The sequence below is a fragment of the Hydrogenophaga sp. genome (assembly GCF_050250835.1).
GTDB lineage: Bacteria > Pseudomonadota > Gammaproteobacteria > Burkholderiales > Burkholderiaceae_C > Hydrogenophaga.
This window is the reverse complement of the sequence record NZ_JBFWNX010000008.1, coordinates 56,081-171,423: the sequence shown is the minus strand read 5'-3', so window position 1 is coordinate 171,423 and position 115,343 is coordinate 56,081. Positions and strand designations below refer to the sequence as shown.

Here is a 115,343-nt window from a genome sequence, read left to right as displayed (position 1 = left end):
CGCAGGGCAGCGCGCCCAGGTGATCATTGCCAATCCGGCGGGCATCCAGGTGCGGGGCGGTGGCTTCATCAACGCCAGACAAGCCACGCTTACCACCGGAAAGCCTGTCTTCGAAAACGAAGCCCTCGAAAGCTTCCGCGTACACGGTGGCACCATCACCATCGACGGAGCCGGGCTCGACACCTCGTCCACGGACTACACCGCCATCCTTGCGCGCGCGGTCGAAGCCAATGCTGGTATCTGGGCGCAGGAACTCAAGGTGGTTACCGGCGTCAACGATGTCAGTGCAGACATGGGCACGGTCAACGCCACCCCGGCCAATGCCACCGGCAGCGCCCCCGCGTATGCGCTGGACGTGGCACAGCTCGGTGGCATGTACGCCGGCAAGATCCATCTTGTTGGCACCGAAGCGGGCGTGGGTGTGAGCCTGCGCGGCGTGGTCGGCGCCACCTCGGGCGATGTGGTCATCGACGCCAGCGGACGGCTGCACCACCAGGGCACGCTGCAGGCCAGCGGGCAGGTGCGCCTGCAGGTGCAGGACGATGTGCGCATGGAAGGCGACGTGTACGCCGGCGCCGGGCTCTCTGTGGCCACCCCACACACCCTGCACAACAGCGCAGAGCTCCGCGCGCAAGGGGATATCGACATCCAGGCTGGCCGCGTGCAGAACGAGCCAGGAGCCCGCATCGTTTCCGCCGCCACGCTGAGCGTGACCAGCCAGGGTGCTGTGGACAACGCGGGCCAACTTTATGCGGCAAACAACCTCGCCCTGAACGCCGAAGGCACCGTCAACAACAGCGGCCTCATCGCAGCTGGTGGACACGCCAACCTCCAGGGTCAGGCCATCACCAACACCGGCTCCGTGGCCGCTGGACTGAACACCGATGGAACGCTCAAGGCCGAAGTGGCCAATCTGATCGTGCAGGCCGATGAGCAACTGACGGTGACCGGCGAACAACTGGCCAGCGGCGACGTGAGCCTGCGCGCGCAGGCCGTGAACCATGCCGCAGGCCAGACCCAGGCACAGCGAGACATCGCCATCGAAGCCGACGTGCTGGACAACACCCAGGGCTCGGTGGTGGCCGGGCGCGACCTGGGCATCACCAGCGGTCAGTCGGTGATCAACCACCAGGGACTGCTCAGCGCCGGTGCGAGCTTGACCCTGGCAGACGCAGCGGTCAGCGCCGACCCGCAGGCCCAGCGCACCCTGAACATCGGCAACACCGATGGCACCATGATCGCCAACGATCATCTGGGCATTGACGCCGCCAGCCTCGGCCTGGACGGGAAACTGCTCTCGCGCAACAACATGAGCCTGAAGCTTGTGGGTGACCACCACATCTCGCAGGAGGGTGAAGTCATTGCCAACAGCGACCTGGACATCACACTCGATGGCGGTGGCGACCTCACCAACGACGGCGCGCTGCAGGCAGGGCGGGTGCTGCAAGCGAATGCACGCCATATCACCAACAACGCCACGGGCGTCATCAGCGCAGAATCCACCCGCCTGCGCGCTCTGCAGAATCTGGTCAACCGGGGCCTGATCGACGGAGCCACCACCGATGTGCGCGCGCAAAACCTCACCAACACAGGCACCGGGCGCATCTACGGTCAGGACGTGCGCCTGCAAGCGCAGGCCAACCTGATCAACGAAGGCAACGCGGTGGTTGCGGCGCACGAATCGCTGCACATCGGCGTGGGCGGTGAACTCACCAACCGCGACGGTGCCACCCTGCTCAGCCTGGGTGAACTCGCCGTGGGCGGCGCTCTGGACGCCGATGGCAAGGCCACGGGTGCGGCGCAGGCCATTCACAACCGCAGCGCCACCATCGAGAGCGTGGGTGATATGCGGCTGAGTGCGGATGAACTCAACAACGTCAACGATCAGCTCGCATACACGGTCGTTCCAGAAGGTACTACCTCGCGCACGGACTACTACACCACGCAGGGATACGTGGGTAGCGAGGAAGTTGCGTGGATGGGGCCCATGACACTGAGGTATCTGGATCAATACTTTTACTTGCCCGTTCGTGAAGCAGTTCTGCTCAAGACCAGCGCTTATGCAGACCCCATATATCGCTCTTTCCTGCTCGGACCATCCCCGTATGTGCCGGCGCACGAGCGAACGATTCGGGAAGGCACCAGCCCTGACACTTACTACACCATATGGGTGGAGTCTGCGTTCAACTATGACCGGCATTCACCCATTTGGGAAATGTTCGGCATGGTGGCGCCCACGTGGAATCCCCCACAAGGAGCGGCTGAATCGTCGCCGAAAGCCGCTCCATGGCTGGAATTGCAGAGGCGGGTAAAGGAATTCAAACAAGATATCGGAAGCCAGTTTCTGAACTTCGACATCTACCGCAACTACACCGAAACCCTCCACACCGCTGAAGTCACCGCCAGCCAACCCGCCAGCATCCTGAGTGGGGCCAACCTGCATCTGCAGGTGCCAGGCACCGCTCTGAACAAGGACAGCTCCATCGTTGCCGGGGGAAACATCCAGGTTCAAGGCAGCAGCGTCACCAACCAAACGACAGAAGTCAGCACCCCCACTCAACGCAGCGGCACCGTCTCCAACTGGGCGGTGATCGGCGAAGACTGCGATTTCTTCTTTGGCTGCGACCCCATCATGGGATGGGCCACTGCGCCTTACGCCGAGACCATCAACCGCACTGTCTCCCTCGCCTCCGTCCGCTACGAACAAAACACCCAGCCGCCCGCCATCAGCCAGCAGCCGGGAGCGCTCCAGACCGGCCACACCACCGCGAAGGCTTCGGGGGTTACTGCCCCCACCGGGCAGGCTGGCGCGCCCAACCTCACCCTTCCCAGCGGCGCCCTCTACCAACTGCACCCCGACACCACCGCGAGCTACCTGGTCGAGACCGATCCGCGTTTCACCGACAAGCGCCAGTGGCTGAGCTCGGACCACATGCTCGCTGCCATGTCGGTCGATCCAGCCACGGCGCAGAAACGCATCGGCGATGGCAATTACGAACAACGCCTCGTGCGTGAGCAGGTGACCACGCTCACCGGCCATCGCTTCCTGGGCGACTTCACCAGCGACGAGCAGCAGTACCTGGCCCTCATGAACGCCGGCGCCACCTTCGCGCAGGCCCACCAACTGCGCCCGGGCATCGAACTCTCCGCCGCGCAAGTGGCCGCACTCACCAGCGACATCGTCTGGCTGGTCGAACGCACTGTGAGCCTGCCCGATGGCAGCACCACGCAGGCCCTGGTGCCCCAGCTCTACGTGCACCCACAGGCGGGCGACCTGCAGCCCAGCGGCGCGCTGCTGGCCGGCAAGAGCGTGAACCTCGACCTCAGCGAGGACCTCACCAACGCCAGCGGCACCATTGCCGGACGCCAGGTCACGCAGATCAACGCCGCAAACGTGCACAACCTCGGCGGCTTGATCACCAGCGGTCAGGTCACCACCGTCACTGCCGCGCAAGACATCCGCAACGTCGGCGGCACCATCGGCGCCCAGGACGCCCTCGCGCTGGATGCTGGACGCGACCTGAGCGTGCAGACCACCAGCACCCAGGGCAGCGGCCACACCGGCGTGGGCGTGTACAGCAGCCAGGGCATCGACCGCGTGGCCGCGCTCTACGTGAGCAACCCCAACGGCGTGCTGCTGGCCAGCGCGGGGCAGGACTTGAACCTCACCGCCGCCCTGGTTCAAAGTGAAGGCGGTGTGCAGCTACAAGCCGGACGCGACATCGCGCTGGACACCGTGCAGACCCGCACCGATATCGCCGTCAAGCGCGACAGCCGCAACTACGCCGGCGTGCGCCTGGGCGAAGAGGTGGGCACGCGCATCACCAGCGAAGGCAGCACCAGCTTGCTTGCTGGGCAAGACATCCAGGCTCGCGCTGCACAAGTGCAGGCCCAGGGGCAGCTGGGCCTGCAGGCCGGGCGAGACGTGCAGATCGAGGCCGGCGAACATAGCCTTTCCACCGACAACGCCAGCTACGCCAAAGGCAGCAGCTTCCTCAGCTCGGGCAGCACCGAAATTCGGGAGCACCGCAGCGAGACCAACGCTGTGGCCAGCAACCTGGGTGGTGAGCAGGTCACGCTCCAGAGCGGGCAGGACACCAACGTCATCGGCTCCAGCGTCATTGGCGACGGCGGCACCACCGTGCAAGCCGGGCGCGACATCAGCCTCAACAGCGCCCAGACTGCCCGCAGCGAAAGCCGCTTCGAAGAGAACAAATCCAGCGGTCTCAACTTCGACGGCGGCATCAACATCGGCAGCCAGCAGCAAAGCACCGACCAGCAAACCCAGGGCACAGGTGCAGCCGGCAGCACCGTGGGCGCCATCCGTGGCGACGTGAACCTCACCGCCGGCCAGACCTACCGCCAGACAGGGTCAGACGTGCTCGCTCCTACAGGCGACATCAACGTGCAGGCCCAGGCCATCGAAATCACCGAGGCCCGGATCACAGAGCAAAGCCACCTCGAAGAAAAAAGCAAACAAAGCGGCCTGAGCATTGGCGCAGGCGGTGGCATCCTCGGTGCCATGCAGGGCATCGCGCAGACGCTGGACGCCATCGAAGAGACCGGCGACACCCGCACCAAAGCCCTGGGCGCTGCAGCCGCTGCGCTGCAGGCCAAGAGCGCCGTCGACAGTGTGCAGAAAGCCCTGGCCGATGGCGCCGGCGCCTTCGACGCCTCAGGCGTCAGCATCAATATCAGCATCGGATCGAGCAGCAGCCAGAGCACCAGCCAGAGCCAGAGCAGCAAAGCCCAGGGCAGCACCCTGCAGGCCGGTGGCGACGTGAACCTGGTGGCCAGGAACTCTTCCGTTCAGCCTGAGCCTGTCGAAGGCCCCGGCCCTGGCGACATCCTCATCCGCGGCAGCGAAATCAGCGCCGGCGGCACAGCGCGTTTGAGTGCCGACGGTGACATTGACCTGGTGTCCGCCCAGAACACCACCGAACAAAGCCACCAGAGCAGCAGCAAGAGCGGCAGCCTGGGCGTGGGCATCGGAGCCAACGGCGTCAGCTTCAACGCCAGCGCCAGCAAGAGCAAAGGCAAAGGCAACGGCCATGAGACCACCCACACCAACACCCGCATCGAAGCCGGCGAGCAGGTCCAGCTCGAATCCGGGCAAGACACCACGCTCCAAGGCGCCGTGGTGGCTGCCGCGCAGGTGCAGGCGCAGGTGGGCGGTGATCTCAAGATCGAAAGCGTGCAGGACCAGGCCACCTACAAAGAAAGCAGCGAGAGCTCGGGCTTCAGCGTAAGCCTGTGCATACCGCCCATCTGCTACGGCGCCTCCAGCGCCAGCGTGAGCTCGGGCAGCACCAGGATCGACAGCAACTACCAGAGCGTGAACGAGCAAAGCGCCATCCGCGCCGGCGACGGGGGCTTCCAGGTCAACGTCGATGGCGCCACCGAACTCATGGGTGGCGCCATCACCAGCACCCAGGCCGCCATCGACAACCAGCGCAATGAGTTCAAGAGCGAAGGCGGCCTGAGCACCAGCGACATCCAGAACCGGGCCGACTACGAAGCCGACGGCTCATCGTTCGGCATCAGCGTGAGCGGCAAGCTGGGTGATCAGAGCACGGCCAGCACGCCGGCAGAGAAGCGCGCAGCCAACGCGCCCGCCGGCCCCGGGGGCAGCGCGGGCATGGGGCAAGACAGCGGCTCGGCCAGCAGCGTGACCCAGGCGGCCATCTCGGGGATTGCGGGCAACACCGAAGCGAGGACGGGAGATGCCGAGACCGGCATTGCGCCGATCTTTGATCAGGAGCGGGTCAAGGCGGAGGTGAACGCGCAGATCACCATCACGGCTGAGTTTGGCAAGCAGGCGAGCAAGGCGGTGGGGGACTATGCAACCCGTCAATTGCAACAGGCCAGCGGATTGCGCGAGCAGGCCAGCGCCGAACCCGATGCCGAGAGAAGGGCTGAGCTGAACGCCCAGGCCGATCAACTGGAATCGAACTGGGGAGACAGCGGCGCGCTGCGCCTGCTGGCCCACACCACCATCGGCGCGCTGACGGGCGGCACGGCAGGTGCAGCCGGCGCAGCCGCCGGCACATTGAGCGCCCCCGTCGTGGCCAACGCCCTGCGCGAGGCAGGCATTGAAGGCCAGCTGGCGGACCTGATCACCACAACCGCGAGCACGGCAGTGGGTGCGGGTGTTGGGGGAACGGCGGGAGCCACAGCGGCCTTCAACGAAGTGCAGAACAACTTCCTCACCCACGCGGAGGCCAGCAGACGCCTGAAACTGCAAGGCGAAGTGCTCGCCTGCAACGACGACGCTTGCCGCCAGGACAAACAAGCCGAGATGGATCGCTTGAACCGCCTTGATGTCTGGCGTGACCAACAGATCGAGCAGGCCTGCAACAGCCCGGCCAGCGCCGCGTGCCAGAGCTGGACGGCGGCCATTCAGGTGGCCGCCAAGAGCCACGAAGGACAGCTTGGCAACTTCGTCGACACGGCCGAGCGCGCCAGCGTTCAGAACCAGGCCTTCAAGTACCAGCAGGCGACAAACAATCCGTTCCTGCATGGGGTGGGCAAGGGTCTGCTCAAGCTCACACCGCCGGGCCTCGCGGTCGGTGCATTGGGTGGCGTCACCATGGCCGTTCAGGCGATTGCGGAAAATGGCCTGTCGCAGACGCTGATCGACAGCGTCAACGCCATCGCCGGGATGCCCGCGGACCTCAAGGCCAGGCTCAACAGCCCGGACCCGACCGTGAGGGGTGAGGCGCTGGTGGATGTGATCACGCTGGGCAGTGGCGCAGCAGCGGTCGTGGCGGGCGGGACCAAGGTCACGATCAATGCGGTTCAGCGAGCGCAGGTGGCCAAGGTTGTGGCCGAGGCCGAGGCGAAGGCGGTTGCTCTGGCCAGGGTGGAGAACAATGCCACAGCGGATATGCCCGGCTACAGCGCTGTGGCGCAGCGCGACTTTAAGCCCGGTACCACCCACCGGGCAGAGAACGTCAATGCCGGGCAGGTGACGGATCGAGATGGGTTGCCACGTATTGATGAGGCCAACACGAGGAACAACGATCAGATCAAAGAAATGTTGGGGGGAAATACCCCTGAGTGGTGGGGAACCCAACGTCCTGCATGGAAGGATGGCACGGTGGTTGTGGACCGCATAGTCACTCAGCCGGAGGTCTATCGCATGGTGGTTAATGAAAAACAAGCGAAGGACATTGCTCAAGCATTGGAACTTGGTAAGCCGGCCGAAGCTGCGCGTAACCTGGGAGGTTGGGCAACAAAAGACGTGATCGGGAATGTAAAAGACGTTCGAGAAAAACTGGCGATAAGCAGCGAATGGAAAGGACAAGGAGGTCAGTCCATCTATGTGGTTGAGATTGAGGTACTGCCAGGCGTTGGAGTTCGTGAGGGGGTGGTCGGGCCAATGTTCGACAACAATATTAAGTCGGAACTCGCGGGCGGCGGGCATCAGGTGCTGTTCTTGGGTAATTCGCCGTTTGTTGCACCTGAGTTGTATGTAATCAACCCTGCAAATATTAGAAAACTGCATGAATAAGATTGGTCAAGTGATGTCCGCTTGGGAAGGAGCTGACGGAACATGTGTTCATGTTTCTGAAGGGGCGGGCTTTTTTGCAGATTTTGAGAAGGTGAGGCAGCTTGTCCACCCGGTTAAAAAGGTCGGAACGTACCTGGTTCTGGAAACAAGAGAATCCGTTCATATGCCATTCGTTGGGTCTCCAGAAGTTCTTCTCGACAAGTCGGGAGTGCTGGTCATCTTTCAGTCGGGAAGCTACACCCGCCCGGACGGCAACGATGTTTTCCCCGCACCCAACAACGCTGCCATCTATAACGCAGATGGGACTCTGCGATGTCAAGTGCACTTTGCGGGGAGACCAGAGTGGACTTCAGACTACATCATTGAGCGACCCTTCACGCGCTCCATCGCATACAAGGAATTGCCGATAGGCAGACCCGGTGAACCAATCGACCCACCCATCGTGCAGTTTGGCGTGTTGGTTGGAACAAAGGACCGTCCACCGGAAAGCTTCTTCGTCTTGAACACGGAGACCGGCGAGCTGACCGACGGCCTTTACACCGTGCCGTATTGACAAAGCCATGGTGCGGGCTGCCAACGGATTCTGCTGTTTTCGCAGATGGTCGCGTGCCCGTCGCCTTCGCTGCGAGATCTGAATTCAAGTACGTCAAGTGTCCGCGATGGATGAGCCTTCAAGCCTGATGTGGAGGGCGCAAAACCAGTAGAACGAACGACCGAAATCCCCTCAAAAAATCTAGCGCAACACCCTGGACACCTGCGCGTGCGAACGCCACGTTGCGGGTTCCCGGGAATAGAAGTACTCCGCTGTCACGCAGAACTTTCCATCATGAATCCTTTCCATCGCAACCTCACCTGTACCCTGGCCTTGTCCGCTCTGCTCGCCAGCTGCGCTGCACCACCTTCTTCTTCTTCTTCTTCCGACGCAGGTGCGATCAAGGTGATCTATTCCCAGATCTATCCGGATGGCAGCATCCTCAAAGAAAAGCCTTCAGAGATTCGCATGGTTACGCGTGACGCGACCAGCAAGAACGTGGCCGCGCAAGTTGGCCTGAATGCCGTGCTCCTGGCCATGGGAGCGTTTTCCTTTCGGGGTTTCAGCAAAGACGATCTGAAGGGCAGTGAGCTGACTGACGTTGCAGACCGCAGCCATCTGCAGAATCCTGTCCCCACGGAGTTCGTGGGACGCTTGCAGGCGCGTGTGGATGCCTTTGTGCAGACTGATGAAAGCCTTCAGAAACGCCGATTCGAACGTCCATTGATCGTGGGTGGCGGAAACGTGCGCCTTGTGTACGAAAGTTTGCTGGGCACAGAAGAGGAAAAGTTTCGATTGAAAACAGATCTTGTGGTCTACAAGAAGAGGGAAAGCAGTGCGATGGCGTCGTTGATGGCTCCGGTGGTCGTGGAGTGTTCGGGCAAGTCACCGGACGCCTGGCCGCAATCGCGTTGGGCACAGGAGAACTACTTGCTCGTGAAAGTCCAGCTGGATGAGCTGTTGCAGGCTTGCGAGACCAAGGTTCAGGGGAACTTGCACCAACTGTTGAACGGGTAGTGGCAGCTGGTCAGGCGCAGTGTGAACCGCCCCTGGATCAAGAAGACCTCTGTCACTCGCCACAACGTCACGTTGTTCCCTGCTGCTTCCTCCACCCCGCTGGCGTCATCTCGTACACCCGCTTGAAAGCTCGGTGAAACGCGGGTTCTGACTCGTAGCCGGCTTCTTCTGCAATTCGGGCAATCGGGTCGGTGGTTTCGGCCAGGCGCCGGGCGGCTTGTTGGAGGCGCCGCCGGGTCAGGTAGCGCATCGGTGGGTCGCCCACCAGCGAGGTGAAGCGTTCCGCGAATGCAGAACGGGAAAGACCCACTTCACGTGCCAGGGTGTCGGCCGTCCAGGCGCGTGTCTGTTCATGTTCGCTGTGCATGAGCGCCAGCGCGCGGCCCACCATGGGGTCGCGCAAGCCGGCGATCCATCCGGTGGCGGGTGCGAGCGGATCTTGCAGGTAGCGTCGCACCGCTTGCAGGAACAGGAGTTCGGCCAGCTTGCCCAGCATGGCGAAGGACATCCCGCCGTCGCCGCTCTCTTCGAAGGTGGGGCGTCGCGATGTGGCAAAGCGCAGCGAGCTTTCGATCCACTCGCTGGCCTGGGTATCGGCCAGGCGCAGGTGCAGCACGCGAGGCAGGGCGCTGATGAGCGGATCGTTGGATTGGTCGTGGCCGAGGAATCCGCAGAAAAAGCGGGTGTCGGCGGACGCCGCGCGGCCGTAGACCAGACGCGCTGGGTCGGTGCCCTCGCCGGGTTCGAAGAGGTCGTTCACGTCCAGCGGTGCGCTTTGCAAGTCGCTGCCGATGCGGTGGCGGTCGTTGCGGGGCAGGATCACGATGTCGCCGGACTGCGCGGTCACAGGTGTCTCGCCATCAACCTGCAGCGCGAGCTGGCCGGCGCAGACATAGTGGTAGGCAATGATGTGCCTCGGCAGAGGCAGGAAGCCGGCGCAGTCGCCGGGTTCGACGTGTGACAGCACGCACCACGGCGACGTGAACGAGGCTTCCAGGAACACGCCTCCGGTCAGGCGCATGGCGCGCAGTAGAGCCAGCAGTGGATCGGGTCGGGGCGCGTCTTCCACCATGGTCACGACAGCGGCGTATGGGCAAGAAATGCAGGCGTTTCGGGGATGGCTGGGCGAGGCGGGGTTCCGTAGAGTACATCTGCCGGCCTAGAGGGTGCAACACCGGTCAGCGCCCGCCCTGGCCAGCGACTCACCGAACATTTCCAGGAGTATTCAGATGATTACCGATGCACAGGGGCACGCGCTCAGCGGCGCCAACCACGAGGCGCTCGCTGCCTATGAACAGGCCGTCACGGCTTTCCAGCTTTATCGAGGCGATCCCATGGCCAGTCTGGCGCAGGCCATTTCGGTTGCGCCTGACCTGGCCATGGCACACATCGTTCAGGCGCATCTGCTCGCCCTGGCCACCGAGCCTGGCTGTGTGGCGATGGCTCAGGAGGTGATGAGGGGCCTGCGCGAGATGCAACTGAACGAGCGCGAGTCGTCGCACGCTGCCGTGATCGAGCGCGTGCTGCAAGGCGAATGGACCGAGGCCGCGCTGGCCATGGACCGCCACAATGTCCAGTTTCCTTTCGACATCGTGGCGCTGCAGGCGGGCCACCTGATTGACTTTTACCGCGGCAATGCGCGCAACCTGCGCGACCGCATCGCTCGCGTCCTTCCACTGTGGTCGCCCGAGATGCCGGGCTACTCGATCGTGCTGGGCATGTACGCCTTTGGCCTGGAAGAGAGTGGCGACTTCGGCCGCGCCGAGGCCATGGGTCGGCAGGCGCTCGATCTGCAACCGCTGGACTGCTGGGCGCACCACGCGGTGGCGCATGTGATGGAGATGCAGGGTAGAGCGCAGGACGGCGTGGGCTGGATGCGCATGCGCGAGCCCTACTGGTCGGGGGACGACAACTTCTTCAAGGTGCACAACGCCTGGCACGGCGCACTCTGTCTTCTGGATCTCGGGCAGAAAGACGAGGTGCTCTCGATCTATGACGGCACGATCCGCAAGACGCCCAGCGCCGTGGCACTGGATCTGGTGGACGCATCGGCCCTGCTCTGGCGCCTGCACCTCTCTGGCGTGGATGTGGGCGATCGGTGGCTGGAGGTGGCCCAGACCTGGGACGCGCACGCCGACGGCAAGCTCTACCCGTTCAACGACTGGCATGCCGTGATGGCCTGGCTGGGCGCCGGCCGGCTGGCGGATGCGCAACGCCTCGGCCACGCCCTGCGCGCGGCCGATGGCAGGACAGAAGTGTCCCGCTGGGCTGCCGGCACAGGTGCCGATCTGGTGGAGGGCTTTGCGGCGCATTGGCGTGGCGAGCACGACGCGGCCGTTCAGCACCTGTATAGGGCGCGCCAGATCGCCAACCAGTTTGGCGGCAGCCATGCCCAGCGCGACATCATCGACTGGACGCTCACCGAGTCCGCGCTTCGTGCTGGTCAGCGAGGCCTGGCCGAGGCGCTGGCTCACGAGCGCCTGGCGCTCAAGCCGCACAGCCCCGTGAACCGGGGATTCCTGCAGCGCGCAAGAGGCGCAAAGTCCAGCGCCGACGCGAAGCAGGATCGCCCGGCGATGGTGTTGGCGGCTTGAAGAGGGTGGTGGAGACGAGGAGGATCGAACTCCCGACCTTCGCATTGCGAACGCGACGCTCTCCCAGCTGAGCTACGTCCCCACTCGCTCAAAATTCTAGGGCCTGTTCACACTATTTTCTACTTGGAAAAATGGTGTGATCAGGCCCTATATCAGGCCATGCCATTGCGGCTGGCCAGTTCGACGAACAGGGCCGAATGATCAAGCTCGGCCAGGCCATGACCGGCGGCCTGCGCAAAGAGCTGTTCAAAAAGTCGCGTGATGGGTGCCTCGAAGCCGATCTCGTCTGCAGTGGCCAGGGCGTTGCGCATGTCCTTGAGCTGCACGGCCACGGCGCCGCGCTTGGTGAAATCGCGCTCGATCATGCGCTGGCCATGCACTTGCAGGATGCGGCTGTCGGCGAACCCGCCGGAGATGGCCTGTCTGACTTTGGCCATGTCTGCGCCGCCACGCTCGCAGAGCAACAGAGCCTCGGCCACCGCGCCAATGGTGATGCCCACAATCATCTGGTTGGCCAGCTTGGCGAGTTGCCCGGCGCCGGTGGGGCCCACATGTGTGGGCCGCCCCAGCAGCTCCAGCAGCGCGCGCACGCGTTCGAAGTCGGCCGCCTTGCCGCCGACCATGATGGCGAGCTGGCCCTGTTCAGCACCCACTGTGCCGCCCGAGACCGGCGCGTCCAGGTGGCTCACACCCATGGCGGAGAGTCGCGCCGCATGGTCGCGCGCCTGTCGTGGCTGGATGGAGGACATGTCCACCACCAGCGTGCCGGGCCGCAGACCTTCGGTGGTGCCTTGCTGAAACAGCACGTCCTCCACCACCTGACCATCTTCCAGCAGCGTGATGACCACGTCGGCTTGTGCCACGGCCTGGGCGGGCGTGTCGGTGACGTGGGCGCCGAAGGGTTGCAGGCGATCGGCCTTGGCGCGCGATCTGTTCCAGGCACTGACTTCGCAACCCGCCTCGCACAGTCGGCGAGCGATGGGCAGACCCATCATGCCGATGCCGAGCACGGCCACTCGTGCGGGGGCGGAGCGATCTGCTTGGGGCGTGTTCACTGGATGTTCCGTTGGTTCGCTGGCCGGGGGGCGGAGGCCGCATCGGCAAAAAAAAGGGCGGTTTCCGGGCAAGCCCGGAAACCGCGCGGAAGTGGGTCAGATGCTAGAGCAAATGACGACCACGGAGTTGTCGGTTGCGGGCAGTCCGGGCCGCCGGGGGGGATTCAGAGCGGCGTAGACGGGCCTTTTCGATCATTTCGGCGCCCAGGGTGGAGCTGGCCTTGCTGCTGTGTTTGCGCATCAGTTCGTCGGCCAGATGCACATCGCCATTGGTCACGGCATGGGCAATGGCCTCGTGTTCGTCCCACACCGGTTCACGCAACATGTCCGACTGCAGTGCCTCGCCCATGGCGCGCCGGATGTGATGCCAGTGCAGCAGGGCACTCTGTTCGATCAAGGGATTCTGGGCGGCCCGGTACAGCGCAGTGTGGAAGGCCAGATCGGCGTCGATCATGGCCTTGATGTCGCCTCGCTTCACCGCTGCTCGTCCCTCCACGATCAGTGCCTGATGGATGGGGACACGCCGCTGCGCCGCCAGTCGCACAGCCAGTGAATCCAGCGCACCGCGAACTTCGTACACCTGAGCGATCCAGTTGGCGTCGATCGGGGTGACCTGCAAACCCCGGGATCGGCCAGCCGGACCATGAGCCACGGGCGCGTCCTGAACGAATCCGTCTTTTTTCAGCAGGCGCAGGGCCTGCATCACGGGTTGGCGAGAAACCGCGAGCTGCTCGGCCAGTTCTTCCTGCGTGATGCGTTGCCCCGGCTTGAGCGAGCCGGCGCTGATGGCGTCCAGCAAGACCCGATAGACCTGATCGGCCAGGTCTGGCGTGGCGTCGAGCTTGATCAGTTGGGCGGGCATGGCTGGAATGAGGGCAGGCGAAAATTGGAACTCTGTATACAGAATACACGATTGCGGCTTCGGGAAACAAGGCGCGGGCGCCAAAGACCCCATGACACAATGCCCGACCATGACCACCCCCACCCGCCTCGATCCCGCCTGGCTTGACCTCGAGTACAACAACCGCGCCCGGGTGCCCGGCCACCTCGCTCATTTCGAGCGGTGGGCGCACGACTCGGCCCAGGCTCGCGTGGGCGGGCGTGCGCTGCTGGATGTGAGTTATGGCCTGGGGGCAGGCGAGACGCTGGACCTGTTTCCCGCGCCACGCAGCCCCGGGATGCCACTGGCGCCGGTGCTGGTCTTCATTCATGGTGGTTGGTGGCGCAGCCTGGACAAGGCCGATCACTCCTTCATCGCACCCCCTTTCGTCGACGGCGGTGTGTGCGTCGTGGTGCCCAACTACGCCCTGTGCCCAGCGGTCACGATTCCGCAAATCACACTGCAGATGGTGCGGGCGCTGGCATGGGTTCATCGACACATTGCCGCACACGGTGGAGACCCGGATCGCATCACGGTGGTTGGTCATTCCGCTGGCGGACATCTGGCGGCCATGATGCTGGCTTGCGAGTGGACCCGGGTGGGTGAGGATCTGCCGGACTCGCTGGTGAAAAACGCCCTGTCGATCTCCGGCCTGCACGACCTCGAACCGGTGATGCACACCCCCTTCGTTCGGGAGTCGCTGCGCCTCACGCCGTCACAGGTGAAAAAGGCCAGCCCGGCGCTGCTGCCCGCGCCGCCGCTGCGCGACGGGCGAGGGCGCCTGTACGCGGTGGCCGGAGCCGATGAAAGCAGCGAGTTCCTGCGGCAGAACCGCCTGATTCAGCAGGCCTGGGGCTCGCAGGTGGTGCCGGTGTGCGAAGCGCTGCCAGGGCTCAACCACTTCAGCATCGTGGAAGCGTTGGCGCAGCCGGGGCACCGGCTGCACGAGCTGACGCAGGAATTGCTGGACATCTGAGGGCGAAGGTCCGGGCTACATCAGCAGGTGTTCACCCGCGTTGTCCCCACCCAGGATCACATAGTTCACCTTGCGGATGTCCATCAGCTTCGTGCCGCCGGCGTAGCTGATGGAACTTTGCACATCCTGCTCCATCTCCACCAGCGTATCGGCCAGTGTGCCCTTGATGGGTTCGAGGATGCGCTTGCCCTCCACGTGGCGGTACTCGCCCTTGTTGAAGTCGCTGGCCGAGCCGTAGTATTCCTTGTAGAGCTGACCGTCCACCTCCACCGTCTGGCCCGGCGACTCCTCGTGGCCCGCGAACAGTGAGCCGATCATGACCATGGATGCGCCGAACCGCACGCTCTTGGCAATGTCGCCATGGCTGCGGATGCCACCGTCGGCAATGATGGGCTTGGTGGCCACACGCGCGCACCACTTGAGCGCCGACAGCTGCCAGCCGCCAGTGCCGAAGCCGGTCTTGAGCTTGGTGATGCAGACCTTGCCAGGCCCCACGCCCACCTTGGTGGCATCGGCGCCCCAGTTCTCCAGGTCGATCACCGCTTCGGGCGTGGCCACGTTCCCGGCAATCACGAAGGCCGAGGGCAGCTTTTTCTTGAGGTAGATGATCATGTCCCTCACGCTGTCGGCGTGACCATGCGCGATGTCGATGGTGATGTACTCGGGCGAGATGCCCTCGGCCGCGAGCTGATCCACCGTGGCATAGTCCGGCGCCTTCACGCCCAGCGAGATCGAGGCGTACACGCCGGCCGCACGCATGTCGCGCACGAACTTCACGTTGTCCAGGTCGAAGCGGTGCATCACGTAGAAGTAGCCGTTGCGAGCCAGCCAGGTGCAGATGGATTCATCCACCACCGTCTTCATGTTGGCCGGCACCACGGGCAGGCGAAACTTGCGCCCGCCCAGTTCCACGCCGGCGTCGCATTCGGAGCGGCTGTTCACGCGGCACTTTCGCGGCAGCAGCAGTACGTTGTCGTAGTCGAAGATTTCCATGGAAAAACCAAGCTCCAGAGGACTGTTGTTGAACAGGTGAGCGCTTGGCTTGTGCCGGCTTTCAGGGGCGAACGGCCACAAAAAACCGGGCGCAAGAATCTTGGGCCCGGTGATTGATTCTACCCGTGCCCATGGGCTGAAGGCCATGCACCGGATCCTATGAGGGTCATACGGGTTTTCGCATGAACTCAGAGCTTGCGAGGCTGATCGCCCCGACAGAGCGAGCGCGCAAACTCGCCGGTCTCGCGCCGGTAGGCGGCGGCCTGGGCCTCGCTGTTGAAGAGGCGTTGCGCGTGCAGTGGCCAGTAGGCGGCTTCACGGCCCATGATGCGCATGTAACGTTCTCGGTTGCTGCTTCCGTTGTCGCCACTCGTGGCGTCCAGGGCCAGTGGGAACAGCGCGGAGGCCATCAGTTCGCGCGGCCACCGTTTCAGGAACGCCTGAAAGGAGGGCAGAGGAGCAGGTGGTGCCAGCTTTTGAAGCAAGGCGTCGTAGTCGGGATAGGTCGGCGTGTCGCTGACATCCACGGCCTCGAACTGCGCGCCTTTGAGCCCGTCGTTGGCTTGCAGGATGTCGAGCAGGCTGCCCTCGAGCGTGTTGGGGTGCGGCCTGCTTTCAACGCCCTGTAGGCGGTCCGCGCTGTTTTCGACGCCGTACAGTGCGCGCAGTGCGCCCTGGGCAAAGCTCAGTTGCGGGTCGGTCCAGGGCGACGCGGCAACGCTGTCGGGGACGAACTTTTCCGGCTCGGCCAGCAGGATGGACAGGGTCTGAACCTGATCCAGTCGCTCGCGCGAGCCCACGGGCAGTCCCGCGAGCACGGCCACGGCCTTGGGCGCGAGTTGGGGGTCGCTCAGATACGGGCCGATCGCCGCCACGATCTCCAGCCGCGAGTGGCGTCGCGCAAAACGCCAGGCGGTCCAGTCCAGGTCGATTTCCCAGAACGGACCGAACCGCTGCGTGGGAGCGCCGAGGCGCTGGCGCTCCCAGCGGTCGTGGCGGGTGAATCCCTCGTAGACCGGATTGGGGAGCGCCAGGAATTCGGTTCGGATGCGGCAGATGGCCGCCATGGGCGTTTCATCTGCCAGCAGCGGCGTTGGCGCAACGAAATCGTGCCGCCAGTCGCGCAGAGACGGCCATGCCAGAAGGCCGACCCCGATCAGCAGCAACAGGCCCAGCAATCGCAGGATCTTCATGAAAGCCTCTTCATGTCCCTTCGGTCAGCGCATTGTGCCTCGCAACGCAGCGCGGGCTTCCTACAATCTAGCGCATGTCGTTTGAAGAATCTTCGCAAGCCAGTTTGCTCCCATCTCCGCTGCTCTCGGGCCTCAACTCCGAACAGGCCGCTGCCGTCACGCTACCTGCCGAGCATGCGCTGATCCTGGCGGGTGCCGGATCGGGCAAGACGCGGGTGCTCACGACGCGCATCGCCTGGTTGATGCAGAGCGGTCATGTGTCTCCCGGCGGCATCCTGGCCGTGACTTTCACGAACAAGGCCGCCAGGGAGATGATGACGCGCCTGTCGGCCATGCTGCCGGTGAACGTGCGCGGCATGTGGATTGGCACCTTTCATGGGCTGTGCAACCGCTTCCTGCGCGCGCACCACAAAATCGCCAACCTGCCGGCCACCTTCCAGATTCTCGACACGCAGGACCAGCTCTCGGCCGTCAAACGCCTGTGCAAGCAGTTCAATGTGGACGATGAGCGTTTCCCGCCCAAGCAGATCCAGTACTTCATCAGCGGCTGCAAGGAAGATGGACAGCGGCCGCGCGACGTGATCGCGAAAGACGAAGAGACGCGCAAGAAGCTTGAACTCTACGCGCTGTACGAAGAACAATGCCAGCGCGAAGGCGTGGTCGACTTTGGCGAGCTCATGCTGCGCAGCTACGAGGTGCTGCGCGACAACGACCCCATCCGGGAGCACTACCAGCGGCGTTTCAAGCACATCCTGATTGACGAATTCCAGGACACCAACCGCCTGCAGTACGCCTGGATCAAGATGTTCAGCGCGCCACCGCTCGAAGGCTTGCCGACATCGGGCAATGCGGTGTTCGCCGTGGGCGACGACGACCAGAGCATCTACGCCTTTCGCGGCGCGCGCGTGGGCAACATGGCCGACTTCGTGCGCGAGTTCCAAGTGCAGCACCAGATCAAGCTGGAGCAGAACTACCGCAGCGCCAGCAACATCCTCGATTCGGCCAACCAGCTCATCAGCCACAACACGCACCGCCTGGGCAAGAACCTGCGCACCGACGCCGGTGCGGGCGAACCGGTGCGCGTGTATGAGGCGACCAGCGACTTTGCTGAAGCGCAATGGATGGTGGACGAGATGAAGCAGCTCGCCCGCGAGGACGTGCCTCGCAGCGAAATGGCCGTGCTCTACCGGAGCAATGCGCAGAGCCGCGTGGTGGAAACCGCGCTGTTCAATGCCGCCATGCCCTACCGCGTGTACGGCGGGCTCCGGTTCTTCGAGCGGGCTGAGATCAAGCATGCACTGGCCTACCTGCGCCTGCTGGAGAACCCGCACGACGACACCAGCTTCCTGCGCGTGGTCAACTTCCCGCCACGTGGCATCGGTGCACGCAGCGTCGAACAGTTGCAGGACGTGGCCCGTGCATCGGGCTGCTCGCTGCACGACGCCGTGAGCGCCGTGACGGGTCGGGCGGGCGTGTCCATCGGCGCCTTCGCCGCCAGACTGGACGTGATGCGCGAACAGACCGAAGGCAGCACGCTGAGGGAGATCATCGAACTGGTGCTCGAACACAGCGGGCTCATCGAACACTACCGCGCCGAACGCGAAGGCCAGGACCGGGTGGAGAACCTGGAGGAACTGGTCAACGCGGCCGAGAGCTTTGTGAGCATCGAAGGTTTTGGCCGCGATGCGGTGGCCTTGCCGGTGGATGAACTGGGCAGGGCGCTGACGCAGAGCCCGGTGAGCCAGGGGCTGGAACCTGGCATGTCCGTTCGGTCTGAGCTTGTCGAAGACCCCGCAAACCCTTCGACAGGCTCAGGGCGAACAGATTTTGTTGAACCCGAAACCGGTGAAACCCTCAGTCCGCTCGCCGCCTTCCTCACCCATGCCGCGCTGGAGTCTGGCGACAATCAGGCCCAGGCCGGGCAGGACGCCGTGCAGCTCATGACGGTGCACGCCGCCAAAGGCCTGGAGTTCGATTGCGTGTTCATCACCGGCATGGAAGAGGGCCTGTTCCCGCACGAGAATTCCATGAGCGACCGGGACGGCCTGGAGGAAGAGCGCCGTCTGATGTATGTGGCGATCACGCGTGCGAGAAAGCGCCTGTACCTCAGCCACTCGCAAACCCGCATGCTGCATGGCCAGACGCGCTACAACCTCAAGAGCCGCTTCTTCGATGAGTTGCCCGAAGCCTGCCTGAAGTGGCTCACGCCACCGCAGCCGGCCTGGGGCGCGGGTGGCGGTACGTGGCAGAACGGCCGGCGCGGCGTTGGCGCAGCGCCGGTCCTCCAGCCGTCGTGGTCACCCGGGTTCAACGACAAGGGCGACCCCAGGGGCCTCGGCCAGACAGCACCCGAGCCAGATCGCGGCACCGACATCCACGCCGGCCTTGCCGTGTTTCACAACAAGTTCGGCGAAGGCAAGGTGCTGGCGGTGGAGGGAGCGGGCGCCGATGCCCGCGCGCAGGTGAACTTCACGCGCCATGGCACGAAGTGGCTGGCCCTGAGCGTGGCCAAGCTCACACCAATCACCTGACCATCAACTCCCGATCACGCCGCCGTCGTTCCTGGTGATGACGATCGTCGCGGAGCGCGGGCGCTGGCCTGCGCCGTAACCCGCGTTGGCGGGCCACTGGCTCTCGAACTTCGTGGCGTCGTTCACGTCGGCCATCTTCGTGTTCTCGCCGGCATGCTGGATGTTCACAAAGATCGCACGGCCATCCGGTGTCTCGGTGATGCCGGTGATCTCTGCGCCTTTGGGTCCCACCAGGAACCGCTTGAGCGTGGCTGGCGTCTGCGGCTTTCCCATGTGCGTGGTCACCTGCCTGTCGCCATAGGTGAGCGCCTTGCTCGTGCCGTCGCCACGCTGGCCGGGCAGGGCGGCCAGCAGCATGCAGTTGGTCTTGTCGGTGTAGGCACTGTCGTCGGTCTGGATCCAGCAAATTCCCGTGGCCTTGCTGAACACCAGGCCGTCGGGGGATGACAGGTCGTTGTCGTCGGTGAGGCCGGAGAGGTTCACGCTGGCCTTGTCGGCGTCGGCCTCCGAGGCAAACAGGTAGATATCCCACTGGAACGCGACATCGGCCGGCATCTTTTCAGCCAGACGCACGATGTGGCCGTGCACATTGCCTTTCTGCGCCTTGCTGGCCTTCTGGTCGGTGTACGCGCGCGGGTTGGCGCTGTCCACGGTGGTTGCGGTGCGTGCGCTGTTGTTGGTGAGGGTGATGTAGACCTCGCCGTTCTTCGGGTTCACGCCACCCCATTCAGGCCGGTCCATGCGCGTCGCACCCACCGCATCGGCGGCCAGACGCGTGAAGACGGCCACATCGGCATCACCCTTGAACTCGAAGTATGAGCTTCCAGCGATCACCGGGTTGTTCATCGAGAGTTCCAGCCACTCACCCGTGCCGTCGCCCTTGAAGCGCGCCACGAAAAGCGTGCCCTTGTCGAGGTACTTGTCGCCGGCGGCCAGGCGGTTGGAGGGCCTGGCGTCGGCCGGGTCCCATCTGGCGGCCGAGACGAACTTGTAGATGTACTCGCCGCGCGCGTCGTCACCCATGTAGGCCACCACGGGCTGGCCGGCACTCACGCGAGCGAAGGTCGCGTTCTCGTGACCCAGTCGGCCGAGCGCGGTGCGTTTGCGCAGTGCAGAGGACTTGTCGTAGGGGTCGATCTCGACGATGTAGCCGAACGTGTTCATCTCGTTGCGGAAGTCGTCCTTGGCGCTGGCGCCCATGGCGCTGTTGTTCCAGCGCATGTAGGCGTCGGCGCTGCCACCGCTTTCCCAGCCATGGCGGCTGGCCGCGCCGGCCTTGCGGCCGTAGCGGTTGAGGGCCTGCACCTGCTTGTCCTTCTTGCGCGCGTCGTCGTCCTTCGCCTCGCGGAAAAAGTAGCCGAACCAGTTTTCCTCGCCGGAGATGAAGGTGCCCCAGGGTGTGCGACCCGTGCCGCAGTTGTTGAGCGTGCCACGTGCCCGCGTGCCGTCGGGGCTGTACTTCGTCACCAGGTGTTCGCTGCCGCGAGCCGGGCCGTGGATGGCCACGGGCGTCATGGTCGTCACGCGGCGGTTGAACGCCGAGGCCGGCTTGGTGGCCCATGCCTTCCCATCGCTCTGCACCTCGACCACCGAGAGACCGTGGATCATGAGTTCCTTGTCGATCTCGGCTGCGGGCCGGGGCAGCGTGGACGTGCCGCCGTTCGCGTGAATGAAGAAAGAACTGAGCTTCTCGTCGGTGGTGGCTTCGTGGTTCATGGCCAGCAGGCCACGCGACGAAAAACTGTCCGAGGGCAGGCCGGCGGCGTCCAGACCGAACCATTCGATGCCGTCGTGGTGGTCGCCGGCGCGGTTGCCGAAATCGGCGTCGGTGCCGTCATTCCGGTAGGTCGGCGTGCTGGCGGTGAGCGGGTCGCCCAGCGCGTAGATGACGCGCGCGGTGTAGCCCGCAGGGACGGTGACGCGGTCAGCCGTCGTCTTGGCCACGGGCGCGAAACCGAGTGCGTGGACCGGAGCCACCGGACCGCTCATGCTGGCGCAGCCACCCAGGGTCGCGGCACCTCCCAGGGCGGCGGTGCCGCGCAGCAGGCCACGACGGCTCAGCCGGGTCTGCAGCACGTCGTTGAACGCGGGATGGTGGCTGGTGTTGGAGTCTTCGTCGTTGAAATGAGCGTTGGGGCGGATGTTGTCGCGGGGCATGGGCGTGGCCTTGTTGGATGAACCTGGGTGGAATCATCGGGAAGCTCTGTGAAGCCGCGGTGACAGCCCCTGAGGGATTCCGCAGACCCTGGATGAGCTGTCATCGTGTTGTCACCGTTCCATGAAACAATTCAACATTTCTTGAAATGTAATGGTGATGCGTGATGCGCGGACGGAGGGACAGATGAAGGTAGGTATCAACGGCATGGGCCGAATCGGGCGGCTGGCACTGCGTGCGGCCATGGGCGCCGCCGAGCGACAGGGCGACGACCCCCGCGCGGGCAACCGGCTGGAGGTGGTGCATCTGAATGAAATCAAGGGTGGGGCTGCGGCCACCGCGCACTTGCTGGCCTTTGACAGCGTGCAGGGCAAGTGGCGAGCCGACATCGGTGCCGAAGGGGAGGGCGTCATCCGCGTCGATGGGCATCGCATGTCCTTCAGCGCCCACGCCACGGCGGCAGAGATTCCCTGGGGTGACCTGGGTGTGGATGTGGTCCTGGAGTGCACCGGCAAGTTCCTCACGCCTGAAACGCTTCAGGGGCACCTGGACCGGGGTGCGAAGCGCGTGGTGGTGGCCGCGCCAGTGAAAGTGGGTGGCGTGCTCAACATCGTGGTGGGCGTGAACCACACAAAGTACGACCCGGCACGCGACCGCATCGTCACCGCCGCTTCCTGCACCACCAATTGCCTGGCGCCGGTGGTGCAGGTGGTGCATGGAGCGATCGGTATCCGACACGGCCAGATCACCACGCTGCACAACCCGACCAACACCAACCTGGTGGTGGACGCGCCACACAAAGACTTGCGCCGCGCCCGCAGCGCGCTGATGAGCCTGGCGCCCACCACCACTGGCAGCGCCACCGCCATTGCACTCATTTACCCCGAACTCAAGGGCAAGCTCAATGGCCATGCGGTGCGAGTGCCCGCGCTCAACGCCTCGCTCACCGATTGCGTGTTCGAGCTCAAGCGCGAGACCACAGTGCAAGAGGTCAACACCTTGTTCGAGCAAGCAGCGCAAGGCCCGCTCGCCGGCATCCTGGGCTACGAGACGCGCCCACTGGTCAGCGCAGACTATGCACGCGACACGCGCAGCGCCATCGTGGACGCGCTCTCCACCATGGTCACCGACGGCACGTTGCTCAAGGTCTACGCCTGGTACGACAACGAAATGGGCTACGCCTGCCGCATGGTCGACCTGGCCTGCCACATGGAAAACACCTGTGTCTGACCGAACCCGTTCGGGCTGAGCCTGTCGAAGCCCATCCCAGCAAATGACCTCCCATCAAGCCACCCGCAACTACGCCATCGTCACCGCCGCCTACTGGGGCTTCACGCTCACAGACGGCGCGCTGCGCATGCTGGTCCTGCTTCACTTTTACAAGCTCGGCTATTCACCTTTCACACTGGCATTTCTCTTTCTGCTGTACGAAGCAGCGGGCGTGCTCGCCAACCTCATGGGTGGCTGGCTGGCCACGCGCTACGGCATCACGCGCATGCTCACCGTGGGTCTGGTCACGCAAATCATCGGCTTCACGCTGCTCTCCCTGCTGAATCCGGCGTGGACGGCGGCCATGTCGGTGGCCTGGGTGGTGCTGGCCCAGGGCATTTGCGGCGTGGCGAAGGACCTCACCAAGACCGCCAGCAAGTCGGCGATCAAGGTCACTGCGGCGCAGGCGAAAGAGCAGGGCTCGGGCCAGTTGTTCAAATGGGTGGCGTGGTTCACCGGCAGCAAGAACGCCATGAAAGGCGTGGGCTTTTTTCTCGGAGGACTGCTGCTGGAAGGCATCGGCTTTCAGGCTTCGCTGTGGTGCATGGCCGGCCTGCTGGCGCTGGTGCTGGTGGGCGTCGTGAGCTCGCTGCCGGCCATGATGGGCAAGAGCAAGGCCTCGAAATCGGCGAAGGAACTGTTTGCCAAGAACGCGGGCATCAACGCACTGGCTGCGGCGCGCGTGGCACTGTTCGGCGCGCGGGATGTGTGGTTTGTGGTGGGTGTACCGGTGTTCCTGTATTCGCAGGGCTGGACGTTCACCATGGTGGGCGGCTTCCTGGCCGCCTGGACCATCGGCTACGGCATGGTGCAGGCACTGGCTCCGCAACTGGTGCACCGAAGCGCCGACGGCCTGAGCGCCGAGGTGCCGGCCGCGCGCCTGTGGTCTGCGCTGCTGGTGGTGGTGCCAGTCGGCATCGCGTTGGCCGTTTTCCTGCAGATGCCACTCCTTGAATGGGTGGTGGTCGGTGGCCTCGGCCTTTTCGGCTTTGCCTTTGCGGTGAACTCGTCGGTGCACTCCTACCTCATCCTGGCCTACGCCGGGTCCGAGAAGGCCGCCGAAGACGTGGGCTTCTACTACGCCGCCAACGCGCTTGGTCGTTTCATGGGCACGCTCATGTCGGGCCTGCTGTACCAGTGGGGCGGTTTGGTCTATGCCCTGGCGGGCTCGGCCGTGATGCTGAGCATCTGCTGGCTGATCACCCTGAAGTTGCCACTCACGAAGCAGGCGAATTCTTCCATTGCACAGACGGAGCTGCTCCATGAATGAAACCGATGTGGTTCGCGCCCTGGGGGCGCTCGCGCAGGAGACGCGGTTGCGCATCTTCCGCATGTTGGTGGTGGCGGGCTCGAAGGGTGTTCTACCAGGCCGCATGGCTGAAGAACTGGGCACATCGCCCACCGCCATTTCGTTTCACCTCAAGGAACTGGTCCACGCCGGTCTGGCCAGCAGCGAACGCGATGGTCGCCATCTCATCTACCGCGCGAACTTTGCGCAAATGAATGGCCTGCTGGGTTTTCTCACCGCGCATTGCTGCGAAGGGCAGCCGTGCGAAGTCAACTCGGTCGCTTGCGACCCTTGCTGAGGCCGTGCCATGGGTTTGTTCGAGAGATATTTGACGGTGTGGGTGGCCTGCGGCATTGCCCTGGGTGTGGCGCTGGGCCTGGCCTGGCCTGGGGTGTTCGAGTTGGTGGCGGGGCTGGAGATCGCGCACGTCAACCTCGTGGTGGCCGTGTTCATCTGGGTGATGATCTACCCGATGATGATCCAGATCGACTGGTCGGCCATGAAGGACGTGGGCCAGCGGCCGCAGGGGCTGGCGCTCACCCTGGTGGTCAACTGGCTCATCAAGCCTTTCACCATGGCGGCGCTCGGCGTGCTGTTCTTCCAGTACCTGTTTGCGCCGTGGGTCGATCCCGACTCCGCGAAGGAATACATCGCCGGCATGATCCTGCTCGGCGTGGCGCCCTGCACGGCCATGGTGTTCGTGTGGAGCCAGCTGGTGAAGGGCGATGCCAACTACACGCTGGTGCAGGTGTCCATCAACGACCTCATCATGGTCGTGGCCTACGCGCCCATCGCGGCCTTCCTGCTGGGCCTCACCGACCTCACCGTGCCCTGGGAAACGCTGCTGCTCGCCACCGTGCTGTATGTGGTGCTGCCGCTGCTGGCCGGCATGGCCACGCGGTACGCGCTGAGCCGAAAGACCGACCATGCGGTGGCGGACTTGGTGGCGAAGCTCAAGCCCTGGTCGGTGGCAGGCCTGATCGCCACGGTGGTGCTGCTGTTCGGCTTCCAGGCGCGGACCATCGTGGCGCAGCCGCTGGTGATCGCGCTCATCGCGGTGCCGCTGATCGTTCAGTCCTACGGCATTTTCTTCATCACCTGGTGGGGTGCCAGGTGGCTCAAGCTGCGCCATGACATCGCAGGGCCTGCTTGCCTCATCGGCACTTCCAACTTCTTCGAACTGGCCGTGGCGGTGGCCATTTCATTGTTCGGCCTGAACTCGGGCGCAGCCCTGGCCACCGTGGTCGGCGTGCTGGTGGAAGTGCCGGTCATGCTTTCGCTGGTGGCGCTGGTCAATGCCTGGCGCCCGGCCCATCCATCTGCGAAGAACTGAATCCATGATCACGATCTACCACAACCCCGCTTGCGGCACCTCGCGCAACACGCTCGCGCTCATCCGCAACAGCGGTGAAGAACCGCAGGTCATCGAGTACCTGAAGACGCCGCCGAGCCGCGAAACGCTGAAACGCCTCGTGGCCGACATGGGCTGCACCGTGCGCGACATCCTGCGCGAGAAGGGCACACCCTACGCCGCACTGGGTCTCGGCGATGCGCACTGGACCGACGAGCAACTGCTGGACTTCATCGGCCAGCACCCCATCCTGATGAACCGACCCATCGTGGTGACGCCGCTGGGCACTTGCCTGTGCCGTCCTTCGGAGCGGGTGCTGGACATCCTGCCGCGCCCACAACAGGGCGCATTCATCAAGGAAGACGGCGAACGGGTGGTGGACGAGAAGGGAGCGCGTGTCCAGGTTCGACGCTGCCGGTGATGCAGTCCGGGCTTGCAGACCAGGCGCGGCGTCATCGTCCTCCATCGCACTGAAGCGCTTCTGGCCCGCTGCCTCAGGAGCGTCGTACCAACAAGGCCTCGCCCATGCGGATGCGGCGGCCCGTGTCCACGCCATCGCTCAGGGAAATACCGGGTGGTGTGAAAACCAGGATGGTCGAGCCGTGCTCGAACCAGCCCATCTCTTCGCCCTTGTCGTAGCGCGCGGCACAGGGCAACTGGTGCGGGCCCCGGTACTGGGCGTTGAGGGCCACATCCACCGCCTTTAGCCGCATGCTGGCCACCAGAATGGCGGCCACTGGCACCATCAGCAGCGGAGTACCGTCTTCCAGGCGGGCGTGCAAAGCGGCCCGTTCGTTCTTGCAGAACAGGCGCTCGATGCGCTTGAGCGCGATCGGGTTCACGTTCCAGGTGTCGCCGCAGTGGTAGGTCACATGCTCCAGCGACAGCGCTGCCGGCGCGTGGAAGCGGTGGTACATGCTGGAGGTCAACCGCAGCGTGACATAGCTGCCGCCGCGCAGCGTGTCGATCATCGCCTTCGCGCGCACACCTTGGCCCAGCAAGTCGGCCAGCGGATAGGGGAAGCCCTTGGCCTGGAACACCTGTGCCCCCGGGTCGTCGCCGATGCGGCCACAGGCGCCGACGATGGCGTCGCAGGGGCTGGACAGAACCTCTGGGCGTGGATCGACGGGCCGCACCCCCGGCTTGAGTTCTCTCACGAAGCAGTCGTGCAGGCTGTCGAAGGAGGTCTTCTTCGCTTCGCTCAGGTCGAGGACGGTGAAGGCGCGCCAAACCGCCATGGAGACATCTCTCACCCAGGGGTGGCGGATGCGGCTGAACCAGCCCATGAAACGCGTGAGCGCGGCGCGCGGCACCCGGTTGGTGAGCAGGAAGTTGATGTCCTCGTTCAAGGCGAGGCGCTGCAGTTGTCTTGAAATGTTCATGTGTGCGTCATGTGGTCGACCTACAAACGACACACATCCACCGCCTGGGAGCGTTTGCCGCATGTCTTACCTGTCCTACGTATTGCCTCTGGGTTCGCTGGCGCTGGCCATGCCCTATCTGCGGCAGCGCCTTCAGCTCTCGCGCGCCAAGCACCGCTCGCTCGCCGGTCACTCGCGCATGGCCAAGCGCCTGGCCTCGTGGCTGCCGGGTTATGCCCTGGACGAAACCGGCTTCTTTGATTGCGATGGCGCACCGGCCGACGTGGCTCACCTGCGCCGGGCGTCCTTCGATACCTTGGCAGCCGGTTATGCGCAGCGTTACGCGAAAAGCCTCGAGCTGAGCGCGCAAGCACGAGAAGGCCTGGCCGACCTGCAGTTCACCGGCCGTTACCGGGTGCCCTTCCAGTTCAGTCCTTATGTGCACGAGCGCCTCAAGGTGGGCGCCTTCGTGGCCTCGGCCGAAGGCAGCAGCGTGACCGATCTCGATGGCAACCGCTTCATCGACCTCACCGGTTCCTACGGCGTGAATGTGTTCGGTGTGGATTTCTACAAGGCCTGCATGGCCGAGGGCGCACGCATTGGCGAAGCGCTGGGCCCCGTGCTCGGCGCCTACCACCCCTGTGTGACTGAGAACATCGCGCGCCTCAAGGCCATCTCGGGACAGGAACAGGTGTCGTTCCACATGTCGGGCACTGAAGCGGTGATGCAGGCCGTGCGCCTGGCGCGTTACCACACGCGCCGCAAGAACCTGGTGCGATTCTGCGGCGCTTACCACGGCTGGTGGGAAGACGTGCAACCCGGCCCCGGCAACCCGATGCCGCCGCGCGAGACCTACACGCTGAAAGACATGGACCCGAAGAGCCTGCAGGTGCTGCGCACGCGGCGCGACATTGCCTGCGTGCTGGTGAACCCGCTGCAGGCCCTGCACCCCAACCGCAACGCGCCGGGCGACTCCACGCTGGTGGACGGCAGCCGCAGCGCCGGCTATGACCGTGCCGCCTACACCGCGTGGTTGAAGCAGCTCCGGGAGGTCTGCAACGAGCGCGGCATCGTGCTGATCTTTGACGAGGTGTTTCTCGGCTTCCGGCTCGCGCCGGGCGGCGCCCAGGAGTACTTCGGCGTGCGCGCCGATCTGGTCACCTATGGCAAGACGCTCGCGGGCGGCTACCCGGTGGGTGTGGTGTGTGGCCGTGCCGGTTTGATGAAACGCTTTCGCCCCGAGCGCCCTGCCGATGTGTGCTTTGCGCGTGGCACCTTCAATGCGCATCCCTACGTCATGGGGGGCATGAACGCTTTTCTGCGCCGCTTGCAGACGCCTGAGATTCAGGCCTTGTATGTGAACCAGGACGCGAAGTGGGATGCGCGGGCAAAGCGGTTCAACGAAGCGATGGCGGCGCAGGGCCTCCCGGTGCGCGCTGCGAACCTGCAAAGCGTGTGGATGCTCGCCTACTCCGAGCCGGGTCGGTATCACTGGATGTACCAGTACTTCCTGCGCTGGCATGGCCTGGCCTTGAGCTGGATTGGCACCGGCCGCTTGATCTTCCGCCTGGATCTGCACGACGATGAATTTGAAGAGGTTTTGCGCCGCTGCGTGGCCGCAGCGCAAGACATGAAAAGCCAGGGCTGGTGGTGGACGGCACCGGGCACCACCCACAAGGCCATCCGCCGCCAGGTGCTGCGCGAGATGTGGCAACACTGGCGGGGATGAAGCGCCGTCAGCTGCGCTGGGCGACGCCGGGGTCGATCAGCTGGCCGCGCATCAGATACAGCGGCGCCTTGTGATAGAGCTTGATGTCGTGGAACGGGTCGGTGAGGATCTTGGTCATCCACACCAGGCCGGTCTGCACGTCGGCGATGAAGAACAGGTGCACGGTGCGAAACAGCAGACCCCCCACACCGAGTGCGAGCCACAGCGTGCCGACCTGGCGGATGAACTCCATCCACGCGGTGGGTGGCTCGAACAGCCCGAACACGCCAGGGACCGCCCAGACCAGCAGTGGCGTGCCCGCCCACAACGTCATCAGCACCACCTTGCGGCGCAGGTTGTAGCCCACCTTGATGGCCTCCTTGTGTTCATGCGTGGCCTGGTTCACGTGGTCGTAGCCCTTGGGCTCAAAGAAGAAGTGGCCAGCCTGGCGACTGGTCATCGCGACCAGCCAGGCGATCAGCGCCGAAAGCACCGGGTCGGTCCATAGCAGCGCGTAGGCCACCACAAAGCTCATGGCGCTGATGAAGTGCAGCGTCTGGTTGATTCGACTGTGGTGGTAGTAGCGGTGGTCGTCCCAGCGCTGGGTTTCAAGGTTCCTGAAAAACTCGTTCACGGCAGCTCCATGGGGGCAGGGGCGCGACAGGCGCATGACATGGTTGCGCGCACGTGTGAAAGCACGGTGACAGTCGCGCGCTGTCATCGCCTTGTTGCAATCGCGCCGGAACATGCCGGCATGACGCCATTGCACTCGGATCAGATCCTGGTGGAGGAATACCCGGCCTCCAGCCCCTCGTTGCGCCTCTCGGTGGTGACCGAAACCTGGCCACCCGAGATCAACGGGGTGTCGCTCACACTCTCGCGGCTCGTGAGAGGGCTGTGTGCGCGCAACCATCAGGTGCAGTTGATCCGGCCGCGCCAGACGCGTGTGGACCAGGCGGTGTGCCTCACCGGATTTGAAGAGATGCTGATGCGAGGCATGCCCATCCCTCGCTACCCCGAGCTCAAGCTCGGCCTGCCGGGCAAGCGCGCCTTGGTGCTGGCCTGGACGCGCCGGCGACCAGACCTGGTGCACATCGCGACCGAGGGTCCGCTGGGGTGGTCTGCGCTGCAGGCCGCGCGCCATCTGCGCCTGCCCGTCACTTCCGATTTCCGCACCAACTTCCATGCCTACAGCCACCACTATGGCGTGGGCTGGCTGCGCAAGCCCATCGTGGCCTACCTGCGCAAGTTCCACAACCTCACGCAGCTGACCATGGTGCCCACGCAGGCGCTGCGCGCCGAACTCCGCGAGATCGGTTTCGAGAACGTGCAGGTCGTGGCGCGTGGCGTGGACACGCAGTTGTTCAACCCTGAGCGCCGCAGCAACGCCCTGCGTGCCTCCTGGGGGGCGAGTGGGCGCAGCCTGGTGCTGCTGGTTGTGGGACGCCTCGCGGCCGAGAAGAATCTGGACACGGCGCTGCGCGCCTTCGAGACCATGAGCACGCGGCACGCCGACGTGAAGCTGGTCTTCGTGGGCGACGGGCCGCTGCGCGAGAGCTTGCGCCAGCGTTGCCCGCAGGCGGTCTTCGCCGGCATGCGACCGCAGGACGAGCTGGCGACCTTCTATGCCTCGGCCGATGTGTTCCTGTTTCCCAGCGTCACGGAAACCTTTGGCAATGTGACCGTGGAGGCGCTGGCCAGTGGCTTGCCGGTGCTCGCGTTCAACACCGCAGCCGCAGCGGACTGGGTCCAGCACGATGGCAACGGCTGGCTGGTGGCGCCGAACGATGAAGCCGCCTTTCTGAGCGCTGCAGCTCACCTGGCGGCGCAGCCCGCTCGAATCGCGCAGGCCGGTTCGCGAGCCCGTGCACAGGTTGCGCAGCTCGACTGGCAGCAGATCGCGCGGCAGGTGGAAGGCTTGTTTCTGCGCGTGGCTGCAAATGTGACGCGATGATGTCGCCGCGGTTGGCCGGGGTACGGGCGGGGGTTTTTGTCCGATTCACGGAAGCGTCATGTCTGCTCGGGACACTGCGGTGGTCATTCAACCACCCACGCACTCGACCATGTCCCACCATTCAGACGACTCCTGCAACGACTCGCCCAACGAACACTTTCATGACGTGCTGGAACGCAGCAGCCACACGCCGTTGAACCGCCGCAACCTCATTCGTGGCGGCATCGGGCTGGCCGCGCTCTCCAGCATTCCGTTCCTGTCCGCGTGTGGCGGCGGTGGCGATGATGCGGCAACACCGGGTCCGGGCACGCCGGCCGAGACCGCGCTGGGCTTCGATGCCATCGACAAGAACCTGCTCGACAGCGTCACGCTGCCGGCGGGCTACACCTACACCGTGCTGCACGCCACCGGCGACCGCCTGGTCTCCAGCATTCCCGCCTACAGCAACCTGGGCACCGAGACCGACGAATGGACCATGCGCGTGGGTGATCACCACGACGGCATGGACATCTTCTACATCGACGCGCTGGGCCGCTACACCAACACCGACACCGGCCGCGCCGTGCTGGTGGTCAACCACGAAAGTTCAGCCGACTCGCATTTTTTCCACCCCACGGGCCAGACTTCTGGCGGCGTGACCGGCAAGAAATTCAGCCAGTTCGGTGGCTGGGACCTGGGTGTCCGGCCCGAGCTCGAAGTGCTCAAGGAAATCAACCACCACGGCGTTTCGGTGGCCGAGGTCGGCAAGAATGGCTCCGGGCAGTGGGTCTACAAGCTGGACTCGCTCTACAACCGCCGCGTCACCGGCCAGTCGCCCATGCGCATCGCAGGCCCGGCGGCCCACCTGGCCGACATTCGCGCGTTCATGGTGACGAAGTTCGACACCACCGGTGCCACCTCGCGCGGCACCATCAACAATTGCGGCCACGGCAAGACGCCCTGGGGCACCTACCTGGCTTGTGAAGAAAACTGGGCGGCCTACTTCAACATGCCACAGGGGTCCGCACCTGTGGATGCCAAGACCAGCACCTCGCGCCAGCGCTATGGTGTGGCGCGCACACCCATCGCAGGCGGCGCCACCAGCGCTGGCTCGCAGGGCTGGTTCGCCACCGCCACCGCTGCCACCGATGACCGCTTTGGCCGCTGGGACATTTCGGCGCCCGGTGCGGGTGCGGCACAGGACTTCCGCAACGAGCCCAACACCTTCGGCTTCAACGTGGAGATCGACCCACTGACCAGCGGCACGCCTGCCAAGCGCGTGGCCATGGGCCGTTTCGCGCACGAGGCTGCCGTGTGCAGCATTCCGGTGGTGGGCCAGCCGCTGGCCTTCTACATGGGTTGCGATTCGCAGAACGAGTACATCTACAAGTTCGTCTCCACGGCCGTGTGGAGCGCCAGCGACGTGGGCGGTGGCCTGGCCGCCGGAGACAAGTACCTCGATGAAGGCAAACTCTATGTGGCGAAGTTCAACGTCAACGGCAGCGGCGAGTGGCTCGAACTCAACATCGCCAACCCGTTGATCTCCGGCTACGCCACCTACGTGTTCGCCAACCAGGCCGACGTGCTGGTGAATGCGCGCCACGCCGCCGATGCGCTGGGTGCCACCAAGATGGACCGTCCGGAATGGGGTGCCGTGAATCCGAAGAACGGCGAGGTCTACTTCACCATGACCAACAACGCCAGCCGCAATGTGGCCAATGCCGACGCCGCCAACCCGCGCGCCTACGCCGACTCGGACGGTCGTGCCCGCACCGGCAATCCGCACGGCCACATCATCCGTTTCAAGGAACTGGCCGGTGCCTCCAATGCACTGTCCTTCAATTGGGACATCTTTCTCTTCGGTGCTGAAGAAGATTCGGGCGCGGACATCAACCTGTCTGGCCTGAACGCCAAGAACGACTTTGCCTCCCCGGACGGCCTGTGGTTCAGCCAGGCCACGGGCATCTGCTGGATTCAGACCGACGACGGCGCCTACACCGATGTGACCAACTGCATGCTGCTGGCGGCGATTCCCGGCACGGTGGGTGATGGCGGTGCCATCGCGGTGAACAACAACCTGGGCGGCAGCACCGGTACACAGAACACCTTCCTGGGCGCTGCGCTGGGCGAGACCAGACTGCGGCGCTTTCTGGTGGGCACACCGGGCTGCGAAATCACTGGAATCACCGAGTCGGCGGATGGGCGCACGCTGTTTGTGAACGTTCAGCACCCCGGTGAAAGCACGCCGGCCTATGGCGCCGGGCCGTTCACCTTCCAGAGCCAGTGGCCCGGCAATCAGGGCTATGGTCCGACCGGTCGTCCGCGCTCGGCCACCATCGTCATCACCCGCACCGACGGTGGCCTGATCGGCCTCTGATCCCGGCGCCGCCTCAGCGCGGCGCGGCCGGGTGGGCCTCGGGCGGACGCTGCTCCATGTAGCCCCGCCCGTCCTTCACGCCGGTCTGGCCCATGATCTGCCAGGCCGTGCGTTGCCCGATCAGGCGGGCGAGGAATTCGAGTTCTTCATCGGTGTGGTTGAGTGCCGGCGCGGGCGTGAGGAAGCGTCCGCCCCGCGGCTGCACCTCACCCCAGAACGACTGGTGATAGCTGGAGACAGACACCGCCCTGTTGCCGTTGGACTCCATGTCCACCGTGCCGTAGCAGTTGCAGAAATAGGTGCGCCCGCCCTGGTCGGCCATGATCTCGGTGTACACCCCGGTGCCGCGGATGCCCGCGGTAAGTGTGGGCGTGACGATGCTGCGGTTGCTGCCCCGGCCGAAGGCGCTCACCACGGCGCCGGAGAGCAGGCGCAACAGGCTCGCGGTGTTCAGCGTGGCGCCGCGTTCCACCCGCAGGCGCGAGTTCTGCCGCACATGAAACGCGGCGTTGCCAATAAGGAACACCAGTCGCGAGGCCGGGCCGGTGAGAATGTCGTCGCCGGTCTGCACGGTTTGCTGCGGCAGCATGCGCTGTCCGTTGAGCATCACGTCGCCGACGAACTCCACCACGTTGCTGCGCTGCTGGGCCATGGCAGCGGGCAGTCCGCCCGCCAATGCCCAGGCGGCGGCGGCCTTGAGCGTGTCGCGGCGCTGGAACCACAGGATCTCGTCTTCGCTGCGGCCTTGCAGGATGTGCTGGGTCATGCGTTGTCTCCAGAGGTGGAATCGGGGAGGGCGGTGCCGTCTTCGGCCATGAAACTGTCGCGGACGCTGAAGTAGATGGAGGTGTGAAACATGGACGCCATGAACAGCACCATGGGGTAGAGGATCAGGTTGAGCGCCTGGGAGCCGCCGAGCAGCGTCGCCAGCAGGCTCATGAACAGGCCCACCAGCATGAACACACCGACCCAGCCGAAAAAGTAGACGAGCATGGCGCCCTTGTTGGACCAGCAGGCCAGCAGGCTGAAGAACAGGCTCTTGAGTGGACTCACGCCGTGCCAGTGCACCAGCGCGGGCGCATGCCAGAACGCCATGAGCAGCGGCAGGTAAAGCACCATCGCCGCCCACAGACCCTGGTTGGCAAACAGGTCGCGCACCATCTCCGGCGAGACGTCGCCCTCTGGCATTTCCGCAGGGGGCGACACGTCCGTGCCGAACACGGCGGACACGCCAAGTACCAGCATCAGCCCGGCGGCGTACATGGCTCCAAGGATGAGCATGTTGCGCGTCTTGGCAGGACCGGCGCGGAACCCCGAGATCAGCAGCGACGGCATGGGAAAGCGGCCGTTGAATGCCTCCTGGCTGGCGGCCATGAGGCCCAGCGTGGCGGCCGGTACCAGCGCGAGCGAGATCGCGGTGCCCAGCACCGGCACCAGCGAAATCACCGAGACCGCCGCCATGAACATGAAGAAGAGGCCGGACATGGCCAGGGGCTGGCGGAAAAATGTCTTCACGCCGAGCTTGACCCATTGCAGGCCGGTGCTGGCCGGGACGAGGTGGAGTTTCATGCGGGTTGCAGGGCGTCTTCGCGCAACAGGGTCGAGAGCGCGCGCGCGTCACGCACGCGCGCTCTCAGCACGCGTTCGAAATGGGTAGGGTCGTGGGGCTGCAGCAGCGCGGCCTCGCGCGGCAGGTGCAGATCCCACAGGCGGGAAATCCAGAACCGCAGGGCACCGGCACGCAGCAGGGCCGGCAGCAGGGCGCGCTCGGCGGCGTTCAGGGGACGAATGGACTGGTAGGCGGCGAGCAGGGCCAGCGAGCGCGGCGTGTCCAGCGAACCGTCGTGGTTCTCGTCGTGCAGCACGCACCAGTCGTTGAGGCAGACCGCGATGTCGAACAGGTAGGTGTCGCAGCCGGCAAAGTAGAAATCAAAGAAACCCGTGAGCTCGCCGTCCTCGAACATGGCGTTGTCGCGGAACAGGTCGGCGTGGATCGGTCCGCGCGGCAGAGCAGCGTAGGCTGGGCTGAGCGCCACGTGGTTCTGGTAGGCCAGTTCCGAACGGATCAGGTCCGCCTGCGGCGCTTCGAGGAAGGGCAGCACCACCGGCACAGTCTCGTTCCACCAGGGCAGCCCGCGCAGGTTGGGCTGGTTCATGGCGAAATCGCGTCCGGCCAGGTGCATGCGCGCCAGCATGGTCCCCACCGCCTCGCACTGGGCCACGCCGGGCGCCAGGTCGCTGCGCCCGCGCAGCTTGGCCACCACCGCCGCTGGCTTGCCCTGCACCGTGTGCAGGATCTCGCCCTGGGCGTTGGCCGCCGGTGCCGGCACCGGGATGCCGCGCTCGGCAAGAAACTTCATCAGGTGCAGGTAAAACGGCAACTGCTCGAAACTCAGGCGTTCGAACACGGTCAGCACGTGTTCGTGGGTGACGCCCTCGCGCTCGCTGGTCACGAAGTAGTTGGTGTTTTCGATGCCGCCCTGGATGCCCCGAAGTTCGGTGAGGTCTCCCAGGTCGAGGGTGTGGAGAAGGGCGGCGGCTTCTGCAAACGCGACTTCGGTGTAGACGGCCATGTGGCAGACGATCAGAAGTTCAGCACGCGCCAGCTGCTGCGCCCGGCGTTGCCGATGCGCTTGCCCCCGGAATCGGTCGAGCCGCTCGATTCCGGCTGAACCTGATACGCCGGGGCGCCATTCTTGGGCTGAACGTCGATGCTCTGCGTCTGGCCGCCCACACGCACTTCGTCGATGCGGGTCAGGCGGTCTTCGTGGGTGATGCGCTCGATGCGGTCGCGCGGCGAGGCTGGCTCGCGCGGCGATTCGACGGGGGCCACCTGGGCCAGGGCGGGCAGTGTGGCGCACAAGCCCAGGGTGAGCAGGGCGAGGGGACGGCGGATGTTCGGGTTCATGCGGCATTGTAGGCAAGGCAGGCCGCCCGCGCCTGAAGGAGGCGGGAGCCGGTTACCACTGGATACGCAGTCCGCGCCCGGCTGGATGTGGCGCGATCTCCGCCACAATCGCGCCATGTCCGAAGCCCCGACCCCCACCCCGAACCCCGCGCCCACGCTGCTGCTGGTCGATGGATCCAGCTACCTCTACCGCGCTTTCCACGCCATGCCCGACCTGCGGGCCGTGCCGGGCGATCCGTCCAGCCCCGCCACGGGGGCGATACGGGGCATGGTGAACATGATGCAGAAGCTGCGAAAGGACGTGCGCGCCGACTATGCGGTCTGCGTGTTCGACGCCAAGGGCCCCACGTTCCGCGATGCGCTGTACCCCGAATACAAGGCCAACCGCTCGCCGATGCCCGACGACCTGCGCTCGCAGATCGGCCCGATCCACGAAGTCGTGAGGCTGCTGGGCTGGAAGGTGCTGGACGTGCCCGGGGTGGAGGCCGACGACGTGATCGGCACACTGGCCCATGTGGCCGCCCAGCAAGGCATCACCTGCATCATTTCCAGCGGCGACAAGGACCTGAGCCAGCTGGTGAACGAGCACATCACCGTGATCGACACCATGAACGACCGCCGCCGCGACGTTGCGGGTGTGACGGCGGAGTTCGGCGTGCCGCCCAGCCTGATGCTGGACTACCAGACGCTGGTTGGCGACCAGGTCGACAACGTGCCCGGCGTGCCCAAGGTCGGCCCCAAGACGGCGGTGAAGTGGTTGCTCGAATACGGTTCACTGGAAGCGCTGGTGGCGCGTGCCGGTGAAATCAAGGGCGTGGCGGGCGAAAACCTGCGCAACGCACTCGACTGGCTGCCCAAGGGCCGCGAGCTCCTCACCATCAAGACGGATTGCGATCTCGGGGAATACATCGAAGGCCTGCCATCGCTGGAAGCCATCACCATTGGCGGACAAGACACCGACGCACTCAAGGCATTCAGCGAGAAGTACGGCTTCAAGGGCCTGGTCAAGGCGCTGGAGCAGCACGATGTGCCGCCCGAACTGATCGAAGAACGCAAGTCCCGTTCGGGCAACGCTGGGCCGGGCCTTTTCGATGAGCCCGACCTGAGTGGCACCACGAAGGCCACCAATCTGAAGTACGACACCATCCTGGACTGGGCCCTGTTCGACGACTGGCTGGCCCGGATTCAGGCGGCCGAGCTCGTGGCCATCGACACCGAGACCACCTCGCTCGACGAGATGCGCGCCGAGATCGTGGGCATCAGCTTCAGCGTGAAGCCCGGCGAGGCGGCCTACATTCCGCTTCGGCACAGCGGCCCCGACGCGCCACCGCAACTGCCGTTCGATGAAGTGCTGGCACGACTCAAGCCCTGGCTGGAGGACGGTGGCAGGCACAAGCTCGGCCAGCACGTGAAGTACGACCGCCACGTGTTCGCCAACCACGGTATCGAGGTACAGGGCTATGCGCACGACACCATGCTGCAGAGCTACGTGCTGGAAGTGCACAAGCCCCACGGCCTGGCGAGCCTGGCCGAACGGCACCTCGGGCGGCAGGGCATCAACTACGAGGACCTGTGCGGCAAGGGCGCGCACCAGATTCCCTTTGCCCAGGTTGACGTGGCCAAGGCCGCCGAGTATTCGTGCGAGGACAGCGACCAGACGCTGGACGTTCACCTGGCGCTGTGGCCCCGGCTGCAGGCCGATGAAAAGCTGAAGTTCATCTACGAACTGGAAATCGCCAGCAGCGAGGCGCTCTACCGCATCGAGCGCAACGGCGTGCTGATCGACGCACCCACGCTGGCCGCGCAGAGCCACGAGCTCGGTCAGCGCATCGTGGCCCTGGAACAGGAGGCCTACGCCATTGCGGGTCAGCCCTTCAACCTGGCCAGCCCCAAGCAACTCGGCGAAATCTTCTTCGACAAGCTCGGCCTGCCCGTCGTCAAGAAGACCGCCACCGGCGCGCGCAGCACCGACGAAGAAGTGCTGGAAAAGCTGGCCGAGGACTACCCGCTGCCCGCCAAGATTCTTGAGCACCGGGGCCTGTCCAAGCTCAAGGGCACCTACACCGACAAGCTGGCCCAGCTCGCGCTGCCGCGCACCGGCCGCGTCCACACACACTACGCACAGGCGGTGGCCGTCACGGGGCGCCTTTCCAGCAACGACCCCAACCTGCAGAACATCCCCATCCGCACCCCCGAGGGCCGTCGCGTGCGCGAGGCCTTCGTGGCGCCGGCCGGACATGTGATTGCCAGCGCCGACTACTCGCAGATCGAGTTGCGCATCATGGCCCACATCAGCGGCGACGAGGCCCTGCTGCACGCCTTTCACGAGGGCCTGGACGTGCACCGCGCCACCGCCGCCGAGGTGTTCGGCGTGGAGGCCGCGCAGGTCAGCAGCGAGCAGCGTCGCTATGCCAAAGTGATCAACTTCGGCCTGATCTACGGCATGAGTGCCTTCGGCCTGGCCAAGGCGCTGGCCATCGACAACACCGCCGCCAAAAACTACATCACACGCTATTTCGAGCGATTTGAAGGCGTGAAGCGGTACATGGACGACACGCGCCAGAGCGCCAAGGCCAAAGGGTATGTGGAGACCGTTTTTGGTCGGCGCCTGTATTTGCCCGAGATCAACAGCCCCAACGGCCCGCGCCGCAGCGGCGCCGAACGCGCCGCGATCAACGCGCCCATGCAGGGCACGGCGGCCGACCTCATCAAGCTCAGCATGGTGGCCGTGCAGAAGGCACTGGACGAACAGCGGCGCGGCACCCGGATGATCATGCAGGTACACGACGAGCTGGTGTTCGAGGTGCCTGAGGGCGAAGTGGAATGGCTCAAGTCGGAGATTCCGCACCTCATGGCCGGTGTGGCGGCGCTCAAGGTGCCGCTGCTGGCTGAAGTGGGCGTGGGGCCGAACTGGGACAAGGCGCACTGAACGTTGGCGCTTTTCCGCAGGGGTCAGTGCCTGTGGCCTGGCTGAGCCAGTTCCGCGTCATTTCTGCAAGACCCTCCGTCGAGCTGAACTTCCCGCGTTGAATCGAATCATTTGTTTTTCCACCCACCTGAAGGAGACGCCAACATGCTCGACGAACGACACGCACAGGACCTTGACGCTTTGTTGCCCGGACAGTCCACCGAACACGGGGCCACCCGTCGCACAGCCCTCAAGGCTGCTCTCGGCGTGGGGTATGCCGCGGCTGCGGCGCCATTGATGGCGCAGACGGCGATCAAGACGCCTTCCGACGGACTGACCGTGGGCGAGGTCATGATCGACGTCAACGGCTTCAAGATGCCGGCCTACCGCGCAGCGCCGGCTGGCAAGACGGGCCTGCCGGTGGTGCTGGTGTGTTCCGAGATCTTTGGCGTGCACGAATACATCGCGGACACCGCGCGCCGCTTTGCCAAGGCCGGCTACCTGGCCATTGCGCCCGAGCTCTTCGTGCGTCAGGGCGACGCGCAGAGCTATGGAGAGATCGCCAAACTGATCGCCGAGGTGGTTTCCAAGGTGCCCGACGCCCAGGTGATGGGCGATCTGGACGCCACGGTGAAGTGGGCCGCCGCCAATGGCGGCAACACCCGCAAGCTGGGCATCACCGGTTTCTGCTGGGGCGGTCGCCAGGTCTGGCTGTACAGCGCGCACAATCCGGCGGTGAAGGCGGGTGTGGCCTGGTATGGCCGGCTGGTCGGCGCGGCCAGCCCGCTCAGCCCGAAACACCCGCTGGACGTGGCGGTGCAGCTCAATGGCCCGGTGCTGGGCCTGTATGGTGGCGAGGACACGGGCATCCCCCTTGACACGGTTGCTAAGATGCAAAATGCCTTGGCCGTTGGCGGTGCTGCCGCCAAAAAGTCGACCTTCGTGATGTACCGGAACGCGCCGCACGCGTTCCACGCCGACTACCGGCCGAGCTACCGAAAGGAAGCGGCCGAGGACGGCTGGAACCGCGCCCTGGCGTGGTTCAAGCAGCACGGCGTGGCCTGAGGCTGCACCCGCACCGTTGACCGGGGCCGCTGAAAGCGGCCCTTTTTTGTGGCTGAATCTGGCTGAATCGAGCAGAACAACATGACCTTGATCGCGATCCTGATCGGAACCGTCGCCGCCGGCGTGGGCAGCGTCTGGCTGGCCGCCCTGCTGGGCTTTGCCATGATGGCGCGCTACACCCAGCACATGCTCAGCATGGCGGCGGGCGCGCTCATGGCCACCGCGTTCATGCATTTGCTGCCGGAGGCTTTCGAGAGCGAGGCCAGCGCACACGAGCTGTTTGCCCTGTTGCTGGGTGGCCTGGTGTTCTTTTTCCTGCTCGACAAGGCCGAGCTCTGGCACCACGGGCATGAGCACCACCAGGAAGGCGGCGGCGCGGGCCATGCGCATGGCGCCCACGAGGGCCATGCACACCACCGCCATCACCATCGTCATGACGAGCCGCGATCGGGTGGCTGGGCGGTTCTTGCCGGGGACAGCGTGCATGCGTTCGGCGATGGGATCCTGATCGCCTCGGCGTTCATGGCCGACATGCGCCTGGGTGTGATCGCCGCGCTGGCGGTGCTGGCGCATGAGGTGCCTCACCACATGGGGGATCTGGTGGTGCTGCGGCAGACTTCCGCCACCACGCGTGCCGCGCTCGTCAAGGTGTCACTCGCTGGCACCGTCACGGCGCTGGGAGGCCTCGTGGGGTATTTCCTGCTGGCGCGTCTGGCGGACTACCTGCCGTACTTCCTGGTGGCAGCGTCCAGCAGTTTCGTCTATGTGGCGCTGGCCGACCTGATTCCGCAGTTGCAGAAGCGGGTGGGGTTGCGCGCCACGGTGGCGCAGATCGCCTGGCTGCTGGCGGGCATTGGTCTGGTCACGCTGGTCAGCGGTCTGGCCCACGCCTCACACTGACGTGGGCGGGTCGCCGAAGCTGAAAGAGAACACGGCACCCTCGCCGGGCTTGCCTTCTCCGCGGATCGAGCCACCATGGCGCTCGATGATGCGACGCACGGTGGCCAGGCCGATGCCAGTGCCTTCGAACTCGCTGGGCATGTGCAGCCGCTGAAAGGGCTTGAAGAGCTTGTCGGCATAGGCCATGTCGAAGCCCACGCCGTTGTCGCGCACGAAGAATTGAGCTGGCTGGCCGCCCTGTGCGGGCATCCATCCCCACTCGATCAGCGTGTGCTCGCGGGTGCGGGTGTACTTGAAGGCATTGGCAAACAGGTTCTCCAGGGCGATGCGCGCCAGGCGGGGGTCGCAATGGGCCTGCAGATCGGGCTCCACCCGGTATTCGATGTCGCGCTCGGGGTGCTTCTGGCGTTCCTGCAGCAGCACCTGGCTGGCCAGTGCGCTGAGATTCACGTTCTGAGGCTCCAGGCGACCCTGGCTCACGCGCGCCAGGGCGAGCAGGTCGTTGATGAGCGAGCCCATGCGCGAAGTGGAGTGGAGCACGCGATCGAGCAACTGACGTTCGTCTGCGCTCAGGCGATCGCCCAGCGCCTCGTCCAGCAGTCGCGTGAACCCGTCGATGGCGCGCAACGGGGACTTGAGGTCGTGCGACACCGAATACGCGAAGGAATCGAGTTCGGCGTTGAGGTTCTGCAGATCGGCGGTGCGCTCACGCACACGTTGCTCCAGCGTTTCATTGAACTGCTGGATCTCGCGGTCGCGCCGCAGCCGCACCAGCTCGGCGTTGGCGCGGCTGGCGAAGATGGCGATCAGCGCCTGCGCGTCGGGACGGATTTCCACCTCGCGTCCCCATAGCGCAAAAATCACACCAATGGGCGTACCGTCGGCGTCGCGCAGCGCCTTGCCCAGGTACGCCTTGCAGCCCGAGGCAACGAGGCTGGTGGCCTGCGGGTATTGCTCGGCCAGTTCATGGGCGCACACCAGCATGTCTTGCTGCTGCAAAGTCTGGCCGCAGGGTGTTCCCTTCGGGTTGAAACTGAAATTGGACGCGGCCTGGCCGTTCTGCTGGATCGCCAGCGTGCGCACCCGACCATCGTCACGGCACTCGCCGATCACCACCATGTCGGCGCCTATGGTTTCTTCCAGGTGACGGGTGAGGGCACCGAAAAAGACTTCGCCGGTTTCGGCGGCCACACCCCTGGCCACGTTCAGGAGCAGTGTTTCGCGCTTCTTCTCTTCGGTGATGTTGACGGTGCAAGAGAGGATGCAGCGTTCGCCATCGACCTCCACGAGTTCGGCCCAGAGCCGGGTGTCCACGAGGTATCCGTCCTTGTGACGCATGCGCGTTTCGTAGCCGTCGATGCGGCCCTCGCGCAGCAGGCGGGCGACGAACAACTCCCGGTCCTGCGGCGTGAGCCAGGCGCCGATGTCGACCGAGGTCTTGCCTTTGAAGTCTGCCGGTGCGAGGCCCTGAGCCCGGTCTTCTGCTCGATTGACCTCGATGAACGAACCGTCGGACAGGCGCGTGAGCGTCATGTTCAGGGGACTGAAGTTGAACGCCTTGGAGAAGCGTTCTTCGGAGCGGCGCAGCCGTTCAAGCACTTCGTTCTGCGCGCTCACGTCGGAAATCGTGGTGATGATCAGTTTGTCTTCAGGGTCGTCGCCCATTTCGCTGGAGACGAGCGCGTCGAACACGCTGCCGTCGGCGCGCTGGCCGTGCGCGGCGTACTGCTCGGCACGGCGTCTGGCAAACAGGAAGGTCATGAACGACTCGCGCTCTTCCTGCGATGCCCAAAGAAAGCTGTCCTGGCGGCCGAGTACCTGGGAGCGCTGGTAACCATAGCAGCGCTCAAAGGCGGGATTGACGTCCAGAATCATGCCTGAGCGGGCGGACTGCGCCACCATGGGGCTGGGGTTGGTGCGGAAGATGCGGGCGAAACGTTCCAGGTTGCGGTCGCGTTCCAGCTCGGTTTTCTTGCGCCGCTCCAGCTCGTCGGACTGGCGTGCGAAAGATTCCCGCAACTGCCGCCGGCTGTGATAGGCCATCACGGCCACCACCACCAGCGTGGCGGAATGCGTGATCCACACGCGAACGCCGACTTCGAAGTAGGGCGTGGCGCTGAGCCAGCCCTGGTGTTCCGCCAGCGTGAGCACGCCCAGCGCACCGACGCTGGCGATGACGGTGAGGATGAGCGCGGTGCGTCCCAGGAAGGTGCCGGCGCCAGCGACGGCGGCCACGAACAGGAAGCCCACAGCGGTGCGCACGGAACCATAGGTGATCACCGAACTGATCGCGATCAGCAGGGTGCCGAGCACGATCAGGTGGGCCACGTACCGTTCGCGCTCGGTGCGAACCAGCCACCAAGCCACGCCAGCCACCACCATCAGGGCGCCCGCATTCCAGGCCTCGTGCTGGCCAGGGCTTGCCATGAGCAGGTCGAGCACCAGCACCAGCAGAGAGGCCAGACCGATCACCAGCGATAGCAGCGTGAGCACGCGCTTGCGCGGCCCTCCCGTCAGAACGGGTACCGCCCCCGGTTCCTGGTTCTGAGAAGGTCGCGCCATGGGGATGGGTTGTCGGGCCGCTCAGCCCTGCGCGATGGGCAGGCCCGGCGTGTTGCACCACTCGCTCCAACTGCCCGGGTAGAGCCGTGCGCGGCCCAGGCCGGCCAGCTCCATGGCCAGCAGGTTGGGGATCGCGCTCACGCCACTGCCGCAGTGGTGAACCACGCTGGCCGGATCGCGCCCACCAAGCAGGCGGTCGAACTCGGCGCGCAGATCGGCCGCCGGTTTGAAGCGTCCATCGCTCGTCACGCTCTCGCCAAAAGGACGGTTGAGGGCGCCGGGAATGTGGCCCGCCACGGGATCGAGTGGCTCGGTCTCGCCACGGAACCGGGCGGCTGCGCGTGCGTCGATGAGCGTGAGGCCGGGCCGACCCAGCGAGCCCGCAATTTCGGCGGTGGTGGCGATGTGCGCCAGTGGTGGCCGCAGTTCGAAGCGGGCCGAGGCTGGGGCAGGTGCCGGCCCGCTGGTCACCGGGCCGCCATGGGCCTTCCAGGCCGGCAGTCCGCCATCCAGCACCGCCACCGCCTCGTGGCCGCACCACTTGAGCATCCACCACAGGCGCCCGCAGTAGTTCGCGCCCTGCCTGTCGAGCACGACCACCTGCATGCCGTTGGCCACACCCAGTTCGCCCAGCCGCCGCGCGAAGGTCTCTCGCGAGGGCAGCGGGTGGCGACCGCCGCTGGCGCGGTCGGCGCCTGTCTTGTCGCTGAGGTGATGGTCCAGGTGAACGTAGGTCGAGCCTGGAATGTGTTCGGATTCGAACTGGGCGGCGCCGGCGTCGGGCTTCGTCAGTTCGAAACTGGCATCCAGCACGCGCAGCGGGGCGCTGCTGTCGATGAGCTGCTGGAGCTGGCCGGGGGTGATCAGGGTGGTGTACATGCGCGCATTGTGCGGTAGAGCGCCAGGTCAGTGCTCTTCGGCGGGCGCGTTGGGAACAGCCCTCGCCCTCAGCACGGTGGCCGCGACGCCGCTGGCCACGATCAGCGCCATCCCCAGCCAGCCGATGAGGGGAATGTGCTCGCCGAACAGGACGAGGCTGTAGAGCGTGGCAAACACGATGCCGGTGTAGTGAAGGCTGGCAGCCACCATCGTGGCGCCTTGGGAGTAGGCCCGTGTCAGGCAGAGTTGGCCCATCACCGCCAGCAGACCGGTGGGCAGCAACCACAGCGCCGATGGCCAGTGCCAGGCGCTGACGCCAGTGAACAGCATGCCCATGCCACCGACCAGCGCGGCGCAGAGTGAGAAATAGAAAACCGTGCGGCTCTCGGGTTCGCCGGCGCGCGAGAGCGCTGCGACCTGCAGGTAGGCGAGGGCGGCGAACACGCCGGAAAGCAGGCCCACAAAGGCGCCGACCACCTGGTCTTCGTTGAGCGAGGGCCTGAGCATCATGGCCACACCGGCGAATCCGGCCATCACAGTCAGGAACAGCGGGCCCTGGTGGCGCAGGGGCACGTTGCGTCCCTGCATCAGCAGCGCGCCACCCAGCAGAAACGTGGCGATCCACACGCTGCTCATGTAATTCAGCGTCATGGCCGTGGGCAGGGGCAGATGGGCGATTGCATAGAACCACGTGGCCAGCGAGATCACCCCGACCACGCCGCGCCAGGCGTGCATCGCAGGCACGCTGGTGCGCAGCGAGACGCCCTGCATTCGGGCCATGCCCATCAGGAACATCACGCCCAGCAGGCCTCGGTAAAACACGATCTCGAAGCTGTTGAAGTACGCCGAGGCGTATTTGATGCACACCGCCATGGAGGCGAAGAGCAGCGAGGCCAGCACGATCCACCAGGCTTGCATGCTGGGTGCCCTCAGATGTGGGGGCTCATCCTCGATCTGTACCACTCGTGAAAGTGCTGCATGCCGTCCTCCATCGGACTCTGGTAGGGCCCGACCTCGTTGTCACCGCGCATCAGCAAGGCCTTGCGACCGGCGTCCATGCGCTCGGCGATCTCGTCGTCTTCCACGCAGGTTTCCATGTAGGCCGCTCGCTGCGCCTCCACGAACTCGCGCTCGAACGCGGCGATTTCTTCGGGGTAGTAGAACTCCACCATGTTCAGCGTCTTGTCCACGCTCACCGGATGCAGTGTGGATACGGTGAGCACATGCGGATACCACTCCACCATGATGTGCGGGTAGTAGGTGAGCCAGATTGCGCCGTGCTCGGGCATGGCGCCCTGCCGGTAGTTCATCAGTTGCTCGTGCCATCGCTGATAGACCGGGCTGCCTGCCTTGCCCAGCAGATTGGCCGCGCCCACCGTCTGCACCGAATACTCGGGCTTGAACTCCCATCGAAGGTCCTCGCAGGTGACGAATCCGCCCAGGCCGGGGTGGAAGGGCGCCACGTGGTAGTCCTCCAGATAGACCTCGATGAAAGTTTTCCAGTTGTAGTTGCACTCGTGCAGTTCCACGTGGTCCAGCACCATGCCCTCGAAATCGAGCGCGGCGCGCGGCCCCATGTTCGCCAGGTCGGCGGCGATGTCGCGCCCGTTGTCTTCGAACAGCAGCCCGTTCCATTCGCGCAACGGGTAGTGGTTGAGGTTCAGGCAGGGGTCCTGTTCGAAGTGCGGCGCGCCCAGCAACTGGCCCGCCCGCTCGCCATGCACGCCGCTGTAGGTCCAGCGGTGCAGCGGGCAGACGATGTTGCCACCGGCGCTGCCACTGCGCGTGTCGCTGAGGTTTCCCTTGCCCTGCAGCATCAGGGCCTGCCGGTGCCGGCACACGTTGGACACGAGCTCAATGCCCTTGGCGGTGTGCACCAGGGCTCGGCCGCCGCGTTCCTGCGGCAGCGTGTGGTAGTCCCCGACGTTGGGGACGGAGAGTTGGTGCCCCACATACCGGGGCCCGCGCTGGAAGAGAGTTTCCTTTTCGCGCTGGAACAGCGCCTCGCTGAAGTAGCTGGAAACCGGAAGTTGGCTTGCGGCCTGCTGCAGTTGAAGACTTAAATCAGACATCTGGGTCCTGACCTAGAGACTCCCCCTATGAAGGGGCAGGGTAAGCGCTGTGCTCGTCAGACGAATTCGCGCGGGATGGGTGGAGTGGTGCGTCCCTCCGGGCCGCAGGGCCCGTCAGTATGAAAAAAAGAGGCCGGATTGTACCCCGGGGGTGCAATGCGCGTGCTGTGCATAGAATGTCGCTCGGCCCATCTGCGGCCCTCGACGACACCGCCCCATGACCACACGCCCCGCCCCCCGTTCCGCCCGCACTGGTGCGCCCGCCGAAGTGCCCGCCAGCTATGAGGCGGCGCTGGCAGAACTTGAACAATTGGTTTCACAACTCGACGCGGGGCAATTGCCGCTGGAGCAGTTGCTGACCCACTACCAGCGTGGCGCCGAGTTGCTGGCCTTCTGCCGTGCGCGGCTGGACGCGGTGGAAAACCAGATCAAAGTGCTCGAAGGCGGCGAGCTCAAACCCTGGGACGCCGCTTGAACGCCTTGCTCAGCGATTCGATGGACTTCGCTGCCTGGCGCGTGGCGCGGCAGGACGAGGTGGAGCAGGCCCTGTCGACCTGGGTGCCGGCCGATGCCCCCGCCGGCCTGGGTGAGGCCATGCGCTACGCGGTGCTCGACGGCGGCAAGCGATTGCGACCGCTTCTCGTGCTGGCCACCAGCGCAGCCGTGGGCGGCCTGCGAGAGGCTGCGCTGCGCGCGTCCTGCGCGGTGGAACTGATTCACGCCTACTCGCTGGTTCACGATGACATGCCTTGCATGGACAACGACGTGCTGCGCCGGGGCAAACCGACGGTGCATGTGCGCTTCGGCCAGGCGCAGGCCTTGCTCGCGGGCGACGCCTTGCAGGCACTGGCTTTCGAACTGCTCGTGCCCAACGATGGCAGTGTGCCGTCCGACATGGCCGCGCAGCTCTGTCTCTTGCTGGCGCAGGCGGCGGGCGCCACCGGCATGGCTGGTGGGCAGGCGGTGGATCTGGCCAGCGTCGGCCTGGCGCTGGACCTGTCCGCGCTGGAGGCCATGCACCGGCAGAAGACGGGCGCGTTGCTCAAAGCCAGTGTTGCCATGGGCGCGGCCACGGGAAGCGTCTCGCCCGAGGCAAGGGCCCAACTGGGTCGCTATGGCGCGGCGCTGGGGCTGGCGTTCCAGGTGGTGGACGACGTGCTCGACGTCACCTCCGATTCGGCCACCCTGGGCAAGACCGCCGGCAAGGACGCCGCGGCCGACAAACCCACTTTCGTTTCCCTGATGGGCCTGGCGCAGGCGCAAGCCTACGCTGGGCGCGTGCTGGACGAGGCGCACGCCGCCCTCGACCAGAGCCGCCTGGACGACACTTCCCACCTGCACGCACTGGCCGACTGGGTGGGCCGGCGTGCATACTGAGCGCCTGCGCCAGTCCCCACCGACATGACCCGAGCCACTTTGCCCATGAGTTCACTGCTGTCGACGATCGCGTCGCCAAAGGATGTGCGCCGCCTCACGCGCGCGCAACTGCCCCCGCTGGCCAACGAACTGCGCAGCTTTCTCCTCGAAAGCGTGGCCCGGACCGGCGGCCACCTCAGCTCCAACCTGGGCACGGTCGAACTCACCCTGGCGCTGCACTACGTCTTCGACACGCCGGATGACCGCCTGGTGTGGGACGTGGGGCATCAGACCTACCCGCACAAAATCCTCACGGGCCGGCGCGACCGCATGGGCACGCTGCGGCAATTCGGCGGCATCAGCGGTTTCCCGCGCCGCGACGAGAGTGAATACGACACCTTCGGCACCGCGCATTCGTCCACCAGCATCTCGGCCGCGCTCGGCATGGCGCTGGCGGCCAAGATCAAAGGCGAGAAGCGCAAGGCCGTGGCGATCATCGGCGACGGTGCCATGACCGCCGGCATGGCCTTCGAGGCCCTGAACAACGCGGGGATTGCCGACGGGCGGCTGCTCGTCGTGCTCAACGACAACGACATGTCGATCTCTCCGCCGGTGGGCGCGCTCAACCGCTATCTGGCCCAGCTCATGAGTGGCCAGTTCTATGCGGCCGCCAAGAATGTGGGCAAGCAGGTGCTCAAGGGTGCGCCGCCTTTGTTCGAACTGGCCAAACGGCTCGAAGAACATGCCAAGGGCATGGTGGTGCCCGCCACGCTGTTCGAGAAGTTCGGTTTCAACTACATCGGCCCGATCGACGGGCACGACCTCGACTCCCTCATCCCCACGCTGGAGAACATCCGCCACCTGCTCGACACCGACAGCGGACCACAGTTTCTGCACGTGGTCACCAAGAAGGGGCAGGGTTACAAACTGGCGGAAGCCGATCCTGTGGCCTACCATGGTCCGGGCACCTTCGATCCCGCCGTGGGCCTGACCAAACCCGCCACACCGGCCAAGACCACCTTCACGCAGGTGTTCGGCAAATGGCTGTGCGACATGGCTGCGGCGGACCCGCGCCTGGTCGGCATCACCCCGGCGATGCGCGAGGGTTCGGGCATGGTCGAGTTCGAGCGCCGTTTCCCCGCAAGGTACTTCGACGTCGGCATCGCCGAGCAACACGCCGTCACCTTCGCCGCCGGCCTGGCTTGCGAAGGCCTCAAGCCGGTGGTGGCGATCTACTCCACCTTCCTGCAGCGCGGCTACGACCAGTTCATCCACGACGTGGCCCTGCAAAACTTGCCGGTGGTGTTTGCGCTCGATCGCGCGGGCCTGGTGGGCGCCGATGGCGCGACCCACGCCGGTGCCTACGACATCGCGTATTTGCGCTGTATCCCCAACATGGCGGTGGCCTGCCCGGCCGATGAGGCCGAGTGCCGGCAGTTGCTCAGCACCGCGTTCGAACAGAACCACCCCGTGGCGGTGCGCTACCCGCGGGGCGCTGGCGCAGGGGTTGCGCAACAGGAAGGCCTTGCCGGCCTGCCTTATGGTCGCGGAGAACTTCGCCGCAAAGGGCGTGGCGTGGCGATCCTGGCATTCGGCACCTTGCTCCACCCCGCGCTGGCGGCTGGCGAGAAGCTCGGTGCCAGCGTGGCCAACATGCGCTGGGCCAAGCCACTGGATGTCGATCTGTTGCGCGAACTGGCACAGAGCCACGAAGCGCTCGTCACCGTGGAGGAGGGGTGCGTGCAAGGCGGCGCCGGCTCAGCCGTGCTGGAGTCGTTGCAGGCCCTGGGGCTTGTGCTGCCTGTGCTGCAACTGGGGCTGCCCGATGCATTCATTGAACACGGGGACCCTGGCAAGCTGCTGGCACTGCAAGGGCTCGACGCCACTGGCATCGAGGCCTCGATTCGCACCCGTTTCGAGTCGCTGCTGCAAGCGCCAGCGAACCTCAAGGTCGTGGGCTGAGGGCCTCTGGCCGGGCCACCGGCCATCAGAAACCTTGCAAGACGCTGAACATCTCCCTGCATGGGCGGTGTTTCAAGGGAAAACCCCCGACTGTGGTCAGAGGGCAATTTCTACAATGACTTCGGACTGAACAAGTCTCCAGCCCGGTTCGCCGGGCCGGGTGTATTCCATTCAAACCACGGAGTCAAACAATATGGATCGTCGTTCAATGATCAAGCATGCCGGCATTGCCGGTGTGCTGGCCGCTGGTGCCGCACCCGCGGTGCATGCCCAGGCCGCCATCCGCTGGCGACTGGCCTCGAGCTTTCCCAAGGCACTCGACACCATCTACGGCGCTGCCGAGGTGTTTTCGAAGAAGGTGGGCGAAATGTCGGGGGGCAAGTTCTCGATCTCCGTCCATCCTGGTGGCGAACTGATGCCCGCCTTCGGCGTGGTTGATGGGGTGCAGGAAGGTACCGTGGAGTGCGCTCACACTGCGCCCTACTACTTCTTCGGCAAGGACGATACCTTCGCGCTGGATTGCGCGATCCCCTTCGGGCTCAACAGCCACCAGATGACGGCGTGGATGTACGAAGGCAACGGCATGAAGCTGTTCCGCGAGTTCTACGAGGGCTACAACATCGTGAACTTCCCCATGGGCAATACGGGCGCCCAGATGGGCGGCTGGTACCGCAAGGAAATCAAGACGCTGGCCGACATCAAGGGCCTGAAGATGCGCATTGGCGGTTTTGCCGGCAAGGTGCTCACCACCATGGGCGGCGTGCCGCAGAACATTCCTGGCGGTGAAATCTACCAGGCGCTGGAAAAAGGCACCATCGACGCCACCGAGTGGGTGGGCCCCTACGATGACCAGAAGCTCGGCTTCAACAAGGTCGCCAAGAACTACTACTACCCAGGCTGGTGGGAAGGCGGCCCGCAGCTCTCGCTGTACGTCAACAACAAGGCCTACAACTCGCTGTCTGCAGAGAACAAGGCCATCGTGGAATGTGCTGCGGCCATTGCACACACCACCATGCAGGCCAAGTACGACGCCCTGAACCCCGCTGCGCTCAAGCAGCTCGTGGCCGCGGGCACCAAGGTGCTGGCCTTCCCAAGGTCCGTGATGGACGCCGCCTTCAAGAACTCCATGGCGCTCTACGCGGACAACAGTGCCAAGAACCCGAAGTGGAAGAAGATCTACGCCGACTACTCGGCCTTCCGCAAGGACCAGAACCTGTGGTTCCGCTTCACCGAAGCGCAGTTCGACCGCTACATGCAAGCGGCCAAGCTGTAACCGGCGCCTGTACCGAGCAAGAAGCCCCGCCATGGCGGGGTTTTTTGCTCCGATTGACCTTGTCAACGAGCCTTCCCGAGGCACTCGTGCATGTCAGCTGTCTATCAGTTCAGGAGCTGGCTCTCCGCTAGACTTGCCTGCTGCCTTCGAGACCACCGTTCACACGGGGAATCCCATGTCGTTCCTGCTAAAAATCTCCCGCCTCATCGACGCATTCAGCGAGCTCATCGGCAAGCTGGTGATGTGGTTCATTCTGGCTACCACCCTGATCAGCGCCGGCAATGCCATCGTGCGCAAGCTCTTTGACAGCAGTTCCAACGCGCTGCTCGAGATCCAGTGGTACCTGTTTGCCGCCGTGTTCATGATCGGCAGTGGCTACGCGTTCCTGCGCAACGCCCACGTGCGCATCGACTTCATTTCGGCCAGGTTCGGCGCACGCGGCCGCAACTGGGTGGATATCTTCGGCATCGTGGTCTTCCTGTTCCCACTTTGCTACATGATGGCCACGCTCGGTTGGCCACTTTTCGAACGGGCCTGGAGCACGGGCGAAATGTCCTCCAACTCGGGCGGGCTGATCCGCTGGCCGGTCTACGGCCTGATCCCCCTGGGGTTCACCATCCTGTTCATTCAGGGTGTCAGTGAACTGATCAAGCGCATCGCATTCCTCGCCGGCCACGGGCCCGACGCGCTGGCCCACGATGAGTCCACCGAAGAAGAGAAGCTGGCCCAGCAATTGCTGGATGAAGCCCAGGCACGACTCAAGGGAGCGCAGTGATCATGATGGAGTTCATTGCTGCCAATTTTGTCCCGATGATGTTCGCGGGCCTGCTGGTTTTCCTGTTGTCCGGTTTTCCGGTGGCGTTCTCGCTGGCGGCAACCGGCCTGTTCTTCGGTTTCATCGGCATGGAGGCCGGGCTGTTCCCCTCCAACCTGTTCCAGGCCTTGCCCCTGCGCGTGTTCGGCATCATGCAGAACGACACGTTGCTGGCCATTCCCTTCTTCACCTTGATGGGCATCATCCTGGAGCGAAGCCGCATGGCCGAGGATTTGCTGTCCACTGTGGCGCAGGTGTTCGGGCCGGTGCGTGGTGGCCTGGCCGTGGCGGTGATCCTGGTCGGTGCGCTGCTGGCCGCCACCACGGGCGTGGTCGCGGCCGCCGTGATCTCCATGGGCCTGATTTCGCTGCCCATCATGCTGCGCTATGGCTACAACCGCACCATCGCCACGGGCACCATCACAGCGTCCGGTACGCTGGCGCAGGCGCTTCCACCTTCGCTGGTGCTGATCGTGCTGGCCGACCAGCTCGGCCGCTCGGTGGGCGACATGTACGCAGGAGCCCTGGTTCCTGGCCTGATGCTGGTCGGCGTCTACCTGCTTTTTGTGGTGGGCGTCGCGATTGTCAAGCCGAAGTGGGTCCCGGCGCTGCCCATTGAGGCCCGTGTCTACAACGAGCCCAATGGTTCCAGTGGCCACCGGTCGCTCCTGGTATTGCTGGCTTTGTGCGCGGGGGTCAGTTACGGCTGGTCGCAAGTCCACGAGTCGGTCATCAATCCGCTGATCGGGCGCGAGTTCAGTCCTGCGGCCGATGAGGTGGTCATTCTGTCCATCACGGTGGGCTCGGTGCTGGCGTTGGCGCTGGCCTTGCTGAACCGGTTGTTCCGCCTTGGGTTGCTTTCGCGCCTGGCCGAGCAGGTCACCTTTGTGCTGATCCCTCCGCTGGTGCTGATCTTCCTGGTGCTGGGCACCATCTTTCTGGGCGTTGCCACGCCCACCGAAGGCGGCGCCATGGGGGCGCTGGGTGCGCTGATCATGGCCAGTGCGCGGCGCGCGCTCACGTTCAGCCTGCTCAGGCAGGCGCTGGAGAGCACCACCAAGCTGGCCATCTTCGTGATGTTCATCCTCATTGGCTCCACGGTGTTCAGCTTCACCTTCAATGCGGCCGATGGACACATCTGGGTTGAGCACCTGTTCGACAAACTGCCGGGCGGCCAGATGGGCTTCCTGATCTTCGTGAACCTGCTGGTGTTCGTGCTGGGCATGTTCATCGACTTCTTCGAGATCGCGTTCATCGTCGTGCCGCTGCTCGCGCCCGTGGCGGCCAAGATGGACATCGACCTGATCTGGTTCGGCGTCATACTGGCCATGAACCTGCAGACCTCTTTCCTCACGCCCCCTTTTGGATTTGCGCTGTTCTATTTGCGCAGCGTCGCCGCCCGCAGCGACTACAACGATGTGGTGACCAAGGAACGCATCCCTGCGGTGACCACGACCCAGATCTACAAGGGGTCGATTGCCTTCATCGTCCTGCAGCTCATCATGCTGGCCGTGGTGGTGTTGAACCCCACGCTTGTCACCGGCAGCCTCGGGCCGAAAATCGTGGTGGACGACGCCGCGGTGACCGACATGTTGCGCGACATGCCGGGCCTGGAAGAAGAGGCTGCCCAGGAGGAAGAGGAAGCGCCGGCAGAAGAGGGCGCCGACATGCCCGAGCCTGCGGCTGAAGAACCTGCCGAAGAAGCTGAGGACGATCCGGCCAAGGCGTTGCAGGACAGTCTGAAGAAGCCTTGAAGAGCCAAAGAGATCGCCCTCGGGGCGGGAGTAGACGAATGCAGATCGACGTGAAAGTGCTGGACCCTCGCATCGCGAACCAGCTTCCCGCCTATGCCACCGAAGGCAGCGCCGGCCTGGACCTGCGGGCCTGTCTGGACGCGCCGGTCACGCTGCTGCCCAATGCGTGGCAACTCGTGCCTACCGGGCTGGCCATTCACCTCTCAGATCCTGGCTATGCGGCCATGATCCTTCCGCGCTCCGGCCTGGGCCACAAGCACGGTATTGTGCTGGGCAACCTGGTGGGCCTGATCGACAGCGACTACCAGGGCCAGCTCATGGTCAGCGCCTGGAACCGCAGCGACGTGGCCTTCACCATCGAACCCATGGAGCGCATCGCGCAAATGGTCATCGTGCCCGTGGTGCAGGCGCGCTTCAACGTGGTGGACGAGTTCGCCGCAGCCAGCGAACGTGGTGCTGGCGGCTACGGGTCAACGGGCAGAGGCTGAGCCCCTGCCGATTCAGTGCAGTGTTCTCGGGCCTGGCGGCGTAATGCCTGGGCCCTGCAGCTCGTCGGGTGCGTCCACTTCCATGCGAAAGAAGCCGGTGCCGAGGGTGCCGCGCCCGATTTCGCTTTCAGCGGCCTCGCGCACCGCATGCACCTTGAGCACGATGCGCAGCGCTATGCCTGCCAACGGGTGGTTGCCATCGAGCACGACGTGCTCGGGGTAGATGTCGCTGACGAAATACAGGCGGTCCTTGGGGGCGGCCGGGTTGCAGCCCTCAGGCAGTCCTTCAAATCCCATGCCTTCTTCGAGCTCATCGGGAAACAGGTGCCGAGGTTCCAGAAACAGCAGGCGGTCGTCGTAGTCGCCAAATCCGTCCACCGGTTCCAGGTGCAACTCGACCGTGTCGCCGGCCGAGTGGTTGAGCAGGGCCTCTTCGATCTTGGCCAGCAAGTCGTTGCCACCCACCAGAAACTCCACCGGCTCTTCGAGCACGTCGAGCTCCTCGCCGAGCGTGTCCTTGAGGGTCCAGGTCAGTGCGACCACGCATTGTTGGTTGATTTTCATCCGACAATTGTCCCATGACCCAAGCCTTCGAAACCAGCCAGCCCGACGTCCCTAGCACCTTGCTCGGAGGGCTCTCGCCGGCGCAGTTCATGCGGCGCCACTGGCAGAAGAAGCCCTTGTTGATCCGGGCGGCGGTGCCCGGCTTCCAGCCCTTGCTCACGCGACAGCAACTGTTTGAAATGGCGACGGATGAGGCAGTGGAGTCGCGCCTGATCGTGCGCCAGGGCGCGGGTTGGACGCTGCGCCAGGGCCCGCTCGGCCGCAGCAGCCTGCCGCCATTGAAGCAAGCGGGCTGGACGATGCTCGTGCAGGGCGTTGACCAGCACGTCGACGCCGCGCATGAACTCCTGCAACGGTTTCGGTTTGTGCCCGATGCCCGGCTGGACGATCTCATGATCTCCTGGGCCAGCGACGGCGGCGGCGTGGGGCCGCACTTTGACAGCTACGACGTTTTCCTGCTGCAGGCCACTGGGAAGCGGCACTGGCGCATCGGCCGGCAGACCGACTTTTCGCTGCAACCCGACGTGCCGCTGAAGGTCCTGAGCCATTTCGAACCCGAGGAAGAGCACCTGCTGGGTCCCGGTGACATGCTCTATCTACCCCCGCGATGGGCGCACGACGGCGTCGCGGTAGGGGGCGACTGCACCACTTACTCCATTGGGTTTCGTGCGCCGCAACGCGGTGGCCTGGCCGGCGAGCTGCTGCAGCGCATGGCCGACGAACTGCAGGACGACACGCTCTACCGTGACCCCCGCCAGCCTGCCACCACGAACCCGGCGGCCATGCCGACCGCGTTGCACGATTTCGCGCTCGATGCCTTGCAGCGCCTGCTCGCCGACCGGCGTTCGCTGGCTTGCGCGCTCGGCGAAGTCATGACCGAACCCAAGCCGCGCATCTGGTTCGACGAAGCCTCCGGTTCCTGGACGCCGGGTGCCTTGCGGCTGGACCGGCGCACGCGCATGATGTACGACGAACACCATGTGTTCATCAACGGTGAGAGTTTTCGCGCGGGAGGCGCCGACGCCCGCCTCATGCGAAAACTGGCCGACCGGCGCGTTCTGGCTGATCGTGAGGTGAAGCAAGCCAGCGAAGACGCGCGAGCGCTGCTGCAAGACTGGTTCGAGGCCGGCTGGCTGCGTCAGGCGTTCACCCGATGATCTGGGAAGGAGTTGCACTTGAACCCTGCTGATGCACCGCCACCGCCGTGGGATCTGCCTGCGCTGCCCGAAGGTCGCCTGCAAGGGCACGCCCTGTTTGTCGACCTGGTGCGCCAGGCGCTGGCGACCGCTGCCGCCGAGGGCTGGTCACGCATGGTGCTGTGCGACGTGGATTTTGCCGATTGGCCGCTGGGTGAGCGCGACGTGGTGGCCTCCCTGCACGCCTGGTCGGCGCGGGGCCGCACCCTCCAGCTGATCGCGCGCGATTTCCGCGATCTGCGCGAGCGCCACCCCCGCTTCGTTCACTGGCGCGTGACCTGGTCGCACCTGGTCGAAGCCCATGCCTGCACACACGGCGCACCGGGCGATCTGCCCAGCGCACTGTGGTCGCCTGGGTGGACGATGGAGCGGCTCGATCCTGCGCGTGGCACGCTGGTGGCGAGCCACGACGCTGCGCGTCGCGTCGCGCTCAGCGAGCAGTTGAACCTCTGGTGGCAGAAGGGCACGCCGGCGTTTCCGGCCTCCACCCTCGGCCTCTGAGGGCTTACTTGAGGTCGTCGGCCAGCAGTTTCGCGATGCGCTGCGCGCTGGCCGAACCATCGGGATTGCCCTGGCCATCGAGCACTGCGACCGTGGTCTTGTTGTCGGCACTGCGCACCACCACGCGGTAGCGCGCCGCACTGGCTTCGGGCGTCGAGGCGCCGAGCATGCGACTGAAGAATCCGGGCTTGGCACCGGTCACGGGTTCGACGTAGCGCACGAAGTACGTGCCCTTGCTGCGGTCGCGGTCTTCCACCGTGAATCCGGTGCGGTCCAGGGAGAGACCCACACGGCGCCAGGCGCGGTCAAAGTTATCGTCAAACTGCACCACGGGTGCGTTGTCCACCATCGTGACGCGGGCGGCCGCTTGAGCCGGTGCGGTGGCCGTGACGGCCTTGGCCTGCGCTTCGCTCACGCCGAGCTTGATCATCATGCGGCGCAGGAACTCGGTTTCCAGTTCGACATCGGCGGGGCGAGGTTGCCATACGGTCTGGTCTTTTTCCTTGGTCGAATAGACCTCGACCATGCCGCGATGGCTGATGTAGATCTCCGTGCCGCCTGCGGCGTTGCGCTCCAGTCGGGTGCGGAACTTGTCGCGCTCGCCGGTGGAGTACAGGCTGTCGAAGAGCTTGCCGATGGTGGAGCGGACGATGTCCTGCGGCAGCTTGGCACGGTTCTCGGCCCAGTCGGTTTCCATGATGCCCAGGGATTCCTGATCAAGCTCGAGCAGGAACCCGTTTTCCTGCCAGAAGTCGCGCACCGGACTCCAGAGCTTGTCGGCCGGCCGGTCGACCACCAGCCAACGCTGCGTGCCCGCTCGCTCGATGCGCACGTCGCCCACATTCACGGTGGCGGTGCCTGTGCCGGCTGCGGCAGGCTGGGCGGTCTGGTAGCCGCTGGCGGTCACCACCGAGCCCGGCACGTTGTAGCGTGAGTCGCGGCTGAGCTGCGTCAGGTCCGGAGGCACGTCCAGCGTGCTGCCACGAGCGGCACTCTTGTAGTCGATCTTGTCTTCCTGGAAGACGGAGCAACCCGAGACCACCAGCGCCACCGCCGCCAGCGCACCCAGTCGGGCAGGCAGACGGGAGGCGGAGCGTGACAGGCTCATCCGGGTGAAATGGGTCGTGATCGGGGTGCGGATGGACATGGAGGGACTTGGGTAGGACGGGTGGAGTTCGAAGGCGGGGCGGGGCAGGCTTCAGGACAGCAGGCCACTGTCTTTCAGGGCACCTTCGACCAGAGGCACGAGGTGGCGCGACATCGGCGTCATGGGCAGTCGCAGGGTTTCCTGACACAGGCCCAGACGCGCCATGGCCCACTTGAGCGGGATGGGGTTGGCTTCAACGAACAGGTGCTTGTGCACCGGCAGCAGGCGAAGCTGGATCTCCATCGCTCGCTTCACGTTGCCCGCGATCGCAGCGGCGCACAGCTCGTGCATGAGGCGCGGTGCGATGTTGGCGGTGACGCTCACATTGCCCTGACCGCCGCAGAGCATGAGCGCCACGGCGGTGGGATCGTCGCCGGAGTACACGGCGAAACCCTTGGGCACCTCGCGGATGAGCCACTGCGCGCGCTCGATGTTGCCGGTGGCCTCCTTGATGCCCACGATGCCGGGAACCTGCGCCAGCCGCAGCACGGTTTCGTGGTGCATGTCGCCCACGGTGCGGCCGGGCACGTTGTAGAGCACGGTGGGCAGGTCGCCCACGGCTTCGGCAATGGCCTTGAAGTGCTGGTACTGGCCTTCCTGCGTGGGCTTGTTGTAGTAGGGCACCACCTGCAACTGGCAGTCTGCGCCCACGCTGCGGGCGAAGCGCGCGAGTTCGATGGCCTCGGCGGTGGAGTTGGCGCCGCAGCCGGCCATGATGGGCACGCGCTTCTCGCCGTGCGTGCGCGCCTGTTCCACCGAGACGCGGATGATCTCGCAGTGTTCTTCCACCGTGACGGTGGGCGATTCGCCCGTGGTGCCCACCACGCCGATGCAGTCGGTGCCTTCGGTGATGTGCCAGTCGATCAGTTTGCGCAAGGTGGCGTAGTCCACGCTGCCGTCTTCCTGCATGGGCGTGACCAGGGCGACGATGCTGCCGGTGATGGGTGTCATGTTTGTGGTCCGATGGAAGGCGCCGGGTTCGCCCTCTTTTGCAGGGCGCGCCCGGCGCGCGAATCACGCATTCTACCCAGTGGCATCCAGCGGATACCTTGGGGGGAGGACGGGGTCAACCGGGCGTTTTCGCACAGCGGCGATGCGCTGCACGAATCGCTCGGGGCGGTCACAGAAGCCATCCTCGAAAGCCACCACCCTCAGGTCCCGGGAGGCGCTCAGAAGTTCAGCGGGTTGCAGCAGAAAGTCCGGTCGCGACGGCTTTCCCACGCTCTCATTGCCTTGGGCAAAGGTTTCATAGATCAGCACGCCGGCCTCGGCCACACTGGCCACGATCACTGGTAGAAGAGGGCGCCAGAGGTAGTTCGTCACGACAACGGCGTCAAACTGCTGGCCGTCGAACGGCCACGGCCCGTTCTCGATGTCGGCCAGCACCGCCCGTCCGATGCCTGCCAGCGAGTCGATGGCTTCGGGTGAGCGGTCCACGCCGGTGACCACATGACCACGTTGGGCAAACCAGCGCAGGTGGCGCCCGTGGCCGCAGGCCACGTCCAGCACACTGCCCCGGGCCGGCACCAGGTGGCTCCAGCGCCGCACCCAGGCCGATGGCGCCTCGGTGCCGTGCATCAGAAACAGCTCCAGATCTGGTCGGCGAGGCTGACGAGAAAGTCGGGCCGCTGGTAGAGCGCCAGCGTGCCCAGAAGGCCGGCGACAACGCTGGCCCAGATCAGCGCGCGCAGGGCCAGCGGTTTCACGCCGCGGCTCCCACGCCCTGGGCCGTGCGCACGATCGGCGACTCGCGCACCGGCAGGTTGATCAGGCCGGCAAAGACGCCCAGCCCGATCGAGAGGTACCACACGATGTCGTAGCTGCCGGTGCGGTCGTACAGCACGCCGCCGAGCCACACGCCCAGGAAGCTGCCAATCTGGTGGCTGAAGAACACGAAGCCGCTGAGCATGGACATGTGGGCCACCCCAAAGATCTGGGCGACCACGGCGTTGGTGGGCGGAATGGTCGACAGCCACAGAAGCCCCATGACAGAGGCAAACACGTACACGCTCATGGGCGAGAGCGGTACCAGCAGGAATACCGAGATGGCGGCCGCCCGGGCGAAGTAGATGAACGCGAGGATGTGACGCTTGGCCAGGCGCTGGCCCAGTGCGCCCGCCGCGTAGGTACCCACCACGTTGAACAGGCCGATCAGGGCGAGCGCGTAGCTGGCCACCTCCGGCGAGAGTCCGTTGTCTTTCAGGTAGCTGGGCATGTGGACGCCAATGAACACCACCTGGAAGCCACAGACGAAGTAACCCGCCATGAGCAACTGAAAGCTGCGGTACTGGAAGGCCTCGCGCAGCGCCTGCGCGATGCTCTGTTCGCGCCTGGGCGTCTGGCTGCCGCCGAAACCCGGTTCGCGCAGACCCAGCGCGAGCGGAACAATCAGCAGCACCACCGCGCCGAGGAACAGCAAGGCCTGTTGCCAGCCCGCGCTGCCGATGAGCCAGCCCTCCAGCGGCACCATGAGGAACTGGCCGAACGAGCCCGCGGCGGCGGCCACACCCATGGCCCAGGAGCGCTTCTCGGCCGGAATCTGCCGGCCGATCACGCCATAGATGACGGCGTAGGTGGTGCCTGCCTGCGCGGCACCGATCAGCACGCCGGTGGTGAGAGCGAAGGAAAGCGGGCTGGTGCTCAAGGCCATGCCGGCCATGCCCAGGCCATACAGCACCGCACCGCCGGACAGCACGCGGAAGGCGCCAAAGCGGTCGGCCGCCATGCCTGCGAAGATGCCGAACAGGCCCCATGAGAGGTTCTGGATCGCCAGCGCGAAGGAAAACGTCTCGCGCGACCAGCCCTGCGCCTGTGTAATGGGTTGCAGCCAGAGGCCAAAGCCGTGGCGAATGCCCATGGACAGCGTGACGATCAGGGCGCCGCAAGCCAGGACTTGCAGGGTGGACAGGCGCACGGCCTGCGGGGCGGGTGAGGGAAGCGTGGAAGACATCCGGGAACTGTAGCGAAGAAGCGGCCGGCCTGCCTGGCGCGCCATTGACTTCGGATGTCGGGATTGATGAGCCGGACGCATGGATCGCTTGCCGCCATGAAAATCTGTATTTGCATACAGTGCTTTCGAGCGAGCGCGCATACAATCCGCCCCCATGGCGACCCAAACCCCTCTCGAATATTCAGAAGGCTCGATCCGTGTCCTCAAGGGACTGGAGCCGGTCAAGCAGCGCCCGGGCATGTACACCCGGACCGACAACCCGCTGCACATCATCCAGGAAGTGCTCGACAACGCGGCCGACGAGGCCCTGGCCGGACACGGCAAGAAGATCAAGGTCACGCTCCACACCGATCACTCGGTGAGCGTGGAAGACGATGGCCGGGGCATTCCATTTGGCCTGCACCCCGAAGAAAAGGCCCCGGTGGTCGAACTCGTGTTCACCCGGCTGCATGCTGGCGGCAAGTTCGACAAGGGCAAAGGCGGTGCCTACAGCTTTTCAGGCGGTCTGCACGGCGTGGGCGTGAGCGTGACCAATGCGCTCTCGACTCGTCTGGAGGTCGTCAGTCACCGCGAAGGCCAGGTGGCGAAGCTGGCGTTTTCCGCCGGTGACGTGATCGAGCCGCTGGTGCTGAGCCCCAGGGGCGAAGGGGATCGCAAACAGGGCACCACGGTGCGCGCCTGGCCAGACGCGAAGTACTTTGAATCCGCCGCGCTGCCCATGGCCGAACTCACGCACCTGCTGCGCAGCAAGGCGGTGCTGATGCCCGGCGTGACGGTGACGCTGGTGAACGAAAAGACAAAGGACTCGCAGACCTGGCTCTACAAGGGTGGCCTTCGTGACTACCTGCAGCAGACGCTCACCGGTGATCCGGTGATCCCGCTCTTTGAAGGCGAGGGCTTTGCCGACAGTGGCCACGACAGCTTCGCCGAAGGCGAGGGCGCCGCCTGGTGCGTCGCCTTCACCGAAGACGGCCAGCCGGTTCGAGAAAGCTATGTGAACCTGATCCCCACCAGCGCCGGCGGCACGCACGAGAGCGGGCTGCGCGATGGTCTGTTCCAGGCCGTCAAGGGCTTCATCGAATTGCACGCCCTCCTGCCCAAGGGCGTGAAGCTGCTGCCTGAAGACGTGTTCGCGCGCGCCAGCTATGTGCTCAGTGCCAAGGTGCTAGACCCTCAGTTCCAGGGCCAGATCAAGGAACGCCTGAACTCGCGCGACGCGGTGCGACTGGTCGGCAGCTTCGTGCGACCCGCGCTCGAACTCTGGCTCAACCAGCACGTGGACTACGGCAGGAAGCTCGCCGAACTCGCCATCAAGGCCGCGCAGACGCGGCAGAAGGCAGGGCAGAAGGTCGAGAAGCGCAAAGGCTCTGGCGTGGCCGTGCTGCCCGGCAAGCTCACCGACTGCGAGAGCAAGGACCTGGCGCACAACGAGGTGTTTCTGGTCGAGGGCGATTCGGCCGGTGGCAGCGCCAAGATGGGCCGCGACAAGGAATGCCAGGCCGTTCTGCCCCTGCGCGGCAAGGTGCTCAACACCTGGGAGGTCGAGCGCGACCGTCTGTTCGCCAACACCGAAATCCACGACATTGCGGTGGCCATCGGCGTCGATCCGCACGGCCCCGGCGACACGCCCGACCTGAGTGGCCTGCGCTACGGCAAGGTCTGCATCCTGAGCGATGCCGACGTCGACGGCTCGCACATCCAGGTGCTGTTGCTCACGCTGTTCTTCCGCCATTTCCCCAAGCTCATCGAGGCGGGCCATGTGTTCGTGGCGCGCCCGCCACTGTTCCGCGTTGACATTCCCGCGCGTGGCAAGAAGCCTGCCGCCAAACAGTACGCGCTGGACGAAGGCGAGCTGCATGCCATTCTTGACAAATGCGCCAAGGACGGCGTGCCGCAAGACAAGTGCCAGATCAGCCGCTTCAAGGGACTGGGCGAGATGAGCGCCGAGCAGTTGTGGGACACCACCCTCAACCCCGACACCCGCCGCCTCATGCCCGTGGTGCTGGGTGCCATCGACTTTGCCGGCACCGAGGCCCTCATCACCAAGCTCATGGGCAAGGGCGAAGCCGCCTCGCGCCGCGAGCTGATGGAGTTGCATGGCGACTCCGTCGAGATTGATATCTGAGTTTGAACATTCATGTCCGACCTGAACACCACTGAATTGCCGCTGTCCGAGCCAGACGACGGCCTGAATCTCGCGAACTACGCGCAGCGTGCCTACCTCGAATACGCGCTGTCGGTGGTGAAAGGCCGAGCGCTGCCCGACGTGTGCGACGGCCAGAAGCCGGTGCAGCGTCGCATCCTCTACAGCATGGACCGCATGGGGCTGGGGTTCTCCGGCCCCAACAACAACACGGCGGCGCGACCGGTGAAAAGCGCGCGCGTGGTGGGCGACGTGCTGGGTCGCTTCCATCCCCATGGCGACCAGGCGGCCTACGACGCGCTGGTGCGCATGGCGCAGGACTTCGCGCAGCGATACCCGCTGATCGACGGCCAGGGCAATTTCGGCAGTCGCGATGGCGATGGTGCCGCCGCCATGCGCTACACCGAGGCGAGATTGGCGAAGATCACCACTTTGCTGCTCGACGAAATCGACGAAGGCACGGTGGACTTCGTGCCCAACTACGACGGCTCCACCGTCGAACCCAGGCAGTTGCCGGCGCGCCTGCCATTCAATCTGCTCAACGGCGCCTCCGGCATCGCCGTGGGCCTGGCCACTGAAATTCCCAGCCACAACCTGCGCGAGGTGGCCGATGCCTGCGTGGCGCTGATCAAGGCGCCGAAGCTCACCGACGAAGAGCTCTTCGCGCTGTTGCCCGGGCCGGACTATCCTGGTGGCGGCCAGATCATCAGCCCGGCCGGCGACATCGCCGATGCCTACCGCACCGGACGTGGCAGCCTCAAGGTGCGCGCGCGCTGGAAGATCGAAGACCTCGCGCGCGGCCAGTGGCAACTGGTGGTGACCGAGCTGCCGCCGGGCGTGAGCACCCAGCGTGTGCTTGAAGAGATCGAAGAACTCACCAACCCGAAGGTGAAGGCGGGCAAGAAAGCGCTCACGCAGGAGCAGACGCAGCTCAAAGCCAGCATCCTCATGGTGCTCGACGGCGTGCGCGACGAGTCCAGCAAAGACGCACCCGTGCGGCTGCTCTTCGAGCCCAAGAGCAGCCGCATCGAGCAGCAGGAACTCATCACCGCGCTGCTGGCCCACACCAGCCTGGAAACGTCGGCACCGATCAACCTCACCATGGTGGGCCTGGACGGCCGGCCCACGCAGAAGTCGCTGCGGCAGATGTTCACCGAGTGGATCGAGTTCCGTCAGAACACCATCACGCGACGTTCTCAGCACCGGCTGACCAAGGTGCTGGACCGCATCCACATCCTCGAGGGCCGCCAGCTCGTGCTGCTCAACATCGACGAGGTGATCGCGATCATCCGCCAGAGCGACGATCCCAAGGCCGCGCTCATCGAGCGCTTCAGGCTCAGCGACCGCCAGGCCGAGGACATCCTCGAAATCCGCCTGCGCCAGCTGGCGCGGCTGGAGGCCATCAAGATCGAGCAGGAGCTCAAGTCGCTCAAGGAAGAACAAGGCAAGCTGGAAGACATTCTGGCCAATCCCGGCAGCCTCAGGCGCCTCATGGTCAGAGAGATCGAAGCGGATGCCAAGACCTTTGCCGACGAACGCCGCACGCTGATCCAGGCCGAGAAGAAGGCGGTCGCCGAAATCAAGGTGGTGGACGAACCGGTGACGGTGGTCATTTCCAGCAAGGGCTGGGTGCGCGCGCGCACCGGCCACGGCCACGAGGCCGGCAGCTTCGCCTTCAAGGCTGGCGACGGCCTGTACGGCACCTTCGAATGCCGCACGGTCGACACGCTCATCACCTTTGGCAGCAATGGGCGCGTGTACTCGGTGCCGGTGGCCAGCCTGCCCGGTGCGCGTGGCGACGGCCAGCCCATCACCACGTTGATCGACCTGGAAGGCGGCACGCAACCGTTGCACTACTTCGCAGGTCCGGCCAGTGCCGCGCTGCTGCTCAGCAACAGCGCGGGTTACGGATTCCTGGCCACTGTGGAGAACATGGTGTCTCGCCAGCGCGGCGGCAAGACCTTTCTCAACCTTGGCGAAGGGGAAACACCTTGTGCGCCGTCGCACGCTGCGTTCACCTCGGGCACTCAGCCGCTGGTGCCGGCCACGCATGTGTGCTGCGCCTCCACAGGCGGGCGCATCCTGACCTTCGAGATCGGCGAACTCAAGTTCATGGAAAAGGGCGGGCGAGGCCTCATGCTGCTCGACCTGGAACCCAGGGACACGCTGGCGGGCGCGGCCGCCTACACGCGCAGCGTGAAGATCGAAGGCATCGGCCGCGGTGGCAAGGAGCGCGAAGAAACGCTGGAGATCCGCAGCCTGAACAACGCGCGCGCCGCGCGGGCCCGCAAGGGGAAAGCGGCTGATCTCGGCTTCAAGCCGAACCGGATCACGCGGGTGGAATAAGCCCATGGCGCGTTCGCCCACGCTGGCCGAGCTGCGCCGTTACGCCATTGCGCGCAGCCTGTTCAAACCGGTCACGTTACCGGCCGCCATTCGCCGCCTGGGTTTCGTGCAGGCCGACCCGATGCGCGCACCCGCCCGTGCACAGGACCTCATTCTTTTTCAACGCGTGCGCGGGTACAGAGCGGGCGATCTGGAGCGCCGCTACGAACGCCTTGGCATCGAGGAAGATGCCTTTGTCAACTACGGTTTCATCCCGCGTGAGATGCAGGCCCTGCTGCACCCACGCACACCGCGCAACACCTGGGATTCCGCCACGGTGCGTCGCGCACGGGAGGTGCTGGACTTCGTGCAGGAACGCGGCGAGGTGCACCCGCGCGAAGTGGGAGAAGCTTTTGTTCACCACGGGCGCGTGGCCGGTTACTGGGGTGGCGAGCTCAACGCCAGCACCCGCCTGCTCGAACACATGCACCACCATGGCTGGCTGCGCGTGTGCCGTCGTGAAGCTGGCACCCGGGTGTACCAGGCGATGAGTCACCCGACCCAGGATGAAAGCCCACAGGCCCGCAGGGCGCGCGCGGAGGCGCTGGTTGACGCCATCGTGGCCCTGTACGCGCCGCTCCCTTCTCCCAGCCTGGGGTATCTGGTGACGCTGCTGCGGCACGGCGCCCCCCAGCTTTCAGCGGAAACCCGTGCGGTGGTGAAGGCCGCCCGCGAACGCTACGGCCACACGGTGGTCGACGGCACCACCTGGTTCTGGCCTGCAGGCGAGAGCCCGGTTTCGCGCCGCCACCAACCCGGCGAGGGCGTGCGCCTGCTCGCTCCTTTCGACCCTGTGGTGTGGGACCGGCGGCGCTTCGAGATGCTCTGGAACTGGGCCTACCGCTTTGAGGCCTATGTGCCGGCCCCGAAGCGTACGATGGGCCACTACGCCTTGCCCGTGCTCTGGGGCGAAACGATGGTGGGTTGGGCCAACCTGCGAATGGAGCGCGGGCGCCTGAAGTACCAGCTGGGCTTTGCAGGCACACGACCGATAGGCACAGCCTTTCAGCGCGCACTCGATGAAGAACTGGCCCGCTTCGAGGTCTTCCTCACGCCGGAGAACTGAACATGGAAAACGGTGAATGGATCGGCTTGGTGGTCGCGGCGGTCGTGGCGGCCGTGTCGTTTGGTGTGGCGCGCTTTGCCGTGCGCCACTTTGCGCGTCGAAGCGCGGCCAAAGCGCAGGTGGCAGAACAGGCCACCCAAAGCCGCCAGGTGCGGCGCGCAAGCGAGCGCCGCAAGAAGTAGACGGCTAAGCCAGCTCTGCGATCAGCTCGATCTCGACACAGGCGCCCATGGGCAACTGCGCCACGCCGAACGCACTGCGCGCGTGGGCACCCGCTGGGCCAAACACCTGACCAATGAGTTCGCTGCAGCCGTTGGTGACCAGGTGCTGCTCCGTGTAGGTGGCGGTGGAGTTGACCAGGCTGAGCACCTTGACGACGCGTTTGACGTCGTCCAGTGTCTTGCCCGCTGCGAGGCACGCTGCCGACAGCGTGCCCATGAGGTCGATGGCCACGGCTCGCGCGGCTGCCTTGCCTTCGTCGGTGGTCATGGTCAGGCCGAGCTGGCCGACCCAGGCCTTGCCGTCTTTCCTGGCGATGTGGCCGCTGAGGAAGATCAGGTTGCCGGACTGCACGAAAGGCACATAGGCGGCTGCGGGCACGGAGACGGGTGGCAGTGTGATGCCGAGGTTTTTGAGCTGATCGTGAACGGACATGGGGGACTCCTGAGAAATGAGCGGGTGATTCTATCGGCGCGGTGGCCGACATACCCCCAGGCAAGGGCGGTGGTCCTGGGTCAGTCGGGCGTGACCGACGCGAGCTCGGCCAGCTCGTCGGGCGGCGCCACGGTCACCGCCACCGACAGTGTGTGGCGCGCGCCGCTCTGGATGACGCCGCGCATCGGAGAGACATCGCCGAAGTCACGCCCGGTGGCCAGTGTCACGTAGTCCTCGCCCGGACTGCCCCAGCCGCAGCGGTTGTTGGTGGGGTCGAAATCGAACCACGCGCCTGCACCGGCGGCGCCGTCTTCGCTTTTCGTGGGCAGGGGCACATAGACCGACACCCAGGCGTGCGATGCGTCCGCGCCGATCAGGCGGGGTTGGCCGGGAGGCGGGCGCGTGAGCAGGTAGCCGCTCACGTAGCGCGCCGGCAAACCGAGGGTGCGCAGGCAGCCGATCATGATGTGCGCGAAATCCTGGCACACCCCTTTGCGCTGCTCCAGCGCCTCCAGCGCCGGGGTGTTCACTTCGGTGCTGTCGGTTTCGTAGGTGAGTTCGGTGTGGATGTGTTCCATCAACGCGCGCGCGGCCTCCAGGGCGGGAAGACCCGGCTTGACCACTGGACGGGCGAAGTCGGCAAAGTGGTCGTCGCGTGTCGCGTAGGGCGAGGGAAACAGAAATTCGCTGGCTGGATCGAATGGGGCCTGCGCACGGTAGCGGAAATGCTCGCGCACCCGCTCCCAGCTCATGCCGCGCCACGGCTGGCCTTCGGGCATCGGATCGGGCGCATGCGTGCTCACCAGGGTGTCGGCTTCCACCGTCAGCACGGCGTGGTGTGCCTGCAGCGAAAAGAAGGTGCGCTGGTTGCCGAACACGTCGGTGGTGTCGCTGCGCGCGGCCGGCTCGGGGTCGATGCGCAGGTCGTGCTGCAGCACCTGCTGCGTCGGCGTGTCCACCGGTCGCAGGTGCACCATGTGCTGCGCCAGGTCGATCGCCGCGTGGTAGCGGTAGCGTGTGCGGTGGAGGATTCTCAGGAGCATGTCATGCGCCCAGGCTCTGGTTGCGCTGATCCGCGTGGCTGAAATGCAGACGCGTGATCTCATTGGAAAGGTCGATTGCCGCTGCTTCGGCTTCGTCGAGCAGCGTGGCCAGCTCGCTCCAGGTGCGCAGGCCATCGGGGCTGCGCTGCCAGTTGCTCAGGTCGGGCAGTACCCAGGTGTCGGGGTTGGGCAGGCTGCGCGCCAGCACCGCATCCTGCGGCGTGGCACTGTGGGCCAGCTTGGCCAGGCGCGATCGCAGCGTCTGCACCACCCAGGCCAGGGAGCGCGGATTGTCTCGGTCCATCACCAGCAGGTCGATCAGTGCCACCATGTCGCGCCGCTGCTGGTATTGCGCATGGAAGGTGATGGTGCTGTCGAACAGCGCGACCACCGCCTCGAATCCCGCCGCGTCGTGAACGCAGCGGTGTTCCAGGCCCAGCGCGAGCGCGCGCGAGAGCGTGATCAGCCGCTCGATGTGGCGGCCCATGGAGAGCATGCGCCAGCCGTCGTCGCGAACCATGCGGTCGGTCTGCGAGCCGGTGATGGCGGCGAGCAGTTCACTGGCGTTCTGCAGCGCTGTCATGGCTTCGGCGGTGGCGTAGTCGGCCTCGGTGGAGAGCGTGGCGCAATCCTGCGCGAACGCGGTCTCCACACGCTCGATGAGGTTCCAGTGTTCCTGCGACAGGCGCTCGCGCACCTGCGAGGCGGCCAGCTTGAGGGCCCGCAGGTTGAAGCCCACGCTCAGCGCCTGCGATTCCATCGGGGTGTCGGGCTGGGGCGAGAGTGAGGCAATCAGGCTTCGTGCGAACACGCGTGGCGACAGCGTGGCGGTGGGCACGTCGGGCAGCACCAGCGAATTCTCGCGCGCGGTGTGGGACAGCCAGGCCATGAGTGGGCGCGAGCTGGGTTCTTCGCCGCCAAGGTGATCGAGCACGATCTGCGCGAGTCGGATGCTGTTCTCCGCGCGTTCGGTATAGCGGCCCAGCCAGAACAGGTTCTCGGCAGCGCGGCTGGTCACCGGTTGCTTCTGCAGCGCCATCGACAGCGTGGACGGAGCGGCCTGCAGAAGGCTGGTGTGGTCCACCGGGCCGTTGGTGAGTACCCAGCAGTCGGCGCTGCTGCCGCCGCGCTGCATGGCCGCAATGAGTTCACCGCGCGGCGCCAGACGCACCAGGCCGCCGGGCAGCACGCACCACGACCTCGAGCCATTGGCCAACGCGAACACGCGCAGCATCGCCGAGCGCGGAATCAGCCGCTCGCCTGACCAGGTTGGCGTCTGCGACAGCGGCAGCCAGGATTGCACGGTGTAGTTGTCTGGATGGCGCGCCATGCGGCCCGACCACTCGTCAAGCTGTCGTTCGCCCAGGCTCTGGCCCATCACCGTCTCCAGCTCCGAGCGGGGGTAGGTGGGCTTGATCACGCTGTCCTTGAGCAATGGCAGCACTTCGCGCAACGCCGCATCTTCACCGCACCACCAGGTGGCCAGCGAAGGCATGCTCAGCTCCTCGCCGAGCAGGTGGCGGCTGATGGCCGGCAGAAAGCCCAGCAGCGCGCTCGATTCCAGCGGTGCAGAGCCCGGGGCGTTGGCCAGCAGCAGGTTGCCCGCGCGCAGCACCTGCAGCAGGCCGGGCACGCCCAATCGCGAGTCCGAGCGCAACTCCAGCGGGTCGAGCCACTCGTCGTCCAGGCGTTTGATGAGCGCATGCACCGGCTCCAGGCCGCCAAGTGTTTTCAGGAACAGGCGCTGGTCGCGCACCGTGAGGTCGTTGCCTTCCACGAGCGTCAGGCCGAGGTAGCGCGCCAGGTAAGCGTGTTCAAAATAGGTTTCGTTGTACGGGCCTGGCGTGAGCAGCGCGATGCGCGCGTTCTCGCCTTCAGGGGCCATTCGCTTGATGCCGTCCATGAGCGCTCGGTAGCTCGCGGCCAGCCGCTGCACCTTCATGCCGGCAAAGGCCTTGGGAAACTGCCGCGAGATCGCGATGCGGTTCTCCAGCAGGTAGCCCAGGCCCGAAGGCGCCTGCGTGCGCTGGCCCACCACCCACCACTGGCCGTCCGGCCCCTGCGCCAGATCGAAGCCGACGATGTGCAGCCAGGTGTCTCCAGGCGGGCGCACACCCTGCATGGCGCGCAGGTAGCCCGGATGGCCCTGCACGAGTGCGGCGGGTAGCAGCGCACGCCTGAGCAGTTCGCGCTCGCCATACAGGTCGGCCATCATGGCGTTGAGCAGGCGGGTGCGCTGAAGCACGCCGGTTTCAATGCGTGCCCAGTCCTGCGGATCAATGATCTTGGGGAACAGGTCCAGCGCCCACGGGCGCTCCAGGCCTCGCGCCTTGTCGGCGTACACGTTGTAGGTCACGCCGTTGTCGCGGATCTGCCGTTGCAGGTTGTCGCTGCGGCGATTCAGGTCGGCAAAGCCGTCGGTGCCGATGTGTTCGAAGAAGCTCGCCCAGGTCGGCGCGAGGGCACCGGCATCGGCCTGGTCGTTCGCCCGCAATTCGTCGCGGTGGCCAGGGTCGGCGGGCACTGCGAGCGAGCGCGCCCAGTCACCCGGCGTGTCGGGGCGCAGGCCGTCAAACAGAGATTCGGTCGGTTCGGGATTCACTGAGCCCGAGTATGCCCGTGGCGCCTTGGCAGAGCCTGTGCCGTCGGGGTCGCCTTGTTGCATCCTTCACACAGCCCGGGTTTGCCCGGGCTCAGGTGCGCAGGTCGAGCGTGCAGGGGAATTCGCGGCTGCTGAACGCCGGCTCCACCACCATGCGCCCGGGCGTGTGGCCCATCTGGAAGAAGCGCGAGAGTCGGCGGCTCTCTGCCTCGTAGGCGTTGATGGGGAAGGTGTCGTAGTTGCGCCCGCCGGGGTGGGCCACGTGGTACTGGCAGCCACCCAGTGAGCGCTGCAGCCAGGTGTCGACGATGTCGAAGGTCAGCGGCGCGTGCGCCGGAATCGAGGGGTGCAGCGCCGAGGGCGGGCTCCAGGCCTTGTAGCGCACGCCCGCCACGTACTCGGACACCGTGCCCGTGCTCATCAGCGGCAGGGCGCGTCCGTTGCAGGTGACCACGTGGCGGCTTTCGTTCAAGCCTTTCACCAGCACTTCCACGCGCTCCAGAGACGAATCCACGTACCGCACCGTGCCACCGGGCGCGCCTTCCTCGCCCATCACGTGCCAGGGTTCGAGCGCGCTTCGGATGGTGAGCTCGATGCCGCGCGCAGCCACTTCGCCCACCAGCGGGAAGCGGAATTCGAAGTGCGGCTCGAACCAGGCCATGTCGAAGCGGTAGCCGATCTGGGCCATGTCGGCGAGCACGTCCTCGAAGTCCATGCGCACGAAGGTGGGCAGCAGGTAGCGGTCGTGCAGCTCGGTGCCCCACCGCGTGAGGCGGCCGTTCCAGGGCTGCTGCCAGAAGCGCGCGATCATGGCGCGCAGCAGCAGTTGCTGCGCGATGCTCATGCGTGCGTGTGGCGGCATTTCGAAGGCGCGCAGCTCCAGCAGGCCCAGGCGGCCAGTGGGTGAATCGGGCGAGTAGAGCTTGTCGATGCAGAACTCGCTGCGGTGCGTGTTGCCCGTCACATCAATCAGCACGTTGCGCAAGGTGCGATCCACCAGCCAGGGCGGCATGTCTTCGCCGTGGGTCTCGCGGTTCTTTTCGATCTGCGCCAGCGCAATTTCCAGCTCGTACAACTGGTCGTTGCGCGCTTCGTCCACGCGCGGAGCCTGGCTGGTGGGGCCGATGAACAGGCCGCTGAACAGGTAGGACAGGGACGGGTGGTTGTGCCAGTAGGCCAGCAGGCTGCCCAGCAGCTCGGGCCGGCGCAGGAAAGGCGAGTCTGCCGGCGTGGCGCCGCCGAGCACGAAGTGGTTGCCACCGCCTGTGCCGGTGTGGCGGCCATCGGTCATGAATTTCTCGGCGCACAGCCGCGTCTGGTGTGCAGCCTCGTACAGAAACTCGGTGTGCTCGACCAGTTCACCCCAGCTGTGCGCGGGGTGGATGTTGACCTCGATCACGCCGGGGTCGGGCGTGACTTGCAGCATTTTCAGGCGCGGGTCGCGCGGCGGCGGGTAGCCTTCGAGCACGATGCGCATGCCCAGCTTCTCGGCCGTGGCCTCCACGGCGGCGAGCAGGTCCAGGTAGTCCTCCAGCTGCACCATGGGCGGCATGAACACATAGAGGTGGTGGTTCTTGCCGCCGCCAGCCTTTTCGGCTTTGGGGCCGTTGGCGCGGTGCGGGTCGCGCGCTTCCACGCACAGCGCGGTGCGCGTGAGCCAGGCGGCCGATTCCGCGCGCTGCGGGAAGCGCGAGGACAGTGCCTGTGCCGGCGCGGAGCCGGGGCCGGGCTGGCCCGGGCGCAGACCTTCCACGGTTTCACCTTCGGCGTCGTAGTCCATGCCCTGCATGGAGACCGTGCCGCCCTCGGCGAAGCCGCCGCCCACCTGGTGAGGCGACACCTGGTGTTTCACCGCTGCACCGCGTGGCAGCGGGTCGCGCGCGGAGTGCGGGTCTTGCTCGATGTGGTACGGGTAGTCGCCCGCCGATACCCAGGGCAGCGAATCCAGCGGCAGGCGGTAGCCCATGGGCGAGTCGCCCGGAATCAGGTACATGCGCTCGTCGCGGAAGAACCAGGGGCCGGTGGACCACACCGTGCCCGATATGCGGGCGTAGCTGGCCTTGCCGTTGCTGGAGAGCGCACCGCTGGGCCCCGAGGCCTGCAACGGCAACACGTAGCCCACCGTGGCGTCGAGCCCTTGCGTGAACACGCGGCGCAGGCGGGCGCGTTCCAGCTCGTCGTCGAGCTTGCTGTCGAAAGGATCCACGTTCACAGGCAGCCGGCGCTCGCGCCAGAGGTAGTACCAGGTGTCCTCGAACCCGGGGGTGATGTATTGCGTGGACAGACCGAGCTTGCGCGCGAGCGCCTGCGTGAAGCGTCGCGCGTCGTCGGCGTTGTAGTGGGCCTCGTCGCGCTCGTCGGCGAGCAGTGCGGGGTTGTGCCAGATGGTGTCGCCATCGGCACGCCAGAACATCGAAAGCGCCCAGCGCGGCAACTGTTCGCCCGGGTACCACTTGCCCTGGCCCATGTGAACGAAGCCACCCGCGCCGTACTGCTCGCGCAGCCGGCCCAGCAGTTCGGTGGCGTAGCCGCGCTTGGTGGGGCCCAGGGCGTCGGTGTTCCACTCGGCGGCGTCACGGTCACTGGTGGCCACATAGGTCGGCTCGCCGCCCATGGTCAGTCGCACGTCGTTTCGCTGCAGGTCCGCATCCACCTTTTCGCCCAGAGCCAGCACGCCGGCCCACTGGTCGTCGGTGTAGGGGCGGGTCACGCGCGGCGACTCGTAGATGCGCGTCACACCCATGTGGTGGCTGAAGGTGACTTCGCACTTGTCCACCGCGCCCTCCACCGGCGCCGCGCTCGAAGGCTGCGGCGTGCAGGCCAGCGGCACGTGGCCTTCACCGGCCAGCAGGCCCGAGGTCGGGTCCAGCCCGATCCAGCCGGCGCCGGGCAGGAACACCTCGCACCAGGCGTGGAGATCGGTGAAATCGGCTTCGGGGCCGTTCGGGCCGTCGACCGACTTCACGTCGGATGTGAGCTGGATCAGGTAGCCCGAGACGAAGCGCGCCGCCAGGCCCATGTGGCGCAGGATCTGCACCAGCAGCCAGCCGCTGTCGCGGCAGGAACCGCTCTTGATCTTCAGCGTTTCCTCGGGTGACTGCACCCCCGGCTCCATGCGGATGGTGTAGGCGATGTCGCGCTGCAGCCGCTGGTTGATGTCGACCAGGAAGTCGATGGTGCGGCGTTCGCTGCGGTCCACTTCGTCCACATACGCCTTGAGCATTGGCGTCATGGGTGTTGTGGCCAGGTAGGGCGCCAGCTCCTGCATCTGGGCGGCGTCGTAGGCGAACGGGAAATTCTCCGCTGAGGGTTCCAGGAAGAAGTCGAACGGGTTGTAGACCGCCATTTCCACCACCAGGTCGATGGTGACCTTGAACTCGGTGGTGGGCTCGGGGAACACCAGGCGGGCCTGGTAGTTGGCAAACGGGTCCTGCTGCCAGTTGATGAAATGATCGCCGGGCTCGATGCGCTGAGAATACGAGAGCACCTTGGTGCGACTGTGCGGCGCGGGCCGCAGACGAACCACCTGAGGCCCCAGTTTGACCAGGCGGTCGTACCGATAATGCGTGATGTGGCTCAGGGCAACGTGGATGGCCATGCGAAGCTTTCGACAGGGAGAGACAAAAAACAATGGGTCCGCTGGCAGAAAGAATGCCGGGGCGGCTTGCAGGCATCCTAGCAAGTCTCGCGCCAAAGAAGAATGACAGGCCGCGCAACGGCCGCCGAGGCGCGTGGCGCACGGGAACTTTGCTGGGTGGGGTGTCCGGCGTGGCCTTGCAGCTGCAGCAGGCCGAACTCCAGGCGCTGGGTCTGTATCTGGTTTTGCTGGGCCTGGCGCTGGTGCTTCTGGTGGGGGCCTGGGTGTGGCGTCCCTCGTGGCGCTGGGGTGTGGCGGTCGGCCTGCTGGCGGGCGTCCTGGCCGGCTTCGGGATCACCGGCGCGCGCGCCGCGCATTTTGCCGCCGACGCCCTTGATCCTGATCTGCAAGGGCAGGACATCGAACTGGTGGGGCGCATTGCTTCCTTGCCGCAGCGCAGTGCGCAGGGTGAGCGCTTTGAATTCGTGGTCGATTCGGCCCGGCGGCACGGCGAGCCGGTGCACCTGCCATCCCGCCTGCAACTGAGCTGGTATGGCGGCCTGGGTACGGCGGGCGAAGGCAGCTGGTCGCTCGCGGCTGGCAGCCCGGGCCTGCGCGCGGGCGAGCGCTGGCGCTTCACCGTGCGTCTGCGCAGCCCCCATGGCAACGCCAATCCGCACGGCTTCGATCGCGAACTGTGGCTCTGGGAGCGCGGCATCCAGGCCACAGGCTATGTGCGCAGCGGCCCACGCGACACGGCGCCGCAACGGCTGGCCTCCAGCCCCTGGCATTCGCTGGACGCCGCCCGGCAAGTGGTGAGCGAACGCATCGACGCCCGCCTGGCGCACGACCAGCGCAGCGCCGGTGTGATCGCTGCGCTGGTGGTGGGTGAGCAATCGGCCATCGAGCGTGCCGACTGGGACCTGTTTCGCACCACTGGCGTGGCCCACCTCATGAGCATTTCCGGGCTGCACGTGACCATGTTTGCCTGGCTGGCCACGGTGCTGGTGGCCGGCGCCTGGCGGCGGCTGGCGAAGGTGTGGCCTCAGGTGCTGCACGCCGTGCCCACGCCGCTGGCCGCCGGGGTGGGGGGTGTGACGATGGCCGCTGCCTATGCGCTGTTTTCGGGTTGGGGTGTGCCTTCGCAGCGCACGCTGATCATGCTGGCGGTGGTGGTGGCGCTTCGTCTGCAGGTGCGGCGCTGGCCATGGCCGTTGGTGTGGCTGATGGCCATGGTGGCCGTGCTGGCGCTGGACCCGTGGGCCTTGCTGCAACCGGGTTTCTGGCTCAGCTTCGTGGCGGTGGGAATTCTGTTCGCCACCGACCCCGGCGGCCGCTGGCGCGATCAACTGCCGTCGAGCGGGGCATCCCGTGCCGTGCGGGCCTTGGTGGCGCTGCTGCGCGAGCAGGGCATCGTCACCGTGGCGCTGGCGCCGCTCACCCTTTTGCTGTTCGGCCAGTTCTCGCTGGTCGGGCTGCTGGCCAACCTCGTGGCCATTCCGCTGGTCACGCTTTGGATCACACCGCTGGCGATGCTGGGCGTGCTGCTGCCGCCGCTGTGGGACGCTGCGGCCTGGGCCGTACAGGCCATGACGCCGGTGCTGGCCTGGCTGGCGCAGTGGCCTTGGGCGGCCATCTTCCGTCCGGTGGCGCCCTGGCCGCTGGCGCTCGCGGCGGTGGCTGGTGGCGTGCTGCTGGTGCTGCGCCTGCCTTGGGTGGTGCGGCTGGCCGGGCTCATGTTGGTCTGGCCCGCCTTGTTGTATGTGCCGCCGCGCCCGGCCCCCGGCGAATTCGAGCTGATGGCGCTTGACGTGGGACAGGGCAGCGCTGTGCTGCTGCGCACCGCCGGCCACAGCCTGCTCTACGACACGGGCCCGCGGTACGGTCCGCAGGCCGATGCCGCCGATGCGGGTGACCGCGTGGTGCTGCCGCTGCTGCGCGCGCTGGGCGAGACGCTGGATGCCGTGGTGGTGAGCCACCGCGACAGCGACCACGCCGGCGGCGCTGCCTCGGTGCAGGCGGCACATCCTGCCGCGCGCTGGCTCTCGTCGTTCGACGCCGAACCCGCGCACCGTTGCGTGGCCGGGCAGCGCTGGCATTGGGATGGCCTTGACTTTGAAATGCTGCACCCTCAGCCCGCCCACTACAGCGAAGACGGCGCGCCACGCCTCTCCAGCAACGCCATGTCCTGCGTGCTGCGTGTCTCCAACGGGAGGCAAAGCGCCTGGCTCGGTGGCGACATCGACGCTGCGCAGGAAGTGCGCCTGGCCCTGGCGCGCCCCGAACTGCGCGCCACCGTCATGCTTGCGCCCCACCACGGCAGCCAGACCTCCAGCAGCCCGGTGCTGCTCAACACGCTCATGCCGCGCTGGGTGATCGTGCAGTCGGGCTACCGCAACCGCTTTGGCCACCCGGCGCCTGCCGTGCTGGAACGGTACCGCCAGCGCGGCATCGAATGGGTGAACTCACCCGATTGCGGTGCGGCCGTCTGGCGCAGCGAGGACCCGGGGGCGATGACGTGTCAGCGGGAGGTGGCTCAGCGCTACTGGAAAAAGTGATTCGGGCTAACCCTGGCCCGGTACTTGCTATGCTGTGGGCAGGAGAAAAAGCCCATGAGCAGACCCATGTTCGACGAAATGAATGCCTCGCCCAGCGAGGTTCGGGCCCACTACCAGAACTACGCACGCTGGCTGGCCCAGCAGCCCGAAGAGGTGATGGCTTCGCGGCGCGAGGAGGCGGAAATGATCTTTCGCCGCGTGGGCATCACGTTTGCGGTGTACGGCGCCAAGGACGAGGACGGCTCCGGCACCGAGCGCCTGATTCCCTTTGACCTGATTCCCCGCGTGATTCCGGCCAACGAATGGCAGAGCATGGAAGAGGGCCTGGTGCAGCGCGTGGCCGCGCTCAACCGCTTCATCCACGACGTGTACCACGATCAGGAAATCATCAAGGCCGGCCTCATTCCAGCCGACCAGATCTTCCAGAACGCGCAGTTCCGCCCCGAGATGATGGGCGTGGACGTGCCGCACCAGATCTATTCGCATATCTCCGGCATTGACATCGTGCGCGCGCCCAATGCCGAGGGGGTGGGTGAGTACTACGTGCTGGAAGACAACCTGCGCGTGCCCAGCGGCGTGAGCTACATGCTCGAAGACCGCAAGATGATGATGCGGCTGTTCCCAGAACTCTTCGGCGAGAACCGCGTCGCCCCGGTCGCGCACTATCCCGACCTGTTGCTGGAAACCCTGCGCGCCGTGAGTCCGGCCACCACCGCAGAGCCCACCGTGGTGGTGCTCACGCCCGGCATGTACAACAGCGCCTATTTCGAACATGCCTTCCTCGCGCAGCAGATGGGCATTGAACTGGTGGAAGGGCAGGACCTGTTCGTCAAGGACAACTTCGTCTACATGCGCACCACGCGCGGCCCCAAGCGCGTGGACGTGATCTACCGCCGCGTGGACGACGATTTCCTGGATCCTTCCGTGTTCCGACCGACCTCCACCCTGGGGTGCGAAGGCTTGCTCAGCGTGTACCGCAGCGGCAACGTGGCCATCTGCAACGCCGTGGGCACCGGCGTGGCGGACGACAAGTCGATCTATCCCTACGTGCCCAAGATGATCGAGTTCTACCTGGGCCAGAAGCCCATTCTGAACAACGTGCCCACCTTCATGGGCCGCGAGCCAGAAGACTTGAAGTACATGATGGCCCACATGAAAGACCTGGTGGTGAAGGAAGTGCACGGCGCAGGTGGCTACGGCATGCTCGTCGGCCCCGCGTCCACCAAGGCGGAAATCGAGGATTTCCGCAAGGCTGTGGCAGCCAACCCCGCCGGTTACATCGCGCAGCCCACGCTCTCGCTCTCCACCTGTCCCACCTATGTGCAAAGCGGCGTGGCCCCGCGCCACATTGACCTGCGGCCTTTCGTGCTCAGCGGCAAGGAAGTGCAGATGGTGCCCGGCGGACTCACGCGCGTGGCGCTCAAGGAAGGCTCCCTGGTCGTCAACTCGTCACAGGGTGGTGGTACCAAGGACACCTGGGTTCTGGAAGATTGATTGAGGGACTTGTCAACCATGCTGTCACGCACCGCCGACCACCTTTTCTGGATGTCCCGCTACACCGAGCGCGCGGAGAACACCGCCCGCATGCTCGACGTGAACTACCAGACCTCGCTGCTGCCACAGTCTGCCGCTGTGGCCCAGGTGGGCTGGGAAGGGCTGCTCACCATCAGTGAGCTCATGTATGCCTACACGCAAAAGTACGGCAAGGAGATCACGCCGCGCAATGTGCTCGACTTCATGGTGCGCGACGAGTCCAACCCCTCGAGCATCTTCACCTGCCTCAAGGCGGCGCGTGAAAACGCGCGCGCCGTGCGCGGCGCCCTCACCACCGAATTCTGGGAGACGCAGAACCAGACCTGGCTGGAACTCACGCGCATGCTCAAGGGCAAGAATTTCGAGCGTGACCCCGGCGAATTCTTCGAGTGGGTCAAGTTCCGCTCGCATCTATCGCGCGGCGTCGCCATTGGCACCATGCTGCAGGACGAGGCCTTCCACTTCTACCGCATGGGCACCTTTCTGGAACGCGCGGACAACACGGCGCGTTTGCTCGACGTGAAATTTCACGCCGTGCACAGCGATTTCTTTGGTGCCGCCAGCGAGCTCGACCAGGAATACGACTTCTACCACTGGAGCGCCATCCTGCGCAGCGTGAGCGGCTTCGAGGTCTACCGCAAGGTCTACCGCGATGTGATCACGCCCGAGCGCGTGGCCGAACTCCTGATTCTGCGGGCCGACATGCCCCGTAGCCTGGCCGCCAGCCTGAACGAGGTGGTGAACAACCTTGCCGTGGTGTCCAACGAACACAGCGGCGAGACTGTGCGCCGCGCGGGCAAACTCAAGGCCGACCTGCAGTACGCACGCATCGACGAAATTCTGTCCACCGGGCTGCATGCGTTCCTGACGCAGTTCCTTGACCGCGTGAACGAACTCGGCGGCCGCATCAGCCAGGACTTTTTGGTGCCTTCGCATTAGCAGGCTGTTCTTTGCGCAGGAGTGCTCACCCTGTCTGGCTGAGTGTCTGCACCATCTGCTCAAACAGTGCGTCCACGGCAGGCAGATGGCGCGACGCCTGGCTCCGGTAGACCGCCACCTGCATCGTCGACAGCGGCGGCAGCCCCTGCCGCTCACCCAGGATGGGCAGGTGCGGCGGCACGCTGCAGCGCGTGAGCACGGCCACCGCCAGGCCGCTTTCCACCGCCGCCAGTTGCCCCGCCAGGCTCGAACTGTTGTAGACCATTCGATAGGCGCGCCGCTGTGCCGTGAGCGCTGCGATGGTGGAACGCCGCGCCTGGCTGGCCTGCTCGTACACCGCCAGCGGCAACGGGTCGCGGCGCCAGGCCTCGAAAGCCGCCGCGCCCACCCACACCAGCGGCTCGTGAAACAGCAGCGTGCCCCGCGATGGTTTGTCGCGCGAGACCAGTGCCAGGTCGATCTCGCCGCGTTGCACCTTGGGAATGAGCGCGGTGGATTGCTCGCAGTGCAGTTCGATCTCCACCCCTGCGTGGCGGCTCGCGTAGCTGCGCAGCACCGGCGTGAGGTAGGTGGCGGCGTAGTCGTCTGGAACGCCCAGCCTCACGCGGCCTGAGAGCTCCGGCCCGTGCAGTGCCTCCAGCGTTTCGCCATGCAAGGCCAGCAGGCGGCGCGCATAGCCCAGCAACTCGGCGCCCACCGGCGTCACTTCCAGGTGGCGCGGCCCTCGCAGCAACACCGGGCGGCCCACCGCATCGTCCAGCTTTTTGATCTGCATGCTCACCGCCGATTGCGAGCGGTGCAGCAGCGGCGCGGCGGCTGAGAGGGAGCCGCAGTCGACCACGGTGACGAAGGCGCGCAGCCAGTCGAGTTGCAGATCTGCATGGTTCATGGCGTGTTTCAGTATTCGATTGTCGAATGCATGGGATTCTATTTATCCGCTGTGCAGAAATGCCTCGCCACCCGACCATCGGTGCATGAACTCCAGCAGCACCTTGTCCCTGAACGTCATTGAAACCGCCGGTGCGCGCGAACGCAGTGGCATGTGGCTCATGGTGGCGGGGGGCTTGATGCTTGGCACGCTGGGCGTGTTCCTGGAAGAGGCGGGGCAAAGCCCGATCACGGCGGTGTGGTTTCGCTGTGCCTTCGGCCTGCTCGCGCTCACCGCCTGGTTTGCCGCCACGCGCCGCTGGGGAGAACTTCGCCTTTCGGGTGCGGCGCGCTGGGCGGCGGTGAGCGCGGGCGTGCTCGCAGTGGTCAACTGGTTGCTGTTCTTTGAGTCCATCGCACGCACGTCCATCAGCGTGGCTACCGTGGTGGTGCATGTGCAGCCGTTTCTGGTGATGGCCTTTGGCGCCTGGTGGTGGAAAGAGCGCATCACCCGCGCGCAAGCCATGGCCGCGCTGGCTTCGCTCGTTGGCCTGGCGCTGGCCTCAGGCTGGTTGGACGGCGCGCTCACCGGCGTGGGCTGGTCGTCCAGCTACCTGTGGGGCGTGGTGCTGGCCTTGCTCAATTCGGTGGGCTATGCGGCACTCACCCTCATTGCCAACCGCACGCGCGGAGTCAGCCCGCTGGCGTTGGCGTGGTGGCAGTGCGCCGTGGGTGCGGTGGTGTTGCTGTGGTGGCCTCTCACGCACGGCTGGCCGCCTGCCGGCCCGGCCTGGGCCTGGCTCGCCGGGTTGGGTGTCATCCATACCGGGCTGGCCTATGTGGTGCTCTATGCCGGTGTGGCGCGCCTCACGGCCGGGCGCGTGGCTGTCCTGCAGTTCGTCTACCCCGCTTCGGCCGTGGGGGTGGACTGGCTGGTGTACGGTCGCGCGCTCAGTCCGAGCCAGCTGGTGGGTGTGCTGGTGATGCTGGTGGCCCTGGTGGTGGTGGGCATGCAGCGCGCGCGGACGGTGTGAAACGGGTTCCCGTGGTAATTTCGCCGGCGTTGTCTTCTCTCCGCTGCCTGCATGAACACCGCCACCGATGAAGCCCCCGACACCTCCGAAGCCACCCGTCGCCAGCACTGGCGCGAAGGCCTGGTTACAGGCATGGGCCTGGCAGTGGGGGCGTTCGCCCTGGCGGTGAGCTTTGGCGTCGCGGCGGTGGCGCAGGGCTGGCCAGCGTGGCTGGTGGTGCTCATGTCAGCCACGGTGTTTGCGGGCGGCGCGCAGTTCGCCATCGTGCTGGCATTCAGCGGTGGTGGCGGCGTTCTCGCGGCCATCAGCGCTGCCACGCTGATCAACTTGCGCTTTGTCCCATTGGCCATCAGCGCCGCGCGAGGCCTGCGCGGCGGCGTGTGGCAGCGCTCGCTCGAAGCCCAGGCGGTGATCGATGCGTCATGGGCCACCGCGCGCGGGCCCGATGGCTCCGTGAGCCGCGAGAAGATGATCGCCGCCTCCCTGGTGCAGTGGCCCGCCTGGGTGGTGGGCACGGCCATCGGCGCGTACCTCACGCCATCGCCCGCGTTGGTGAAGCAGTGGGGGTTGGACACACTGTTCCCTGCCATGTTCCTCATCTTCGTGCTCGAGATCTGGCGCGTGAGTCCGCGCCAGCGCCCCATCATTCTGCTGGCCGCTTGCATCGCAGGGGTGATGTGCTGGTTCGTGCCACCGGGCGTGGCGTTGCTGTGCAGCGGCGTGGCCGGTTTCCTGGCCCTGCGTCGCTCGGAGGGTTGAGCCCATGACCCCGTCGATGTTGTTCACTGTGGTGGCTTTCGCGCTCATCAACTACGCCTTGAAGGCCGCTGGCCCTGTGGTGCTGCACGGTCGCAAGCTGCCCCCGCGCGTGAGCGCCGTCATTGACGCGCTCGCGCCCGCCTTGCTCGCCGGCATGCTGGTGGGCTCGGTGGCCGGCCCGAGATGGAGCAACCTGGACCCTGCGCTGGTGGGTGGCATGGTGGCTGCCGCACTCGCCTGGCTTGCCCGAGGCGGGCAGCTCGGTGGCGTGGTGGCGTGCATGCTGGTCACGGCGCTGCTCCGCGCCATGTTGTAACAGCGGGCGAAAAAAATCACGCTCCACCCTTTGACGTTGGGCCAAAGCGAATCAAAAGTCACACACCCGTGCAAGGAGCATGGGTCAATTCGGCAGACGCGGCTATGCTGGCTGAGGGCCTGATCAAGGGAGACGGGCCCTGCCTGCCATCACCGGAGACTTCATGGCCAGCGATCTGGATACCGTCAGGGTGCTGCGCGCCCTGTTCAACGACATGCCGCGAGCTCCGCAGGGCCTCTCGCCGGAAGAAACCCTCGCCTGGATCCAGCAGTCCATGGACCAATTCGATGGCGGCGACATGGCCTTCATGCTCGAACACATCACCCGCAGCTCCATGCTCGACATCGTGCTGCGCCTGCGCGAAGACGGTTACCTGAAGGACGACGCCGTGTTCAGCGAAACCGTGGACCAGCTCGCCACGCCCGAGGGGCGAAAGGCATTCATGGACCGCTGCATCACCGCCCAGAAGAGCGCCGACGCCACATCGCGCCTCATTCACCGCGCCAAGCGCGCGTGGAGCGACCCGCCGCCGCTTTTCAGTTCAGATCCAGCCTTGCTGCAACGCTTCGTGCTCGGCGAGCTCACCGGCCCCGGCCCGCTGTATGCCGAATACAAGGCGCGCGAAGACGTGCAGGAGATCGGGGTGCTCGCCGAAGCACCCGACGGCATTCACGAGTTCAGCTGGGGCTTTGTGGTGGAAGATCAGGGCGCCTGGCACTTCTACGTGACCGACGTGTGGCGCAAAGGCACCGTGGGCTGCTTCGAACGCTTCATCAGCGCCTGGCACCAAGCCACCGTGGGCCACCCCGTGGACAACCAGGGCCACGCCCTGCCGCCGGTGCCTCCTGGCCTGCTCATGGAAGACGGCATCGAAACCTTCAGCAGCCTCACCCTGCAAGGCTGCACCGACACCGCCGACCCGGCCATGCGCCAATGGATCGGTGACGTGTTCATCGACCGCATGCTGCCGCTGATGGCGGCGCGGGTGGTGGACGAGCATTACGATTTTCCGGTGGGCCTGCAGACGCATTGACGGGGTTGGGGGTACCGCTGGGGCCTTCCCATGCCTGCCGCTTCAACGTGCATTTGCACCATCGGCGATTTTTGCGTATGATGCACATCATGCGAAAATCGCAATCGACCATTCGAGCCGCTGCCAAAGAGGCTTCGCACGAGCGCATCGTGCGGGCGGCTGCTCGCGCCATCCGGCGCAGCGGCTACGGCGGTACCGGCGTGGCCGACATCATGAAAGAGGCGGGCTTGACGCATGGTGCGTTCTACGCCCATTTCGAGTCCCGCGAGGCCATGCTGGCCGAGGCGGCAGACCAGGCGGGTGCCGAGGCCAATGCCTTCGCCGCGAAGGTGGTTGCCGCCGTACCGCCGGAACAGGCCTTGCGAGCGATGGTGCAGGCCTATCTATCCAGAGAGCACCTGGCAAGCATCGAGACCGGCTGCCCGGTTTCGGCCCTGGGTTCTGAAATGCCCCGCCAATCGCCGGAAGTGCGCCGGGCAGCCACCCGCCGCATCAAGGAGATGATGGATCTGGTTGCCCGTCAGTCGTCAGATTGGGGCCAGCCCGGCGCACATGAGCGGGCTTTGGTGACGGTCGCCACCATGGTAGGCACCTTGATGCTGGCCCGAGCCGTTGATGACCCCGCGTTGTCAGATTCGCTCTGCAGTGCTGCGTTGCAGGCCCTCGCTCCTTCCGTTGCCTGACTGGTCGCAACGCCTTTTTTTTAGCCATCATTATGACGATCGTCATATCATTTGACCCCCGCTCCTCTTTGAAGAAGGACACGCCGTGAAAGCATTTCTCCTGGATCGATATGGGAAAAACGAGCGCTTGCGGCTGGCCGATGTGCCGGAGCCCGAATTGCGTGAAGACGAGGTGTTGATCCAGGTTCACGCGACCGCGGTGAATCTTCTGGATTCCAAGCTTCGAAGCGGTGAGTTCAAGCTCATCCTGCCGTACCGCGTGCCGTTCGTGCTGGGGCACGATGTGGCCGGCGTGGTGGTTCGCACTGGAACGCGCGTGCGGCAGTTCAAAGTGGGCGACGAGGTCTACGCCAGGCCCGATGACTTCCGCATCGGTACGTTTGCCGAACTCGTTGCCGTCAGGGAAGCTTCGGCGGCGATCAAGCCCAGGAACATCACGATGGAAGAAGCCGCGTCCATTCCTCTGGTGGGCTTGACGGCATGGCAAGCGCTGGTTGAAAAGGCCCAGCTCAAAAAGGGCCAGAAGGTTTTCATCCAGGCGGGCTCTGGCGGCGTGGGTACGTTCGCCATTCAGCTGGCCAGGCATTTGGGAGCGACGGTTGCCACGACCACCGGCACAGGCAACGTTGCCCTCGTGAAGAGTCTGGGTGCGGATGTCGTCATCGACTACAGGAAAGAGGAATTTGAAGATCAGCTGCGTGGTTACGACGTTGTGCTGAACAGCCAGGACGGCAAGACGCTGGCGAAGTCCCTGGGCGTGCTCAAACCGGGCGGAAGTCTCATCTCTATTTCAGGACCGCCCGATCCTCGGTTTGCCGAAGACATCCAGGCCCCCTGGCTGGTGAGGCTGGTCACGCGCATCCTGAGCTCAGGAACCCGCCGGCAAGCCCGACGCCTCAATGTCATCTACTCGTTCCTGTTCATGAAGGCCAACGGAAACCAGTTGCGGCAGATCGCCGCCCTGATTGAATCTGGCGCCATTCGCCCCGTGATCGACAAAGTATTTCCCTTCGAGTCCACCAACGATGCCCTGGCCTACGTCGAAAGCGGCCGAGCCAAGGGCAAGGTGGTCATCAAGGTTCGGTGAGTCGTTCGATACGAACGTTTTCCGACGCCCATACATATGACGATCGTCATGTGAAAGTCCCATCCCGTTCATTTTTTGGAGCCTCCCATGAACATTCAGAACTCCGTTGTCCTCGTCACGGGTGCCAACCGTGGTATCGGCCTCGCGTTTGCGCGCGAACTGCTCGCGCGTGGCGCCCGCAAGGTCTACGCCGCCGCACGAGATCCTGCCACCGTGACCCTTCCTGGTGTCCAGGCTTTGAAGCTCGACGTGACCAGGCCCGACGAGATCGCGGCTGCCGCCCAGCAGGCCGCCGATGTGAACTTGGTGATCAACAACGCGGGGATTGCCCAGGCCGGCGGCTTCCTCGCGGCAGACAGCGACGCGCTGGCCCGCCGCATTTTCGAGACCAACTTCTTTGGCGTTCTGAACGTGAGCAAGGCCTTTGCGCCTGTGCTCAAAGCCAACGGCGGCGGTGCTCTGCTCAATGTGCTGTCGGTGGCCTCGTGGGTCAATGGTGGCGAGTTGGCCGCCTACTCGGCCAGCAAGTCGGCGGCGTGGTCGTTGACCAACGCGCTTCGCCATGAGCTGGCTGGCCAAAAGACACAGGTACTGGGCCTGCACATGGCGTATGTCGACACCGATCTCACCCGAGGATTCGAAGTCCAGAAAAGCAGTGCCGAAGAAATCGTCCAGCGTGCGCTCGATGGACTGGAGGAGGGCGCCGATGAAGTGCTGGCTGACGTGCTCACCCAGCAGGTCCGGCAGGGCCTGACGGCGCCACGCCCGGCTTACCTTCCCCAAGGTCGTTGAGTCCAGAACCCCGACCCACCCAGCTCCATCCCCCCACACACAGAAAGACAGCCATGCTATTCACCACACTCTCCGCGCCCTCCTTGCAGCTCCGAAATCGCATCGTCATGGCGCCGATGACGCGCAGCCGCGCAGTGGAGCACAACACGCCCAATGCCTTGATGGCCGAGTACTACGGCCAACGGGCATCTGCCGGCCTGATCATCTCCGAGGGCACGTCGCCCTCGCCCAATGGTCTGGGCTACGCCCGCATTCCGGGCTTGTTCAATGAGGAACATGTGCAGGGGTGGAAGCTGGTGACCGACGCTGTTCACGCCAGAGGTGGCAGGATTTTTGTGCAGCTCATGCACACCGGGCGTGTGAGCCATGTGGCAAACCTGCCAGCCGGTGCCGAAGTGCTGGCTCCAATGGCCGACGTCTGCCCGGGAGAGATGTACACCGATGCGCACGGCATGCAGCCACACAGCGCACCACGTGCCATGACCGCAGACGACATCACCCACACCGTGGCGGAATACGCCAGATCTGCCCGGCTGGCCATAGAAGCGGGGTTCGACGGCGTCGAACTGCATGCAGCGAACGGCTATCTGATCGAGCAATTTCTGAACGCGGGTTTGAATCAACGCGCCGATGCCTATGGGGATGGCATCCAGGGCCGCAACCGATTTGCGCTGGAGGTGGTTCGCGCCACGGTTGCTGCCATCGGCGCAGATCGAGTGGGCATCCGGCTGTCGCCCTATGGGGTTGTCAACAGCACCGGTCCGTACCCGGACGTCGAGGCACAGTACCTGGCACTCACCGAAGAACTGGCGCAGCTGGGCATTCTTTATGTTCACCTGCTGGACCATTCGGCATTGGGCGCACCACCCGTGCCTGCCGCGTTCAAGTTTCGCCTTCGTGTGGCGTTCCACGGTGAGTTCATTCTGGCGGGGGGCTTCGATCAAGCCAGTGCGGAGAACGCGCTCCGTGCGGGTCACGCGAGCCTCATCGCCTTTGCCCGCCCGTTCATCGCCAACCCCGATCTGGTCGAACGCATGCAGTCCAGGGCGGCGTTGAACCCGGTGGACATGGCGACGTTCTACACACCCGGCCCGAAGGGCTACACCGACTATCCAGCGCTTGCAGCCTGAAAGGCAACCACCGATGACCCCTAAATTGAACTGGAGGAACGTTCCAACCCAGACCATCGCGGCGGGTGACGTGAACTTCGCTTTCCGAGAGATGGGCAAGCACCATGGAGGAACGCCCGTGGTGTTTCTGGTCCACCTGGCAGCGGTGCTGGACAACTGGGACCCTCGGGTCATGGATGGCATCTCGGCAAGGCACCACATCATTGCCTTCGACCTTCCTGGCGTCGGGGCATCCAGTGGCTCGCCATCGAACTCCATGGAAGAGATGGCGGATGACGCCATCACCTTCATCAGGGCCATGGGCTTCCAGCAGGTGGACCTGCTGGGGTTTTCGCTGGGTGGCATGGTCGCCCAGGAAATCGTGCTGAAGGAGCCGCAGCTTGTCCGCAAGATGGTTCTCGCAGGCACCGGCCCCGCAGGCGGCCAAGGCATCAGTTCTGTGGCTGGCGTGACTTTCTACGACATCGTCAGAGGCCTCTTGACCGGCCAGGATGCGAAGCAATTCCTGTTCTTCACGCGAACGCCCAATGGCATCGAGGCAGGCAAGGCCTTCCTCGCGCGATTGAAAGAGCGCAACGAGAATCGCGACAAGGCCATCTCCGTGCGGGCATTCCTGGCCCAGTTGCGAGCGCTGCGCGTGTGGGGGCAGAAAGCGCCAGCGAATCTTTCGCTGATCAGACAGCCCGTGCTTGTGGTCAACGGTGAAGACGACCGCATGGTGCCAACGATCAATTCGCACGACCTGGCTCGGCGCCTGCCAGACAGCCAGCTGATCATCTATCCCGACGCCGGACACGGAGGCGCTTTCCAGTTCCATGCCGATTTCGTGCGCAGCACGCTTGAATTTCTGTCCCGCTGACGTTCGCCAGTCTGCGCGGCGGGCGGCAGAAGCGATCGGAGTGCGCTGAGTCTAAAATCCGACGCGTGCGACTTTTAATCTGTTGCTGTGGAAGGATGGGCATTCATGAATCAACTGGCGAAAGCTGAACTGAGGGCCCTGGTCGATCGGCTCTACAAGGCCATCACCACCGGCGACAGCGACGCCCTGATGGAGATCCTGCACCCTGACTTTGTGGGCCGCGTCACACCCGGCTTGCCGAAGGGGGTGGGCGGCCTGCACCGGGGCCCTGCGGCCATGCGCGATGAGGTGTGGTGGACGCTGGGTCGGCATTTTCGCGTGGGCGTCGAAGTGGAGCAGGCCGCATCGCTGGACGATGGTCGCCTGCTGATCGTGGGGCTCTACAAAGTGGAAGGCCGTCGTTCCCGCAAGGCGCTCGACGCAGAGTTCGTTCACCTCATCGGGTTTGCAGATGGACGCATTGCCAGCATCCACCAGGTGACGGACAGCGCCCGGTTTGTAGAGGCATTGGGCGACGTGGCGTAGACCCGGTGCTCTTCAGCGCAGCAGCGTGATGACCAGCCCGGCGGCCGAGCAGACGCCGAGCAAAGGGAGGACGCCGGTTTTGAAGCGGAACAGCGCCACCGCTGCAGCCACCGTGATGGCGGCCGAGACGGCGTCAAACGGGCCTGCAAAACCCTGCGGCCACCACACGTGGTAGGCAAAGAACAAAGCCAGATTGAGGATGACGCCCACCACCGCAGCCGTGATGGCCGACAGCGGCGCGGTGAACCCCAGCTTTCCGTGGGACGCTTCCACCAGCGGACCGCCCGCGAGGATGAACACGAAGGATGGCAGGAAGGTGAAGAAGGTGACGACGGAAGCCGCCAGCGCGGCACCAAGAAACAGGGTGTCCGGTCCCAGCACGGCCTGGTTCCAGCCACCCACGAAGCCGACAAAGGCCACCACCATGATCAGGGGGCCGGGCGTGGTTTCGCCCAACGCCAGGCCGTCGATCATCTGCGGGCCGCTGAGCCACTGAAAACCTTCAACGGCGCCCTGGTAGACATAGGGCAACACCGCGTAGGCGCCGCCAAAGGTCAGCAGGGCGGCCTTGGTGAAGAACCAGCCCATCTGCGCCAGGGTGTTGCTCCAGCCCTGCCAGGCCACCAGGGCGCCCATGGCCAGCAGCCACAGCATCAGGCCGCCGGCCAGCACGCGCAAGAGCCTGCCATATGAAAACCTTGCGTGAACAGGTGTGGGCGTGTCGTCGTCGATCGTCGCCGGGCCGTAGCCATTGCAGGCGCCGTCGTTTGCACTGCGCAGGGCGAACACCTGCGGCCAGCGTTGCGCCCCCAGCCAGCCTGTCAACCCGGCTGCGGCAACGATGGCGGGAAAGGGCGTGTCCAGAGCGAAGATGGCTGTGAAGGATACGGCGGCGATGTCCCACATCCAGCCGTTCTTGAGCGCGCGTGTGCCCATGCGGTGGGCCGCGTGCAGCACCAGCGCAGTGACGGCGGGTTTGATGCCATAGAAGAGACCCGCCACCACAGGCACGTCGCCGAAGGCAAGGTAGACCCAGGACAGCGCGATCAGGATGAACAGCGAAGGCAACACGAACAACGCGCCGGCGACGATGCCTCCCCAGCTGCGGTGCATCAGCCAGCCAATGTAGGTGGCGAGCTGCTGAGCTTCCGGGCCCGGCAGCAACATGCAGTAGTTGAGCGCATGAAGGAAACGCCTCTCGCTGATCCAGCGCCGGCGTTCCACCAGTTCGGTGTGCATGATCGCGATCTGCCCGGCCGGGCCACCGAAGCTGATGAAGCCCAGCTTGAGCCAGAAACGAAAGGCTTCGGCAAAGGACACGGGTGCGGGTGGGTTCATGTTGGTGTGCCGCGAGGTTCAGCCTGCGAATCTCGGAGCAGCGTCTGCTCCTGAGTCCAATCATGCCGCAGTGTCGGGGGCCGATGCGGACAGGCTCTATGGCCCGTCCACTTTGACTGGACCTCACCCGTGCGCCGATCCAGCTGCTGGGCGCCGAAGAGCTGGTGGTGTCGCTGCGGGTGAATGCCGCAAGTCGCAGTGCGCAGTGCGCAGGGCGACGACACGCCCCGGGGATTCCTCAGGCGACCGACAACCTGAACACCGCAACGGCTTGCACCAGCCGCTCGGCCTGGCTCCTGAGGCTGGCCGCTGCGGCAGCGCTTTCTTCCACCAGTGCCGCGTTCTGCTGTGTGGCCTGATCCATCTGAGTGACGGCATGCCCCACTTGCGCCACGCCATCGCTTTGCTCGGTGGAAGCAGCGCTGATCTCGCCCATGATGTCTGTCACACGCTGGATGGCGGCGACGATTTCGGTCATGCGGGAACCGGCTTCGTCCACCAAGGCGGTGCCCTGGCCCACACGCTCCACGCTGGCGCCGATCAATGCCTTGATTTCCTTGGCGGCTTCCGCGCTGCGCTGGGCGAGGTTGCGAACTTCGCCTGCCACCACCGCGAAGCCTCGACCCTGCTCGCCGGCGCGTGCCGCTTCCACTGCTGCGTTCAAGGCGAGGATGTTGGTCTGGAAAGAGATGCCGTCGATCACGCCAATGATGTCGCTGATGCGGCGGCTGGAGTCGTTGATGCCCTTCATGGTTTCCACCACTTCGCCGACCACCGCTCCGCCCTTGGCGGCCACTTCGCTGGCGCCCACGGCCAGCTGGTTGGCCTGGCGCGCGTTGTCGGCATTCTGGCGCACGGTGGAGCTGAGTTGCTCCATCGAGGCAGCGGTTTCCTCCAGCGCGGAGGCCTGTTGCTCGGTGCGCTGGCTCAGGTCCTGATTGCCCTGGGCGATCTGCGCACTGGCTGTGGCCACGTTCTCGGAGTTCTGGCGCACTTCGCGCACCACGGCAGCGAGCTTGACCTGCATGGTGTTGAGTGCCTGCAGCAGCTGGGCAATCTCGTCTCTGCCGGTGGCGACGACCGGCGTGGTGAGATCACCGTCCGCCACCAGCTCGGCGGTGTTCACCGCACGTTGAATGGGCGTGGTGATGGTGCGGCTGAAGACCACGCCACCCGCCACACCCACCACGCAGACGATGGCCATCAGCGCAAGGCTGACGGTGGTGGCGCGGCGGGCCTCGGCTTGCGCCTGGTCCGCCAGTGCGGCGCTGTCTGCGGCAATTTTCTGCACCGCATCGTTCAGCAACTGGGCGGGTGCCCGGTCCATGCCGCTGACGGCCTTGTCGCCCACGGCGTGGTCAAAGCCCGAGGCTTTGAATGTTTCGAATGCGGCACGGTAGTTGTTGCCCATGGCGCCGTGCGCGGCTGCGAATTTCTGCACCAGTTCACGGGCCTCCCCTGGAGGCAATGCCGCAGCGAGCAGGGAGGACTGTTCGGCCATTTCCTTTTCGATGGTGTTGAAGGCTTTCCAGTACTTGTCCAGTTGTGCGGGATCTTTGCCGCGCAGCAGGGTGTTCTTCCATTCCTGCACCTGCGTCTTGAACTGGCTCAGCAGATGGCTGGCCTCGGCAGCGCGGGTGTGACTTTCGTGAACTTCCGTCTCGAAGGTCTTGATGGCGTGATTGAGGCTGTAGATGCCTACAAGGGCGGCAGCGGCTACCAGCAGGAGGCCGGCGGCAAAAGCCAGTGGCAGTTTCAGTGCGATCTTCATGGGGTTTCAGGCAAGGGGGGAAATGGCCTCCATGGTGATCGATTGGGGCGTCTGGCGGTACCCGGATAAGCGGGATGCCCCCGCCGCTTTTCACATTTCAGCTGGCGGAATGTGGGGCAGGGCTGTCACCCGCTGCCTCTGCCGACCGAGCATGCCACTGCCCGGTTCCACCACGTCGCCCGCCTTCAGGTAGCGTGGCGGCTTCAGGCCCATGCCCACGCCTGCGGGCGTGCCGGTGGTGATGAGGTCACCGGGGCGCAGCGTCATCACCCGGCTGCAATAGCTCACCAGCTGCGCGCAACTGAAGATCATGTGGCGGGTGTTTCCGGTCTGCATGCGCTGGCCGTTCACGTCGAGCCACAGGTCGATCTGCTGCGGGTCGCCCACTTCATCGGCCGTGACGAGGTACGGCCCGATGGGACCGAAGGTGTCGAAGCCTTTGCCTTTGCTCCACTGCCCGCCGCTGCGCGCAATCTGGTAGCCGCGCTCGGACACGTCGTTGGTGAGGCAGTAGCCCGCCACGTGCGCCAGGGCATGCCGCTCGGAGACGTTGCGCGCCTCCCGGCCGATCACCACGCCCAGCTCCACTTCCCAGTCGAGCTGGTTGGCGCCTTCCGGCAGCAGGGTGTCGTCATTGGGTCCGCAGATGCAGCTGGTCCACTTGGCGAACAGGATCGGCTCCGCTGGAATGGGCAGGCCTGCTTCGGCGGCGTGATCGTGGTAGTTCAGCCCGACGCCCACGTAGTTGCCGATCCCGCTCCAGGGCACGCCCAGGCGAGTTCCTGGCTCAACGATGGGCAGTCGTGCGGCATTGAGTGCGCCCAACACTTGCAACACCTCGGGAGCCAGTGTCCGGGGGGTGAGGTCGTCGAGCAGGGCAGAGAGGTCGCGAATGTGCCCCTCGGCGTCGAGCAGTCCAGGCCGCTCGTGGCCCGCGGGACCGTGGCGCAGGAGTTTCAAGCGCCACTCCCGGTCTTGCGTTCGAGCAGGCGCGCCAGGGCGGGGCTGAGCCCCTGGTGTGGTTTTTGGGGTGGCGGTGCAAAGCTGCCGCAACGGGCATGGCCGGGCTGCAGCGCGACGAGCGACTCCGCATGGCGCACGGCGCTGGACACGCCGTCGACCGCCGGCACAGGCAGACGGCCGCGCAGTGTGCGGGCCAGACCGGCCAGTGGAGCCCCGGCCAGCACGATCACGTCGGCGCCGTCTTCTGCCACACAGCGTTCGGCCAGCGCCACCAGTCGTTCACCCTGATTGCCTTGCACGTTGCCGATGTCCTGCAAGGGTTCGTCGAGCCCGCGGATGCTGGCGAGCCGGCCCTCAAGCCCGTAGCTCTGGACGGTTTCCCGGTACCAGGCGCGGATGCGCTGTGAAATGGCGACGATGGAGAAGCGGTTGCCCAGCAGGCAGGCGCTGGCCAGGGCGGCCTCGGTCAACCCCGTGACCGGGATGTCCAGCACCTCGCGCAGCGCAGGCAGTCCGGGGTCGCCAAAGGCCGCCACCACCACCGCGTCGAAGCGTTCGTGGTGCTGCGCCACCAGCTCGGCCGTGGCGTAGGCGCCAATCATGGCCTCGAACCGCGTTTCAATGTAGGCCACGCCGAACGGCGCGGTCAGCACCTCGATCCTCGTGTCGGGGGCAGCGCTGCGTTCTGCCTCCGCACGAATCAGGTCGGAAACACTCTGGGAGATGTTGGGGTTGATGAGCAGAAGGCGTTTCATCATTTCAGCAGGTTGGGCAGCGTCATGGCAATCGCCGGGATGAACGTGGTCAGCAGCACGACCACGATTTCACAAAGGACGAAGGGTATGGCCCACTTCGCCGCTTTGGCAAACGATACATTGCCCATCTGCGCCGCCAGGAACAGCCCCACGCCCACCGGGGGGGTGAGGTGGGCCAGCGAGAGGTTCACGGTCATCGCTGCGCCAAACTGGATCAGGTCCATGTCGATCGCCAACAGGGTGGGCTTGAACAGGGGCACCAGCAGGTACATCGCGGCAATCGGTTCGAGGAACATGCCAGAGAGAAAGATGATGAACTGCATCACCAGCAGGATCACCACCCGGCTGCCACCGCTGACCGCGTGCAGCATCTGGTCGAGCAGCTGGGCCACGCCCTGTGTCTGCAACACCCAGGCGAACACGGCCGACATGGCGATCATCATGCCGATGACACCGATGGTCTTGCCGGATTGATAGAACACTTCGGGCATGTCCTGCCAGCGGATCTGCCGGTACACCAGGCGATCAACGATGATGATGTAGACCACGGCCACTGCCGCAGCTTCGGTGGCGGTGAACACGCCGGAGTAGATGCCACCCAGGATGATCACCGGCGCCATGAGCCCCCAGAAAGCCTCGCGCAGTGCCTTGAAGAAGATCGGCCAGGAGCGCGGCACCTCGGCTGGCCGATAGCCTTTCACCATGGACAACGTCACGGTGTAGCCACCCAGCAGGAGCAGCATGAGCAGGCCGGGCATGACGCCGGCGGCGAACAGTTTGGGGATGGACGTTTCCGTGATCACGCCGTAGATGATGAAACTGATCGAGGGGGGAATCACCACGCCGAAGGTGCAGCCCGCCGCCACCACAGCCACGGCAAAAGGGCGTGGGTAGCCGGAGTTGGCCATGGCGCCAATGAGGAAGCTCAGCGCTGCCACCGTGGCGATGTTGGAGCCGCTCATGGAGCCGAGCACGCAGCCGGTGACGAGGGTCGTCAGCGCCAGGCCGCCTGGCATGCGCCCGAAGATGATTTCGGTCAGGCTCACCAGCCGCGCTGCCACGCCGGTGCGTGTCATCAGGTTGCCGGCGATGATGAAGAGCGGCGTGGCCAGCAGCGTGAACGAGTCAAGTGAACTCGACACCACGAAGGGCATCATGCTCAATGGTGCCGCCCCGAGCACCACCATGGTGAACAGTGTGGCACCACCCAGCGCCACGAACACCGGCGCATTGAGCGCGAGCAGACCGAAGAAGACGAAAAAGCCAATGACGGCCGGGTTGCTCAGCAGTTCCATGTTGCTTGTCCTTGTGCTTGATGAGCGCCGCTGTTCATTCGGCCACCGCATTGCGCGGGTGGTAGGCGCCGGCCTTGAACCCTTGCGCCGTGCGCAGGATGGCCAGCGCATAGGCCACCAGGGCAATGCCATTGATCACCCACACCGGAATCCCCGAGGCCAGGCTGGTCTGTCCGCTCTCCAGCGCCTGCCGGGTGGAGCCCAGGCTCTGCCAGGCCAGCACCACGAGCACGGTGATCACCAGCACCGTGACCAGCACCTCCACGAAGCGCTGGCCGCCGGGCGGGAACTTGTGCACCAGCAGCGGAATGCCGCCGTGCTGGTTGTTGCGGCAACCCGCTGCTGCACCCACCAGCGCCGCCCAGAGGAACAGGTATCGCGCGAGTTCCTCGGACCACGCCATGGGCTGCGAGAACACGAAGCGCGAGAGCACCCCCGCGAACACCAGCACGACGATGCCGGCGCAGGACAGGGCGATGAACCAGAATTCGGCGCGGTCCAGCCAGTGGCCGGCGCGCGACCAGGGGCCGGTTGACCTGTCGGTCGTGGGGGTGTTGCTCATGGCGAAACTCCTGGGTCAGATGGGTATCAGGGCTTGCGGACGCGGGCGACCTCGGATTCGACGGTCTTCATCAGCTCTTCGCCGATCTGCTTGCGAAACCCGGGCATCACCGGGTCCAGCTTCGCCTTGAAGGCGTTGAGTTCGGCGGTGGTCGGGGTGTACACGTTCACGCCGGCGGCCTGCATCTTCCTCACCAGGTCGGCTTCCTCGTCATCGGCCACTTTGCGCTGGTGCGCCATGGCTTCGGTGGCGGCCTTGCGCACCAGCGTCTTGTCGGCGTCGGTGAGCTTCGACCAGAAGGTGTTGCTGGCGATGAAGCCCACAGCTTCGAAGGAGAAGTTCACCACCGAGATGTTCTTGCTCACCTCATAGAAGCGCGATGAATAGATGAGCGGAATGGGCGAGATGCCGCCGTCAATGGCGCCGGCCTGGAGCGCGGAAAACACCTCGGCGAAGTTCATCGCCACCGGGTTGGCGCCGATGGCCTTCCAGGAGTCCAGGTACAGGTTGAGGCCAGGGGTGCGAATCTTGACGCCCTTCAGGTCGTCGGGCGTCTTCATGGGGCCCTTGTTGGTGTAGAGCTGGAAGAAGCTGCCAGAACCCCATCCCAGGGCATGCAGGTTGCGCGACTGCAGGTGCTTGTTCAGGCGTTCGCCGATGGCGCCGTCCATCACGGCCATGGCGGTTTTGGAATCGGGGAAGGCCCAGGGCACGGACATCACCATGAAGTCAGGGTGCAACTGGGCCAGCCAGGGCGTGGTCTTCATGATGATCTCAACGGCGCCGGCCTGAGCCATTTCAAGCTCGACGCGGTCGTTGCGGCCGGAGAGCACACCGTTGGCGTGGATCTCCACCTGGTGACGCCCGCCGCTTTCGCGTTCGACGATCTCCTTGAAGCGCTTGGCGCCCACCACCCAGTTGGAGGTGTCGGCGACGTTCGTGGCGATCTTGATCTTGGCCGCCATGGCAGGCAGCGCCAGCATGGTGGACAGGCCGGCGACGGCGAGCATTCGAGTCAGTTGGGACATGGCAATTTCTCCTTCGGGTGCAGCGGTGGAAGACTGGCTCACGCCAGAACGGGTGGGAACGGAACGGGATGGCGAAAACGCGCGGGTGCGGCGGCCTGCAGGTGCCAGGCGGCCCGCAGCACAGTGGCATCGCGCCAGCGCGGTGCCACGAGCTGGACTCCGATGGGCAGGCCTTGCCGGTCCAGCGCGACCGGCACCGAGCAGGCTGGCGCGTACACGTGGTTGAACACCGGCGTGAAGACGGCATGGGCGCGTGGCGAAACGGACCGGCCAGCGATGCTGCGCGGGCCCAGGTCCTGGAGCGGCCAGGCCACGCAGGGCGTGGTGGGCGTCAGCAACAGGTCGAAGGTGCTGAAGAAGTTCGCCAGGCTGCGGTACAGGGCTTCGCGATGCAACAGCGCGTTGGCCACATCCGCACCGCGCAGACTCAGCCCGCGTTCGATCTGTGCGCCGATGTCGGGATCGAACAGCTGGGGGTTTCTCCGGAAGGCGTCCCCGTGGATGGCAGCCAGACCGCTGAACTGCAGCGGCATGAGCGCGTCCTCGCTGGTGCCCTGCGGCCAGGTGGGATCGGCTTCGACGACGTCTGCGCCCGCGTCGCGCAGCCAGGTGGCGGCCTTTGCCGCGGCTGCTTCGACGTCCGGGTCGACCACCACGTCCAGCCCCAGGCGGGGGCTGAAAGCAACCCGCAGGCCGCGCATGGATTCCGCCAGTTGGCCGCCCATGGCGGGAACGGAAACGCCTGGCACGCACAGGGGGTCGCGCGGGTCTGCGCCGGCCACTGCGTCGAACAAGGCCGCAATGTCCTCCACAGTGCGCGCCATGAGCCCCACCACGCTGTTGCCGAACACCGGCTCGGCAAAGCCGATGGGGTGGGCGATGGCACCCGCGCTGGGTTTGAACCCCACCACGCCGGTGTGGGCTGCAGGGCGGCGTGTGGAGCCACCACCGTCGGTGCACAGCGCCAGATGGCCCATGCCAGCGGCCACCGCTGCGGCAGCACCGCCCGAAGATCCGCCTGGCGTGCGTTCGGTGTCCCAGGGGTTTCGAGTGGCACCGTGCACGAGGTTGGTGGTGTTGCCCTTGCAGGCGAACTCCGAGCAGTTGCTGCCGCCCAGCGCCACACCGCCCGCCGTTTGCAGGCGGTCCACGGCAACCGCGCTGGCGGGCGCCACGAAATCGGCGAACAGTCGCGAACCCTGGCTGGCAGGCCGACCTTTCATCCAGAGGTTGTCCTTCACCGAGAAGGTGGCGCCTGTGAGCGTACCGGTGCCGCCGGTGGCGGATTTCAGCCGCTGGTCCACCGCCTCGGCGTCGGCCAGCACGCGCTCGGGGTCGATGTGAATCAAGGCGTTGAGCACCGGGTTGCAGCGTTCCATGTGCACCAGCGTGGCCAGTGCGACTTCGCGGGCGCTCACCTGACGCGACTGCACCAGGGTGGCCACTTCGACGGCGGTGACGTCGATGAGGTTCATGTTCTCGCTCCTGCCGGACCCAGCGTGGGTTTGCCGCAGACGAGGAAGCGACCTTGCCCCGCTCGGGGATGGAACTGCCCGTCCCACACGACCTCACCACCCACCAGCGTGATGCCGGGCCAAGCCCTGAGCACTCGGCCTTCGTAGGGCGTGTAGTCGACGTTGTGGTGCAGGTCCTGATTGCGCAACACGCGCTCGCCTTCGTCCCAGACGACCAGATCGGCATCGGCGCCGATGGCGATGGAGCCTTTGCGTGGGTGCAACCCGTAGGCCTTGGCCGGGTTGGTCGCGACCAGCTCGACAAATTTCTCCAGGGTGATGCGACCGCCCAGGACCCCTTCCGAATACAGCAGGGCCAGCCGTGTCTCGATGCCGGGTATGCCGTTGGGAATGTGCCGGAAGGGCACCTCCTGGCCGGCGGGCTTCTTGCCGTCGTCACCCTCGTAGCGGAAGGGGGCGTGGTCGGAGCTGAAGATGGTGAACAGGCCGTCGTTGAGGCCGTCCCAGATCACTCGCTGGTTGGACGCGTCCCGGGGCGGTGGACTGCAGACGCAGCGTGCCCCTTTGTAGCTGTCGTCCAGGCCCAGGTCTTCGGCGGTCAGGAACAGGTATTGCGGGCAGGTCTCGGCGTACACGCGCAATCCGTGCGAGCGTGCCCAGCGGATCTGTTCGACCGCTTCCTTGCCGGAGACGTGAACGATCAGGATGGGCACGTCCACCAGTTCGGCCAGCGAGATGGCGCGGTGGGTGGCCTCTCGCTCCACCAGCATCGGCCGGGCGTGCGCATGAAAACGCGGCGCAGTGCGGCCAGCGGCTTCCAGCCGGCGGGTGAGCCATTCGATGGCATCGGCGTTCTCGGCGTGGATCATCGCCATGGCACCTTGCTGGCGTGCCACGGAGAGCACGTCCAGAATCTGGCCGTCGTCAAGCTTGAGGTCGTCGTAGGTCATGTAGACCTTGAAGGACGTGTAGCCCTCAGCGATCAGCGTCGGCAACTCCTCTTCCAGGACCGTGGGTGAGGGGTCGCTCACGATCAGGTGGAACGCGTAGTCCACATGTGCCTTGCCATCGGCCCGCCGGTGGTAGTCCGCCACCGCCGCACGCAGCGACTGGCCCTTTTCCTGCGCAGCAAATGGAATGACGGTGGTGGTGCCGCCGCAGGCCGCCGCCCGGGTGCCCGAGTCGAAGTCGTCCGCCATGCGCACGGGCGGGGCCATGGGCTGGTCCAGGTGGCAATGGGCGTCCACACCGCCAGGCGTGACGACCCGGCCGCGCGCATCGAGCTCCCGGTCTCCGGCCGCCAGGCTCAGCCCCAGGCCGGCTATGCGACCCCCCTTCACACCAATGTCGGCGTCAAACACGTCGCTCGCGGTGGCCACGCGGGCGTTGCGGATCACGAGGTCGAAGCGCTCAGTCATGGGGCAACTCCGCACCTTGGTGATCCGTCTGCACCGACTTGGTGTGAACAATGATGTCAACAGTGCGCATGGGCGATGAATTTTCCATTGGGTCTGTGTAAAAGCGAAATCTGTGCCAGATGTTGACAAAGATGTTTACATCGTCGAAGCACCAAATGCTAGTAGCTTTGTTTGTTGTCAACATCAGTGTTTACTCTAGTGTCGACATTTGCATTCTGGCGGTAGAGTCAACCCCATGTCTGAATCGACAATCCCGCACGTGCTTTGCCAACATGGCGCGACGCGCTCTATACAATCGCGCCAGTCCGGGTCCACTGTCCAGGCCCCCCAATCCCCCCATCCCATGCCACGACAACCTCGAACCACCTTGCCGCAAGCCCAGCTCGAGCAGGAGCGGGGCAACGACGAGATCTACGAGCGGATCTACGTGGCGATCCTGGAGCACCGGCTTCATCCGGGCACCAAGCTCGGCGAAGACCGGCTGGCCAGCATCTTCAATGTGAGCCGGGCGCGCATTCGCGAAGTGCTGGCGCGGATGGCCCATGAGCAGATCATTGATCTGTACCCGCAACGGGGCGCTTTCGTGGCCCGGCCCACACCCGAGCAGGCCATGGATGTCTTCGAGGCCCGACGCCTGATCGAACCCGCAGTGATCCGCCGGCTCATCAACACCCTGACGCCAGACAAGGTGGCCCGGTTGCGGCAGCACCAGGAACTGGAAATGGACGCCCGCCGGCGCGACGACAAGAGAGCCGTGGTGCGCCTATCCGGCGAGTTCCATCAGTTGCTCGCCACGCTGGCGGGCAATACCGCGCTGGCCCGCAGCCTGCGCGAGCTTTCCATGCTGACGTGCCTGATCATCTTTCTCTACGACGCACCGACCGCGAACAGCTGCCGTGCGGATGAACACTCCAGCATCATCGAAGCGATTGCCAAGCGCGACGCGGCCCGCGCCGAGAAGCTCATGCTCGAGCACCTCGATCACATCGAGAAGAGCCTCACCCTGCACAGCGCCACGGTGGAAGTGGACCTGGAAGCCGTGTTCCGGGACTGATTCAGCTGTCCAGCGCCAACCGCGCCGCATCCTCCACCGACAGCGCCGCGCCCTCCGTCAGGAGCGCCGAGACGAAGTAGGCCGGCATGGCTTCGCGCAGCGCGGACAGGGTGACGTCGTAGGCATGCTGTTCGTTGGGTGGGCGCACGGCACCCCGGCGCGAGAACTCGGCGTCTGAGCAGCCAAAGGCCAGTGCGGCATCGCCCAACCGGCCTCGCTTGCCAGCGAGGTAGGCGAACAGGTCCAGCCTCTGCCAGAGCGTTCCGTCGCGCAGGCCGTCCTCAAACGCCTGGCGGGCGGCGCGCAGGGCTTCGTCGAGTTCACCGCGTTCGGCCAGCGCCAGGCACTGCGCGGCCCATGGCAGCGGCGGATGCGGTTCGGATCGAATGGATGCTTGCACGCTGCTCCCGGGGTGTGGATGGCAAGGCAAGCCGCAGTCTAGCGAAGCTGCTGCACCGCAGCAACCCCGGCTGGCCGGGTCGGCTCAGAGATCACCGCAGCGTGACCAGCGCCTCGACTTCCCGCCCCAGTTCGATCACCGCCAGCGCGTAGTAGCTGCTCCAGTTGTAGCGCGTGACCACGTAGAAATTTTCAGTGCCGGCCACGTAAGTGGATGGTGCGCCTGCGTTCTCCAGTTCCACCAGGGCGAGCTTGCCGCTGTGCTGCGCCGCGGCGGGGCTGTCGATCAGCACGCCTTTGGCGTTGAAGGTCTCCACACCGAAGCTGGGCAGGATGTCGGGAGCGAGCAGGGCATCGAGGTCGTCCTTGCTCTGGTTGGCGTCGAAGCGCACGGGGTAATGCGTGGGCAGGCCGGTCTGCCAGCCGAAGGCCTTGAAGTAGTTGGCCACGGAACCGATCACGTCGGCCGTGCTGTTGAAAAGATCGACCTTGCCGTCGGCGTCGAAGTCGATGGCGTACTTGATCCAGCTGCTGGGCAGGAACTGTGGCCAGCCCATGGCGCCCGCGTAACTTCCGAGCAGGCTCTGCGGGTCTGTGCCGGTGCGCTCGGTGAGGCTGAGGTATTGCTCCAGTTCGCTGCGGAAGAACTCGGCGCGGGCAGCCGCGCGCGGGTGGCTGGCGGGAAAGTCGAAAGCCAGCGTGGAGAGCGCGTCGATCACCTTGTGGGTGCCGGTGTGGCGGCCGTACAGCGTTTCAACCCCGATCACCCCGACGATGAGACTGGCGGGCACGCCGAACGCGGCTTCGGCGCGCGCGAGTGTTTCGCGGTTTGCTTCCCAGAACTGCTGGCCGGCGCGCAGGCGAACGGGTTCGATGAACCGTGCGCGGTAGGCGGCCCAGTTCTTGGGTGCGCCGCTGGGCGCGGGTTGCATGAGGCGGATGACCACCGGCAGGCGCTGGGCCTGGCCGATCTGCTGGCGCACCCAGACGGGGTCGAGGTCGCGGCGCTGGGCGAGGTCAGAAGCGAAGGCCATGGCGGCTTCGCTCTGTGCATAGTGGAAGGCTGCGGGGGCTGGCCGAGCAGCGGGGCGCGTCTTGGACGGGCTGCCTTGCGCCCAGGTGTTGCCCGTGAGGGTGAAAACGGCGACCGCCAGCCCGGCGGCGTGCATCAGGAAGCGGGTGTCGAATTTTTTCCGGGCCATGCCAGTTGCCTGAACTCGCGCTGCAAGGCGGCGAGGGTGATGGGGTTCTTGGAGTCGGGGCGGCCGTAGCGCTGGGCTTCGAGCCGAAGCAGCCATTGTGCAATGTCGGCCTGAGGTCCCCAGCGTTGCTGCGCCTGGCGCGCGAGTTCGCGCGGGGGCGTGTGGTCGGCGCTGGCAATGCCCAGGGTCTGCAGGCGCGCGCGCGCGCGGCGCAGCAGACGCAGCCAAGGGTCGTGCTGTTGGCGCTCCCACAGTGTCCAGGTTGCGCCCACGAGGCTGACCAGCACCACCACGCCGATCAACACGGTGACCAGGTCGGTCCAGGTCGGCGACTGGAAGCCCAGGCGCTTGAGCAGGTCGAGCTGGCGGCCTTGCGTGTAGTTCAGCACCCACTGGCTCCAGCGGTTGTTGACGGCCTCCCACACCTCGCGCATCTGCGTGAGCAGGGTGGGATTGAGGTTGCGCAGCGCGCCCGCCAGCGCGCCTTCCGGGGCGGCCAGGCGTTCGAGCGAGCCGATGCGCCCGGGTGCCACGGCCGAGGTGGGGTCCACGCGCACCCAGCCCTGGCCCTGGAGCCAGACCTCGGCCCAGGCGTGGGCGTCGCGCTGGCGTACGGTCCAGAAGCCGTCCAAGCCATTGAGTTCGCCACCCTGGTAGCCCGTGACGATGCGCGCGGGGATGTCCAGCGCGCGCATGAGCACCACGAAGCTGCTGGCGATGTGCTCGCAGAAACCCTGGCGACGGTCGAACCAGAACTCGTCGGCCGTGTGCTGGCCGAACACGCCGGGCTCCAGCGTGTAGCTGTACCCACCGGTGCGCAGGCGCTCAAGCACGGCATCGACCAGTGCCGGATTCGAGTTGCCATGCTGGCGCCGCAGGTCTTGCGCGAGCGCGAGCGTGCGCGGGTTGAAGCCGGGGGGCAGTTCGATGTGGTCCTGCAGCGCCACGGCGGGTTCCAGCGGGCCATGGCGAAAGCTGGTGTGGCTTTGTGCGCGGTAGCGAACCAGGCTGCCGATGGGGCGGTCGGCGAGCCATTGCAGTTCGCGTGTCATGCGAACGCGCATGTCGGGCAGTTCGGGTGCTTGCGTCGCCGCTTCCAGCAGGAACAGCCAGGGCCGGCGGTTGGCTTCCATGGTCACTTCGTAGCGCACCGCCTCGCCCGCCACCGCCAGGTTGAGCGGCAGCGCCAGTGCGTCTGGAAAGCCCGAGCGCACCGGCCGCCATTCGGCGCCGTCGAAATCGCTGAGCACCGGGCCGCGGAAGTAGAGTTGGCCCTGGGGCGGCGGCTGGTCGTCGAATTTCACCCGGAAGGCGATGTTGTCGTCGAGCACGAGCTGGGCGATCTGGCCCACGCGCATGCTGTTGGACAGGCCACTGCGGCCGGCCGCGTCGTCGCCCGGTGTGCCCCACAGCGGTGAGAGGCGCGGGAACAGCAGGAACAGCACCAGCATGATGGGCGCGCCCATCAGCGCCATGCCCCCTGCGATGCGCGCGGCCTGCCCCAGTGTGGGGCGCCCGACCGGCATGTGCGCATTGACCAGCGCCGTCAGCAGCGCCATGAGTGCGATCAGGATGCCGGCCGCGGTGAGCAAAGTCTGCGAGTAGAAAAAGTGCGTGAGCAGCATGAAGAACGAGAGGAAGAAGATGACAAACGCATCACGCCTCGCGCGCATCTCCAGCGTCTTCAGTGCCAGCAGCACCACGATGAGCGTGACGCCGGCATCGCGCCCCAGAATGGTGCTGTGGGTGGCCCAGGTTGCGCCCAACAAGAGTGCGAGCAGGCCGATGCGCCACGACCAGCCGGGCAAGGGCAGGCCGCGCAGGGTGAGCGTGGTGCGCCACGCCAGCACACTGGCGGTGAGCAATCCGCACCACCAGGGGATGTGGCCCACCTGAAGGAACACCACCCAGCCAATGACGGCCAGAAGGAAAAGCGTGTCTCGCGTTTCTCGGGGCAGACTCGTGAGCGATTGATGGAGGTTCTTCAGCACAGCGCCAGCGCCTCCAGGCAGCGGGCGCGGTGCGAGGCACCCTGGTCCGGTGTGATTTCTCGGCCCGGCACGCGCAGACCGTAGTCCAGACCGAGGCGATCGGCCATCAGCACCCAGGCCGTCAGACGCGAGAGACGGGACTCCAGCCCGCTGTGGCCGCCGCAGTTCGTGTGATCGAGCCAGAGTTGCTGGCGCTGGCTGGAGAGCGCGTCGCGGCTCACCAGTTCGTCACGGCCCGAGGCGAAGGCCTGCGCGGCTTTTTTCCACACCACGGCTTTTATGGGGTCGCCTCGCTGGTAGGCGCGCACGCCGTCGAATTCGCCGGTGCTCTGCACGCGCGCGAGGCCCGAGCTGCCCGCCTGTGGCTCCCCGGGTGGCAGCGGCGGCGGGTGGCTTTCGGGTTCGGGGTACACCAGCACCGGGGACGCCGGGCGCCACACCGTCCATACACGAAAGGTACCCAATGGGAACAGCGTGTGTGCGGTCAGTGGTGGCAGCGTGTGCAGGCCGCGCCGTGGCGCAGGCCAGCTCACCTGCAGCTGGGTGCTGCCTTGAGGCGGCACGTCGGTCCATGCCAGCGGGGCGTGGGCGGCATCGACGCCGATCACACCCATGCCGATGCCGTACCGAGTGCGCCTTCGCTCACTGGTGAGTCGCACGCCGAGCAGCGCGGCCTGCCCGGCATGCACCGGTTCCGGGGGGTCCAGGTGCAGGGTGGTGCCGCGCAGGTTGCCGTGGCACACATGCATGCCCACCGCCGCCGTGCCGGCGAGCAGGAAGGTGAGCAGGTAGCCCAGGTTCAGCTCGTAGTTGATGCTGGCGAGCAGCAGGATGAGCAGTGTGAAAGCCAGCATCCAGCCCGCCCGCGTGGGCAGGATGTAGACATTGCGCTGTGTGAGGGTGAGCGTGTCCGTGCGAGGAAGGCGGCTGTGCCACCAGCGCTGCACCCGCTCGCGAACCAGGCGAATGGGGCTGTCCATTTCCTAGGGAAGTGGAATCGCTTCCAGCATGGCGCGGACCTGCTCCACTGGCCCGCGCCCCGCATCCCGCACCGGAATCAAGCGATGAGACACGGTCTGCGGCAGGATGGCGGCGATGTCGTCGGGCGCCACGTAGTCGCGCCCGTTCAAGTAGGCCTGGGCCTTGGCCGAGCGCACCACGGCGAGTGCGGCACGCGGGGAGAGGCCCTGCGCGAACCAGCGCCCACTGCGCGTGGCGGCCACCAGGTCCTGCAGGTAGTCGAGCACTGGCTCGGCGGTGTGTACCTGGCTCACGGTGTGCTGCAGGTCCGCCAGGTCGGCAGGGGTGAGGGCGGGGGTCAGACGTTCGAGCATGCCGCGCCGGTCCTGGCCCCGCAGCAGTTCGCGTTCGGCGGCGCGGTCCGGGTAGCCGATCGACAGGCGCATGTGGAAGCGGTCGAGCTGTGAATCGGGTAAAGCGTAGGTGCCCAGCTGATCGTGCGGGTTCTGGGTAGCTATCACGAAGAACGGCTCGGGCAGGACGCGCGTTTCGCCTTCCACCGTCACCTGCCTTTCCTCCATGGCTTCGAGCAGCGCGCTTTGCGTCTTGGGGCTGGCGCGGTTGATCTCGTCGGCCAGCAGCACCTGGGCAAACACCGGGCCCGGGTGGAAGACGAAATCCTCGCGGCCGCGCTCGTAGATCGACACACCCACGAGGTCGCTGGGCATGAGGTCGGCAGTGAACTGCACGCGCGAGAACTGCAGGCCGAATGAGCGCGCCAGCGCATGCGCCAGCGTGGTCTTGCCGACGCCTGGCACGTCTTCGATCAGCAGATGACCGCCCGCCAGCAAGCACGCCACACAGTCCGAAACCTGCTGCGATTTGCCCACAATCACCGTGTTAAGCTGACTTAGCAGCAGTTGAATTCTTGTGTCGGCTTGCATGCCGCGAACCATACCGTAAAACCGCCATGAGCCAGGCCACCGGGTATTTCACCCACCGGGATTGTTGGAGACATGAAATGGGCGCCGGCCACCCGGAATGCCCCGAGCGGCTGGATGCCATCGAGGACCGCCTGCTCATCTCCGGACTCGACGTGGCGCTGGAGCGGCGCGAGGCCACCGCCGCTTCACTGGCCGACCTCGAACTCGCGCACGGCCGCATGCACCTGGCCTCTCTGCGTGGTCTGTGCGAGGGCCTGAAAGACGAGATCAATGCCGGTGGACCTGCCCACGCACAGGTCGACCCCGACACCGCCATGAACGCCCACAGCTGGGACGCCATCCTGATGGCCGCCGGCGCGGCCATCGACGCAACCGACGCCGTGATGGCGGGTGAAATGGCCAACGCGTTCTGCGCCGTTCGCCCGCCAGGCCACCACGCCACGCGCAACCAGGCCATGGGATTCTGTTTTGTCAACAACGTGGCCGTGGCGGCGAAATACGCGCTGGAGCGCCATGGCCTGCAGCGTGTGGCCATCGTGGACTTCGACGTGCACCACGGCAACGGCACCGAGGACATCGTTGCGGGCGACGAGCGCATCCTCATGTGCAGTTTCTACCAGCACCCCTTCTATCCTGCCTGGGATCACTCCAGGGCCAGCAACCTGGTCAACCTCCCGGTGCCGGCCTACACCAAGGGCATGGAAATTCGCGAGCTGGTGGACATGCACTGGTTGCCCCGACTGGAGTCGCACCGACCGCAGATGATCTTCATCAGCGCCGGCTTCGATGCGCACCGCGAAGACGACATGGGCCAGCTTGGACTGGTGGAGAGCGACTACAGCTGGATCACCTCTCGCATCAAGGAGGTGGCCCTGCGCCACGCCAGGGGCCGCATCGTGAGTTGCCTGGAAGGCGGCTACGCGTTGAGTGCGCTGGGGCGCAGTGTGGAGGCGCATCTTCGCGTGCTGGCCGACGTGTGACCCATGACACATCCTGACATTTCCCAACCACCTGAACCGGTGCTGCTGCACGAGCGCGATGCACGCGGTGTGCATACCCTCACCTTGAACGCGCCGCGCAGTTTCAATGTGTTGTCCGAGACCATGCTGATGGCCTTGCAGGCGGCGATCGACGCGGTGGCTTCCGACCCGCAATCGCGGCTGGTGCTGATCGCCGCCCAGGGCAAGGCCTTCTGCGCCGGGCACGATCTCAAGGAGATGCGTGCGCACCCCGATCTCGTCTACTACCAGGCGCTGTTCGCCCGCTGCTCGCGGCTCATGCTGTCCATCCGCCGGCTGGAGGTGCCCGTGTTGGCGCGGGTGCAGGGCCTGGCCACGGCGGCGGGTTGCCAACTGGTGGCGCAGTGCGATCTGGCCGTGGCCAGCGACAACGCCAGCTTTGGCGTGAACGGCATTGATGTGGGTCTGTTCTGCGCCACGCCCGGCGTGGCCCTGTCGCGCAATGTGTTGCCCAAGCAGGCCATGGAGATGCTGCTCACGGGTGATTTCATTTCCGCCGACCAGGCCCGCGAGCGCGGCCTCGTCAATCGCGTGGTGGCACCGGATGGTCTGGATGCCGAAATCGAGCGGCTGGCTCAGCGCATCCTGGCCAAGCCGCGCGAAGCGCTGGCCATGGGCAAGGCCCTGTTTTACCGGCAGCTGGAGACGGGCCTGGAAGCCGCCTACCAGCTCGCCGGCCAGACCATGGCCTGCAACATGGTGCACGAGGTGGCGCAGGAAGGCGTGCAGGCGTTCATCGACAAACGCGCGCCGAGCTGGCGCGGTTGATCTTCGGCAATTCACCAACTCACGATGCACGGTTCCATGGCCACCACAGCACCCCAACCCATCGACGACATCGGCCGCTGGCTGGAAGGCTTCACCCAACCCACGGTGCTGGTCGAGCTGGCTGCACTGGTGGTGTGCATCGCTCTGGCCTGGGGCCTGAGCTGGGCGCTGCGCAATGTGCTGCGCATGCAGGACGAAAAGACCTCGGTGTTGTTCGGTCGGCGCCTGATCGACGGGGCGATGTTCCCGCTGGTGCTGCTGTTGCTGGCCTATGTGGCGCGAGCGATCGTCACCAAGCTGATGCCGCTGGCCGCCTTCAAGGTGGCGATTCCGGTGTTGGTCGCGCTCGTGGTCATTCGGGTGGGCGTCAAGGTGCTGCAGGTGGCCTTCACCACAGCGCCCTGGGTGCGGGCGCTGGAGCGCACCATTTCGTGGATGGCCTGGCTGGCGATGGTGTTGTGGGTCAGCGGTCTGCTGCCGGTCATACTGGCCGAACTGGATGACATTTCCTGGAAGATCGGCTCGACCACCTTGAGCCTGCGCACCTTGATCGAAGGCATCGTCACCGCGGGCGCCGTCTTGATTCTTTCGCTGTGGGTGTCATCGGCCATTGAGACCCGCTTGTTGCGCAAGGCGGTGGGCAGCGACCTCTCCCTTCGCAAGGCGGTGAGCAACGCCACGCGCGCGTTGCTCATGTTTGTGGGCCTGATCATCGCGCTTTCCGCCGTGGGCATCGACCTCACGGCTCTTTCGGTGCTGGGTGGTGCCATTGGTGTGGGCATTGGCTTTGGCCTTCAGAAACTGGCGTCCAACTACGTGAGCGGCTTTGTGATCCTGGCCGAACGCAGCATGCGCATCGGCGACAACGTGCGGGTGGACAATTTCGAAGGCCGCATCACCGACATCAATGCGCGCTACACGGTGATCCGTTCGCCCACGGGACGAGAGTCGATCGTTCCCAATGAACTGCTCATCATCAATCGCGTGGAAAACCTGTCTCTGGCCGACAACCGCGTCTGGCAGTCCACGGTGGTGTCGGTGGCCTACGACAGCGATGTGGCTCTGGTCACGAGCCTTCTGCAAGCGGCCGCCATGGAGCATGCGCGCGTCCTCAAGGACCCTGCGCCCTCGGTGGCGCTGTCCAATTTCGGGGCCGACGGCCTGGAATTCACCCTGGGTTACTGGATTGCCGATCCCGAGAACGGCACGCTCAACATCCGTTCGCTGATCAACTTCAGTGTCCTGAGCGCATTGCGCGAGAACGGCATCGAGATACCGTACCCGCAGCGAGTGCTGCACGTGTTGCGCCGCCCGCCGCGCGAGGAGCCTCCAGCGGCAGCGCCACCTAGCGATTCATGAAACCGGGTAGCCAGAGGGTAATGATCGGGAAGGCGATCAGGATGCCGAGACGGACGACGTCGGCCAACACGAACGGCCAGACACCCCGGTAGATGCTGCCCAGCCGGACGGTGGGCAACAACGAGTTGATGACGAACAGGTTCAGGCCCACCGGCGGTGAGATCATGCCGATCTCCACAATGGTCACGATCAGGATGCCGAACCAGATCGGGTCGAAGCCCAGGCCGGTGATGACGGGAAAGAACACCGGTATGGTCAGCAGCACGATGGCCAGCTCTTCCATCACCATGCCCAGGGCCAGGTAGATGCCCATCATGACCACCACCACCATCACGGGGTGTGGGCTGAACTGCAACACGAAATCGCGCAGATCGCCCGGCATGGTGGTGAAGTTGATGAAGTTGGTGAAGATCATCGCCGCGATGAGAATCGTGAACAGCATCGCCGTGGTGCGAGTGCTCTCGACCAGAATGTCCATGAGCACGCGGGGCGTGAGCGTACCGCGCAGCAGCGCGAAGAAGAACGCGCCCGCCGCGCCGACACCTGCCCCTTCCGTGGCGGTGAAGACTCCGCCATAGATGCCGCCGATCACCAGTGCGAAAAGCAGGGCGACGCCCCAGATCCCTCGTATGGCACCCAGTCGCTGTGGCCAGGTGAACCTGGGGGCACGCGGGCCGGCATCGGGATCGCGCCAGGTCACGTAGACCACGCCCAGGCAGAGGCATGTGATGGCCACCAGACCGGGAAGAATGCCGGCGATGAAAAGCTTGCCGATGTCGGTTTCGGTGATGATGCCGTAGATCACGAGGATGGTGGACGGCGGGATCAGAATGCCGAGCGTGCCGCCCGAAGCGATGGCGCCCGTGGCCAGTGTGTCCTTGTAGCCGTGCGCCTTCATTTCCGGGTAGGCCACGCGCGCCATGGTGGCGGCGGTGGCGATGGACGAGCCGCAGATGGAGCCGAATCCGCCCGAGGCGATGATGCTGGCCATGGCGAGGCCGCCTTTGCGGTGCCCTACGAAGGCGTTGGCCGCGGTGAAGAGTTCGCGCGCCATGCCCGCGCGGGCCACCAGGTTGCCCATCAGCACGAACAGCGGGATCACCGAAAGCACGTAGTGGAATCCGGTTTCGAAGATCACCTGGCTGGTGCTCGCGAACGCCGGCTGCCAGCCGCGCAGCAGGCCCATGCCGACGAGACCGGCGATGGCCATCGCCACCGCGAGAGGAATGCGCATGAAGGCCATCGCGAAGACGGCCACGAAACCCAGCAGCGCCTCGATCATGAAGGTGTCCTTTCGCCGACAACCGCAGGCGGATGATGGGGCGTCGGGACAGGCACCACGACAAAAACGAACAGCAGATGCACCAGCGCGGTGAGGAGCAGGAACAGAGCCATCATCCAGGCCACCGGCGCAATCGCCAACTGGAGGTACACCGTGGTGTCACCATATTCTTCGAAACGGACCGCGCGCGTGGTCATCAGATAGGCCAGAAAGCCAAAGACACCGGCGCAGACCAGATTGACCAGGCGGATCTGGATGGAGCGAAGCCAGTCGGGGATGAAGCCATCGAGCGAGTCGAACACGACGTGCTCGTTGCGCCACGACACCATGGGCAGGGCACCGAAGATCACGATGACCATGAGGATCTCGGTGATCTCCAGTCCACCGGGCACCGAATGATTGAAGAAGCGGCGGCCGGTCACGTCGACCAGGGTGAGCCACATGATGCCGAACAGGGCCATGGCGGCCATGAGCCCGGCGGACCAGCGCAGCATGCGCTCCAGCGTCTTGAGCATGGTGTCGGGATGTTGATGTGAAAAGGCCGGCGAGCAATCTGCTCCACCGGCCATGGATGGTGGGTCCCGAGGTCAGTCGGGTTATTTCGCCTTGGCGATTTCGGCGCGGAACTCGGCCAGCACGGCCTTGGGGTCCTTGAGGCCTTTGGCCGAGGCGGCTGCGGCCCATTTGTCTTCCAGCTCACCTTGCTTGGCGGCCACGGCCTTCACGAAGGCGTCGTCGGCCTGCACGCGGGCCACACCCTGGGTCTTCTGAAGTTCGCGGCTGGCCGCGTCCACCTTGTCCCAGCCCTCGCCAAAGGTGCGCGCAGCCACCTCGCCGGAGAGCTTGTCGACCACCGCCTTGTCCTGCGCCGACAGTGCGTCGTACTTCGCCGGGTTCATCATGAAGACGAAACTGGTGTTGTACAGGCCGCCGGGGAAGGTGGTGGCGTGCTTGATCATGCTCAGCCGGAAGGAGGCGATGGACTCGTCGGGGAAGAAGGTGCCGTCCATCACGCCGGTGGAGAGCAACTCGAACGACTCGGGTGCCGGCTTGAGCGTGGTGTTCCATCCCATGGCCTTGGAGAGCTCGTTGATGTTGCCGCCACCGATGCGGAACTTGAGCTTGCTGGCTTCGGCCGCGGAAGTCACCGGTTGCTTGGCATTGAAGATGATGCCGGGGCCGTGCGTGAACACCGAGAGCACCTTCACGCCGCGGTGCTCGCCCAGCGGAGCGAAATACTTGCTGTAGATACGCTGGTAGGCCACCGAGGTGGCGGTGGCGCTGTTGCCCAGAAACGGAAACTCGGCCACCTGGGTGTTGATGAAGCGACCTGGCGTGTAGCCATCGACCGTGAAGGAAATATCGGCCAGCCCATCGCGCACGGCGTCGAAGGTGCCGGGTGCCGCTGCCACGGCCTTGGGAAGGATGTTGCACTTCATGCGGCCCGCGCTGTCTTTTTCCAACTGGTCGCACCAGGCCTTTTGCGCCATGCTCAGCGTGTGGGTGGGCGGCACCCAGCTCGAGACGGAAAACACCGTCTGGGCCGAGGCCACACCGCCGAAGAAGGCGGAGGACGAAAGGGCCGCAGCCACAAGCAAGCGAAGTTTCATGCATGGTCTCCTGGAGGGGGGGTAGTTGATTACTCAACATAAGCAGTTGAGCATGTCCCACTATAGGCGAGCACCTGCGTTTGTGGCCTCCAGACTTACCCGGATTCGCCGACCGCGTGGTTGGTTAACGGTCGTTGCGGCGACAGTCGTGGTTGGGATGCGCCCTCGGACGGCTGGCCGGACGTGACGGTCGCCAGCATGCGCGCACCTGCGGCCAGTTGCTGGTGTTCCGGCACGTGGTTCAGGTCGCCGAACAGGCGCCGGGCGTTCTCGGGCGGGCAGGTGGCTCGCGCGGCCAGGTACCACAGCCGGAAGATGTGCGCTTCGTCGGACAAGGGCATCTGGCGCGCGAGGTTCATGGCTGCGGCAAACAGAAAGTCCGCCGCATGGGCAGCCGTGTGTCGGTGGCCACGCTCGCCGTTGTCGTGGCTGCGCCAGGCGGGGCTGTGTACCAGGCGTTGCAGCCGGCGCGCGCGGCCCAGGCCCCGGTCCACTTGCCATTGGGGCTCCCAGTGGCGGACGGGGTCTTCGATGCCATCCTGTGTGGCGGTGGTCCGCGCCAACGCCTGGGCCAGGGCGTGGGCGCGTTCGGGGTCGGTGCGGCTGAACAGCAGCCGAACGGATTGACTGAGCGCGCGCATGTCGTTGAGAGAAGGGCGGGTTGACATGCCGCGAAGTTAGGCCATGCCCCAGGACGGTGCAATTGAATTGACATTCGGTTAACAGACCCGCCGCAGGTGCATGGCGCGCTACGCTGGGATGCGTGGCAGCGTGAAGTGAAACGTGGTGCCTTGGCCGGGGCTGCTGGTCACGTCGACGCGGCCTCCATGGCGCTCCACCACCGTGCGCACGAACACCAGCCCCAGGCCCACGCCGCGTGTGGCGCTCTGGTCAGGGTCGAGCCGCGCGAACTGCTGGAAAAGGGATTGCAACTGCTCCGGCTGGAGGCCGGCGCCTTCGTTGGCGATGGACAGCCGCCACCCGGTGTCCAGGCGTTGCACGGCGCAGTGCACAGAGGCGTTCTGGTGGCCGTACTTCACGGCATTGACCAGCAGGTTGGCGATGGCGCGCGTGAGCAGGCCACGGTCTGCCTCACAAAGCGCCGGCGTGTCCGGTCGCTGCACCTGGAACACCACGTGCCGCGCCTGGGCTTGCGGCCAGACGTCGTCCACCGCTTCGTCCAGCAGATCGACGAGGTCTACGGTTTCCATGCGATAGGTGCTTGATTCGGCGCGGGCGAGCTGCACGAACTCCTCGGCCAGGTCCAGCGTCCGGTGTGCGTGCCGCTCGATGCGCTCCAGCATGTCGGTCGACACCGTCGCCTGCGGGTTCATGCGCTGCACTTCGAGCAGCGCAAGAATCGAGGATTGCGGCGAGCGCATGTCGTGCGAGATGAAGCGCAGCGCCACGTCACGCTGGCGCTCGGCTTCTCGAATGGGTGTGATGTCCACCAGACTGGTGATCCAGCTCGTGGTTCGGCCTTCGGTGTTGAAGCAGGGCACAAAGCGCACCAGCAGATCGCGCCCATCGGCGTCGCGCGCTTCCGCGCCCCAGGGCAGGTTGTCCTGGCGCAGGCGGTCACGGGTGTCGAAGATCGGCTGGCGGGTGTCGGTGCGCTGCACGTAGCGCAGCAAGTCATCCAGGAACCGCCCGCGCAGCCGGTTGACCTGGCGTGCAGCGAAGTAGCGCCGCGCCGACTGGTTGGCCATGAGCACCTGGCCCGATGTGTCGGTGACCAGTGTCGCGTCCGGCACGCTGTTGAGCGTTTCGCTGACGAAGCGGTGCAGGTTGCGCAGTTGCTCCGAGGCGTCCTGGAGCGCGTGGATGTGACGGTCCAGCAGATCGCCCGATCGCGACGCGGGCAGCATGGTGGGCAGGTCGCGGCGCGCTTCCATGCGCTGGAACTCCTCCAGCAGGTAGCCGATGGCGGTGCGCAGGCGGCGCCAGACCCACAAGGGGTATGCCAGGAGCACGCCCAGCAGGCCAGCCGCGGGTGCGAACTGCAGACCTGCCAGCGCCGCGCCCAGCCAGGCAGCGCCAAGCGTGGCCGCGAGCAGGCTGGCGCTGGCCAGCAGGCCAGCCGTGGGCGGCAGCACCACCACCGCCAGCAGCGCCAGCGCCACGGGCAGCACGCAGAACACCGCGTTCTGCCACGCGCTGGCACGCTGCAGGCGCTGGTCCAGCAGCAGGGCGTTCATCACGTTGGCGGCAATCTCCACGCCGGGCATGAGCTCGGCCATGCCGGAACGGGGGGTGGCGTAGGCGTCGCCCATGCCGGCCGCAGTGGCCCCCACCAGCACGAACTTGCCGGCAAGCCGCTCGGCGCTCACCTGGCCCTTGAGCACGTCGACGTAGGAAACGCGCTCGAAACTGCCTGGGGGACCGGCAAACGGAATCTGTATCCAGTGGTCGCGCTGCCAGGCGGTCGGCTCGGTTGGGTCGGAGGGGCGTTGGCCGGGAAGGGGCTGGGGCACGTCGAATCCGCCGGTTCGCAGCACCGCCAAGGCCAGGTGGTCCCACCACTGCGTGCCATCGCCCTCGCGCAGGAAGGTGCTGCGCACGATGCCGTCGCTGTCGATCTCCAGGTGGATGTGCCCCAGCCCGGCGGCGGCGGCGGCCAGCGCGGGCACAGGCACGGTGTGCAGAAGGCGACCGTCGCCCTGGATGTCTTGCAGCACCAGGGGCAACACCACCTGCCCGGCGCGTGCGATGGCCTCGCCCAGCAGTCGATCGTCGCCCGCCACGACCGGATCGCGTTCGACGAGGATGAGGTCCAGGCCCACGGCGCGGGGTTGGGCGGCGGCGATCCGGTTGAGTGCCGCAGCGTGAATGGCGCGGCGCCAGGGCCAGCGGCCAATGGCTTCCAGGCTCTTGTCGTCGATGGCGACGATGATCACGTCGCTCGACACCGGCGGGCTGTTCAGTCGGCCCAGTTGATCGTTGATGACGAGGTCGATGCGCTCCAGGCTGCGCAGGGCGCTGAGCGCGGCCACGCCCGATAGCAGCAGGGCCGACAGCAGACACCATTCGAGCCAGCGTGTCGGGCGCCTGCGCCGCACCGGGTCCTGGAAGAACGACGAGACAGGATCGGAGGGATGGGAGTCCAAGCGGTGCTCAGCGTGCGCCGGGAGTCAACGGCAGACCCTCGGAGTTTGTCACCGGTCGGGCGTCGGAACTGGTCACGTTGGTAGGAATTTCCAGCCGCTGAACTGCAGACCAGGCACCCTCAAGACCATCTGCGTCGAGCTGGCGAACGCGCACGAAATAGCGGCCGGGCGCAAGTGGGGCGCGGGAATAGGCAGGCTGCGCCAGCTCGAGGTCGACCAGAGGCTGCGCGAAATTCGCGTCGCTGGCGATCTGAATGCGGTGCCGCCACGGGCCTCCTGGGCTGGCCCCCCAATGGATGTTCAGTTGAGCGCTGTCCGGCGCGCGCATGGCAGGGGCCTGGGGAACGGGTGGCAGGGCCACCACAGTGAAGGGCACGGGCGCGCTGAACGGACCGAGGTCGCGCTGACCCTGCGCGTCGCGCGCGACCGAGGCCACGCGCCACAGGTAACGACCCGGTGTGAGCGCGCGCACGGTGTGAACGCAGCGGCCGGTGTCGGGAGAGGTCGCCACGGGCCGGCGGAAGTCCGCACTCGATGCAACTTCGAACTGGTAGCCCTCGACGCCCGAAGCTTCGGTGCAACGCAGCTCGATGTCGGGCCCGGGCAACCTGCTGTCTCGAGTCGGCTCCAGCAACAAAGGCGCAGGCGGGAAGGCGTTGACGCGCAGGGCGTGTACCGCCTCGCCGCCTGGCATGCCCTGCGCATTGACCGCTCGCACAGCGACACGGTAGTCGCCGTCGCCTGGCGTGGCGAAACGCGCCAGCGGTTGCGCAAAGCTTGCGTTGCGCAGCACCTGTTGTCCCGCATCGTCGCTGCTGATTCGAACCTGCCATGCCACGGCACCTGGTTGAGTCGGCAGGGGGAGTTCGATCCACGACACGTCTTCGGCCAACGCGGGCAGCGGTGACAGGTCGGGCGCCGGCAACAAGGTGGACAGCTGGACAGCTGCGGGCTCCTGCGCACCCACGCGGGCGCCTTCGCCGGCGCGCACCAGCGTGGGTGTGCGGGGCGCTCGGGCCGACAGCGCTTGCACCTGGATCGCGCCGTCGATCACGTCACCGATAAATTCGCCGCGCTCCCCCACCGCCACGCCAAAGGTGGTGCCGCGCACACCGCCCACGGCCAGTGGCGTGCGCACCTCGAAGCGGCTGCCGGTGGCGCTTCGCAAGGGTGTCACGGTGGCATCGACACGGCCGCGTTCGAGTTGCAGGACCGATCGCGCGCGACCCGACGCAGGTTCGTGGCGCAACTCGCGAAGCTGCACCGCCGTGCCGGTGGCCAGGCGCAGCACCGAGCCATCGGCCAGACGCAGGCTGACGTGGCCACCCTCGGCCACCTCGACGCGCGCGCCCTCCGCCAGGCGCTGACCGGCCACCAGGGGCGTGACGCCTGCGGCGATCGCCTGGCCGGACACATGCAGCACCTCGGCCTGT

Annotated in this window: 94 protein-coding genes and 1 tRNA gene (2 of these 95 running past the window's edge); 47 read left to right on the top strand and 48 right to left on the bottom strand. The window is 65.5% G+C overall.

All coding sequences use genetic code 11. The annotated features are described in order from the left end of the window. The 3 genes from AB7F11_RS12330 to AB7F11_RS12320 form a co-directional block, all read left to right on the top strand. Positions 1–7,513, top strand: partial view of a hemagglutinin repeat-containing protein gene (locus AB7F11_RS12330; protein WP_428288755.1) — the 3' portion only. 533 nt of this gene lie to the left of the window's left edge; only the last 7,513 of its 8,046 coding nucleotides appear in the window; the start codon falls outside the window, past its left edge; the stop codon is at positions 7,511–7,513. After that, entirely contained in the window at positions 7,506–8,066 is a 561-nt protein-coding gene (locus AB7F11_RS12325) for a hypothetical protein (protein WP_428288756.1), read from the top strand. The genes AB7F11_RS12330 and AB7F11_RS12325 overlap by 8 nt, the downstream gene beginning before the upstream one ends. Positions 8,067–8,339: 273 nt before the next feature. Further along, positions 8,340–9,062 carry a hypothetical protein gene (locus tag AB7F11_RS12320; RefSeq protein ID WP_428288757.1) on the top strand — a complete coding sequence of 241 codons (723 nt, stop codon included), beginning with the start codon at positions 8,340–8,342 and terminating at the stop codon, positions 9,060–9,062. A gap of 67 nt (positions 9,063–9,129) precedes the next feature. Here AB7F11_RS12320 and AB7F11_RS12315 read toward each other — a convergent pair whose 3' ends face one another. Then, positions 9,130–10,134, bottom strand: a complete 1,005-nt coding sequence (locus AB7F11_RS12315) for an AraC family transcriptional regulator (protein ID WP_428288824.1) — start codon at positions 10,132–10,134, stop codon at positions 9,130–9,132. Positions 10,135–10,291: 157 nt separating this feature from the next. Between AB7F11_RS12315 and AB7F11_RS12310 the strand changes: the two genes are divergently transcribed. Beyond that, a complete protein-coding gene (locus AB7F11_RS12310) occupies positions 10,292–11,656 on the top strand; it encodes a tetratricopeptide repeat protein (RefSeq protein WP_428288758.1) in 1,365 nt (454 codons plus the stop codon). Between the two features lie 6 nt (positions 11,657–11,662). Here the strand turns inward: AB7F11_RS12310 and AB7F11_RS12305 are convergent. The 3 genes from AB7F11_RS12305 to AB7F11_RS12295 all read right to left on the bottom strand — a co-directional run bounded on the left by AB7F11_RS12305 (position 11,663) and on the right by AB7F11_RS12295 (position 13,573). After that, positions 11,663–11,738 (bottom strand) — tRNA-Ala (locus AB7F11_RS12305). Between the two features lie 70 nt (positions 11,739–11,808). Next, on the bottom strand, positions 11,809–12,711 hold the full coding sequence (locus AB7F11_RS12300; protein WP_428288759.1) for an NAD(P)-dependent oxidoreductase: 903 nt from the start codon (positions 12,709–12,711) through the stop codon (positions 11,809–11,811). A 103-nt stretch (positions 12,712–12,814) separates the two neighbouring features. Continuing rightward, entirely contained in the window at positions 12,815–13,573 is a 759-nt protein-coding gene (locus tag AB7F11_RS12295) for a GntR family transcriptional regulator (RefSeq protein WP_428288760.1), read from the bottom strand. Between the two features lie 109 nt (positions 13,574–13,682). Between AB7F11_RS12295 and AB7F11_RS12290 the strand changes: the two genes are divergently transcribed. Next, a complete protein-coding gene (locus tag AB7F11_RS12290) occupies positions 13,683–14,567 on the top strand; it encodes an alpha/beta hydrolase (protein WP_428288761.1) in 885 nt (294 codons plus the stop codon). A 15-nt stretch (positions 14,568–14,582) separates the two neighbouring features. Here the strand turns inward: AB7F11_RS12290 and AB7F11_RS12285 are convergent, their stop codons facing one another. Then, a complete protein-coding gene (locus AB7F11_RS12285) occupies positions 14,583–15,560 on the bottom strand; it encodes a GMP reductase (protein WP_428288762.1) in 978 nt (325 codons plus the stop codon). 188 nt (positions 15,561–15,748) lie between these two features. Beyond that, positions 15,749–16,753, bottom strand: a complete 1,005-nt coding sequence (locus AB7F11_RS12280) for a hypothetical protein (protein WP_428300005.1) — start codon at positions 16,751–16,753, stop codon at positions 15,749–15,751. 74 nt (positions 16,754–16,827) lie between these two features. Between AB7F11_RS12280 and AB7F11_RS12275 the strand changes: the two genes are divergently transcribed. After that, positions 16,828–19,284 (top strand): UvrD-helicase domain-containing protein, encoded by a 2,457-nt coding sequence (locus AB7F11_RS12275; protein ID WP_428288764.1) that lies wholly within the window; start codon positions 16,828–16,830, stop codon positions 19,282–19,284. Between the two features lie 3 nt (positions 19,285–19,287). Here AB7F11_RS12275 and AB7F11_RS12270 read toward each other — a convergent pair whose 3' ends face one another. Continuing rightward, positions 19,288–21,441 carry a PhoX family protein gene (locus tag AB7F11_RS12270; RefSeq protein WP_428288765.1) on the bottom strand — a complete coding sequence of 718 codons (2,154 nt, stop codon included), beginning with the start codon at positions 21,439–21,441 and terminating at the stop codon, positions 19,288–19,290. A gap of 184 nt (positions 21,442–21,625) precedes the next feature. Between AB7F11_RS12270 and AB7F11_RS12265 the strand changes: the two genes are divergently transcribed. The 5 genes from AB7F11_RS12265 to arsC are packed head-to-tail and all read left to right on the top strand — an operon-like array spanning position 21,626 to position 25,768. Beyond that, positions 21,626–22,669: an ArsJ-associated glyceraldehyde-3-phosphate dehydrogenase gene (locus tag AB7F11_RS12265; RefSeq protein ID WP_428288766.1), complete on the top strand. Its 1,044-nt coding sequence runs from the start codon at positions 21,626–21,628 to the stop codon at positions 22,667–22,669. A gap of 43 nt (positions 22,670–22,712) precedes the next feature. After that, complete coding sequence (arsJ, locus tag AB7F11_RS12260; protein ID WP_428288767.1) at positions 22,713–23,978, top strand: organoarsenical effux MFS transporter ArsJ; 1,266 nt, start codon at positions 22,713–22,715, stop codon at positions 23,976–23,978. After that, positions 23,971–24,294 (top strand): ArsR/SmtB family transcription factor, encoded by a 324-nt coding sequence (locus AB7F11_RS12255; protein ID WP_428288768.1) that lies wholly within the window; start codon positions 23,971–23,973, stop codon positions 24,292–24,294. The genes arsJ and AB7F11_RS12255 overlap by 8 nt, the downstream gene beginning before the upstream one ends. A gap of 9 nt (positions 24,295–24,303) precedes the next feature. After that, positions 24,304–25,329: an ACR3 family arsenite efflux transporter gene (gene arsB / locus AB7F11_RS12250; RefSeq protein WP_428288769.1), complete on the top strand. Its 1,026-nt coding sequence runs from the start codon at positions 24,304–24,306 to the stop codon at positions 25,327–25,329. Between the two features lie 4 nt (positions 25,330–25,333). Further along, complete coding sequence (gene arsC / locus AB7F11_RS12245; RefSeq protein WP_428288770.1) at positions 25,334–25,768, top strand: arsenate reductase (glutaredoxin); 435 nt, start codon at positions 25,334–25,336, stop codon at positions 25,766–25,768. 73 nt (positions 25,769–25,841) lie between these two features. Here arsC and asd read toward each other — a convergent pair whose 3' ends face one another. After that, positions 25,842–26,729, bottom strand: coding sequence for an archaetidylserine decarboxylase (asd, locus tag AB7F11_RS12240; RefSeq protein ID WP_428288771.1), 888 nt, complete (start codon positions 26,727–26,729; stop codon positions 25,842–25,844). Positions 26,730–26,790: 61 nt separating this feature from the next. Between asd and AB7F11_RS12235 the strand changes: the two genes are divergently transcribed. Then, a complete protein-coding gene (locus tag AB7F11_RS12235) occupies positions 26,791–28,437 on the top strand; it encodes an aminotransferase class III-fold pyridoxal phosphate-dependent enzyme (RefSeq protein ID WP_428288772.1) in 1,647 nt (548 codons plus the stop codon). 7 nt (positions 28,438–28,444) lie between these two features. Here the strand turns inward: AB7F11_RS12235 and AB7F11_RS12230 are convergent, their stop codons facing one another. Next, complete coding sequence (locus AB7F11_RS12230; RefSeq protein ID WP_428288773.1) at positions 28,445–29,050, bottom strand: hypothetical protein; 606 nt, start codon at positions 29,048–29,050, stop codon at positions 28,445–28,447. A gap of 120 nt (positions 29,051–29,170) precedes the next feature. Here AB7F11_RS12230 and AB7F11_RS12225 point away from each other — a divergent pair, with 120 nt between their 5' ends. Continuing rightward, on the top strand, positions 29,171–30,370 hold the full coding sequence (locus AB7F11_RS12225; protein WP_428300006.1) for a glycosyltransferase family 4 protein: 1,200 nt from the start codon (positions 29,171–29,173) through the stop codon (positions 30,368–30,370). Between the two features lie 109 nt (positions 30,371–30,479). Further along, entirely contained in the window at positions 30,480–32,726 is a 2,247-nt protein-coding gene (locus tag AB7F11_RS12220) for a PhoX family protein (RefSeq protein ID WP_428288775.1), read from the top strand. A gap of 13 nt (positions 32,727–32,739) precedes the next feature. On the opposite strand, the gene AB7F11_RS12215 is transcribed toward AB7F11_RS12220, so the two are convergent. From AB7F11_RS12215 to AB7F11_RS12200, 4 genes are read right to left on the bottom strand one after another with little or no spacing between them, the layout of a single operon-like run. Beyond that, positions 32,740–33,492, bottom strand: coding sequence for an iron dicitrate transport regulator FecR (locus AB7F11_RS12215; RefSeq protein WP_428288776.1), 753 nt, complete (start codon positions 33,490–33,492; stop codon positions 32,740–32,742). After that, the gene (locus tag AB7F11_RS12210) at positions 33,489–34,295 is read right to left on the bottom strand and encodes a BPSS1780 family membrane protein (protein WP_428288777.1); all 807 of its coding nucleotides are present in this window, start codon (positions 34,293–34,295) and stop codon (positions 33,489–33,491) included. Before AB7F11_RS12210 ends, AB7F11_RS12215 begins: the two co-directional genes overlap by 4 nt. Next, complete coding sequence (locus AB7F11_RS12205) at positions 34,292–35,299, bottom strand: homoserine kinase (protein WP_428288778.1); 1,008 nt, start codon at positions 35,297–35,299, stop codon at positions 34,292–34,294. Before AB7F11_RS12205 ends, AB7F11_RS12210 begins: the two co-directional genes overlap by 4 nt. Positions 35,300–35,310: 11 nt before the next feature. After that, positions 35,311–35,634 (bottom strand): hypothetical protein, encoded by a 324-nt coding sequence (locus tag AB7F11_RS12200; protein WP_428288779.1) that lies wholly within the window; start codon positions 35,632–35,634, stop codon positions 35,311–35,313. Between the two features lie 115 nt (positions 35,635–35,749). Here AB7F11_RS12200 and polA point away from each other — a divergent pair, with 115 nt between their 5' ends. From polA to AB7F11_RS12185, 3 genes are all read left to right on the top strand, one after another. Beyond that, positions 35,750–38,563: a DNA polymerase I gene (gene polA, locus AB7F11_RS12195; RefSeq protein WP_428288780.1), complete on the top strand. Its 2,814-nt coding sequence runs from the start codon at positions 35,750–35,752 to the stop codon at positions 38,561–38,563. Between the two features lie 144 nt (positions 38,564–38,707). After that, entirely contained in the window at positions 38,708–39,607 is a 900-nt protein-coding gene (locus AB7F11_RS12190) for a dienelactone hydrolase family protein (protein WP_428288781.1), read from the top strand. 81 nt (positions 39,608–39,688) lie between these two features. Then, positions 39,689–40,507 carry a ZIP family metal transporter gene (locus AB7F11_RS12185; RefSeq protein ID WP_428288782.1) on the top strand — a complete coding sequence of 273 codons (819 nt, stop codon included), beginning with the start codon at positions 39,689–39,691 and terminating at the stop codon, positions 40,505–40,507. Here AB7F11_RS12185 and AB7F11_RS12180 read toward each other — a convergent pair. Genes AB7F11_RS12180 through AB7F11_RS12165 form a run of 4 tightly spaced genes read right to left on the bottom strand, consistent with a single transcriptional unit; the run spans position 40,499 to position 46,020 of the window. Continuing rightward, a complete protein-coding gene (locus AB7F11_RS12180) occupies positions 40,499–43,069 on the bottom strand; it encodes a PAS domain-containing sensor histidine kinase (RefSeq protein ID WP_428288783.1) in 2,571 nt (856 codons plus the stop codon). The genes AB7F11_RS12185 and AB7F11_RS12180 overlap by 9 nt on opposite strands. A 21-nt stretch (positions 43,070–43,090) precedes the next feature. Next, positions 43,091–43,948: a sulfurtransferase gene (locus AB7F11_RS12175; protein WP_428288784.1), complete on the bottom strand. Its 858-nt coding sequence runs from the start codon at positions 43,946–43,948 to the stop codon at positions 43,091–43,093. Between the two features lie 27 nt (positions 43,949–43,975). Continuing rightward, on the bottom strand, positions 43,976–44,866 hold the full coding sequence (locus AB7F11_RS12170) for a DMT family transporter (RefSeq protein ID WP_428288785.1): 891 nt from the start codon (positions 44,864–44,866) through the stop codon (positions 43,976–43,978). A gap of 11 nt (positions 44,867–44,877) precedes the next feature. Next, a complete protein-coding gene (locus AB7F11_RS12165) occupies positions 44,878–46,020 on the bottom strand; it encodes an aromatic ring-hydroxylating oxygenase subunit alpha (protein WP_428288786.1) in 1,143 nt (380 codons plus the stop codon). 217 nt (positions 46,021–46,237) lie between these two features. On the opposite strand from AB7F11_RS12165, the gene AB7F11_RS12160 reads away from it, so the two are divergent. The 7 genes from AB7F11_RS12160 (at position 46,238) to dut (ending at position 53,667) form a co-directional block, all read left to right on the top strand. Continuing rightward, positions 46,238–46,495 carry an exodeoxyribonuclease VII small subunit gene (locus tag AB7F11_RS12160; protein ID WP_428288787.1) on the top strand — a complete coding sequence of 86 codons (258 nt, stop codon included), beginning with the start codon at positions 46,238–46,240 and terminating at the stop codon, positions 46,493–46,495. Positions 46,496–46,515: 20 nt separating this feature from the next. Continuing rightward, entirely contained in the window at positions 46,516–47,397 is an 882-nt protein-coding gene (locus AB7F11_RS12155) for a polyprenyl synthetase family protein (protein ID WP_428288825.1), read from the top strand. Positions 47,398–47,442: 45 nt separating this feature from the next. Beyond that, positions 47,443–49,338, top strand: a complete 1,896-nt coding sequence (gene dxs, locus AB7F11_RS12150; protein ID WP_428288788.1) for a 1-deoxy-D-xylulose-5-phosphate synthase — start codon at positions 47,443–47,445, stop codon at positions 49,336–49,338. A 193-nt stretch (positions 49,339–49,531) separates the two neighbouring features. Then, positions 49,532–50,611, top strand: a complete 1,080-nt coding sequence (locus AB7F11_RS12145; RefSeq protein WP_428300007.1) for a TRAP transporter substrate-binding protein — start codon at positions 49,532–49,534, stop codon at positions 50,609–50,611. A gap of 175 nt (positions 50,612–50,786) precedes the next feature. Beyond that, complete coding sequence (locus tag AB7F11_RS12140) at positions 50,787–51,386, top strand: TRAP transporter small permease subunit (protein ID WP_428288789.1); 600 nt, start codon at positions 50,787–50,789, stop codon at positions 51,384–51,386. A 5-nt stretch (positions 51,387–51,391) separates the two neighbouring features. Then, positions 51,392–53,179: a TRAP transporter large permease gene (locus AB7F11_RS12135; protein WP_428288826.1), complete on the top strand. Its 1,788-nt coding sequence runs from the start codon at positions 51,392–51,394 to the stop codon at positions 53,177–53,179. 38 nt (positions 53,180–53,217) lie between these two features. Continuing rightward, positions 53,218–53,667: a dUTP diphosphatase gene (gene dut, locus AB7F11_RS12130; RefSeq protein ID WP_428288790.1), complete on the top strand. Its 450-nt coding sequence runs from the start codon at positions 53,218–53,220 to the stop codon at positions 53,665–53,667. Between the two features lie 12 nt (positions 53,668–53,679). On the opposite strand, the gene AB7F11_RS12125 is transcribed toward dut, so the two are convergent. After that, on the bottom strand, positions 53,680–54,231 hold the full coding sequence (locus tag AB7F11_RS12125; RefSeq protein WP_428288791.1) for an FKBP-type peptidyl-prolyl cis-trans isomerase: 552 nt from the start codon (positions 54,229–54,231) through the stop codon (positions 53,680–53,682). A gap of 14 nt (positions 54,232–54,245) precedes the next feature. Here AB7F11_RS12125 and AB7F11_RS12120 point away from each other — a divergent pair, with 14 nt between their 5' ends. Together AB7F11_RS12120 and AB7F11_RS12115 are read left to right on the top strand one after the other, a co-directional pair. Beyond that, positions 54,246–55,388, top strand: coding sequence for a JmjC domain-containing protein (locus AB7F11_RS12120; protein WP_428288792.1), 1,143 nt, complete (start codon positions 54,246–54,248; stop codon positions 55,386–55,388). Between the two features lie 18 nt (positions 55,389–55,406). Beyond that, a complete protein-coding gene (locus AB7F11_RS12115; RefSeq protein ID WP_428288793.1) occupies positions 55,407–55,928 on the top strand; it encodes a hypothetical protein in 522 nt (173 codons plus the stop codon). 4 nt (positions 55,929–55,932) lie between these two features. On the opposite strand, the gene bamC is transcribed toward AB7F11_RS12115, so the two are convergent. The 5 genes from bamC to AB7F11_RS12090 all read right to left on the bottom strand — a co-directional run bounded on the left by bamC (position 55,933) and on the right by AB7F11_RS12090 (position 60,025). After that, the gene (bamC, locus tag AB7F11_RS12110) at positions 55,933–57,036 is read right to left on the bottom strand and encodes an outer membrane protein assembly factor BamC (RefSeq protein ID WP_428288827.1); all 1,104 of its coding nucleotides are present in this window, start codon (positions 57,034–57,036) and stop codon (positions 55,933–55,935) included. 90 nt (positions 57,037–57,126) lie between these two features. Continuing rightward, entirely contained in the window at positions 57,127–58,026 is a 900-nt protein-coding gene (gene dapA / locus AB7F11_RS12105; RefSeq protein ID WP_428288794.1) for a 4-hydroxy-tetrahydrodipicolinate synthase, read from the bottom strand. 72 nt (positions 58,027–58,098) lie between these two features. Further along, entirely contained in the window at positions 58,099–58,653 is a 555-nt protein-coding gene (locus AB7F11_RS12100) for a class I SAM-dependent methyltransferase (RefSeq protein WP_428288795.1), read from the bottom strand. Continuing rightward, a complete protein-coding gene (locus AB7F11_RS12095; RefSeq protein ID WP_428288796.1) occupies positions 58,653–58,781 on the bottom strand; it encodes a hypothetical protein in 129 nt (42 codons plus the stop codon). The genes AB7F11_RS12100 and AB7F11_RS12095 overlap by 1 nt, the downstream gene beginning before the upstream one ends. Then, on the bottom strand, positions 58,778–60,025 hold the full coding sequence (locus AB7F11_RS12090) for an MFS transporter (RefSeq protein ID WP_428288797.1): 1,248 nt from the start codon (positions 60,023–60,025) through the stop codon (positions 58,778–58,780). Before AB7F11_RS12090 ends, AB7F11_RS12095 begins: the two co-directional genes overlap by 4 nt. A gap of 154 nt (positions 60,026–60,179) precedes the next feature. Between AB7F11_RS12090 and AB7F11_RS12085 the strand changes: the two genes are divergently transcribed. From AB7F11_RS12085 to AB7F11_RS12070, 4 genes are read left to right on the top strand one after another with little or no spacing between them, the layout of a single operon-like run. Then, positions 60,180–62,150 (top strand): DNA topoisomerase IV subunit B, encoded by a 1,971-nt coding sequence (locus AB7F11_RS12085; protein ID WP_428288798.1) that lies wholly within the window; start codon positions 60,180–60,182, stop codon positions 62,148–62,150. A gap of 12 nt (positions 62,151–62,162) precedes the next feature. Continuing rightward, positions 62,163–64,514 (top strand): DNA topoisomerase IV subunit A, encoded by a 2,352-nt coding sequence (parC, locus tag AB7F11_RS12080; RefSeq protein ID WP_428288799.1) that lies wholly within the window; start codon positions 62,163–62,165, stop codon positions 64,512–64,514. A gap of 4 nt (positions 64,515–64,518) precedes the next feature. Then, the gene (locus AB7F11_RS12075; protein ID WP_428288800.1) at positions 64,519–65,619 is read left to right on the top strand and encodes a DNA glycosylase AlkZ-like family protein; all 1,101 of its coding nucleotides are present in this window, start codon (positions 64,519–64,521) and stop codon (positions 65,617–65,619) included. A gap of 2 nt (positions 65,620–65,621) precedes the next feature. Next, on the top strand, positions 65,622–65,801 hold the full coding sequence (locus tag AB7F11_RS12070; protein WP_428288801.1) for a hypothetical protein: 180 nt from the start codon (positions 65,622–65,624) through the stop codon (positions 65,799–65,801). A 4-nt stretch (positions 65,802–65,805) separates the two neighbouring features. Here the strand turns inward: AB7F11_RS12070 and AB7F11_RS12065 are convergent, their stop codons facing one another. The 4 genes from AB7F11_RS12065 to AB7F11_RS12050 all read right to left on the bottom strand — a co-directional run bounded on the left by AB7F11_RS12065 (position 65,806) and on the right by AB7F11_RS12050 (position 73,516). Continuing rightward, a complete protein-coding gene (locus AB7F11_RS12065; protein WP_428288802.1) occupies positions 65,806–66,273 on the bottom strand; it encodes a RidA family protein in 468 nt (155 codons plus the stop codon). Between the two features lie 80 nt (positions 66,274–66,353). After that, positions 66,354–67,316 carry a transglutaminase family protein gene (locus AB7F11_RS12060; RefSeq protein ID WP_428288803.1) on the bottom strand — a complete coding sequence of 321 codons (963 nt, stop codon included), beginning with the start codon at positions 67,314–67,316 and terminating at the stop codon, positions 66,354–66,356. A 1-nt stretch (position 67,317) separates the two neighbouring features. Next, positions 67,318–69,918 carry a circularly permuted type 2 ATP-grasp protein gene (locus tag AB7F11_RS12055; protein ID WP_428288804.1) on the bottom strand — a complete coding sequence of 867 codons (2,601 nt, stop codon included), beginning with the start codon at positions 69,916–69,918 and terminating at the stop codon, positions 67,318–67,320. A 91-nt stretch (positions 69,919–70,009) separates the two neighbouring features. Next, positions 70,010–73,516 carry a DUF2126 domain-containing protein gene (locus AB7F11_RS12050; protein WP_428288805.1) on the bottom strand — a complete coding sequence of 1,169 codons (3,507 nt, stop codon included), beginning with the start codon at positions 73,514–73,516 and terminating at the stop codon, positions 70,010–70,012. 170 nt (positions 73,517–73,686) lie between these two features. Here AB7F11_RS12050 and AB7F11_RS12045 point away from each other — a divergent pair, with 170 nt between their 5' ends. The 3 genes from AB7F11_RS12045 to AB7F11_RS12035 are packed head-to-tail and all read left to right on the top strand — an operon-like array spanning position 73,687 to position 78,525. Then, on the top strand, positions 73,687–76,053 hold the full coding sequence (locus AB7F11_RS12045; RefSeq protein ID WP_428288806.1) for a DNA internalization-related competence protein ComEC/Rec2: 2,367 nt from the start codon (positions 73,687–73,689) through the stop codon (positions 76,051–76,053). Between the two features lie 54 nt (positions 76,054–76,107). After that, positions 76,108–77,547, top strand: a complete 1,440-nt coding sequence (locus AB7F11_RS12040; RefSeq protein WP_428288807.1) for a circularly permuted type 2 ATP-grasp protein — start codon at positions 76,108–76,110, stop codon at positions 77,545–77,547. An 18-nt stretch (positions 77,548–77,565) separates the two neighbouring features. Beyond that, on the top strand, positions 77,566–78,525 hold the full coding sequence (locus AB7F11_RS12035) for an alpha-E domain-containing protein (protein WP_428288808.1): 960 nt from the start codon (positions 77,566–77,568) through the stop codon (positions 78,523–78,525). A gap of 25 nt (positions 78,526–78,550) precedes the next feature. Here AB7F11_RS12035 and AB7F11_RS12030 read toward each other — a convergent pair whose 3' ends face one another. Beyond that, positions 78,551–79,414 carry a LysR family transcriptional regulator gene (locus AB7F11_RS12030; RefSeq protein WP_428288809.1) on the bottom strand — a complete coding sequence of 288 codons (864 nt, stop codon included), beginning with the start codon at positions 79,412–79,414 and terminating at the stop codon, positions 78,551–78,553. 85 nt (positions 79,415–79,499) lie between these two features. Here AB7F11_RS12030 and AB7F11_RS12025 point away from each other — a divergent pair, with 85 nt between their 5' ends. The 10 genes from AB7F11_RS12025 (at position 79,500) to AB7F11_RS11980 (ending at position 87,610) form a co-directional block, all read left to right on the top strand. Beyond that, positions 79,500–80,426, top strand: a complete 927-nt coding sequence (locus AB7F11_RS12025; protein ID WP_428300008.1) for a DMT family transporter — start codon at positions 79,500–79,502, stop codon at positions 80,424–80,426. A gap of 51 nt (positions 80,427–80,477) precedes the next feature. Further along, positions 80,478–81,185: an AzlC family ABC transporter permease gene (locus tag AB7F11_RS12020; RefSeq protein WP_428288811.1), complete on the top strand. Its 708-nt coding sequence runs from the start codon at positions 80,478–80,480 to the stop codon at positions 81,183–81,185. A gap of 4 nt (positions 81,186–81,189) precedes the next feature. After that, positions 81,190–81,501 (top strand): AzlD domain-containing protein, encoded by a 312-nt coding sequence (locus AB7F11_RS12015; RefSeq protein WP_428288812.1) that lies wholly within the window; start codon positions 81,190–81,192, stop codon positions 81,499–81,501. A gap of 163 nt (positions 81,502–81,664) precedes the next feature. After that, positions 81,665–82,534 carry a hypothetical protein gene (locus tag AB7F11_RS12010; RefSeq protein WP_428288813.1) on the top strand — a complete coding sequence of 290 codons (870 nt, stop codon included), beginning with the start codon at positions 81,665–81,667 and terminating at the stop codon, positions 82,532–82,534. Positions 82,535–82,611: 77 nt separating this feature from the next. Continuing rightward, complete coding sequence (locus AB7F11_RS12005) at positions 82,612–83,217, top strand: TetR/AcrR family transcriptional regulator (protein ID WP_428288828.1); 606 nt, start codon at positions 82,612–82,614, stop codon at positions 83,215–83,217. 85 nt (positions 83,218–83,302) lie between these two features. Further along, positions 83,303–84,304, top strand: coding sequence for an NADP-dependent oxidoreductase (locus AB7F11_RS12000; protein WP_428288814.1), 1,002 nt, complete (start codon positions 83,303–83,305; stop codon positions 84,302–84,304). 87 nt (positions 84,305–84,391) lie between these two features. Then, complete coding sequence (locus AB7F11_RS11995) at positions 84,392–85,096, top strand: SDR family oxidoreductase (protein ID WP_428288815.1); 705 nt, start codon at positions 84,392–84,394, stop codon at positions 85,094–85,096. Between the two features lie 53 nt (positions 85,097–85,149). Beyond that, positions 85,150–86,226 carry an alkene reductase gene (locus AB7F11_RS11990; protein WP_428288816.1) on the top strand — a complete coding sequence of 359 codons (1,077 nt, stop codon included), beginning with the start codon at positions 85,150–85,152 and terminating at the stop codon, positions 86,224–86,226. A 13-nt stretch (positions 86,227–86,239) separates the two neighbouring features. Further along, entirely contained in the window at positions 86,240–87,085 is an 846-nt protein-coding gene (locus AB7F11_RS11985) for an alpha/beta fold hydrolase (protein WP_428288817.1), read from the top strand. Between the two features lie 105 nt (positions 87,086–87,190). Beyond that, a complete protein-coding gene (locus AB7F11_RS11980; protein WP_428288818.1) occupies positions 87,191–87,610 on the top strand; it encodes a nuclear transport factor 2 family protein in 420 nt (139 codons plus the stop codon). A 12-nt stretch (positions 87,611–87,622) separates the two neighbouring features. On the opposite strand, the gene chrA is transcribed toward AB7F11_RS11980, so the two are convergent. The 9 genes from chrA to hydA all read right to left on the bottom strand — a co-directional run bounded on the left by chrA (position 87,623) and on the right by hydA (position 98,215). Then, complete coding sequence (gene chrA / locus AB7F11_RS11975; RefSeq protein WP_428288819.1) at positions 87,623–88,948, bottom strand: chromate efflux transporter; 1,326 nt, start codon at positions 88,946–88,948, stop codon at positions 87,623–87,625. A gap of 238 nt (positions 88,949–89,186) precedes the next feature. Continuing rightward, positions 89,187–90,719, bottom strand: a complete 1,533-nt coding sequence (locus AB7F11_RS11970; RefSeq protein ID WP_428288820.1) for a methyl-accepting chemotaxis protein — start codon at positions 90,717–90,719, stop codon at positions 89,187–89,189. A 90-nt stretch (positions 90,720–90,809) separates the two neighbouring features. Then, entirely contained in the window at positions 90,810–91,679 is an 870-nt protein-coding gene (locus AB7F11_RS11965) for a fumarylacetoacetate hydrolase family protein (protein ID WP_428300009.1), read from the bottom strand. After that, positions 91,676–92,440 carry an aspartate/glutamate racemase family protein gene (locus AB7F11_RS11960; protein WP_428288822.1) on the bottom strand — a complete coding sequence of 255 codons (765 nt, stop codon included), beginning with the start codon at positions 92,438–92,440 and terminating at the stop codon, positions 91,676–91,678. The genes AB7F11_RS11965 and AB7F11_RS11960 overlap by 4 nt, the downstream gene beginning before the upstream one ends. Then, complete coding sequence (locus tag AB7F11_RS11955) at positions 92,437–93,732, bottom strand: TRAP transporter large permease (protein WP_428300010.1); 1,296 nt, start codon at positions 93,730–93,732, stop codon at positions 92,437–92,439. The genes AB7F11_RS11960 and AB7F11_RS11955 overlap by 4 nt, the downstream gene beginning before the upstream one ends. Before the next feature lie 34 nt (positions 93,733–93,766). Continuing rightward, the gene (locus AB7F11_RS11950) at positions 93,767–94,294 is read right to left on the bottom strand and encodes a TRAP transporter small permease (RefSeq protein ID WP_428300011.1); all 528 of its coding nucleotides are present in this window, start codon (positions 94,292–94,294) and stop codon (positions 93,767–93,769) included. Positions 94,295–94,320: 26 nt separating this feature from the next. Continuing rightward, on the bottom strand, positions 94,321–95,322 hold the full coding sequence (locus tag AB7F11_RS11945; protein WP_428289806.1) for a TRAP transporter substrate-binding protein: 1,002 nt from the start codon (positions 95,320–95,322) through the stop codon (positions 94,321–94,323). Positions 95,323–95,360: 38 nt separating this feature from the next. Next, positions 95,361–96,797: an amidase gene (locus AB7F11_RS11940; RefSeq protein WP_428289807.1), complete on the bottom strand. Its 1,437-nt coding sequence runs from the start codon at positions 96,795–96,797 to the stop codon at positions 95,361–95,363. Continuing rightward, a complete protein-coding gene (gene hydA / locus AB7F11_RS11935) occupies positions 96,794–98,215 on the bottom strand; it encodes a dihydropyrimidinase (RefSeq protein WP_428289808.1) in 1,422 nt (473 codons plus the stop codon). The genes AB7F11_RS11940 and hydA overlap by 4 nt, the downstream gene beginning before the upstream one ends. 343 nt (positions 98,216–98,558) lie before the next feature. Here hydA and AB7F11_RS11930 point away from each other — a divergent pair, with 343 nt between their 5' ends. Continuing rightward, positions 98,559–99,269 (top strand): GntR family transcriptional regulator, encoded by a 711-nt coding sequence (locus AB7F11_RS11930; RefSeq protein ID WP_428289809.1) that lies wholly within the window; start codon positions 98,559–98,561, stop codon positions 99,267–99,269. A gap of 1 nt (position 99,270) precedes the next feature. Here AB7F11_RS11930 and AB7F11_RS11925 read toward each other — a convergent pair whose 3' ends face one another. From AB7F11_RS11925 to AB7F11_RS11905, 5 genes are all read right to left on the bottom strand, one after another. Next, positions 99,271–99,669: a hypothetical protein gene (locus tag AB7F11_RS11925; RefSeq protein ID WP_428289810.1), complete on the bottom strand. Its 399-nt coding sequence runs from the start codon at positions 99,667–99,669 to the stop codon at positions 99,271–99,273. Positions 99,670–99,760: 91 nt separating this feature from the next. After that, complete coding sequence (gene mltB, locus AB7F11_RS11920; RefSeq protein ID WP_428289811.1) at positions 99,761–100,870, bottom strand: lytic murein transglycosylase B; 1,110 nt, start codon at positions 100,868–100,870, stop codon at positions 99,761–99,763. Next, positions 100,837–102,858 carry a transglutaminaseTgpA domain-containing protein gene (locus tag AB7F11_RS11915; protein WP_428289863.1) on the bottom strand — a complete coding sequence of 674 codons (2,022 nt, stop codon included), beginning with the start codon at positions 102,856–102,858 and terminating at the stop codon, positions 100,837–100,839. The genes mltB and AB7F11_RS11915 overlap by 34 nt, the downstream gene beginning before the upstream one ends. Then, positions 102,855–103,841 carry a DUF58 domain-containing protein gene (locus AB7F11_RS11910; protein WP_428289812.1) on the bottom strand — a complete coding sequence of 329 codons (987 nt, stop codon included), beginning with the start codon at positions 103,839–103,841 and terminating at the stop codon, positions 102,855–102,857. Before AB7F11_RS11910 ends, AB7F11_RS11915 begins: the two co-directional genes overlap by 4 nt. 3 nt (positions 103,842–103,844) lie before the next feature. Then, positions 103,845–104,765 (bottom strand): AAA family ATPase, encoded by a 921-nt coding sequence (locus AB7F11_RS11905; protein ID WP_428289813.1) that lies wholly within the window; start codon positions 104,763–104,765, stop codon positions 103,845–103,847. 26 nt (positions 104,766–104,791) lie between these two features. Here AB7F11_RS11905 and AB7F11_RS11900 point away from each other — a divergent pair, with 26 nt between their 5' ends. The 3 genes from AB7F11_RS11900 to AB7F11_RS11890 are packed head-to-tail and all read left to right on the top strand — an operon-like array spanning position 104,792 to position 107,911. Next, positions 104,792–105,745, top strand: a complete 954-nt coding sequence (locus AB7F11_RS11900) for a histone deacetylase family protein (protein WP_428289814.1) — start codon at positions 104,792–104,794, stop codon at positions 105,743–105,745. Between the two features lie 3 nt (positions 105,746–105,748). Continuing rightward, complete coding sequence (locus tag AB7F11_RS11895; RefSeq protein ID WP_428289815.1) at positions 105,749–106,552, top strand: enoyl-CoA hydratase; 804 nt, start codon at positions 105,749–105,751, stop codon at positions 106,550–106,552. A 36-nt stretch (positions 106,553–106,588) separates the two neighbouring features. Next, positions 106,589–107,911, top strand: a complete 1,323-nt coding sequence (locus AB7F11_RS11890) for a mechanosensitive ion channel family protein (protein ID WP_428289816.1) — start codon at positions 106,589–106,591, stop codon at positions 107,909–107,911. Here the strand turns inward: AB7F11_RS11890 and AB7F11_RS11885 are convergent. The 6 genes from AB7F11_RS11885 to AB7F11_RS11860 all read right to left on the bottom strand — a co-directional run. After that, positions 107,898–109,193, bottom strand: a complete 1,296-nt coding sequence (locus AB7F11_RS11885) for a TRAP transporter large permease (protein ID WP_428289817.1) — start codon at positions 109,191–109,193, stop codon at positions 107,898–107,900. The genes AB7F11_RS11890 and AB7F11_RS11885 overlap by 14 nt on opposite strands. After that, a complete protein-coding gene (locus AB7F11_RS11880) occupies positions 109,190–109,708 on the bottom strand; it encodes a TRAP transporter small permease (protein WP_428289818.1) in 519 nt (172 codons plus the stop codon). Before AB7F11_RS11880 ends, AB7F11_RS11885 begins: the two co-directional genes overlap by 4 nt. Before the next feature lie 81 nt (positions 109,709–109,789). Continuing rightward, a complete protein-coding gene (locus tag AB7F11_RS11875; RefSeq protein WP_428289819.1) occupies positions 109,790–110,803 on the bottom strand; it encodes a TRAP transporter substrate-binding protein in 1,014 nt (337 codons plus the stop codon). 95 nt (positions 110,804–110,898) lie between these two features. Beyond that, complete coding sequence (locus tag AB7F11_RS11870) at positions 110,899–111,471, bottom strand: hypothetical protein (RefSeq protein ID WP_428289820.1); 573 nt, start codon at positions 111,469–111,471, stop codon at positions 110,899–110,901. A gap of 81 nt (positions 111,472–111,552) precedes the next feature. Next, positions 111,553–113,910 (bottom strand): CHASE2 domain-containing protein, encoded by a 2,358-nt coding sequence (locus tag AB7F11_RS11865; RefSeq protein ID WP_428289821.1) that lies wholly within the window; start codon positions 113,908–113,910, stop codon positions 111,553–111,555. 7 nt (positions 113,911–113,917) lie between these two features. After that, positions 113,918–115,343 carry the 3' portion of a FecR domain-containing protein gene (locus AB7F11_RS11860; protein ID WP_428289822.1) on the bottom strand. It continues 251 nt past the right edge of the window, so 1,426 of the gene's 1,677 nt are visible here — the last part of the coding sequence; its start codon lies off the right edge, out of view — the gene reads right to left on this strand; it ends in the stop codon at positions 113,918–113,920.

Excerpts from the sequence above, each read along its gene's own strand:
- AB7F11_RS12290 (WP_428288761.1), top strand. The coding sequence starts at position 13,683 with ATGACCACCCCCACCCGCCTCGATCCCGCCTGGCTTGACCTCGAGTAC.
- AB7F11_RS11930 (WP_428289809.1), top strand. The coding sequence starts at position 98,559 with ATGCCACGACAACCTCGAACCACCTTGCCGCAAGCCCAGCTCGAGCAG.
- parC (WP_428288799.1), top strand. The coding sequence starts at position 62,163 with ATGTCCGACCTGAACACCACTGAATTGCCGCTGTCCGAGCCAGACGAC.
- AB7F11_RS11885 (WP_428289817.1), bottom strand. The coding sequence starts at position 109,193 with ATGATCGAGGCGCTGCTGGGTTTCGTGGCCGTCTTCGCGATGGCCTTC.
- arsC (WP_428288770.1), top strand. The coding sequence starts at position 25,334 with ATGATCACGATCTACCACAACCCCGCTTGCGGCACCTCGCGCAACACG.
- AB7F11_RS12200 (WP_428288779.1), bottom strand. The coding sequence starts at position 35,634 with ATGAACCCGAACATCCGCCGTCCCCTCGCCCTGCTCACCCTGGGCTTG.
- AB7F11_RS11900 (WP_428289814.1), top strand. The coding sequence starts at position 104,792 with ATGAGCCAGGCCACCGGGTATTTCACCCACCGGGATTGTTGGAGACAT.
- dut (WP_428288790.1), top strand. The coding sequence starts at position 53,218 with ATGCAGATCGACGTGAAAGTGCTGGACCCTCGCATCGCGAACCAGCTT.
- AB7F11_RS11950 (WP_428300011.1), bottom strand. The coding sequence starts at position 94,294 with ATGAGCAACACCCCCACGACCGACAGGTCAACCGGCCCCTGGTCGCGC.
- AB7F11_RS12315 (WP_428288824.1), bottom strand. The coding sequence starts at position 10,134 with ATGGTGGAAGACGCGCCCCGACCCGATCCACTGCTGGCTCTACTGCGC.
- AB7F11_RS11890 (WP_428289816.1), top strand. The coding sequence starts at position 106,589 with ATGGCCACCACAGCACCCCAACCCATCGACGACATCGGCCGCTGGCTG.
- AB7F11_RS12010 (WP_428288813.1), top strand. The coding sequence starts at position 81,665 with ATGGCCAGCGATCTGGATACCGTCAGGGTGCTGCGCGCCCTGTTCAAC.
- AB7F11_RS12310 (WP_428288758.1), top strand. The coding sequence starts at position 10,292 with ATGATTACCGATGCACAGGGGCACGCGCTCAGCGGCGCCAACCACGAG.
- AB7F11_RS12295 (WP_428288760.1), bottom strand. The coding sequence starts at position 13,573 with ATGCCCGCCCAACTGATCAAGCTCGACGCCACGCCAGACCTGGCCGAT.
- AB7F11_RS11945 (WP_428289806.1), bottom strand. The coding sequence starts at position 95,322 with ATGTCCCAACTGACTCGAATGCTCGCCGTCGCCGGCCTGTCCACCATG.
- AB7F11_RS12125 (WP_428288791.1), bottom strand. The coding sequence starts at position 54,231 with ATGAAAATCAACCAACAATGCGTGGTCGCACTGACCTGGACCCTCAAG.
- AB7F11_RS12160 (WP_428288787.1), top strand. The coding sequence starts at position 46,238 with ATGACCACACGCCCCGCCCCCCGTTCCGCCCGCACTGGTGCGCCCGCC.
- AB7F11_RS12085 (WP_428288798.1), top strand. The coding sequence starts at position 60,180 with ATGGCGACCCAAACCCCTCTCGAATATTCAGAAGGCTCGATCCGTGTC.
- AB7F11_RS12205 (WP_428288778.1), bottom strand. The coding sequence starts at position 35,299 with ATGGCCGTCTACACCGAAGTCGCGTTTGCAGAAGCCGCCGCCCTTCTC.
- AB7F11_RS12100 (WP_428288795.1), bottom strand. The coding sequence starts at position 58,653 with ATGCACGGCACCGAGGCGCCATCGGCCTGGGTGCGGCGCTGGAGCCAC.
- AB7F11_RS12065 (WP_428288802.1), bottom strand. The coding sequence starts at position 66,273 with ATGTCCGTTCACGATCAGCTCAAAAACCTCGGCATCACACTGCCACCC.
- AB7F11_RS11870 (WP_428289820.1), bottom strand. The coding sequence starts at position 111,471 with ATGTCAACCCGCCCTTCTCTCAACGACATGCGCGCGCTCAGTCAATCC.
- hydA (WP_428289808.1), bottom strand. The coding sequence starts at position 98,215 with ATGACTGAGCGCTTCGACCTCGTGATCCGCAACGCCCGCGTGGCCACC.
- chrA (WP_428288819.1), bottom strand. The coding sequence starts at position 88,948 with ATGAACCCACCCGCACCCGTGTCCTTTGCCGAAGCCTTTCGTTTCTGG.
- arsB (WP_428288769.1), top strand. The coding sequence starts at position 24,304 with ATGGGTTTGTTCGAGAGATATTTGACGGTGTGGGTGGCCTGCGGCATT.
- AB7F11_RS12175 (WP_428288784.1), bottom strand. The coding sequence starts at position 43,948 with ATGTACACCACCCTGATCACCCCCGGCCAGCTCCAGCAGCTCATCGAC.
- AB7F11_RS12005 (WP_428288828.1), top strand. The coding sequence starts at position 82,612 with ATGATGCACATCATGCGAAAATCGCAATCGACCATTCGAGCCGCTGCC.
- dapA (WP_428288794.1), bottom strand. The coding sequence starts at position 58,026 with ATGACACCCATCACCGGCAGCATCGTCGCCCTGGTCACGCCCATGCAG.
- AB7F11_RS12135 (WP_428288826.1), top strand. The coding sequence starts at position 51,392 with ATGGAGTTCATTGCTGCCAATTTTGTCCCGATGATGTTCGCGGGCCTG.
- polA (WP_428288780.1), top strand. The coding sequence starts at position 35,750 with ATGTCCGAAGCCCCGACCCCCACCCCGAACCCCGCGCCCACGCTGCTG.
- AB7F11_RS11940 (WP_428289807.1), bottom strand. The coding sequence starts at position 96,797 with ATGAACCTCATCGACGTCACCGCCGTCGAAGTGGCCACCCTGGTGCAG.
- AB7F11_RS12140 (WP_428288789.1), top strand. The coding sequence starts at position 50,787 with ATGTCGTTCCTGCTAAAAATCTCCCGCCTCATCGACGCATTCAGCGAG.
- AB7F11_RS12280 (WP_428300005.1), bottom strand. The coding sequence starts at position 16,753 with ATGAAGATCCTGCGATTGCTGGGCCTGTTGCTGCTGATCGGGGTCGGC.
- AB7F11_RS12120 (WP_428288792.1), top strand. The coding sequence starts at position 54,246 with ATGACCCAAGCCTTCGAAACCAGCCAGCCCGACGTCCCTAGCACCTTG.
- AB7F11_RS11980 (WP_428288818.1), top strand. The coding sequence starts at position 87,191 with ATGAATCAACTGGCGAAAGCTGAACTGAGGGCCCTGGTCGATCGGCTC.
- AB7F11_RS12325 (WP_428288756.1), top strand. The coding sequence starts at position 7,506 with ATGAATAAGATTGGTCAAGTGATGTCCGCTTGGGAAGGAGCTGACGGA.
- AB7F11_RS12255 (WP_428288768.1), top strand. The coding sequence starts at position 23,971 with ATGAATGAAACCGATGTGGTTCGCGCCCTGGGGGCGCTCGCGCAGGAG.
- AB7F11_RS12170 (WP_428288785.1), bottom strand. The coding sequence starts at position 44,866 with ATGCAAGCCTGGTGGATCGTGCTGGCCTCGCTGCTCTTCGCCTCCATG.
- AB7F11_RS11960 (WP_428288822.1), bottom strand. The coding sequence starts at position 92,440 with ATGATGAAACGCCTTCTGCTCATCAACCCCAACATCTCCCAGAGTGTT.
- AB7F11_RS12040 (WP_428288807.1), top strand. The coding sequence starts at position 76,108 with ATGAGCAGACCCATGTTCGACGAAATGAATGCCTCGCCCAGCGAGGTT.
- AB7F11_RS12270 (WP_428288765.1), bottom strand. The coding sequence starts at position 21,441 with ATGCCCCGCGACAACATCCGCCCCAACGCTCATTTCAACGACGAAGAC.
- AB7F11_RS11880 (WP_428289818.1), bottom strand. The coding sequence starts at position 109,708 with ATGCTCAAGACGCTGGAGCGCATGCTGCGCTGGTCCGCCGGGCTCATG.
- AB7F11_RS12180 (WP_428288783.1), bottom strand. The coding sequence starts at position 43,069 with ATGGCGCGACCTTCTCAGAACCAGGAACCGGGGGCGGTACCCGTTCTG.
- AB7F11_RS11990 (WP_428288816.1), top strand. The coding sequence starts at position 85,150 with ATGCTATTCACCACACTCTCCGCGCCCTCCTTGCAGCTCCGAAATCGC.
- AB7F11_RS12275 (WP_428288764.1), top strand. The coding sequence starts at position 16,828 with ATGTCGTTTGAAGAATCTTCGCAAGCCAGTTTGCTCCCATCTCCGCTG.
- arsJ (WP_428288767.1), top strand. The coding sequence starts at position 22,713 with ATGACCTCCCATCAAGCCACCCGCAACTACGCCATCGTCACCGCCGCC.
- AB7F11_RS11995 (WP_428288815.1), top strand. The coding sequence starts at position 84,392 with ATGAACATTCAGAACTCCGTTGTCCTCGTCACGGGTGCCAACCGTGGT.
- AB7F11_RS12030 (WP_428288809.1), bottom strand. The coding sequence starts at position 79,414 with ATGAACCATGCAGATCTGCAACTCGACTGGCTGCGCGCCTTCGTCACC.
- AB7F11_RS12285 (WP_428288762.1), bottom strand. The coding sequence starts at position 15,560 with ATGGAAATCTTCGACTACGACAACGTACTGCTGCTGCCGCGAAAGTGC.
- AB7F11_RS12190 (WP_428288781.1), top strand. The coding sequence starts at position 38,708 with ATGCTCGACGAACGACACGCACAGGACCTTGACGCTTTGTTGCCCGGA.
- dxs (WP_428288788.1), top strand. The coding sequence starts at position 47,443 with ATGAGTTCACTGCTGTCGACGATCGCGTCGCCAAAGGATGTGCGCCGC.
- AB7F11_RS12215 (WP_428288776.1), bottom strand. The coding sequence starts at position 33,492 with ATGACCCAGCACATCCTGCAAGGCCGCAGCGAAGACGAGATCCTGTGG.
- mltB (WP_428289811.1), bottom strand. The coding sequence starts at position 100,870 with ATGGCCCGGAAAAAATTCGACACCCGCTTCCTGATGCACGCCGCCGGG.
- AB7F11_RS11970 (WP_428288820.1), bottom strand. The coding sequence starts at position 90,719 with ATGAAGATCGCACTGAAACTGCCACTGGCTTTTGCCGCCGGCCTCCTG.
- AB7F11_RS11955 (WP_428300010.1), bottom strand. The coding sequence starts at position 93,732 with ATGGAACTGCTGAGCAACCCGGCCGTCATTGGCTTTTTCGTCTTCTTC.
- AB7F11_RS12145 (WP_428300007.1), top strand. The coding sequence starts at position 49,532 with ATGGATCGTCGTTCAATGATCAAGCATGCCGGCATTGCCGGTGTGCTG.
- AB7F11_RS12185 (WP_428288782.1), top strand. The coding sequence starts at position 39,689 with ATGACCTTGATCGCGATCCTGATCGGAACCGTCGCCGCCGGCGTGGGC.
- AB7F11_RS12265 (WP_428288766.1), top strand. The coding sequence starts at position 21,626 with ATGAAGGTAGGTATCAACGGCATGGGCCGAATCGGGCGGCTGGCACTG.
- AB7F11_RS12035 (WP_428288808.1), top strand. The coding sequence starts at position 77,566 with ATGCTGTCACGCACCGCCGACCACCTTTTCTGGATGTCCCGCTACACC.
- AB7F11_RS12210 (WP_428288777.1), bottom strand. The coding sequence starts at position 34,295 with ATGAAACTCCACCTCGTCCCGGCCAGCACCGGCCTGCAATGGGTCAAG.
- AB7F11_RS12025 (WP_428300008.1), top strand. The coding sequence starts at position 79,500 with ATGAACTCCAGCAGCACCTTGTCCCTGAACGTCATTGAAACCGCCGGT.
- AB7F11_RS12020 (WP_428288811.1), top strand. The coding sequence starts at position 80,478 with ATGAACACCGCCACCGATGAAGCCCCCGACACCTCCGAAGCCACCCGT.
- bamC (WP_428288827.1), bottom strand. The coding sequence starts at position 57,036 with ATGAGCCTGTCACGCTCCGCCTCCCGTCTGCCTGCCCGACTGGGTGCG.
- AB7F11_RS11910 (WP_428289812.1), bottom strand. The coding sequence starts at position 103,841 with ATGGACAGCCCCATTCGCCTGGTTCGCGAGCGGGTGCAGCGCTGGTGG.
- AB7F11_RS12155 (WP_428288825.1), top strand. The coding sequence starts at position 46,516 with ATGGACTTCGCTGCCTGGCGCGTGGCGCGGCAGGACGAGGTGGAGCAG.
- AB7F11_RS12075 (WP_428288800.1), top strand. The coding sequence starts at position 64,519 with ATGGCGCGTTCGCCCACGCTGGCCGAGCTGCGCCGTTACGCCATTGCG.
- AB7F11_RS12070 (WP_428288801.1), top strand. The coding sequence starts at position 65,622 with ATGGAAAACGGTGAATGGATCGGCTTGGTGGTCGCGGCGGTCGTGGCG.
- AB7F11_RS12320 (WP_428288757.1), top strand. The coding sequence starts at position 8,340 with ATGAATCCTTTCCATCGCAACCTCACCTGTACCCTGGCCTTGTCCGCT.
- AB7F11_RS11895 (WP_428289815.1), top strand. The coding sequence starts at position 105,749 with ATGACACATCCTGACATTTCCCAACCACCTGAACCGGTGCTGCTGCAC.
- AB7F11_RS12165 (WP_428288786.1), bottom strand. The coding sequence starts at position 46,020 with ATGTCTGATTTAAGTCTTCAACTGCAGCAGGCCGCAAGCCAACTTCCG.
- AB7F11_RS12225 (WP_428300006.1), top strand. The coding sequence starts at position 29,171 with ATGACGCCATTGCACTCGGATCAGATCCTGGTGGAGGAATACCCGGCC.
- AB7F11_RS11875 (WP_428289819.1), bottom strand. The coding sequence starts at position 110,803 with ATGAAACTTCGCTTGCTTGTGGCTGCGGCCCTTTCGTCCTCCGCCTTC.
- AB7F11_RS12235 (WP_428288772.1), top strand. The coding sequence starts at position 26,791 with ATGTCTTACCTGTCCTACGTATTGCCTCTGGGTTCGCTGGCGCTGGCC.
- asd (WP_428288771.1), bottom strand. The coding sequence starts at position 26,729 with ATGAACATTTCAAGACAACTGCAGCGCCTCGCCTTGAACGAGGACATC.
- AB7F11_RS11905 (WP_428289813.1), bottom strand. The coding sequence starts at position 104,765 with ATGCAAGCCGACACAAGAATTCAACTGCTGCTAAGTCAGCTTAACACG.
- AB7F11_RS11985 (WP_428288817.1), top strand. The coding sequence starts at position 86,240 with ATGACCCCTAAATTGAACTGGAGGAACGTTCCAACCCAGACCATCGCG.
- AB7F11_RS12060 (WP_428288803.1), bottom strand. The coding sequence starts at position 67,316 with ATGCTCCTGAGAATCCTCCACCGCACACGCTACCGCTACCACGCGGCG.
- AB7F11_RS12220 (WP_428288775.1), top strand. The coding sequence starts at position 30,480 with ATGTCCCACCATTCAGACGACTCCTGCAACGACTCGCCCAACGAACAC.
- AB7F11_RS12090 (WP_428288797.1), bottom strand. The coding sequence starts at position 60,025 with ATGTCTTCCACGCTTCCCTCACCCGCCCCGCAGGCCGTGCGCCTGTCC.
- AB7F11_RS12050 (WP_428288805.1), bottom strand. The coding sequence starts at position 73,516 with ATGGCCATCCACGTTGCCCTGAGCCACATCACGCATTATCGGTACGAC.
- AB7F11_RS12015 (WP_428288812.1), top strand. The coding sequence starts at position 81,190 with ATGACCCCGTCGATGTTGTTCACTGTGGTGGCTTTCGCGCTCATCAAC.